Source organism: Fictibacillus terranigra (genome assembly GCF_030412265.1).
In the GTDB taxonomy this organism is placed as follows: Bacteria; Bacillota; Bacilli; order Bacillales; family Fictibacillaceae; genus Fictibacillus_C; species Fictibacillus_C terrinigri.
Window position 1 is genome coordinate 461,372 of record NZ_JAUHLN010000002.1, and the last position, 115,343, is coordinate 576,714.

The following is a 115,343-nucleotide window of genomic DNA, read 5'->3' on the forward strand; positions in this document are numbered from 1 at the left end:
AACCAGCTCCAAATTGCGTCTGGAAAAGCTGTCCAGTTTCATATATTCATTAAGATGCTGCATGCTCAGAGGCTGCAGATGTTCCAACGCACGCTTTTGTGTATGCAGCAAATAGTGAAAGAGCCGGCCGCACGCTTCTTTCATCAGTTCTTTTTCGTTCTTCTGTACTAAGCGGCGAAAAGGATCGGGTACCTCACTCTTGTCCTGAATGGAGCTGACGATCTGATACCGCAATCGAAGAGTTTCGGCGATATGATCATAGAGTTCAGAAGACATGATGGCTTCTCTCGCATGCATCGCCTGAAGCTCACTCATAAGCATAGAGGTATCACCTTTATACAAATATCCTTTTAATTCACCCGTGGAAAGGTCATTGAGCACGATGCTGTATTGTTCATCTTTGCAGGAAACAGCAGCAATAAAATTATTTTCGGTTTCTTTTAACAGGTTTTGGTCCATCACGGTTCCCGGGGTAATGATCTGAATGACTTCCCTTTTCACGACCCCTTTTGCCGACTTTGGATCCTCCACTTGTTCACAGATCGCGACCTTGTGGCCGGATTCCACGAGCTGTTTAATATAATTGGCAGCAGAATGGTGAGGGACCCCGCACATCGGTATGCGTTCGGAGGTTCCACCTTCCCTGCTCGTCAATGTAATTTCAAGCAGCTGGGATGCTCTTGTCGCATCCTCAAAAAACATTTCATAAAAATCACCGAGCCTGAAAAATAAAAAGGCGTCACGGTGAGACGATTTTATTTTTAAATATTGCTGAATCATTGGTGTGTATTGTGCCATGCTTTCACCTAACTTCTAAGTTCTATTTTCAATAGTTCATTATAGCATAGGATGTTGATTTGGATTAAAGAAAACAGAACCTCTGAACATAAAAAAGCAAGGAAGAAGGCATCTTCTTCCTTGTTTCGTTATTCATCCAGCTCACCCATGAAGAATTGATCAATATCATCAACATCCTGATCGTCGAGTCCGTAATCCCAGTCTTTTTCTTCCCAATCATCAAGCGCACCGTCAGGATTCACATATACGCAGACTTTAGTTTCACCGATCACATCGCATGTGAATTCGCGTTCACATTGAATGACCACACGCCCCCCATTCGGTGAGATTGTTGCTTCCAAGGTGTTTGGTGCCTGAATGCACCTTGCGGAAACTTCTAGATCTTTTCCTGTCGCATGCTCATCTCGTGTACTAAGTACGATCGAATCCTTGTAGCCTACTGTTTCGGTAACAACCTCGGTCTTTGTGTTATTGTTGTATGCATACCAGATGCTAATATCATAATTGCCTTCCACTTCAACCGTGTCATCACTGTTCCTGGAAGCTTTATATGAATGATTGATGATCCAGCTTCCAAGGATACTCGTAGGTCTATGGCTTGGAGTGATCGTATGTGTTGACTGAGAGAATTTCCGCCCCTTGCCGCATACTGCTTTGCAAATAATCTCTCTGTAATTCAGATCTTGATCTATGTTTGACATAGACTTAATCCCTCCTCTTCCAATCTTCATTTCATCCTATGCAGGGCAAATGACTAGTGTGCTAAAAAACTTTTTTATGATGTCGTTAATACAGTTTATGTAAAATGCCCAGATGGTGACCTAATTTTGAAAATATTTTATTCTTAAAATACGGTACGTGAAATTTAAAAAGACCAGGAGAATGCAAGATTCTCCTGGTCTTCGTATTAGTGGCAGCCGCAATTTCCAGTGGAACAACTTTCCGCTGAGCCTGTAGTACCTTTTAAAAGATCGCCGCCTGTTGACTCGATGATCTCATCGGTAACTGTGTTGGAAATGGTGTGGGACACCATCTGCAAGATATCGTTCACATCCGCTTGTGATTGCTTAAACTGCTGAACAACCGGGATGCTGTCCACTTCCTTCATCAGATTATCGATGGTTTCTTCTACTTCCTTATGGGCTTCGTGCTTACCGTAATGCTGAAGGTTGACTGCTTCCTTCTGCAGCTTTTTGATCTGGGCGATCATAAAGGATACCGTGCCGTTTTCGTTGATCTGCTGTTCCGCCCGTTTAAAAAAATCAACTTCTTCTGTTTGTGCGATCATTTCTGCCAGTTCTTTCGCCTTTTCCAAGATATCACTTTTTGTATAGGTCATCCCTCTAACACTCCCGCCTTTTCTTCTATTAGATCCCCGCTTAATGTCCATGTTTTCGCATCGTTGATATGCACTTTTACAATCTTGCCGATGAGGTGCTTCGGCCCTTTGAAGTTAACTACTTTATTTGATGCAGTATGGCCTGACAATACGTCAGGCTTCTTCTTGCTTTCCCCTTCAACGAGGACTTCAACAACCGTATCCAGGTAGGCTTGGTTCTTGCGCAGCGAAATATCGTTTAGTACCGAATTTAAACGCTGAAGTCTCTCTTTTTTGACTTCCATAGGCACGTTGTCCGCCATTTTCGCCGCTGGCGTCCCTTCCCTTGGTGAATAAATGAAGGTATAGGCTGCATCGTATTCAACCTCTTTTACCAATGACAGTGTTTCCTCAAACTGTTCTTCGGTCTCATTCGGGAAACCGACGATGATATCTGTCGTCAAGGCTGCATTCGGGATGGCTTTCTTTATCTTCCCTACGAGTTCCAAATAGTGTTCACGTGTGTACTTTCTGGCCATGAGCTTAAGTATCTCACTGTTTCCGTGCTGTACGGGAAGATGAATATGTTCGACCAGGTTTCCGCCTTTGGCCAGGACTTCGATGAGGTGGTCATCAAAGTCACGCGGATGGCTTGTCGTAAAGCGGATTCTTGGAATATCGATCTTGCGGATCTCGTCCATCAGGTCTCCAAGACCGTACGTCATATCTTCAAAGTCTTTTCCGTAAGCGTTCACGTTCTGGCCCAGTAGCGTTACTTCCTGATAGCCATTCCTGGCTAAGTGCCGCACTTCTTCTATAATATCTTCCGGACGGCGGCTCCTTTCCTTGCCTCGTGTATAAGGAACGATACAATAAGTGCAAAACTTATCGCAGCCGTACATGATGTTGACCCATCCCTGAATGTTGCCTTTTCGCACCCGGGGCAGGTTCTCAACGATATCTCCTTCTTTGGACCAAACTTCAACGACTCTTTCTTTTGAAAGATAGGCTTCTTTCACAATTTGCGGAAGTCTGTGGATGTTATGGGTACCAAAGATCATATCTACCTGTTGATACGTTTTCAGCAGTTTGTTAACTACCGATTCTTCTTGCGACATGCAGCCGCATACCCCGATCAACAGGTCAGGCTTATCCACCTTCAGCGGTTTAAGATGACCTAGTTCGCCGAACACCTTATTCTCGGCGTTTTCCCTGATCGCACACGTATTGAGCAAGATCAGATCGGCCTCCATCATATCAGTTGTCGGATCATAACCCATATCACCGAGAATTCCAGCCATGATTTCCGTATCATGCTCGTTCATCTGGCAGCCATACGTTCTGATATAAAACTTTTTTCCTTTTCCGATCGTTCTTAATTCTTCCTCAATCACAAAATCTTTTACAATTTTAATTTCTTCCTTACCGCGCTTTTTGGCGTCCTTTAAGGAAGGCGGCTGATAGGTTGTCTGAAAATAGCTCGCGTAGTCCTTAGCGGTTTTCTTTTTATCTTTTACAGGGTTGGTTCCCTTTGGATTCATTGCAATTTCCTCCCTTGCAAACAGCGAAACTCTAGAGGTTGATTTTTCTCATAACTTCAATATTATAACAGACTTCGATAGTAAAAGGAATGTTTGGACTGCATCCAAAAGCAGGCGGTCACGAATAGTTAATTTACCTTAAATTTCACTTTATTAAATAATGGTAGTACAATAGAAATCAGATGAACTGTATATGAAAGAGATGATGCTGTTATGTACTGGAAACGATCCCTTTGGATTCTTTGGCCGGCTAATTTTCTTATCGCCGCAGGAATGAGTCTGATCTTCCCCTTCTTGCCCCTCTATATTGAAAAATTAGGAGTTACAAATATACAGAGTGTTGAACATTGGACAGGATGGATCTTTTCTGCCCAGTTTATCACTTCTTTTTTATTTCAGCCGCTCTGGGGCTCGCTCGCCGACCGTTATGGCAGAAAGGTCATGCTTATCCGGTCTGCGGTTGGCATGGGCACCGTCACAGCCTTAATGGGGCTCGTCACCGGCCCTGAGCAGCTTCTCGTCCTGCGTTTGGTCAACGGTTTATTCTCCGGATTCATCTCCATGTCGATTTCCCTTCAGGCTTCAGTTACACCAGACAAAGATGCAGGAAGATCCCTTGGAACCCTGCAGACGGGGCAGATTGTCGGGACACTGATCGGACCTTTGATCGGAGGCTTCCTGTCGGAGTTGTTTGGATTTGAAGGTGTCTTTTTCATCACCGGAGGACTGATCCTCATCGCAGGACTCGTCGTTTTATTCTTCATTAAAGAAGATCTCCCAGTAAAAAAAGAAAGAAAGAAAAAGCAGAAAAACGAATGGAAAGAGCTGAAACCTCTTTATCCGGTATTCATTGCAGCAGCGATCACCCAGATGGCCATGATGAGCATCCAGCCGATTATCACTCTCTATACGAGAACCATCTACCACGGAAACCATTTGACACTAATCGTGGGGCTGGTCAGTGCTGTAACCGGTATTGCCAATTTGATCGGATCCCCGATCTTAGGGCGAATCGGCGACCGCTATGGCCAGCGGAAGGTTCTGATCCTCTCGTTAACGATGGCCGCTCTTGCCTTTCTGCCGCAAGTACTGGCAACCGATGTTCACATTTTGTTGGCAGGCAGATTTCTACTCGGTCTGTTCATTGGCGGAATGATTCCTTCGTTGAATGTTCTCGTAAAAAAACTGGCTCCTTCCAACCTGCAGGCAACTGCTTTTGGCATCAGTTCTTCGGCCCGTTTTTTGGGAAATCTTCTGGGTCCTTTGCTTGGTACCTTTGTTGCTGCTTCATACAACATCAAAGACATCTTTTATATTACAATGATCTTCTTGCTCATCAATATGATCTCCATCGTGAGAAACAAAAGACTGGAGCTCGCATTGCGAAATCCAAAAAAGGCATCCTGAAACAAAAGTTCCAGGATGCCTTTTTCTTGAATCAGGTTGTAAGCGCTTGTCGGGCCCTATGAAGGGCGCTTGCGCTTCTCTTTTTATTACATAAACTCGGCCAGTAAGCCGTTGAATTTCTCTTCATCCATCTTAAGGTCGGCTTTGGATAATGCCTCTTTGCTGTATCCATGGGCTAGATCTTGATAGGAAGGCTTCTCTTTATTCTGGTAGATGATGCCTTTGACGAGGCCGTCGTGCTCCATCAAGGTCTGCATTGCCATCATACGGTTAGAAGAATCGTAGCCTTCAATGGTATCAAGACTCGTAAGATGTTCTTTGAACCAGTCGTACGTGTTTACTTTATTGTAGGTGACACAAGGAGAGAACACATTAATCAACGAGAATCCTTTATGTTCAATCCCTTTTTGAATGATTGCTGTCAGTTCTTTTAAGTCACTTGAAAAGCTTTGAGCCACGAACGTCGCACCTGCTGTAAGAGCAAGCTCCATGATACCAATGGCAGACTCAACAGAACCTTCAGGCGTACTCTTCGTTTTAAATCCTTCAGCAGAACGCGGTGAGGTCTGCCCTTTCGTCAACCCGTAAATTTGGTTATCCATAACGATGTAGGTGACATCAATATTTCTGCGGATGGCATGAACGGTATGCCCCATTCCGATTGCAAATCCGTCACCGTCCCCTCCGGAGGCAATGACTGTGAGATCACGGTTGGCCATCTTTACTCCTTGTGCGATGGGAAGAACACGTCCGTGAATGCCGTGGAAACCGTAGGATTTAATATAGCCTGAGATCCGGCCCGAACAGCCGATCCCCGAGATCACTGCCAGGTCGTTCGGTTCAAGACCGACGTTTGCTGCCGCCCGCTGTATGGATGCCTGCACGGAAAAATCGCCGCAGCCAGGGCACCAGTTCGGTTTTACTGAGTTTCTGAAGTCTTTAAACGTCGCCATTTAAACCAGCTCCTTGCATTTATTGAAAATTTCAGAAGGAAGAAATGGATTTCCGTCATATTTTAAGATACTTTCGATCTTTTGATGAGAACCAAGGTTCATCTTAAGGATATTGGCCAGCTGGCCAGTCGCATTATTCTCGATGACGGCTACTCTCTTCGCTGAATCGATTAAAGGTTTCATCTCTTCAATCGGGAAAGGATGGATCAAACGAAGATGCGCATGGTTTACTTTAATTCCTTCTGCCTCCAAACGAGGAATGACTTCTTCAATCACGCCTCTTGTTGAGTTGAATCCGACAAGGAGAAGATCAGCCTCTTCATTCGGGGTATATTTTACGACCGGAGTGTTGAACTTTAAATTCTTCAATTTTCTAAGGCGCTTATCCATCTGCTTCAAGCGGTTGCCAGCCACTTCAGACGGTTTGCCTGTTTCATCATGCTCGACACCTGTCACGTGATGAATTCCGTTCTTCATTCCTGGGATGACGCGAGGGGATATACCGGACTCTGTCAGCTCATACCGTTTATAATAACCGCCCTCCTCTTCAGGAATCTCGGCGTTCAAATCAAGAGTGCCGCGGCGGATTTCCACCTTACTGAAATCCAGGGGCTCAACGGACTGCTTTCCTAGAGACAGCTGAAGATCTGTCAGCAGGATGACCGGACATTGGTACTCCTCTGCGATATTCAATGCTTCAACTGCGTCATAGAACGCTTCTTCCGCAGTGCTTGGCGCCATGACAACCTTTGGTATCTCACCATGCGTACCATAGATCATGGCCATCAAATCCGATTGTTCCTGCTTGGTCGGAAGCCCTGTGCTCGGACCCCCGCGCTGCGTATCAACAACAACGAGCGGTGTTTCCGTCATTCCTGCTAGGCCGATGGATTCCATCATGAGGGATAAACCGGGACCCGCAGAAGAAGTGACGGTACGAACACCCGCATAGTTAGCGCCGATCGCCATCGTACACGCCGCAATTTCATCCTCTGTTTGAATTACTGTTCCGCCGAACTGCGGAAGTTTCTTAATAAGGTACTCCATGATCTCTGAAGCCGGAGTAATCGGATAAGCAGCCATAAAACGTACGCCGCCTGCAACGAATCCGAGAGCGATGGCATCATTGCCGATCATAAACATACGTTTTTTTCCATCTGCTTTTTCCAGCTGGAACCCTTCGATCGGTCCGCCTGCTGCCTCATTAAAGAACTCAGCGCCTTTGCGAATCGCATCCATATTCTTTTCAACAACTTTGGCGCCTTTTCTTGAAAAGATTTCTTCTACCACTTCTATGTACGATTCAGCAGGCAGATCAAGCACCGCACTGGTAGCTCCGATAGCCACCATGTTCTTCATTAAGGATGTGCCGAGCTCATTCGCTATTTCCGTGAAGGGAACTGAAAAGAGCCTTACATTAGAGCCTTCCGGAACGACTGGATTGAACTTTGCATCGCCGATGACGACACCTCCGTCACGCATCTCATGAACATTCACATCGATCGTTTCCTGATCAAATGCGATTAAGATATCAAGATCGTCCGAAATCGACCTTGTTTGTTTTGTACTGACACGAATTTTATTATTTGTATGTCCGCCTTTAATACGGGAAGAAAAATGCCGATAACTGTAGAGATAGTATCCAAGACGATTTAAGGCCATTGCAAAAATTTCTCCGGTACTGTCTATCCCTTCCCCTTGCTGTCCGCCAACTTTCCAGGAAAGTTGATCCACCATGAACTCCACCCCTTCTATGCTTTTCATTCTGTATACTCACCGACAGCTTTATGTATAAAAATACGCTATTTTCCAATAGAAAATAAGCGCGCTGATCACCAAAGCTGTTTGTTAAAAAATATGTACTAAACGTTTACAATTCTAGACCTAACTAAGCAAAAAAGCAAGTATTCCATTAAAATTATTAGGCACAACCGCCGGGTTTCAAATCGATTCCACTTCACATTTTTGCATGAAAAAACCTGTTTGCGCTAAAATCAGGCAAACAGGCAGCTTATAGTCTTTAACTTAACGAGGTTCAACAATCAGCTTGATCGCCGTTCTTTCTTCTCCATCAATTAAAATATCAGTGAACGCAGGAATACAAATGAGGTCAACTCCGCTAGGCGCTACAAATCCTCGTGCGATTGCTACTGCCTTAACGGCTTGGTTTAATGCACCCGCCCCAATAGCTTGAATTTCAGCTCCTCCTCTTTCACGAAGAACTCCGGCGAGTGCACCAGCTACAGAATTAGGGTTGGATTTTGCTGAAACTTTTAATATTTCCATTAATTTGTACCTCCTTAGAGATATGATACCCATTTTACTATATTCATTGGTAAGAGCCCGTATTCCTGCAGTATGGAAAAGTTTACATATGAAGCCCGGCAAGCCATAAAATGTGAAACTAAAATGTATTTTATTCAAAAAACGGGTGGTCGTCGTTAATCAAAATGGTCTTGATACTTTTGGCTTTTCCAGTTGCAGGATCACACTCTATTAAGACGCCACTTAACTGTTCCCTCCCGGAAGAAACTTCAAACCTTACCGGTAAACTGGTAAGAAACTTTTTTAATACCGCTTCACGATCCATCCCTAATATCCCGTCATACGGACCTGTCATGCCAACATCCGTCAAGTATGCGGTCCCTTGTGGCAGGATTCGCTGATCTGCAGTCTGTACATGGGTGTGTGTACCGACAACGGCTGTAACTTTGCCGTCAAGGAACCAGCCCATCGCCTGCTTTTCACTGGTTGCTTCGGCATGAAAATCGACAAAGATGACCGGCGTCCTCTTACGCATCTCTTCTACCAGCTGTTCAGCTTTTTCAAAAGGGCAGTCCAGAGGCGGAAGAAATGTTCGGCCCTGTAAATTGATAATGCCGATTTCCAGTTGATTCATCTTTAAGATCGCTGATCCGCTGCCTGGCGTTCCAGCCGGAAAGTTTGCCGGCCTTACCAATTGGGGGGTGCTATCGATGATTTCAAAAATTTCCCTATTGTCCCATGCGTGATTTCCAAGTGTGATTGCCTGTGCTCCGGCTTCAAAAATTCCTTTTACGATCTTTCCGGTAATTCCTCTGCCATGCGCAGCGTTCTCTCCGTTCACAATGGTAACAAGCGGCTGATATTTGCGTTTTAACTTGGGCAAATAGGTATCGATCATTTTTCTTCCTGGAGAACCGACGACGTCCCCTACAAATAAAATCTTCATGAAGAACTCCTTTTTACTACATTCTGTATAAAAACAAAATAAAGTGGTATACACCACTTTATTTTGCGTACTCAACAGCTCTTGTTTCCCGAATGACTGTTACTTTAATATGTCCTGGGTAATCCAGTTCACTTTCAATTTTCTTCGTAATATCCCGCGCTAAACGGTAAGAAGCTAAATCATCAATCAAATCTGGTTTAACCATGATCCGGATCTCTCTACCTGCCTGGATGGCAAAAGATTTTTCCACACCGTCAAACGACTCAGAAATCTCTTCGAGTTTTTCCAGCCGTCGGATATACGTTTCCAGTGTTTCACGTCTCGCTCCCGGCCTTGCTGCAGATAACGCATCTGCGGCAGCAACAAGAGTAGCGATAATTGAAGTTGGTTCGGTATCTCCGTGATGGGAGGCAATTGAATTGATCACGACCGGATGTTCCTTATACTTGGTTGCCAATTCCACTCCGATATCGACGTGGCTGCCTTCGACTTCATGGTCGATCGCTTTTCCGATGTCATGAAGCAATCCGGCACGGCGGGCCAAATGAACATCTTCTCCAATTTCTGCTGCCATCAAGCCTGCGAGGTACGCTACTTCCATCGAATGCTTCAATACATTCTGTCCATAGCTTGTACGATACTTTAAGCGCCCCAGAATTTTGATCAAATCTGGATGCAGCCCATGAACTCCTACTTCAAAAGTAGTCTGTTCACCGACCTCTCTGATATATTCGTCCACTTCACGGCGAGATTTTTCAACCATCTCTTCGATTCTAGCTGGATGAATCCTGCCGTCCTGAACGAGCTTATCAAGCGCCATGCGGGCGATTTCCCGTCGGATCGGATCAAAACCAGAAAGTATAACGGCCTCAGGCGTATCATCAATGATCAAATCAATACCTGTAAGCGTTTCAAGCGTACGGATATTTCGTCCTTCACGTCCGATAATCCGGCCCTTCATCTCATCATTTGGCAAATTCACTACAGAAACTGTCGTTTCAGCAACGTGGTCAGCCGCGCAACGCTGAATAGCGAGAGAAAGAATTTCTTTTGCTTTCTTATCCGCTTCTTCCTTGGCGCGATTTTCCATATCCTTTACCATCATAGCCATTTCATGTGAAACTTCGTTTTCCACTTCGCTCATGATGATCAGCTTAGCTTCTTCACGCGTAAAGCCGGATATGCGTTCCAATTCCCTTTGCTGCTCTCGGAGCAGCTCCTCCACTTTGCTTTCAATCTCTTCAATTTGTCGTTGTTTTTTGGTGAGAGATTCCTCACGTTTCTCCAATGATTCCTCTTTTTTATCAAGAGTTTCACTTTTCCTGTCTAGAATCTCTTCTTTTTGTACCAATCGTTGTTCTTGTCTCTGAAGCTCATTTCTGCGTTCACGAATGTCGCGCTCTGCTTCTGTTCTTAGCTTATGGATTTCATCCTTGGCTTCAAGCAGCGCTTCCTTCTTGCTCGCTTCACCATCTCGCTTAGCTTCTTCAACGATTTGAGCAGCAGCATTTTCCGCGCTCGAAATTTTAGCTTCGGCGATTTTTTTCCTAACAAGATATCCGACAACTGCACCGACACCTGCTGAGACAAGCAAACTGGAGATGAAGACAATCATGTTTTCCATGTTTCCACCTCCTCTTGCTATCTACTTTTTTTACTGGGTCATAAGCATCATTCGTGTAACAAAGTGTTGTGCACAAGTCATGCCATTCTCATTTCAGGTTATATCTTTTAATTTCAGATGAAATCAAAGTATATCTCCATTTTATAAAGGACAGCACGTTATGTCAAGAGATGTCAAATTATCTATGATAAATCTTACTTTCAAAATTGGCAAGTTTTATTTATATCCAATCAAAGGAAATCATTCCTACAACCAGACCGTACAGCCGCCTTGGCTCCTGTTTTCTCTTTTCTTCAGGATCAGCGGGAAAACCGTTTCCATCGGCTTGGTAGCCGCGGATGAAAGAAATCTTTTTTATCCCCAAAAAAACCGTACATAATTTCTATGTACGGTTTCAGATGCTATTCGGTTAATTCAAACTCTTCTTCCTGTTGGGCAGGATCCGGAGCATTGACTTCTTCACCGAGGCGATAATAGTTTCTTATTTGAGTTATGATCTCCTCTGCCACTTCCTCGTTTTCTTTCAGGAATTGTTTGGAATTCTCTCTGCCCTGGCCAAGGCGGTCTCCTTCAAAGGAATACCAGGAACCGCTTTTTTGAACGATGTCAATGTCAGAGCCGATATCAAGGATTTCCCCTTCCCGGGAGATTCCTTCGCCATACATGATGTCTACTTCAGCTTGTTTGAAAGGAGGAGCCACTTTATTTTTCACAACTTTGATTCTTGTTTTATTACCTACCATATCCGTGCCCTGTTTCAAGGTTTCAGCACGGCGGACTTCCAGACGGACAGAAGAATAGAATTTTAAGGCACGTCCACCCGGGGTAGTTTCGGGGTTCCCGAACATAACACCGACTTTTTCACGGATCTGGTTAATGAAGACTGCGATGGTTTTTGATTTGCTGATCGCTCCGGAAAGTTTTCTTAACGCTTGGGACATCAGCCTTGCCTGAAGGCCTACGTGAGAGTCCCCCATCTCTCCTTCAATTTCTGCTTTAGGAACCAGAGCCGCTACGGAGTCAATGATCAGAATATCCACTGCACCGCTTCGGACGAGGGCTTCAGCGATCTCAAGAGCCTGTTCGCCTGTATCCGGCTGAGATAAAAGGAGCTCATCAATGTTTACGCCAAGCTTTTGGGCATAAACAGGATCGAGCGCATGCTCTGCATCAATGAATGCAGCTTGTCCGCCGTTCTTCTGCACTTCTGCAATCGCATGCAGAGCGACTGTCGTCTTACCTGATGATTCTGGCCCGTATACTTCGATGATACGCCCTCTTGGATATCCGCCTACGCCAAGTGCGATATCAAGTGCAAGGGAGCCGCTGGAGATCGTTGAAACTCTCTGTTCAGCCTGCTCGCCAAGTTTCATGATGGATCCTTTTCCGAATTGCTTTTCAATCTGGCGCAAGGCCATTTCCAATGCCGCTTTGCGGTCGCTCATGTAATCACTCCTCAAATTTATATCATTGCACATGTAAGTACATTATGATGTCGTTTCCTATAGCTCTATTTTACTTCTTTTTTTACTGTTTGCCAATCTTTTTGCGAACATTTATTCGTTTTTTTATTGACCTTTTTTGACCTTTGACAATAAGTAGAACATTCCATACAAGACGGACCTCTCTCTGACTGATGTCCTTGACCCCGATAGTGAAAGAGGAAAGACCTCTGTGCCTGAGGAATCGGCCAGCCCGATATAAACGGTGCCGGCGTCCTTGTTTTCACTCGGCCCAGGCCCGGCTACCCCTGTAAAGCTGATGCCGATGTTGCTTCCAGTCAGCCTGCGCACATTTTCAGCCATCTGTTTCGCACAACCCTCGCTTACAGCACCCTCGGATGAAAGCAATTCATGAGAAACACCCAGGATCTGTTCTTTTATCTCATTGGTATAGCAAACAACAGAACCTTTAAATATTTCAGAGCTTCCCGGCAGGTCGGTCAACTGTTTTCCAAACCATCCGCCGGTAAGGCTCTCAGCAGAAGAAACGGACAGCTTCCTCTCTTTCAGCACTTCAGCAGCTGCTTTATGCAGCGTATCATCACCGTAGCCATACAAATATTTTCCTACTCGCTCACGGATTTTACCTTCCAGCACATCAAGCTGCTCCTCAGCAGTGTTAACATCCTTAAATTTTGCGGAGAGTCTGAGTGTCACCTCATGATTTCCGGCAAGAGGGGCCACGGTGGGATTACTCTGCTCATCAATAATATCCTCCAGTGTAGCCTCAAGGAGCGATTCACCTATTCCAAAGAACCGAAGAACACGGGATACGATTGGTTCCTTGCCCGGCAGTCTGCCTGAAAGATAGGGTGCCGCAAAATGGGTGAACATCGGCTGCATCTCTTTCGGAGGTCCAGGAAGCAGAATATAGGTGAGGCCGTCTGTATTCAGAGCCATTCCCGGAGCCATTCCGTGTCTGTTCGGCAAAACTTCACAGCCTTCTAGAACAAGCGCCTGTTTTCTATTGTTCTCCGTCATAGCCCTGCCCGTTCTTTTGAAATACATCTCAATATGGTCCATTGCCTCCTGATCATAGACAAGGGCCCTTCCCAGAACGGAGGCGATGGTTTCTTTGGTAAGGTCGTCTTTCGTCGGTCCAAGCCCGCCGGTAAAGATAAGGAGGTCTGAACGGCTCTGTGCGGTGCGGATGACCGATTCCAGACGGCGGGGATTATCGCCCACTACAGAATGATAGAAGACATTGATCCCGAGATCTGCCAATTCAGAAGAGATGAATTTAGCATTCGTGTTTGCAATCTGACCGAGTAAAAGCTCGCTCCCAACAGCAATGATTTCTGCATTCATTTGTGTATTCCTCCAATATGTATATTGTTAAACTTTTGTTTAATTTGATGAAAAAAAACAGGAGAGTTCCTCTCCTGTTCATGCTGTTATTTTGATTTTAGCATAACTTCTTTGTTTTGAATAAAATATTCCCACCCTGAATAAAGAGTGATGAGCGTAGCAGCCCATAGGCTGATCTCAGCGAACGGAATGCCGATCCACTCGAATGGTATATTATGCAATAAAAGGGCGGAGATGGCGATGATCTGAATCCAAGTTTTCAATTTGCCCATCTGGCTTGCTGCGATCACAGCACCTTCAGCCGCTGCAACGAGGCGGATGCCTGTCACCGCAAACTCCCTGCTCAGAATAATAATGACCATCCATGCCGGAGCATAGCCGACTTCAACGAGTGCTACGAATGCAGCGGTTACAAGCAGTTTGTCCGCCAGAGGGTCTAAAAACTTTCCGAAATTCGTGACGAGGTTAAGCTTACGTGCATAATATCCGTCTACCCAGTCAGTACAGGAAGCAACAATGAAAATCAAGGCCGCTGCCAAATGAGTGACCGGGATGTCCACATCCAGCCAGGTCACGTGTCCCCAATCAAAAGGGGCAAGCAGAACAATCATGAATACAGGAATAAGAAAAATTCGTGAAATTGTAATTTTATTAGGCAAGTTCATATTATTTCCTCCAATTTTGACAACCATTACACGGCACTTTACGTTTGTTATTGTTTGCCGGAAGCCGTGTTTTTAATGACGATTCTTTGGTGAATACCACTCTTAACAGGCGGAATCGGGTAAGAGAACGGTTTACCATTAATCGTCATTTTCGCAAAATTGGCGGCGCCAATATTCAGTTCTACTTCTTTTTTGCCTGATAAGTCATAGCTGGCAGTGTCACCTTTCTTAAACATTTTGCTGGCCATGATTTTGTTGTCCGCTTTCACATCCATGTATACTGGCCCGTCCATTTTAAAGGCGATTTTAAAATCCTCTGCTTTGCTTAGTTCATATGTAGTCGTGATTCCCTGTGTAGCCTGCTTTGTCAGAGCGAATTCTTTCTTTTTTGGCTCTTCCGGCTTCTTAGGAGTATCATTCCCTGGTTTTTCCGCAATTGAATCCTTTTTCTTGTCTGTATTTGCAGCATTCTTGCTCTTGTCGAGCTCTACACTGGCTGGCTTATTGGCATCCTTGGAATCCGCTCCGTCATTTCCCCTGTTTGCCAGGTAAGCCCAAACACTGATCAAAAGGGCAAGAATCACAGCAATGATCAGCACTTTAGGAAGCCACACGGTAATAACAGAGTCCTTCCCGTCGAGGGGCTGCTTATTTCTTTCAGAGCGGGGTACAAATTCAGTCGGCTCTTTTTCTGCTTTAGGGATATCGTTTTCAAACTGTGAAAACACTTCTTCAAAATCGAGCCCGACCGTTTCGCTGTAATTTTTTATAAACGCCCTGGCGTAGAAGGAACCCGGCAATATATCGTATCGGCCATCTTCAATCGCCTGCAGGTAGCGTTTTTGTATTTTCGTTTCCGTTTGAAGCTGTTCAAGAGAAAGGCCTTTTTCTTCCCTTTTTTCCCTTAAGAAATTTCCTAATTCAGTCAAATTTACCACCTTCCACTAATTGAAGTTATTCAAATGCGGAAAATCCTACATCTGTCTCTATTACTTCATATGTAATTTCTTCATTCGGTTCGTTTCTAAGTTCAATAATGTAATCAAAATCATCCATTGTATATTCGGTCTGCTGAACAAAAACGTCTGGATGCTCGATGACCTTCGCCGATGGAAGGCGCATGATTTCCCGGACCAGCTGCCAGTGCCTTTCGTTTGAACGCCTTGATGACACGATGCCGTCAATAATATAGACGTTGTCCGTACTGTATTCATCGTCCGCAAGCTGGGTCCGAATCGTTTGCTTCAGCAGCGTAGAAGATATGAACACCCATTTTTTGCTGGCACAAACACTTGATGCTACGATTGATTCTGTCTTCCCTACCCTTGGCATCCCCCGGATGCCGATCAATTTATGGCCCTCGACTTTATACAGCTCGGCTAAAAAGTCAACAAGGAGCCCCAGTTCATCTCTTACAAATCTGAATGTTTTTTTATCGTCTGCGTCCCGTTGTATATAACGTCCATGACGGACAGCGAGAATATCTCGTAATTTTGGTTTACGGAATTTCGTGACTGTAATATTATCCATCGATTGTAAAATAGAGCGAAGGCGGTCTACTTTCTCCTGCCGGTCGACGATGAGAAGCAGTCCTCTTCTTTCGTTGTCAACGCCATTGATGGTCACAATATTGATGCCCAGCATTCCAAGAAGGGATGATATGTCACCAAGGAGACCAGGACGATTTTTATTGATTTCATATTCCAAATACCATTCCTGTTCGCCCACTCTTCATCTCCCTTTCCTATTTCCTGTATTTTATCAGTAATTTCGCACTTCATTAATTAATAATATCTGATTTCAATTTATTATGAAAGAAAAAATAAAAGGATGTTAAGAAAAATTCTTAACATCCTTTTATTTACTGTTGTCCCTTGTCGTTCTGAACTAATTTAACCATCATGTTGGCAATTGAATGCTTTTCGTCATCGCTTGCAACATTCCAAAGATCGGCAAGCACTTTTTCTTCCGCGTTTTTAGGATCAACATGGGAAGCAAGATAGCCGCCGATTTCTGTAGCAAGATTGGATACGGTTGACTGGTCCATCCCCTGTCCTTGAGCATGCTCAAGACGGTCAGAGAGAAAATTCTTCCATTGTCCAAAGTTATCTAATACAGACATTTATTTTCCTCCTTAAAATATGGTACATTCTATAATATTTCAAGAAGGGACTTGAATTATGCATGTGATTGGATATTTCCCCTGCACCCTTCGCCGTCAATTATGCCAGCCGCCTGTCGCAGAAATAATATGACCATTTATGTAGGAGGAACGGTCTGACAAGAGGAAAGACACGATTTCGGCTATTTCTTCCGGGCGGGCAAGCCGGCCTTCAGGAATCTCGTCGGTCAGCATACCCAATTCTTCCTCTGTAAAATTTTCCATCATCCGAGTCTTGACCGCCCCCGGAGCGATGCCGTTCACCCTGATGCGGTTAGGGGCTGCTTCTTTGGCTAACGCTTTAACGAATGTATTCAGTCCGCCTTTTACAGCGGAATATACGACTTCACACGAAGCTCCTACTGAACCCCAGACAGATGAGATGACAATAATATTTCCTTTGCCTCTTCTCATCATAGAAGGCAGAAGCTGTTTCGTGATCAAGATCGGACTCGTTAAGTTCAGCTGGATCATGTTTTGGACCATCTCGCTGTCCATGTCAGCCAGGAGCCCGTAATAAGCACTAGCACTGTTATGGATGACCGCATCGACCGGCATGAAGAGCGATGAGAGCAAGCGATCTGGTCCTGCAGGATCTGATAAATCTGCCTGCACCAATAATGTCTCCACTCCGAATGCTTCAGAGATCTCCTGCTGAAGGTCCTTTGCTTCCTGAACACCTCTATTGTAATGAATGATAAGGTGGAAACCGGCCATCGCAAGGGTCCGGCAAATGCTCGAACCAATTCCGCCGCTGGCACCGGTGACTAAAACCCATCCTGACATCTGTTTTTCACCCGCTTAAAAACATCCCTGCAGCAAGGCAGGGATGTTTTTTTTCTCCATTATGACTGTTTTTTCTTTACCTGGCAAATGGTCAGCTGGCTCTCCTGGAAGTGGTCGTGCAGTGCTTCTTCAAGATGTGCAGCGGTTAAGTCTTCAAACGTAGGAATCACATCGAAAAGATTCATTCCGTTAAATTCATATCTTGTGAACTGATTTGCGATAAACTCAGGAGAGTTCAACGCCCGCAAAAACGAGCCGATTTTCTTTTTTCTTGCTCGTTCCAGGTCGTCCTGATTTAAATCTTGCTTTTTAAATTCCTCCACCATTCGTGAGATCGTGTCAGCAAATGTATCAGGATCGGTTGTATCCCCTCCGATCATGGAGAAGCCAAAGCCCTGTTCTTCTGTATAGTCAAACGAAAAAGAAGGATCGATCAGCCCTTCATTATAGAGCTTCTCGTAATTTTTTGTGCTCTTGCCGAACATCATTTCGAGCAGCAGATTAACAGAGAGCTCACGGAGGAGCAATTCTTTCCCTTCCCTTTCCGGACGCTTCTCTTTATATCCCATATAGCACTTCGGTGTTTGAACCGGCATATTCAATACTTCTTTTCTTTTGCCTGGCTGAGCAGGTTCCTCATCAAAAAAACGCTGTATCGGAGGCTTGTCTTTATAATCCTTGCCCGCCTGATTCTTCTCGACAAGCTCCATGATCTTTTCAGCATCCACCGGCCCTACAATAAAGAGAAGCATATTGCTCGGATGATAGAAGGTATCATAGCATTCATAAAGATCATCTTTCGTAATTTTTGCGATCGATTCAACTGTTCCGGCTATATCGATGGCTACCGGATGCTTTTGATACATGTTGGCAATCAGACCAAAATATACGCGCCAGTCCGGATTGTCATCATACATTCGAATTTCCTGCCCGATGATTCCCTTTTCTTTTTCGACCGTTTTCTCAGTGAAATACGGCGCCTGTACGAAATCGATCAATGTGGTCAAGTTCTTCTCAACATCGCCTGTCGTGGAAAACAAATAAGCGGTTCGCTTAAAGGTGGTAAAGGCATTTGCCGATGCTCCCTGTTTGCTGAAATCCTGAAAAACGTCTCCATGCTCTTTTTCAAATAGTTTGTGCTCGAGAAAATGGGCAATGCCGTCCGGTACCTTGACCGATTCACTCTTTCCGAGAGGAACGAAATGATTATCTACAGATCCGTAATTCGTTGTAAACGTAGCGTATGTTTTATTGAAGTCCTTTTTCTCCAGCACGAATACTTTCAATCCGTTATCAAGTGTCTTGAAGTTAAGGGTCTCTTTGAGCTGTTTAAAATGAATCTGTTCCATATTATGCATCGCCCCTCCCTTTTAAGAAATAGATCGTATCAAGTTCAATCTTTTTCGAGACACCGACCACTTGCTCTTTCGTCACATTCTCGATGCCTTCAAGCCATTCCTCGATGCTTCGTTTATGGCGCGAGACCACCTCATGATACAGAACCTCTACCAATCCGGTGGAATCATCGACTGTCTCAAGGATCTGATTGCGGATCATTGCCTTTGTCTGATCCAGCTCTGCATCCGTTATGTTGCCGTTCTGGATCTCCTTTAATTGCTCATTGATGATTTTTACTGTTTTTTCATAATTATTGGTTTCAATTCCGGACATGACAAAAATGATCCCTTTATGGCTCTCAAAACGAGAAGCAGCATAGTAAGCCAGGCTCTCTTTCTCACGAACGTTCATGAACAGCTTGGAATGTGAGAAGCCGCCAAAAACACCGTTGAATATTTGGAGAGGAAGGTAATCCGGATCACTGTATGTAATGTATGTCCGGTATCCCATATGAAGCTTTCCTTGCTGAACTTCCTGCTCTTCAAAAATCTCCTTGACCTCATCGACTCTGCGCTTTCCGGTGGCAGAAATCCGCTTCGGCTCCGTCTTGGCATTGGGAAACACGAAATGCTTTGCCGTAAGATCCTTAAGAACTTCTCTTGACACATCTCCAACTGCGTACAGATGGATCTCGTCTTCTTGAATCACTTTGTTATAATAGTCGTATAAAATTTCCGGAGTAATGGCATCAACTTCCTTTTCGCTTCCATATACATTAAAACGATAAGGCTCGTCTTCAAACATCTCCTCGATCAGACGCTTGTTGGCATACCTCATTTTATCATCGTAAATCGATTCGATCTGCTGCTTCAGCGACCGTTTTTCCTTCTGTACGATCTCAGACAAAAAGGCATTCCCCTGTTTTGCCGGCTTAAGAAGTACGTCGGACAAAAGTTCAAACGCCCTGTCGAGCAGCGGTGTATTATCCGATAAAAACTTTTCATTCGCCACATCTATTCTCAGGGTGATCACTTGATATTCTCCCTTTTTCGAAAGATCGGCTCCCAGCGTGGCTCCATACAGGCTGTCCAGAGCTTCACGAAGTTCTTTGCTGCTTGGAAATCTCTCCGTTCCACTCTGCAAAACAAAAGGCAGCAGTGCCCTTTTAGTGACCTCCTCCTCAACAATCGGGCTCTTTAGCTGGAGTATTAAGGAAGTGGTCTTATATTTAGTGGTTTCGACCGTATGTAAGGTAATGCCGGGCAAGTCAGCCACTTGATGGTCTACGAGTGTCATCTTGCTTCCTCCCTTTCCAAAATTGTTTTATCATACCTTCTAGTGTACCCACATTCCATAGGAATCATGACTTTTCCTGCTTTAAACAAAAAAACCTGCTTCAGAAACTAAAAGCAGGTTCGGTAAATTATCTTTTTCCTTTTTCGTAAGGCTGTCCGGATGCCTTAGGCGCGTCTGCACGTCCAACAAATCCTGCAAGAGCGAGAATGGTAAGAACATAAGGCGCGATCAGCAGATAAACATCAGGAATATTCTTGAGAAGAGGAATCTGTTCCCCTGTGATACTTAAACTTTGGGCAAGACCGAAGAACAACGCTGCTCCCATCGCCCCAAGCGGATGCCATTTACCAAAGATCATCGCAGCAAGAGCCATAAAGCCCTGTCCTGAAATGGTAGACTGTGTAAAGTTTCCGGCGATTGATGCCACATAGATGGCGCCGCCCAGACCGGCAAACGCTCCCCCGATAATAACTGAGATGTAACGGGTCTTATTAACATTGATCCCCATCGTATCTGCAGCCATCGGATGTTCACCGACAGAACGAAGACGAAGGCCGAACGGCGTTTTGTAGATAATGTACCATACTACAAAAGCCAGGAAAATCGCTACGAAAGAAGTAGAGTAAGCATTGGAGAAAAACAGGTCTCCGATGACTGGAATCTTAGACAGCACAGGAATGTCACCTTTGCCGATACGTTCCTGAATATCAGGAGTCTGTCCAGCGTCAAAGAGTTTTTTTGTTAAAAAGATAGAAAGCCCAGCCGCTAAAAAGTTAAGAGCCACACCGCTTACGACTTGATCCGCCTTCAATGAAATGCTTGCCACTGCATGCGGAACAGCAAAGAGTGCACCTCCAATGATAGCTACTGCAAAACTCATCCATGGAGAAGCCGCTCCAAGACCCCATTGTTCACCGTAGTGGGTAAAAATCGCCCCTAAAAAGGCGCCGAACATCATAAGTCCTTCTAGCCCGATATTTACGACCCCGGAACGTTCACTGAAAACTCCGCCCAAAGCAGTAAGGATAAGGGGGGCTGCCGAAACGATCGCAGCAGGTACTATAAGGGCAAGAATATCGAAGAAACTCATTATATTTTACCCCCTTTAGTAAATCGGTTGGTGAGCCAGCGGATTAGATAGCTGGACGCAACAAAGAAGATGATCAGAGCGATAACAATGCCAATAAGCTCAGTCGGAACTCCTGCAGTAGATTGCATGGTGAGAGCTCCAATTTTCAATCCTCCAAATAAAAGAGCGGCAACGATGATCCCGATCGACCCGTTGGCTCCAAGCAAGGAAACGGCAATCCCGTCAAACCCTACTCCGGTAAAAGCGTTATTGATCGTCATATACTGATAGGTTCCAAGGCCTTCCATCGTACCTGCTGCACCAGCAAAAGCACCTGAGATCGCCATGGCAAGAATAATATTTTTTGATACACTAATTCCGGCATACTGTGAAGCATGCTGGTTGAAACCGACCGCTCTTAATTCATAGCCGGTAGTCGTCTTCCATAGAACAAACCACATGAAAAGTGCACCGATCAGAGCGACGAGGATTCCATAATGCAAACGGGAAAAATCTGTCATCTGCTGAAGCCAAGGAGAAGCAAGGGACGCTGATTCTTTTATATCTTTTGTCCGTTCACCCGGGGCAAGCATATAGGCACGTATTATGGCGTTGGTCACATAAAGTGCAATATAGTTCATCATAATGGTCGTAATAACTTCGTGAACTTTAAAACGGGCTTTCAGAATGCCAGGAAGCACTCCCCATAGCGCACCGGCTAAAGCGCCTGCGATTACGGCTAAAGGAAGGTGGATGATCTTAGGAAGATCAAAATGGATTCCGACATAGACGGATGCCAGCCAGCCGACAAGCAGCTGCCCTTCCACTCCGATATTGAAGAGCCCTGTGCGAAACGCAAACGCCACTGCAAGTCCTGAGAGGATCAGCGGTGAAGCCGCGCGAATCGTCTCCCCGATATTGTATCCATTACCGAAGATGCCCCCGATCAAAGCTGAGTAGGCTTGAATCGGATCATAGTTAGAAACCAGCATGATGATGCCGCCGATCAGCAGGCCTAACAATACGGATATGACAGGGACGAGAATATGAAATAAACGGCCTTTCATTACATTCATTGCAATTCACCTGCTTTTTGTTTCTTGCCGCCCGCCATGAGCAGTCCAAGTTCCTGTTCGGTCGTTTGTTTAGGATCCACAACCGCAACGATTTTCCCTTCATAGATAACGGCGATGCGGTCGCTGACATTCATGACTTCATCCAGTTCAAAAGAAAGGAGAAGAACCGCCTTTCCTTTATCCCGTTCCTGTATCAGCTTGGAATGAATAAATTCAATAGCACCGACGTCAAGGCCCCGTGTGGGCTGAGCTGCAATTAGAAAATCAGGACTTCTGTCCACTTCCCTTGCAATAATCGCCTTCTGCTGGTTTCCTCCAGATAATGCTCGGGCCAGTGTATGCTCACTCGGCGTTCTCACATCAAACTCTTTTATCAGCTTGTTTGCTTTATCAAAAATTGCGGAAAATTTAAGAATTTTATTTTTAGAAAATGGCTGTTGATAATACGTTTGCAGCACCATGTTCGTACCGATCGAAAAATCAAGGACAAGTCCATGCTTATGTCGGTCCTGAGGGATATGGCCCACTCCGGATTCCGTTACTTTTCTTGGTTTAAGGTTCGTGATCTCATTGCCGTTGAGCTGGATGGTTCCACTTGTCGCTTTTCTTAAACCGGTAATCGCTTCAAGAAGCTCGGTCTGGCCGTTTCCGTCCACCCCTGCGATCCCCAGAATTTCTCCCGCCTTGATCTCAAGGTTTAATCCGTCAACAACGGGCACTTTCCTTGAATCTTCAACGACGAGGTCTTTGATCTGCAGAACGGCCTGTTTTGGATCAGCTTCCTCTTTATCCACCTTGAAATTGACTTCGCGCCCGACCATCATCGCCGCAAGTTTATCCGGATTGGTCTCTGCAACATCAACTGTTCCAATACCCCTTCCGCGTCGTATCACTGTACAGCGGTCGCAAGCTTCCATAATTTCTTTCAGTTTATGGGTGATTAGAATAATCGATTTCCCTTCTGCTACCAGTTTTTTCATAATCTCCATGAGCTCATGGATTTCTTGAGGCGTCAATACAGCGGTCGGCTCGTCAAAGATTAAAATTTCTGCTCCGCGGTACAGCGTTTTCAAAATTTCGACGCGCTGCTGCATGCCAACGGAGATATTTTCGATCTTTGCGTTTGGATCTACCCGCAAGCCGTAGCGGTCAGATAAGGCCTTTACTTCTTTCGCTGCTTTTTTCAAATCGACCCTTCCAGCAGTGGTTATCTCTTTGCCAAGAATAATATTTTCTGTTACAGTAAAGTTTTCAACAAGCATAAAATGCTGGTGCACCATACCGATTCCCAAACGGTTCGCAACATTTGGATCAGTAATCGAAATCTTCTGGCCTTTAACGCGGATCTCTCCCTCTTCCGGCTGATACAAACCGAAGAGGATATTCATCAAAGTGGATTTTCCTGCACCGTTCTCACCGAGCAGCGCATGAATCTTGCCTTTTCTTACTTGCAGCGTGACATTGTCATTGGCAACGATGCCCGGGAATTCCTTGCGGATATTCCTCATCTCAATGACATACTCCATTGTGTTCACCCCTTATGACAAACTATAAACCTAGCAATCTTGTTTCCTCATCCTGCAGAGGGAGTCAGAAGTCTAACCTTTTACTGCGTAAATAAAGGCCAGTAAACGAATACCAGCCCTTCCTTTTAGCATTTACTTTTTCATATCTGCTTCAAACTTTTTGAATTCTTTATCCGTTTTAGGAACTGTTACGCTTCCATCCTGGATTTTCTTTTTGTACTCATCCACTTTTGCCAATGCTTCTTTCGTTACATTTTGTTTGTGAGGAGCAATACCTACACCGTCTTCGTTAAGACCAAATTCAACCACTTTTCCGCCAGGGAATTTTCCATCCTTAGTATCCCTTGAAACTTGATCAACTGCTGTGTCAACGCGCTTAACCATGGAAGTCAGTGTTACATCCTCAGGCAATCCTTCTTCGTATTGGTCACGGTCAACACCGATAACCCAAACTTTTTTACCATTCTTCGATCGGTTTTTCGCTTCGGTGAATACCCCTTTACCAGTACCTCCGGCTGCATGATAGATAATATCTGCACCCTTGCCATAAAACGTGTTAGCGATCGCTTGTCCTTTTTCGGCTTTGTTAAAGTCACCAGCATATTGAACAAAAATTTCCGCTTTAGGATTCGCAGTTTTAACTCCGGCTTTAAATCCGTTTTCAAACTTTTTGATCAATTCACTGTCCACGCCGCCGACAAAACCTACTTTGTTGGATTTCGTTTGCATTCCTGCGATTAGTCCAACAAGGAATGAGCCCTCATGCTCTTTAAATGTGATGCTCGCAACGTTCTTTTCAGGAACAACCATATCAACAAGAGCAAGGTGTGCGTTTGGCTGCTGCTTTGCTACTTTTTTAATATCTTCTGCCATCAAAAAACCGATTCCGTAAACAAGATCAAATTTTTCCCTGACTAGCGAGTTCAAGTTAGGCGCATAATCACTTGCAGAGGTAGATTGAAGATATTTGAAATCTGTACCTTTTTTAAGATGGTTATCTTTACCGAACTTTTGAAGACCTTCCCAAGCTGATTGGTTGAAGGATTTATCGTCGACACCGCCAGTGTCGGTTACCATCGCCACTTTAAATGCATCTTTTTTGCCGCCTTCGTTTGACCCTCCGCCTTCATCTTTTCCACAGGCAGAAAGCAGTGTGCCGGCTGCTAAAGCAAGACTTAATAAAACTCCAGTTCTCTTTTTCAATTCTTTTTCCCCCTATTTTTTATGCATATAACACTTGTAACACACATTGGACTACGGTGTAGCACATCACCCCCTATAATGGATTGACTTCTTACAAGCGCTTTCTTACAACTGTAAAATTAAATTTATCAGCTCTGAAATAATTGCAGGAATAGAGAACAGGCTCATCATTTTGATCATAGTGCATCTGCTTTAAAACGAGAAGCGCTGCTTCCTCCGGACATTCCAGGATTTCCGAGATCCGTTCATGGAAGCCGAGGGGTTCTATGTTTGTCACCGCATACATGACACGCTTGCCAGCTTCTTTTTCCAGCATCTCAAGCATGGAGAGGTACTTATGCTGTGATTCAGACGGCATATAGCCCGCAGGAATATGATCGATGCAGTAAACGACAGGTTCAGCATCCGCTGTTCTCACGCGTTCCACAACGTTAATCTCTTCGCCTTCCGCCAGATTAAACTTGTTCTTCAAGTCATCGACTGCAGGAATCACGACAGAGGATACGAAGACGGTGGATGCTTTCTTGCCGGCTCTCTCGATCATATCTGTCACACTGAAGAGTTCTTCAATTCCAGAAGAAAAGAGTGCCCTGGTCCTGACAAAGGTTCCTACGCCATGTTTCCTGATCAGAATGTTTTCGTCTTCGAGAATACGCAGCGCTTCCCTGAGTGTAGCCCTGCTGATGCCCAACTGTTTCGAAAGCTCAAATTCTGACGGGAGTTTCTCGCCTTCTTCATAAGTGCCGTTCTCAATGTCGGCTTTTAATTTCTCAATAACCTTTAAATACAGCAGACGATGATCCGTCTTAATGGACACGTTGTTATTCACCTCTATGACAACCAAAACCAATAACAATTTACTGTTTTTCAGTGTAAAATTTTTGACAAATATTTAAAATAATCGACATAAATATATCATTTTTATCTGTATAAATAAATACTATTTTTACAGATTTTTTTAAAACCCGGAATAAATGCATTATTCAGATAAATCCGCGAAAAAACAAAACCCAAAGAAAGGGTTTTGTCAGGAGCTTGATGCTTGATTCTGTTCCGGCAGAGATGTCATCAGAACTTCTCTCGGCTTGCTGCCTTCATAAGGGCCGATGACCCCTTTAGCCTCCATCGCATCCACCAGTCTGGCTGCACGGGAATATCCGATTCGGAATCGCCTCTGCAGCATGGACACTGATGCAGTCTGCATGTCTACAACGAGTTTTACCGCTTCAGGAAACAGATCATCCTCCACTTCCATCGTAACTTGAGCTTCCTCAGTTGGAATCATCTCTTTCTGATATTGCGCTTTTTGCTGCGAAATAACAAATTCAACGATCTTTTCTACTTCTTGATCCGAAAGAAAAGCTCCCTGGATCCTTGTGGGCTTGGATGCACCTGATGGGAGGAAAAGCATGTCTCCCCGGCCAAGCAGTTTTTCTGCACCTCCCATATCCAGTATCGTTCTGGAATCCGTCTGTGAAGAAACACTGAACGCGATGCGGGAAGGAATGTTGGCTTTAATGATTCCCGTAATTACATCAACGGATGGCCGCTGTGTAGCAATGATCAGATGGATTCCTGCAGCACGGGCCATCTGGGCAAGGCGAATGATCGCATCCTCAACATCTCCTGAGGCAACCATCATCAAATCTGCCAATTCATCCACAATGACAACGATGTAAGGCAGGAAAGGCTGTTTAGCTCCTCCTTCATTGTTCTGCCTTTTTATGCTTTCATTGTATCCTTCAATGTTCCGCGTTCCGCTGTGGGAAAACAGTTCATACCGCCGTTCCATTTCACTTACTACCCGTTTTAAGGCTTGTGCCGCTTTTTTCGGCTCTGTAACAACGGGTGCCAGGAGATGGGGAACACCATTGTACACATTAAGTTCAACCATCTTGGGATCAATCATCATCATCTTGACTTCATGAGGCTTTGCCCGCATCAGGATGCTTGTGATAATGCCGTTGATACATACACTCTTCCCGCTCCCGGTCGCACCAGCAACAAGAAGATGGGGCATTCTAGAAAGTTCCGCGAAAATGGGTTCCCCTGAAATGTCCCGGCCAAGGCCGATAGCCAGTCTGGATGTCTGTTTTTGATATTGGCTCGATTCAAGTACTTCCCTTAATGTAACGGTAGCGACCTCCTGGTTAGGGACCTCGATACCGACCGCAGATTTACCCGGGATCGGGGCTTCGATCCTAATGTCTTTGGCAGCAAGAGCCAGTGCAATATCATCTGCTAAATTGACGATCTTGCTTACTTTCACACCCACGTCTGGATACACTTCGTATTTTGTGACCGCCGGACCAAGATGGACTTTCAGTACTCGGGCTTTTACGCCGAAGCTCTCAAACGTTTTCTCCAGCTTTTTGGCATTGCTTTTACTAGCCGCATATTGCCTGTCTTTATGTTGCCCAGTAGAAGAAGGCCTGACCAAAAGGTCCATGGAAGGAAGAGCATAGTTTTCATTATGTTCTTCTGTTTGGACGAAGCTTGCCGCCAATCCAGCAGGATCAGCTTCTTCGGGTTCATGCCTGTCCGGTTCTTCTTCATGAAAATCTTTTGATCCGAATTTAAGCTGTACGGCAGAGCTCTCATCACGGTCAAGGTTCCTCGTAAAGTCCTCAATAATCGGCTCATACTCTTCGTCAGAAGCTTTGTGTACCTCTTGCGCATCCTGATGAGGCATCTCTTTTTTCGCTGCTCTTTTTTCGGATGGTTTCCTGCTGTTTTTTAATTCCTTTGCCTTCGTTTGCAGAGATTCGTATGTATGAGAAATAAAGCGGCCTGCTGCCTCTGCGATTTTAGAAATAACCCCGGACAAAGATTTACCTGTGATGAGAATCAGAGAAATGATCATGACGAAGACAAGAACCACGGCAGACCCCTGTACACCGAACAAAAAGTGAAACATCGCAAAACCGACGGAGCCAATCATCCCGCCTCCAAGATCAGCAGCTGGTGAATTGCCAGACAGCTGGGACCAATAGATCTCCCATGTATTCCTGATGACAGAAGTATCTGCCCATCTTCCCTGTTTTGAGAGAAGAGAAAATAATTTCAGATGGCTAAGAATGAGCATGGATAGGTAGAACAAATAAAATCCTGCAAGCCTTTTTCCGAAAACGGGAGGAGTCTTGCGTTTCCAAATTAAATAGACTGAAACAGCCAGTGTGCCGATGAGAAGCACTCCGTACCATTCACCGCTGAAAAATCTCAAAAACTGAACAAAAGCCAGTCCCACTTTACCCATCCGGGCGAGTGCAAGCATCGTCAAAGCAAGCAAAAGAAGGCCGGCAAGCTCATAGCTTAATTGCTCTTTCCAGGCTGACGTTTTTTTTGAAGCTTTTTTATTCCTTTTCGCCATTCTTTCACCTCTTTAGCAAAACCAAGTAAAGCAGCCGGTTGAGGGCTGCTTTTGTTCTTCATTATATCACAGAACCAGCCTGCTTATCTATCGCTTTAGGAATGGTCTGCCCTCAGAATTTGCCCCGGACAGCAGTCGTCGTTCATAAAGTGGGCCGGATCTGTACTCATCACCCGGACCACTTTATATTCCAATGGGGAGATTTGCTCAACCAGCACTGGTATATTTTTATAAAGCATTTGGGTTTGAACGCTGTTTTGCGCCGATTGTCCGTTTTGTCCATCAGGAAACATGAGCTCATGAGGCATAAGGGTATACCAGGTCATTGGATCACCTCAAGCCCGTCATTCGTTTTCTTAAGACGGTTCTGCTCCATCATTTCGTTCAGCTTGGCAATTGCCTGCCCGACTCCGCCTACTTCATTGATCAGCCCATCGCTGACGGCATCTTTGCCGATCACGTTCGTTCCGATATCCCTTGTTAAGTTTCCTTTTGAAAACATGAGTTCTTTAAATTTTTCTTCGGTTATGCCTGAATGTGAAGTTACAAAATTGATGACTCTTTCCTGCATTTTATCTAGGTATTCAAACGTCTGAGGCACACCGATAACAAGCCCTGTTAGCCTTACAGGATGTATGGTCATCGTCGCTGTTTCAGCGATGAATGAATAATTGGCTGACACCGCTATGGGCACTCCTATCGAATGTCCTCCTCCGAGGACGAGTGAAACCGATGGCTTGGAGAGAGAAGCAATCATTTCTGAAATGGCAAGACCGGCTTCAACGTCCCCGCCTACTGTATTCAAGATGATCAGCAGCCCTTCGATCTTCGGGTTCTGTTCGATCGCCACCAATTGAGGGATTAAATGCTCATACTTTGTGGTTTTATTATTCGGCGGAAGCTGCACATGTCCCTCAATCTGGCCGACAATCGTCAAGCAGTGGATACTGGATCCTTCCATCTGCGGAACATTTGTCTGCCCGAGTGACTGCAGTTTGCTGACGAGACTGCTCTGTTCCGAATTGCCTTCGGGCCCATTCGGCTGTTTCGGTTCTTGATCCTGATTCATACTAGTAACCCCCTTATGCTTGTTCAGCATTTTCTTATAGTATGAACGCTGGGGTTATTTTCATTCTGCAAAGACAAGCGGAAGCTCCTGCAGGTCCGACAAGCGCTGGAACTCTAACATGGCAACACGCTTTTTGTGTTGGACATTACTTTTATTCCAGCTGACAAATTAAAAAAATGCCTGCAGAAGCAGGCATTAAATTTCCATAATGATCGGCATAATCATTGGCCGACGGCGTGTTTTATCAAATAAATAATGGCTGAGTGAATCGCGCATGTTGGATTTTAATGAAGACCAGTCCTTCACTTTTTCCTGCATGCATTTATCGAGCACTTCTGTCACAAGTTTGTTCGCTTCCTGAAGGAGCTCTTCACTCTCGCGGACGTAAACAAATCCCCGGGATATTATTTCAGGGCCGGATATGATTTGATTGGACGCTCTGCTTATCGTAACGACGACAACCAGTATTCCGTCCTGGGACAGAAGCTTTCGGTCGCGCAGCACGATGTTTCCGATATCCCCTACACCTAAGCCGTCAACGAGAACGTTTCCTGCTGGAACTTTTCCGGTCCGTTTAGCCAAACCGTCAGCAAACTCAACGACTTCTCCTTTTTCAAGAATAAAAATATTTTCAGCATCAACGCCTACCTGAAGCGCAAGATTTTGGTGCGCTTTTTGCATTTTATATTCCCCGTGGACAGGGATAAAATATTTAGGCTTCATAAGGCTCAGCATCAACTTCAATTCTTCCTGGCAGCCGTGCCCTGAAACGTGCACTTTGCGCTGTCCGAAAATAACTTCAGCACCTGTCCTCATCAATAAATCGACGATGCGGGCTACAGAACGCTCGTTTCCAGGGATTGGCGTAGCTGCAATGACCACTGTATCCGTATGCCGGATCGCGATCTGTTTATGTGCTTTATGCGCCATGCGCGACAAAGCCGCCATTTGTTCGCCCTGACTGCCGGTTGTTAAAATAACTATACGGTCTTCCGAAAAGTTATTCATCTGATCAATGGAGATCATACTGTCTTTCTCGATGTTCAGATATCCTAAATCAGAAGCGATGTCCACAACTTTTACCATGCTTCTTCCGGTAATGACAATTTTCCTGTTGGTTTTGGCAGCAGCGGTGAAAATCTGCTGGATGCGGTGAACATTGGATGCGAAAGATGCGATGATAATCCGGCCCTTCGCTTCAGCAAACACATTATCGATCTCATGCCCCACTGACTTTTCGGAACCTGTCATGCCAGGCCTTTCCGCATTGGTGCTGTCCGAAAGCAGGCATAGTACCCCTTTGCTGTTCAGCTCAGCAATCTTGCCAAAATCCGTATGCTTCCCATCGATCGGAGACTGGTCAATCTTAAAGTCACCTGTATTCACGATGACTCCCTGCGGCGTGTGAACGGCAATGCCGACGGAATCTGGAATACTGTGATTTGTGCCAAAGAAAGTAACTTTATACTCTCCAAAGTCGAGGACGGATTCTGAACTGACTAAGTGCATTTTCGTGCTCTTATGAAGTCCAGCTTCTTTCAGCTTTGCTTCTACAAGCCCTAGGGTAAGCTTCGTTCCGTAAACAGGAACAGGCAGCTGCTTTAAAATAAAAGGAAGTCCGCCGATGTGGTCTTCGTGTGCATGGGTCAGAAAAATCCCCTTGACTCTGTCCTTGTTCTGGACAAGATAGGTTATGTCCGGAATCACGATATCGATGCCAAGCATTTCCTCCTGAGGAAACATTAAGCCTGCATCCAGGACAAAGATATCCTCCCCCGCTTCGACCACATACATGTTTTTGCCAATTTCGCCAATACCGCCCAGGGCAAAAACTTTAATCTTTTCACTATTTTGTTGTTTCGTTGTCAATGTAATAATCCTCCCAGTTGTTGTGTTTATGTACTCTCCGTTCACGTCACTTGAATTCATTATAGCTTATGTTCGAAAGCGAATACAAGAAGAAGCAACGTTTTCTTTTCTATCCCTGTGCTTATGGCTGAAATAAAAAAAGCGGCACAATGGCCGCTTGTTTTCATTTTACAATGAAGATCGCATGATTTTGGATAACGATTCCCGCTGCTGCTGGTTCAATGGCAATAAAGGAAGACGTACGCTTCCGACATCAAGCCCCTTAAACTGCAAAGCTGTTTTAACAGGGGCCGGGCTTGGTGCTTTAAACATCTCATCCATAACCGGCAGAAGCTTCCTGTGAAGTTTTGCCGCTTCCTGTACCCTTCCTTGTTTAAATTGCGAAATCATTTCCTGCATTTGATTTCCTATCACATGGGATGCGACAGATACGATCCCTGCTCCTCCGATGGATAATACCGGCAGTGTGATACCATCATCACCGCTGTACAGAAGAAAATCCTCAGACGTTTGCTCTATGATTTGGCTCATCTCTCCCAAATCACCACCGGCATCTTTGATGGCAATAACGTTAGGGATTTTGGAAAGCTCAATAACGGTTTCAGCGGAAATGCTGACCATGGTGCGCCCCGGAACATTGTAAGCCATGATCGGGAGGCTGGTTTCAGCTGCTATGGCTTTAAAATGGGCAATGATTCCTTCCTGGCTCGGTTTACTGTAGTAAGGCGCCACGATCATAATCGCATCAACACCGGCTTGTTCTGCCTTCTTGGTCAGGTCGATGGATGCTTTGGTGTTATTGCTTCCAGTTCCTGCGACAACAGGAACCCTTTTATCAACAACTTTTACAACATGCCTGAATAGCGCAATCTTTTCCTCTGTTGATAATGTTGGTGACTCACCCGTTGTGCCTGCAACCACCAGGCTGTCTGTACCGTTTTGTATTAAGTAATTCACCAGCTTTGTCGTTTTGATAAAATCAATATTTCCCTTGCTGTCAAAGGGAGTTACCATAGCTGTGCTTATATTTCCCAAATGCATTTCGATCAGCTCCTTAAAATCTTGCAATATCCACTATATAGATACTTCTTTTTTTATTGGTCAGGAGACTCTAATCCAGTGGAATGGACTTTATCTAACTCAAATGCTTTATGCAAGGCATTCACTGCCTTTACCATGTCATCCTGTCTTACGAGCACCCAAATGGTGGTGTGGGAGTCAGCGGACTGCAAAATTTGTATATTTTCATCGACTAATGCCTCTACAATCGTAGCCGTCACCCCTGGTACACCTGACATTCCTGCTCCGACTGCGGATACTTTTGCACAGCTTCGCGTAATCTCGGGCGAATATCCGAGGTCGTTAAGGACGTGCTCGGCATGTTGTGCCATACTTTCCATGACTGTATATACGACACCTTTAGGGCTGATGTTGAAAAAGTCTACAGAAATCTGTTCTTTTGCCATGGCTTTAAAGACCTTGGTATGAAGGTCATATTGAGCATCCTTCGCAAATACTTTGATCTGGGTGACATCAGGGACATGTGCGATGCCTGTAATGACATGATCCTGCACATCCCGACCTGCTCCTTTGGATATGGCTGAGGTCACAAGGGTTCCAGGAAGCTCAGAATAGGTTGAACGGATTCTTAATGGCACTTTTGCCTGCATCGCAATCTCGACTGCACGGGGGTGAATCACTTTCGCTCCCTGGTAAGCCATATTGCAGATTTCATTGTAAGTAACAACAGATAGAGGCACTGCTTCTTTCACGATCCTCGGGTCCGCGGTCATCACGCCTTCCACATCTGTAAAAATATCAATATATTCAGCTCCAAGGGCTGCTCCAAGGGCTGACGCGGACGTATCACTGCCTCCCCGGCCGAGCGTTGTTACATCCCCCTCAGGAGATTCACCCTGAAATCCGGCAACAACTACCGTGTCATGTGTTTCAAGCATGGAACGGAGCCTGTCACATTGCATATCTGTAATTCTTGCGTTCGTATGTTCGTCGTTCGTCCTGAAGCCGGCTTGGGAGCCAGTCAAGGCTGTAGAAGATATTTCTTTACTTTTTAGCAGGTTGGAAAACACAACAGAAGAAATAATTTCTCCACAAGAAAGAAGCAGATCATATTCTCTGCTTTCCACTTGATGATCAGTAGCTCCAATCAGGCTTAGAAGTGTATCTGTCGCGTAAGGATCACCTTTACGTCCCATTGCCGAGACAACACAGACGACCTTATAGCCTTCAGCCACCGCTCTTTTAACATGCTCGGCTGCCAGTTCCCTGCCGTTTTCATCTTTTAAGGATGTGCCCCCAAATTTTTGTATGATTATCTTCATGAAGTCAGCACCTTCTTTGATTAGTTCAGCAATTCAAGTTTAATCAGGCTTTCTGCAATCTGCACCGAGTTCCAGGCTGCCCCTTTTAATAAGTTGTCAGATACAATCCATAGATGGAACGCATCATTGCGGTCCAGGTCTCTTCTGATACGGCCGACAAATACGTCATTTTTGCCAACAGAATGAGCTGGCATAGGATAGATTTGATTCTGAGGATCATCCTGCAGAATAATACCTTCAGATGAAGCCAGAAGCTGTTTGAATTCTTCGATGGATTCTACATCCTCTCCTAATTCAACATAGACAGATTCGGAGTGGCCCGTCTCAACCGGAAGCCTGACGCAAGTGGCGGCTACCTGCAGTTGAGGCATATGCATGATCTTTTTCGTTTCATTGATCATCTTCATCTCTTCAAAGGTATATCCGTTCTCCTGAAACTTATCAATCTGAGGTACCGCATTAAATGCGATCTGATAGTGTTTTTCATCACCCGCACACGGCAGGATTTCTGGGGTGAACTCTTTACCTTCCAGGATGGCCTGTGATTGGGACTTTAATTCTTCAATCGCTTTTGCGCCTGCACCTGATACCGCCTGGTAAGTTGAGACGATGACTTTGTTTAAGCCATACTTTTCTTGTAGCGGCTTTAAAGCAACCACCATCTGAATCGTCGAGCAGTTCGGATTGGCGATGATGCCCTTATGCTGGCGGATATCTTCTTCATTGACTTCTGGTACGACCAAGGGAACATTCTCATCCATACGGTACGCACTCGTGTTATCGATCACAACCGCGCCGCGTTTTACCGCTTCAGGAGCCAATTCTTTGGAGATAGAGCCTCCCGCTGAAAACAAAGCGATGTCCACTCCTTCAAAGGCTTCAGGCAGCGCTTCTTGAATCACCACTTCTTCGCCTTTATAAACCGCTGTTTTGCCGGCAGATCTGCTGCTTGCAAGCAGAGATAATTTAGCAATCGGGAAGTTTCTTTCTTCCAGTGTTCTTAACATTTGTTGTCCAACGGCACCCGTCGCACCGACTACCGCTACATGAAATCCATTCTGAGTCATTAGACTGTATCTCCTTTTTTGTTTAGTCCATAAACCTTGTCATGACAGAAGGAGAAACACGAATGTTTCTCCTTCTAGTGAAACATCTTTGTTTCTCTCCAGCAGCTCATACGAGAGAATCTTTTTGGAATACACATTTTATTTCACATTTTAACATACTTCCCGCTAATAGAAAGCTATTTTTAATGAATTGCTCAGCCGTTCATCCTGAGTACAGGCTGCAGCTGTTTTCCTTCGAGTGCAGCTTCTACTGTTTCAAGCAGATATTCCATATGTGCGACGAGTGAATTTTGCTTGTTTACAGGGTCATCCTGGCCAAACGGCACAAAATAAATGTTCTTGGCCGCCATCAGCCTCATAATATTCACACCATTTAACCCAAGTCCGTCATTTGTTGAGATCCCGAGTACGACAGGCGATTGATTCCGCATCGTAGCTTTCGCTGCCATCAGAACAGGAGAATCAGTCATCGCATTGGCGAACTTACTGATGGAATTGCCTGTCAAAGGGGCGATGATCATACAATCCAATGGTGTCTTCGGGCCAAATGGCTCAGCTTTAACGATAGAATTTACGGGTTCAATCCCCGTAAGCTCTGAAATTTTCCTTAGCCAGTCTTCACCCTCGCCAAACCGTGTATCCGTGTTTTGTACGGTGTGAGTCACAAAGGGTGTAACTTTCGCCCCTTCATCAATCAACCTTTTAATCTCAGGATAAACGGCGTCGTACGTACAATGAGAACCAGTTAAGCCAAAACCAATGTGTTTTCCATTGACTTTCATCAAGGTTTCCCCTTTCGATTAACCATTTCTTCCTTTATTAATTGGGAAAGGACATTGCCGAGAATCTGTCCAGCCGTTTTCGGTGCCACAATGCCCGGCAATCCTGGTGCAAGGAGTGCTTTAATGCCCCTTTTTTCAGCATACTTAAAATCAGTTCCGCCAGGCTTAGAAGCCAGATCAATGATCAGTGTATGAGTTGGCATTTTGGAGATAATGTCTGACGTCACAATTTGAAATGGAATGGTATTAATGCAAACATCCGTATCAATCACTTCTTTTTTCAAATCATCGAGATAAAAAGGAATAAAACCCATCTCACTGATCCGTGCTAAATGTTCCGGTTTTCTTGCGCCAACTTTCACTCTTGCTCCAAGTGCTGCAAAAGCTCTTGCCACACTCATGCCCACACGGCCGAATCCTAAAACAACCGTGTTTGACTTATGGATGGTTGTATCGGTGTTTTGAATCACCATCATCAGGGTGCCTTCCACAGTCGGAATACTGTTGTAGATGGCTACATCATCCCTTTCGAAGAGCTGGGTGTGCCCCCGTCCGCTTTCAGCTATGATGCCGTTCAGGTACTTATTCGTTATACCTGAATATACATGGCAATGCTCAGGGGTCTGCTTTAAATGCGAAGAAGTAATTACAATGCTTTTATTTGAGAAAATGGTATCAATCTCGCCATTCGGACCCGTGCCATTCACCGGCAGCACAATAAAATCTAATTTGGCAAAATCAACTTCTCCCATATCCATTTTCGAAGCTCCGGTAAACCCGTGATCCAGCTGATCAAACCCAACCAGCACAAGGTTGGCGCCTTGTTCAGTAAGCTTGCGGATCACTTCCAGCTGTCTGGCATCACCGCCAAATATGGCAATTTGCAAGTCAGTTAACATGCTTCCTCCCCTTTCTCTGTTGCTCCTAAAAAACAGGGGAAATCCTTGTTCATGTTCGCAACACCATCATATGATTCCTTTGCCTAGATGGTGACTCTCATTAATCGGCAGCAACAGTATTCAAACCCTTTATTTTCATTCTTGCTTTGCGATTCTTCTCATTTACCTCAACAGTATATTCAAAATTACAAACGGGGATTGGTTAGACAACCTAATGACAAGCCCGAATTTAACAGTTTCCTATGAAAAAGACATAAAAAAACCTGCAGCATATGCTGCAGGCGTCTTATTGCAATCCTTTAGGCAGATCACCTGTCGGGCTGACCAAGGATGCGGAACATTCATTGTCAAAAATTCGATGAATCAATGTATCTACGCTTTCTTTTGATACAGCATCGATGAGCTGCACCATTTCATCAAGAGAACGGTGATAGTTAAGAATCAATTCATTCTTACCGTTTCTGCTCATTCTGCTGTTCGTACTCTCAAGGCTGAGCATGAGGCTTCCTTTGATCTGTTCTTTTGAATTCATTAGCTCTTTGTCCGAAATACCTTTATCTTTAAGTTCATCTACGATCATACCAACCGTATTATACAGTTCATCGAGCTGACCTGGAGCGGTTCCTCCATATATGGTAAACAGCCCGTTGTCCCGGTACGCAGAGTGGTAAGAAAAAACGGAATAAGCGAGGCCTCTCTGCTCACGGACTTCCTGAAACAGCCTGCTGCTCATACTTGAACCAAAAATATTATTTAAAACGATCAGGGAGAACGTATCGGGATCTTTCAATGACAGTCCAGGGAATCCAAGACACAGATGGGCTTGTTCTGTTTCTTTTTTCCTTGCCAGCTTCTCACTATGAAACACGGGAGCCTGGAGGCTTGAATGAGCTGGCGTGCCGCTATAGCCTCCGAACAGGTTCTCTACCTCTTTTATAAAACCTTCATCTACGTTCCCGGCTACAGAGACAACAACGTTCTCTGGTGTATAGTAATCTGCCATATAATCGCGGAGCGTCTTGCCGTTAAACGTATTCAGCGTATTTTCTGTTCCAAGGATCGGGTATCCAAGAGAATGCTGATGAAAGCTAGCTCTGCTTAATAGATCATGAACAATGTCATCAGGTGTATCTTCATACATTTTTATCTCTTCAAGAACGACGTTTTTCTCTTTCAAAAGCTCCTGTTCATCGAATGTAGAGTTGAAGAACATATCGGAAAGGACATTCAGGGCTCTGGGAGCATGGGTATCAAGAACCTTTGCGTAGTAGCATGTATATTCTTTTGAAGTGAACGCATTGACCTGACCGCCAATGCTGTCAAATGATTCTGCGATTTCCCTGGCGCTTCGGGATGTTGTCCCCTTGAAGAACATGTGCTCCAAAAAGTGGGATACTCCATTGTTTTCGGGAACTTCAAACCGTGATCCAGTACCAATCCAAACACCGATGGCAACTGAACGTACGGTTGGAATCTTTTCCAAGACGACTCTTACGCCGTTTGGACACGAATGTCTAATAATCAAACTTGTTTCCTCCTAGCTGTAATCCATCTCGATCAACTGTTTTCATAGGAACAATATACCATTAACATACCTATCATACAACAATGTTATTTCACTGCAGTTTTCGTGATCAAGCGTGTCTCGTCCAACAGGCCGGACACGGTTCCGATCGCATAGCCCTTGGCTTTAATGCCTTCGATCATCCGTTTAAGGCCATCAGCAGTGGATGAGGTTGGATGCATCAGGACCATCGCACCTGGATGGACTTTCCTTATCACAGATTCTGCCATCCTGCCGGGCTCCGGCTTTCTCCAATCCACGGTGTCCACACTCCAGAGGATCGTTTTCATCTTCTGTTCTGCAGCAATTTTGATAACATCATCCCGGTAGCTTCCGCTTGGCGGAGCAAACCACTTAGGAATGTTTTTCTTGCCCAGTGTCGCTTCAATCACTCGATTTGTGCTCGATAGCTCTTCTCTGATCCGCTCGTTGGTCATTCTCTTAAGATCGGGGTGTGTATACGCATGATTTCCGATCTCATGGCCCTCATCCAATATCATTTTTGCCAGGCTCGGGTTTTTCTTCACCCATGATCCATCAAGAAAAAACGTTGAATGAACATGTGCTTCCTTCATCGTTTTAAGCAGTTTCGGCAGATATTCGTTGCCCCAAGCGACATTGACCAGCAGGCTTACCATCGGTTTTTCAGGATTTCCCTTATAGATCGGTGAAGGCGGCAGGTCATTCAGTTTTACCTTCGGAGGAATTTGCTTGTATACAAGTTTTTTATCATCAATGGTTTTAGAACCTCTCATCTTTTTATAAGAAGCGTCGACGTCCAGTTCAACGCCATTGTAACCCGGTACCGCTTTCCACACCCGGTCAACCGCTGCATTCACCGGCGCTTTGTTTACCTCACCAGCTTTTTTCTGAAGCTGATCATATAAACTGTTGCCCTGCATTTTAGAAACAGCGGCCGTTTGTGCTTTCATGCTTTGCAAATAAGTGGAGGTGAACGGGTTTTGCACCGTCCCGACGGTTACACCAACTATTAGAATCACCATACCCACATGCAGAAGATTTCTTTTCATTGAACTCCCCTCCTGTAGAAAGGGTATGTCCATCACAGGCTTGTTAGAACATTGTCCGACTGTTTAAAGGCATAAAAAAAACCGGTGTAACCGGTTTTTTATTGTTCACTATTCTTTTGTTCCTGTTCTTTCTTCTGCTCTTTTAAAACCGTTTTGCGGGAAAGGTTTACCCGTCCTTGATTATCGATCTCTGTAACTTTGACGCGGATCACATCGCCCAATTTCACAACGTCTTCCACTTTTCCGATTCGCTCTTCTGCAAGCTCAGAAATATGAACCAGTCCGTCTTTTCCAGCGAACAATTCAACGAAAGCACCGAACTTTTCAATTCGTTTTACTTTGCCGTCGTAATACTCCCCGACTTGGACCTCACGGACGAGATCAGCAATAATTTTTTGAGCTTTCTCGTTCATTGCCTGATCAGCAGAAGCGATGAATACCGTACCATCTTGTTCGATATCAATCTTAACGCCTGTTTCTTCAATAATCTTATTGATGACTTTTCCGCTCGGCCCGATTACATCTCTGATCTTGTCAGGATTGATTTTCATGGTAATGATCTTAGGCGCATAAGCTGATAGCTGTTTTCGAGGCTGATCCAAAGTTTCCAGCATGGAAGAGAGAATGTGCAGGCGGCCATCTTTCGCTTGAGTTAACGCCTGTTCCAAAATTTCACGGTTGATACCGGAAATCTTTATATCCATTTGCAGGGCGGTTACACCTTTTGCAGTACCCGCTACTTTGAAGTCCATATCCCCCAGGTGGTCTTCCATTCCTTGAATGTCTGTTAGAACAGTCACATCTTCTCCGTCACTGACCAAACCCATCGCAATTCCAGCAACTGGTGCTTTTATCGGAACACCAGCATCCATCATAGCAAGGGTACTCGCACAGATGCTCGCCTGTGACGTTGATCCGTTGGATTCAAGAACTTCTGAAACAAGACGGATTGTATACGGGAAGGATTCCTCAGAAGGAATAACAGCCTCTAGGGCACGTTCTCCAAGGGCTCCGTGTCCGATTTCCCTTCGTCCCGGACCTCTCATGAAACCTGTCTCACCTACACTGAAAGGAGGGAAGTTATATTGGTGCATGAAGCGTTTTGACTCTTCTACTCCCAATCCGTCAAGCACCTGAACATCCCCAAGGGCTCCGAGTGTACACACACTTAATGCTTGCGTTTGTCCACGGGTGAACAGACCGGAACCGTGAGTACGTGCCAGCAGGCTGACATCTGAAGACAGAGGACGGATCTCATTGCTCTTTCTTCCATCAGGACGGATTTTTTCTTTAAGAATCAAGCGGCGGACTTCTCCTTTTATGAGAAGCTGAAGAACTTCCTTCGCTTCGTCCACTTTTTCTTCGTCTGTTTCTTCGTAATTCGCAACTACTCTATTTTTCAATTCATCAAGAGCGGCCTGACGTTCCTGTTTATCAAAAACACTGACAGCCGCGGTTAGATCAGCCCCAATAAAGCTGCGAATCTCTTCAACCAGTTCTTGGTCGACTTGATGAAGCTGAACTTCCATTTTTTCTTTTCCGACCTCTTCCACAATCTTTTCCTGGAACGCAATCAGCTTTTTGATTTCTTCATGAGCAAACATGATCGCTTCAAGCATTACTTCTTCGGGAACTTCTTTCGCCCCTGCTTCTACCATGTTGATTGCTTCCTTCGTTCCTGCAACAACGAGGCTAATATCACTTTTCTCGTTCTCTTCAACCGTAGGATTCACTACAAACTTATCATCCACCCGGCCTACTGTTACACCGGCAATCGGCCCTTCAAACGGAATGTTTGAGATGGAAAGCGCAAGAGATGAGCCGATCATTGCGGCCATTTCTGAAGAACAGTTCTGATCCACACTCATTACCGTGCTGACAACCTGTACTTCATTACGGAATCCATCGGCGAACAGCGGGCGGATCGGGCGGTCGATCAGACGGCTTGCGAGAATCGCTTTCTCACTCGGACGTCCTTCACGTTTAATAAAACCGCCCGGGATTTTCCCGACAGCGTAAAGGCGTTCTTCATAGTTGACTGTTAAAGGAAAAAAGCTTAAATTCTTAGGCTCTTTCGATGCAACGGCTGTTGAAAGCACAGCTGTGTCGCCATAACGGACGAATACGGCTCCGTTTGCCTGTTTTGCAAGATTTCCGATTTCAAAAGACAGTTCTCTGCCTGCCCAGTCCATAGAAAAAATACGTTTCTCTTGTTCCATTTCTTCTGGTACTCCTCTCGACAATAAAACAATATTATGTCTATATTATATCCTAAACTGATCTTTCCTAAAAAGAAAAACTAGGCTTGTTCTTTCAAATTATAGCTGTTTGATTATGTATGGGTTTTTTTACAGAAAAAAAGCGGGAAATATTCCCGCTTTTCCGATTAACGACGTAATCCAAGCTTGTTGATAAGCTCACGATAACGTGTGATATCTTTATTACGTAGATACGTTAGCAAGTTACGGCGCTTACCTACCATTTTCAAAAGACCACGGCGTGAGTGGTGATCCTTCTTGTGAGTACGTAAATGGTCATTAAGAGTGTTAATCTGCTCTGTAAGGATAGCGATCTGAACTTCTGGAGATCCAGTATCAAGATCATGCGTTTTGTACTCGCTGATCAGTTCATTTTTACGTTCTTGAGAAATTGCCATCCTGTTCACCTCCTTTGTTCGATAGCCCCGGCAACCTAGCATGCGTCGGTGAAATCGCGATGCCAAGCAGCGGTTACTTTGTACATTGAAGTACAAATAATAGATTACCTCTTTTTAAAGAATAATGCAAGAGCCAGCCTACTTTTCATAAAAAAAATCTAGAGCTGCCTGTTTGTCAGCTGATATCTGCTTGACAAGACTGTCAACCGAGTCGAATTTTTTTTCATCGCGGATCCGGGACAGCCAGTATACTTCAACCGTTTTCCCATATATGTTTGAAGAAAAATCAAAAAGGTGTACTTCAATTGACGCCTCCCGGTCTTCATGGAAGGTCGGTTTCTTGCCGATGTTGGCGACTCCGTTATATACCGTATCACCGATCTCCACCTGAACGATATACACCCCGTTGGCAGGTATCAGATAGTCGTCATTGCTGCTGATGTTGGCCGTTGGAAAACCGATGGATGTCCCCCTGCTTTCACCATGGATGACCACCCCCGTTATGGAATAAGGCCTGCCCAGGTATTCAGGAATCTGATCGACGTCGCCTTCCTTGAGAAGATTACGTATCAAGGTCGAGCTTATCTTTTGGCCATGAATATCCATTTTTTCAATGACGGTCTGGGAAAATTCTCCTTTAGCATACTCATTCATCTTGGCCATATTTCCTTTTCCAAACTTGCCATACGTATAATCGAAGCCAGCGACCACATGTCTGACGTTCAGTCCGGTCAAATATTCCTGAATAAACGTCAGTGGTGCGAGTGATGCAAATTCTTCATTGAACTCCACTAGATAAAAAATATCAATCCCCATTTCGCGAAGCAGAACTTCTTTTTTCTCCAATGGGGTTAAATAGGAAACATGCGCTTCTTTTTTCCCTAACACAACAGAAGGATGGGGATGAAACGACATGACTGCTGAAACCGCTTTTTGTTCACGTGCAATTTTTGCTGCCGTCCCTATCACTTTTTGATGTCCTTTGTGTATGCCGTCGAAATACCCTAGAGCCATGACTGTAGGGGGGAGTTCATTTTTTTTCAGCTGGTGAGGATGTGACAGTGTAATTGTTTTCAAGAATCCACCTTCTAACTCTTTGCCTTACTCTACGGCTAAAATTTTTTCTGGTTTCATTAAATGCGGTTTTTCGGGATGTTTTTTATAGATGGCAAGGCATTGCCCTTTCTTATTATAAACGGCAAACGGGTTATTTTGCACACCTTTTGCCATAGGCAGAACGGCTCCGTGCTTGATTTTCCGTTCCATATCTTCATCAGCGATGATGGATTCAAAGTGTCCGATCGCTTTTTCAATGGGCAGGAACAGCTCATCCATCGTCCCGTTTTCTGCGGCTGATTCTATTTCTTCAAACGTAAAACAGTCCTTCAGTTCAAAAGGTCCTGAACCGACTCTGACTAATTTAGACATGTGGGCGGGATAGCCCAGCTTTTTGCCCATATCTACCGCGAGTGTACGTATATAAGTTCCCTTGCTGCACTTAACAGAAAATGAGAAGCAAGGAAATGGCCCCGGAAAATTTTTTTCTTTAGAAAGAAGTTTAAGGTCGTAAATGACCGCTTCGCGGACCGGTCTTTCCACTTCGACTCCTTCACGGGCATATTGGTACAGCTTTTTACCGTTTACTTTTACAGCAGAAAACATAGGAGGAACCTGCTGGATCACTCCTCTGAACGAATCGAAGACTTTCTCCACCTGATCAGCGGCGAACCCTCCTGGGACCTCTTCTGTTTCAACGGTGTCCCCGTGGGCATCTTCCGTCGTTGTTGAACGGCCAATCGTTGCTTCAGCTACATAGGCTTTTGGATAATCGGTCATATATTGGGCAATTTTCGTGCCTCTTCCGACACACACCGGCAAAACACCAGTCACTTCCGGATCCAGTGTACCGGTATGCCCGACCTTTTTAGTTTTTAAAATTTTTCTTAACTTGGCCACACAGTCATGCGATGTCATTCCTGCCGGCTTTAATAAAGGCAAAACGCCCTCTGGCTGTTTTAATGCCATCATCCTACCACCTTTGCGAGCCCTTGCAATTTATGTGCATCAAAAAAAGAGGCAGACAAACAAATGCCTGCCTATCTCTTATTGTGATCGTTTTCTTCATCAGAATCTTTAATATCGGTCAGCAACGTTTCTATTCGGCTTCCATACTCGATGGATTCATCGAATTTAAATGAAATTTCCGGCGTCTTGCGCAAACGGATTCGTCTGCCGATCTCTGTTCGGATAAAACCTGATGCTTTTGCCAGACCGCGAAGTGTCTGTTCTTTTTGTGCATCATCTCCAAACACGGAAATATAAACAGTTGCCTGCTGTAAATCTCCCGTAACTTCAACACCTGTTACAGTTACAAAGCCAATGCGGGGATCTTTTAGCTTCCGGCCAATAATATCGCCAAGTTCTTTCTTCATCTGCTCTCCAATGCGATTGGATCGGATTTTGCTCATTGTTCCACCCCGTTTCTATCTGTCCATTATAACCACTCGATTGTAGTTGTTGTCACTTCCAGCTCAGGAATGCTGCTGATCAGCTTGATCGCTTTCTGAAGTTCCTGTTCTACAATTAGTTTGTCCTTTGAGATGGTTACAATTCCAAGTTCAGCTCTCTGCCATAAATCATGAAAGTCGGTCTCGGAGACAGCAAGATTAAATTGCTGTCTTAACCGAGTCACGGCCTTTTTAACTACCGAGCGTTTTTCCTTCAGTGAATGTGATTCATAGATGAAACATTCGACCGTCAGGAAACCAATCATGCCCGTTTGATCTCTTCCATGATGTAGGCTTCGATGACGTCTCCTTCTTTAATGTCATTGAACTTTTCTAAAGTTATACCACATTCATACCCAGCACTAACTTCTTTTGCGTCATCTTTAAATCGTTTAAGGGCATCAATCTTACCTTCATAGATAACGACACCGTCACGGATCAATCGAACGGTTGAATCGCGTGTTACTTTTCCGTCGGTGACGTAACAGCCGGCAATGGTTCCGACTTTTGAAACTTTAAAGGTTGTTCGGATCTCAACCTGGCCGATGACCTTTTCTGCGAACTCTGGATCAAGCATCCCCTTCATCGCAGACTCGATCTCTTCGATCACGTTATAGATAATGCGGTGCAGGCGAACATCGACTTTCTCGGTTTCAGCGGTACGTTTAGCGTTATTATCAGGACGGACATTGAAACCGATTATAATCGCATTGGAAGCAGAAGCTAAAATGATGTCTGATTCAGTGATCGCACCGACTCCAGTGTGGATAATCTTAACCTTAACGCCTTCCACATCGATCTTCTGAAGGGAACCGGCGAGGGCTTCTGCAGATCCTTGAACATCTGCTTTAATGATAACATTGATTTCTTTAATATCGCCTTCTTTGATCTGGTTGAACAGATCTTCGAGGTTCAGCTTTGATGATTCTTTGCGCTGAGCTTCTACTTGCTTTTTGGAACGGGCTTCACCGATCTGGCGTGCTTTTTTCTCATCAACAAATACCATAAACTGATCGCCTGCTTGAGGCACTTCGTTCAGTCCCGTAATCTCAACCGGAGTTGAAGGTCCCGCGACTTTAACACGGCGTCCGATGTCGTTGACCATCGCGCGGACACGTCCGAACGTATTTCCGACAACGATCGGATCTCCGACATTCAATGTTCCGTTCTGAACGAGGAGAGTAGCCACTGATCCTCGCCCTTTATCAAGCTGTGCTTCAATAACAGTGCCTTGTGCTGCACGTTTCGGATTGGCTTTCAGCTCTTCTACTTCTGCAACAAGCTGAATCATTTCAATCAGGTCATCGATTCCTTCACCTTTAAGGGCTGATACATTCACGAAGATTGTATCGCCGCCCCAGTCTTCAGGAACGAGTCCGTGTTCCGTTAATTCCTGCATGACACGGTCCGGATTTGCCGCTTCTTTATCCATCTTGTTAACCGCTACGATGATCGGCACCTGAGCTGCTTTCGCATGATTGATCGCTTCTATCGTCTGAGGCATAACACCGTCATCGGCTGCCACGACAAGGATCGTAATATCTGTAACTTGTGCTCCTCTTGCACGCATCGTTGTAAATGCAGCATGGCCTGGAGTGTCAAGGAACGTAATTTTCTTTCCTTTATCTTCAATCTGGTAAGCCCCGATGTGCTGTGTAATTCCGCCAGCTTCACTAGCTGTTACTTTTGTATCACGGATCGAGTCCAATAGGGTTGTTTTCCCGTGGTCGACGTGCCCCATGATCGTTACAACCGGTGGACGAACCTGAAGATCCTCTTCTTTATCGACGTTCTCGTAGTTTTCAAACTCGGTTTCATCGATGATGATCTCTTCTTCTACCTCTACGTTATAGTCACCCGCGATCAACTCGATGGTTTCTTTGTCCAGTTCCTGGTTGATCGTAGCCATAACACCAAGGAACATTAATTTTTTAATAATTTCAGATGGCTCTTTTGCCAGTTTTTTAGCCAGTTCACTTACCGTCAAAGAACCTGAGAATGTTATCTTCTCTGGAGTAACTGGTACCGGCTTAGGCTGTGGTGCCGGTGCAGATTTGCCACGGTTATTATTGTTGTTCCTATTGTTTCTGTTCTTGTTATTATGATTGCTGTTGTTATTTTTATTGCCAGGCTTAAAGTTGCCGCCTTTTTGTCCAGGTCTGGCGTTCTGGCTGTTGTTTCCGGCTTTAGGAGTTGGTTTGCTGTTCTGGCTGTTGTTCGGTTTTTTAGGTGTGTCGTCTTTTTTGATTTTCATGGTGTTCTCTTTTTTACTTTCTTTTTTATTTTCTACCTTGTTCACGTTGGATGAATTCTTTTTCTGTTCTATTTTATGTTTCTCCTCTGTCATCTTATTTTTGGGCTGATATGCATCGTTTAATCTACGGATCGCGTCTTCATCAATCATTGACATATGATTGGATACATCTACGTTCATCGTCTTTAATTTATCGATGATATCCTTGCTTTGAACATTTTGTTTTTTTGCATATTCATACACACGCATCTTACTCATATGTTCACCCCCGATTGGTTTAATCAAGTAAAGCAGCTAACTTTTTTGTAAAACCATCATCTGTCACGGCAACAACAACCCGCTGGTCTTTGCCGATGGCACTGCCGAGACTGTAGCGGTCATCTACCCATTTCACTTCCACTTTATAGTAGGAGCATTTATCAGTAATTTTTTTTCTGGTGTTAGCCGATGCATCCTGAGAGAGAATAACAAGCTTTGCGTTCTGCCGCTGTACAGCTTTAACAACGAGCTCCTCTCCGGAAATGCACTTTCCTGCGCGGTTTGCCAACCCCAGCAGTGAAGCCCATTGAGATGCTGCCAATTAGAGGACTCCTTTTTCAAGTTCTGAGAACACTTCATCTGTAACAGGTGCTTTCAGCTGATTGCTCAAGCTTCCTTTTTTCTTTGCGAGAGCAAAACAGGATGCCTGGTTGCACAAATAAGCACCTCTGCCCGATTTTTTCCCCGTTCGGTCAACGAAAACTTCACCTTCGGGAGAACGGACCACACGCACTAATTCTTTTTTTGGTTTCATTTCCTGGCAAGCCACACATTTACGCATAGGAATTTTACGGGTTTTCATCCGGCTCCACCCCCATCTTCTTAAAGCTCTTCTTCGGAAAGTCCGAAATTCTCCTCGGCTTCTTCACCGTTATAAAGTCCTGACTCTTCAGCATCAGACTGGCTTTTAATATCAATCTTCCAGCCTGTCAGTTTAGCTGCAAGCCTCGCATTTTGCCCGCGCTTTCCAATCGCAAGTGACAGCTGATAATCAGGCACGATCACTGTTGTCATCTTTTCTTCTTCATTGACAAGCACTTCAAGCACTTTTGCCGGGCTTAGTGCGTTTGCAACATAAACCACCGGATCTTCCGACCAGCGGACGATGTCGATCTTCTCGCCATTCAGCTCGTTAACGATCGTCTGTACCCGGCCGCCTTTTTGGCCGACACAAGAACCAACCGGGTCGACTTCAGGATCAGCTGCATGTACAGCAATCTTGGAGCGGTCTCCAGCTTCTCTCGCAATGGATTTAACTTCTACCGTTCCGTCATAGATTTCAGGAACCTCTAGTTCGAAAAGACGTTTCAGCAATCCTGGGTGTGTTCTTGAAACAAGAATTTGCGGTCCTTTTGTTGTTTTTTCAACTTTTGTGATGAAAACTTTAATTCTGTCGTTCGTCGTGTATTTTTCACCGGGCATCTGTTCTGTTGCAGGAAGCAATGCCTCAACACGGCCAAGGTTCACATAAATATAACGGTGATCCTGTCTTTGGACAACCCCAGTGATGATATCTTCTTCACGGTCGATGAACTCAGAGAAAATAATTCCTCGTTCAGCTTCTCGGACTCTTTGGGTGACGACCTGCTTCGCCGTCTGTGCAGCAATTCTTCCAAAATCACGCGGAGTGACCTCCAGCTCCACAATATCTTCCAGCTCATATTGCGGATTAATCTTCTGTGCCTCCTCCAAAGAAAGTTCCTGTCTTGAATCGGTTACTTCTTCAACCACGTTTTTTCGGGCGAAAACCCGAATGCTTCCTGTCGATGTGTTGAAGTCCACTCGTACATTCTGTGCCTGGTGAAAGTTTCTTTTATAAGCAGAGATCAATGCAGCTTCGATCGCTTCAATTAATATATCCTTGCTGATTCCTTTTTCTTTCTCCAAAAACGTCAGTGCATCTAACAGCTCGCTACTCATCCATCTTCTCCCCTTTATTAATTGAACACAACCGCAAGTCTGGCACTTGCTATCTTGTTATATGGCAGTTCTACCTCGGTGTTGCGGGTTTTAACTTTCACTTGCAGTTTTACAGTTTCTCCGTCAAATCCCAGCAGCTTGCCTTCAAACTCCTTTGCACCATCCACTTGTTCATACATTTTAATGTGTACATTTTTCCCAATCGCTTTTGTCATGTCTTCCGGTTTTTTCAAAGGCCGTTCAACACCAGGCGATGATACTTCCAGAAAGTATGCCTGTTCAATCGGATCCGAAGCGTCCAGCTTTTCGCTGAGCCGTTCACTTACCGTACCGCAGTCCTCAATGTCTACACCAGTTTCATTATCAATAAATACGCGAAGGAACCAGTTTTTTCCTTCTTTTACAAACTCAATATCTACCAGCTCAAGGTTCAGCTCTTCAAGAATGGGCGTGACGAGCTCTTCGGCAGTTTCAGTGATTTTCTTACTCATTGGAATCCTCCCTTCCACCAAAAAAATCCTTTTCCAAAACGAAACGAAAGAGTGGGTTTCCCCACTCTTTTCCCGAAAGGTATTCATAAGTATTTCCAAATTTACTATATCATAACCTAAGGGTTTGTGCAACTTGCGCTTGCCATCAGCCTTTTTCCTGCATCAGAAAAGAGAGAGCTGGTTGGCTTCAGGCATGCCTGCAAGACAGCCCTGTTCATCAAGATAGTCAATGATCGTTTTAGACAGGCGGGCCCTTTGCTGAAGATCCTCTTTAGAAAGGAACTCCCCGTCTTCCCGTGCCTTCACAATATTGAGCGCCGCATTGGTTCCAAGTCCTGCAATAGAGTTGAACGGCGGAATGAGCTGATCTCCTTCCACTAAAAACTCAGTGGCGCTGGAACGGTAAAGATCGACTTTTCCGAATGAGAAGCCACGTTCGCACATTTCAAGTGCGAGTTCAAGAACCGTCTGCAGATTCTTTTCCTTTGTAGAGGCATCGAGCCCTTTAGAGGTGATCTCTTCTATTTTAGCTTTGATGGCGCTTGAGCCTCTGACCATGGCGGTAATATCAAAATCGTCTGCACGGACCGTAAAATAAGCAGCATAGAAAAGAATTGGATAATGAACTTTAAAGTAAGCAATGCGTACAGCCATCAAAACATAGGCTGCGGCATGGGCTTTCGGGAACATGTACTTGATCTTCAAGCAGGACCCGATATACCAGTCCGGTACATCGTTCTTTTTCATCTCTTCTACCCATTCAGGGATAAGGCCTTTTCCTTTACGGACACTCTCCATGATTTTAAAGGCAAGTGACGGATCCAGTCCTTTATAGATCAGATACACCATGATATCGTCACGGCAGCCGATCACGTCTTTTAGTTCGCATGTTCCATCCGCGATCAATTCATTCGCATTGTTAAGCCAAACATCAGTACCATGAGAGAGTCCTGAGATCTGTACAAGTTCTGAGAACGTGCTCGGCTTCGTTTCTTCAAGCATCTGACGGACAAACTTTGTACCAAATTCCGGGATGCCCAGTGTTCCTGTCTTACAAAGGATCTGATCTTCTGTTACTCCGAGTACTTCCGGCCCTGAAAATATTTTCATAACTTCCTGATCAGAAGCTGGAATCGTCTTCGGATCAATACCGCTTAAATCTTGGAGCATACGGATGACGGTCGGGTCATCGTGTCCCAGTATATCAAGTTTCAGCAGGTTATCATGGATGGAATGGAAGTCAAAATGCGTCGTTTTCCATTCTGAATTTTTATCATCCGCCGGAAACTGGATCGGGCAGAAGTCATAAATATCCATGTAATCCGGCACAACGATAATTCCGCCGGGATGCTGGCCTGTTGTCCGCTTTACGCCGGTACAGCCAGAAACCAGCCTGTCCACTTCTGCAGAGCGGAACGTGATATTGTGATCAGAAGCATAACCTTTTACATAACCGTATGCCGTTTTTTCAGCAACTGTGCCAATGGTTCCCGCTCTGTACACATAGTCTTCTCCGAAAAGTTCCTTTGTGTAGTTATGGGCCCTTGGCTGATATTCACCGGAAAAGTTCAAATCAATATCCGGTACTTTATCACCTTTAAAGCCGAGGAACGTTTCAAAAGGTATGTCCTGCCCGTCTTTTCTGTAGAGCACTCTGCAGTTCGGGCATTCCTTGTCAGGAAGGTCAAAGCCTGATCCAACTGAACCATCATCAAAAAAGATAGATTCCTTGCAATCCGGACAAACATAGTGAGGAGGAAGAGGGTTTACTTCAGTAATTTCAGTCATCGTTGCTACAAACGACGATCCGACTGATCCCCTCGAACCTACGAGGTATCCGTCAATCAGTGATTTCTTAACGAGCTTGTGGGATATCAGATAGATAACGGCAAACCCGTGACCGATGATGCTGTTCAGTTCTTTTTCCAAGCGTTTCTCTACAATCTCAGGGAGGTCATCGCCATAGATGCTGCGGGCCATCGAATAGCTCATGTTCCTTATGTCTTCTTCAGCACCAGGAATTTTGGGCGTGTACAAGTCATCAGGAATCGGCTTGATCTCTTCAATTAGAGCGGCCACTTTTTGAGTATTCTCTACCACGACTTCAAACGCTTTTTCTTCTCCCAAGAACGAGAAACATTCCAGCATCTCGTCGGTCGTCCTGAAATGCACTTCTGGAAGGCTCTGCCTGTTCAGCGGATTTGCACCTCCCTGGCTTGAAATCAGGATTTTCCGATAGATGGCATCGTTTGGCTCGAGATAGTGGACATTCCCTGTTGCCACGACGGGTTTCCCGAGTTTTTCACCCAGTTTGACGATGTTGCCGATAATCTCCCTTAAAGCCATTTCATCCTGTATCAGTTCTCTCTCAATTAAATGATAGTAGTTCGAAGGCGGCTGAACTTCAAGGTAATCATAAAACTTAGCAATCTCTTCAACTTCCGCTGGCGCTTTCTGCATCATGCCCTCAAATACTTCACCTTTGTCACAGCCTGACCCAATCAGCAGCCCTTCCCGGTATTTTGCAAGCCTGGAACGCGGAACCCTCGGTGTTCTGTAAAAATAGTTTAAGTGGGATTCAGACACGATTTTGTATAAATTTTTCAAGCCCAGCTGTGTTTGGGCCAACAGGATGCAGTGAGAAGGCCGGCTCCTCATATAGCCGCCCTGACCCATGTTTTCGTTCAGCTGGTCATGGAACTCTATTCCTTTTTGGAAGGACTCTTTTAACAGTTTCCATAAAAGGTAGCCTGTAGCTTCTGCATCATAGATGGCCCTATGATGCTGGGTCAGCTCGATATCAAACTTTTTACAAAGAGTGTTCAGTCTGTGGTTCTTTAATTCCGGAAGAAGGAAACGCGCAAGTTCCAGGGTATCAATGACCGGATTGCTCGCCTCTGATATCCCGATCTTACGGAACCCCTCGTTTAAGAATCCCATATCAAAGCTTGCATTATGGGCTACGAGGATATCATTGCCGATAAATGTCTCAAAACGCCTTAAGACTTCCTCAATCTCCGGGGCGTTCCTAACCATATCATCGGTGATACCCGTCAGATTGATTGTGGTGTCTGAGAGTGCCTCATGCGGATTCGCAAACGACTCAAAACGATCAATGATCTCACCGTTGTGCACCTTTACGGCCGCGAGTTCAATAATCTTGTTATAGACGGCGGATAAACCTGTCGTCTCAACGTCAAAAACAATGTATGTCTCATCAGCGAGAACGCGGTGCTGCTCATTGTACGCGATCGGTACCCCGTCATCCACGAGGTTCACTTCCACACCATAAAGCACTTTAATTCCATTCTTCTTCCCGGCCGAGTAGGCTTCCGGAAAAGATTGAACACCAGCATGATCAGTGATTGCTATTGCTTCATGACCCCACTTGCTCGCCTGCCCGACCAGTCTTGATGCAGACGTGACAGCGTCCATTTGGCTCATCGGTGTATGAAGATGGAGTTCTACCCTCTTCTTCCCTTCCTCAGCGAGATCCTTCCTCGTTTCGGGAGAAATCTCATTAATATCATTCGCGATCATCACAAGATCACGAACGAATGTATCGTTCTGGATTCCGCCCCGAACCTTAACCCATATCCCTTTTTTCACAGCTTGTAAAATGGGAATATCCTCTTTATCCCTCGAGAAGATCTTGACCATGATCGAATCGGTGTAATCTGTAATCTTAAACGTCAGCAGCGTCCGTCCGCTTCGAAGCTCTCGTGTCTCCGCATCAAATACGTAGCCTTGAAGAGTAACTCTGCGTTCTTCGTCTTGTATCGTTTCAATCGATACGGGCTCATCAGGAATCTTGTAACCTATCATAATCTCCGCCGGTGCAGAAGAAGATTCCCGCTTGTCCGCTTTCTCCTTCTCGATCAATGCAGCAAGCACTTTATCAGCATCTTCCTGCTTTTTTTGATCTACGAACTTCTGAAACTCTTCTTCACTATGCCTGACTTCAATCTCGAGAGAGACCGATTCCATACCAAACGAACGGTATACTTCTGTCATCGCTGAAGAAAGTTTTCGTTTGATGAGCAGCCCTTCCGCTTCGTTTCTCACGGTGACTTTTATCTTATTACCCGTTACTTCAGGCGTCTGTCCCAATAGGGCAGGAACGAGGGAGCTGGCTGTTGATCTAAGCTGATCACAGCATATTTCCCAATATTGGCTTAATAATGTTTCTTCACATTCCTTCGTCTCACAGCGGACAGAAAAAGAAACTTTTGCAATATGTTCAAACGCCTGGGTTAGTTTTGCGGTAAAAAATGTGTATACATTCGCCGGCATTGGCTTAGGCAATGAAAAATAAAAATGCCAGCTTCTGTCGTTTTTGTCGATGGCAAGTTTTTGAACGCTACCGTCGCCAAGATGCTTCCGCAGTTCTTCCGGAATACCAATCTGGTCCAGCAACAGGGAGAAGCGATCTTTTCTTACCTGATCGTCACTGTTCATGATGCCCTCCTTCCATAAATAAGGGGGATGACTTAGGTTGAAAAGCCCAATTCCCCAAAGTGTTCCTTCAGGTGTCAGGCACATAAGTCATCCCCTGGATGCTAGCGTGCTAATATTTCGCGGTGGCGTTTAACTGCCTCCACGAGTTCAGAAACATGGATCTCAGTGACATCACCGGTTTTTCTGATTTTCAGTTCGACAATTCCTTCAGCTGCTTTTTTCCCTGCTGTTACACGAAGAGGAATTCCGATAAGGTCCGCATCAGCAAATTTCACTCCTGCACGCTCTTTTCTGTCGTCATACAGGCAATCATAACCGGCAGCCTTTAACTCAAGGTAAAGCTTTTCACCAAGATTGGCCTGGACTTCGTCTTTGCTGTTGGCCGCGATCAGATGTACATCAAACGGTGAAAGTGCTACAGGCCAGATCAAACCTCTTTCATCGTTGTTCTCTTCAGCTACAGCCGCAAGAGTACGCGAAACACCAATTCCATAGCAGCCCATCGTCATCACTTGATTCTTTCCGTTCTCATCAAGAAACGCTGCATTTAACGGTTCACTGTAGACTTGTCCAAGCTTGAAAACATGCCCCACTTCAATGCCTTTCGCGAACTGTATGCTTCCTCTTCCGTCAGGTGAAGGATCCCCTTCCTGAATGAAGCGAAGGTCACCGAACTGAGAAACTCTGAAATCTTTGCCATGATTCGCATTTTTGTAATGATAGTTCTGTTCATTTGCGCCGATCACTGCGTTCACCAAGTATTCTACAGCTGTGTCCGCAATGACCTTCACATTTTCTGATACTGCAACCGGGCCGATATTGCCTGGTTTGCATCCCATGGTTGAATGTGTCTGCTCAGCAGATGCAAGCTCCACCTGGTCTGCACCCAGTATGTTCTTCACCTTGATATCGTTCACTTCATGATCCCCGCGAACAAGGACAAGTACCGGTTCTCCGTCTGCGATAAACAGAATGGATTTGATGATCTGTGAGGTTTCTATATTTAAATAGGCTGCCACTTCTTCGATCGTTTTCGCGTCATCCGTTTTAACTTTTTCAAGTTCTTTCTTTTCTTCACCAGATGCTTCATACACCGTGTTGACCGGAGCCATTTCAATGTTAGCTGCAAAATCGGATTCGGTAGAGTAAGCAATCAGGTCTTCACCGATATCAGAAAGAACCATAAATTCATGGTTATCTTTTCCGCCAATCGCTCCTGAATCCGCAAGTACGGCTCTGAAATTTAAACCGCATCGGCTGAAGATCGCTTTATATGCCTCTTTCATTCCTTCATACGTGACATCAAGACTTTCTTTGTCGGCATGGAAGGAATAAGCATCCTTCATGATGAATTCACGGCCTCTTAACAGCCCGAAACGAGGGCGTTTCTCGTCTCTGTATTTTGTTTGGATCTGAAAAAGATTAAGAGGGAGCTTTTTATAAGATTTTACTTCATCCCGAATCAGGCTCGTGATGACTTCTTCATGTGTCGGGCCCAGGGCAAATTCACGCCCGTGCCGGTCTTTTAAGCGCATGAGCTCCGGTCCGTAAGAATACCATCTTCCTGACTCCTGCCACAATTCAGCAAGCTGGAGCGCCGGCATGCCCAGTTCATTGGAACCTGCGTTTTCCATTTCCTCGCGAATGATGGTTTCCACTTTATGCAATACCTTTTTGCCTAATGGCAAAAACGAATAGATACCTGCCGCATTCTGCCGGATGAATCCAGCCCGGAGCAGCAGCTGATGGCTCACTACATCGGCGTCAGCCGGGACTTCCCTTAATGTTGGTGCGAACAACCTGCTTTGCTTCATCTCTCCACCTCAACTAAAAACTTATTGATCAATTTTATCTAAAAAAAACTTATGGATATCATTCCATGTGACGACAAGCATCAGGAGCATCAAAAACGCGAATCCAATAAAATGGACGATCCCTTCTTTCTGAGGGTCGATCGGTTTTCCTCTCAAGGCTTCAATTGCTAAGAACAGCAGTCTTCCTCCGTCAAGTGCCGGAAGTGGCAAGAGGTTAAAAATGGCCAGGTTGATGCTCAAGACAGCAGCCCATTGCAGCAGCATAGGAATGCCGCCCTCAGTTGCTTTATTCGTATATTCGTAAATTCCTACCGGGCCGGAAAGCTGATCGAACCCGTGTTTTCCTGTGATCAAGTCACCAAGGCCGATAAATATCATCTTCGTCATGAACCACGTTTGTTTTGCACCATAAGAAACGGAACCCTGCAGAGAAAACTCGGTGGACGGATAAGCTCCGATAAACCCTTCTTTATTCCCTTTGTTATCCATGTCCCTTTCTCCTGGGGTCACTGACTTTTTAAGAATCTGTCCGTTTCTGTCAATTTCAAAGGTCATCTCTTCACCAGGGTTCTGCTGGATGAAGGACACCAGTTCTTCCCAGTTGCTCACTTTATCACCGTTTACAGAAAGGATTTTGTCGCCTTTCTGGAGACCGGACTTAACGGCCGCCCCATCCGGAGCGAGATTTCCAAGTCTCGCCTCTTTTGTTGGGATACCCTGAAACAATGAAAAGCTCATCAGCACGATGAAGGCAAGAAGCACGTTCATAAACGGACCGGCAAAGATCGCTAATGTACGCTGAATGAGCGTTTTAGAACCAAACTGCCTGTCGATTGGCGCGATCTGAATCTCCTGGTGGTCGGCGACATACAACGCCTTGGGATCGACTTTATAGCTGTGGCGTTCGCCTTCCTCATTTTCAAATCCGCGGATCAACAGCTGCCGTTCCAGATCAGCACTCTCAACGGTGATCACTTTTTGGATCTCATATTTCTCTTTATGGTTAACGATAATTTTCTGAACATTGCCTTCACGGTTAAAAATCAAACCTACCCTGTAGCCGGGCTTCAGCTCAATCCCTTCCGGGTCTTCACCAGCCATCCTTACGAATCCCCCAAGGGGAAGCAGGCGTACCGTATAGGTTGTTTCATTCTTTTTAAACGCAAATATTTTAGGGCCGAACCCAATGGCAAACTCTCTGCAAAGAATGCCAGCTCTTTTGGCGAGAAGCAAATGGCCGAGCTCATGAAAGAACACAAGTGCACCCAATATAATAACGATGGCAATGACTGTATTCATAACCTTTTACCCACCTTTAATTTAGTAGTGACTGAACAAACCGCCTTGTTGATCGATCGATCGCCTGTATCTCTTCCAGAGTTGGCCGTTCAATGAATTCATGCTGTTCCATTGCCTTTTCGATATATTCCTCAATCGTTAAGAATGAAATCTTCCGTTCAAGGAAAAGCTGGACGGCTTCTTCATTCGCAGCGTTCATGGCTGCAGGCATCGTTCCGCCCTTCTCTCCAGCTATGTACGCAAGCTTCAGGCAGCGGAACCTCCCCTCATCCATCTTTTCAAAATGAAGTTTGCCGAGTTCCCATAAGTTTAACCTTTTGGATGACGGCAGTTCAAGTCTCTCGGGATACGTAAGCGCATATTGGATCGGAACCCTCATGTCAGGTCTTCCAAGGTGAGCCAGTGTGCTGCCGTCCTTGTACTCTACCATAGAGTGTATGATGCTTTCTTTATGCAAGATGACGTCTATTTTGGAATATGGCATATTAAACAGCCAATGTGCTTCTATGACCTCGAGCCCTTTATTCATCATCGTAGCCGAATCGATGGTTATCTTCGAACCCATCGACCAGTTGGGATGTTTCAGGGCCTGATCCACTGTTACGTCCGCCAGCTGGCTTCTCGTATAGTCACGGAAACTTCCGCCGGACGCCGTCAAAATCAGGCGGTCGATCCGGTTAGGATCTTCTCCATTCAGGCATTGAAAGATCGCTGAATGTTCACTGTCTACCGGAAGAAGCCGAACCCCAGACTTTTCAGCGAGATCCATCACGATATGTCCTGCTGTTACGAGCGTTTCTTTATTTGCAATCGCAATGTCTTTACCCGCTTTGATGGCATGAATGGTAGGAAGAAGCCCCACACTCCCCATCACGGCACTGACGACGATGTCGGATTCATGATCGGCAGCCGCCTGGATCAGTCCTTCTTCTCCGAAAACGACACGGAATCCGCCTCCAAGCTGTACACGAAGGCGGTCTGCATCCTCCTTATTTTGGACAGCGATCACTTCGGGTTTAAACTTATGGATGATTTCGAGCCCTTTTTCCATATTCTTGCCAAAGGAAATAGCTGTTAATCGGAACTGTTCAGGGTGCTGTTCGATCACGTCAAGAGTCTGTACGCCGATCGACCCTGTGGCACCCAACAAACTAATTTTTTTCATAGAGTACTCCTTGTCCTTTTCTCTTAAGCAAGCAAGTGCAGAATATGCAGGAGGGGAAGAACGAACAGCCAGCTGTCCGTTCGGTCTAAAATTCCGCCATGCCCCGGAAGCAGATTGCCGGAGTCCTTCACCCCATAATGCCGTTTAAATGCAGACTGTGCCAGATCCCCGATCTGACCGAAAATACCTGCAATTACTGCCATTAGCACGACGACGGAGAGCGTAAACGGAATAAAGTTAAACACATAGCACAACAAGCCCACAGCAATACTGGTGATAATTCCGCCGACAGCCCCCTCAACGGTCTTATTTGGGCTGATCACAGGCCATAGCTTTGTTTTTCCGATGGATTTACCAGTAAAATATGCTCCTGAATCAGCTCCCCAGATCATGAATAAAATGAAGAACAAAATCTGCAAGCCGTGATCCAACAGCCTTGTCTCAAGGATATAGTGGAATCCATATCCGACATATAAAGAAGAAAGAATGACGAATCCAGCATCATCAAACGTAAATCTGTTCTTCGTTATTACCGTTACCACGAGGATCAGCAGCAAGCCGAGAACAATCGGTTCTGCACCTGAGAAATTTGAAAGATACGTGTCTTTCCAATTACCCGGGATAACGGTCGCTAGTGTCAGCAGCAAGCCGATCATCCCTTCAGCGGACAAGATCGTTATCTTTTTCATTCTGAGCAATTCGTACAGACCAATCACTGCCAAGGCGATGATAACGAGAGTAAAGGGCCAATTGCCATAGACAGTTACTCCTATAAATAGAAGTGCGGCAATCACACCCGTGATGATACGTTGCTTCATAAATCCTCCTTCTTATTATACACCGCCATACCGCCGACCGCGATTTTGATAGTCGAAAATGGCTTTTTTTAAATGTTCTTCCGTAAAATCCGGCCAGTTGATGTCGGTAAACCAAAACTCACTGTAAGCGAGCTGCCAGAGCATAAAATTACTGAGGCGCACCTCGCCGCTTGTTCTGATCAACAAGTCAGGATCGGGCAGGTTAGCACTCATCAAGTACTGGCCGATCAGCTCTTCGCTGATATCCTCTTTCTTTACAGCCCCTTTGCCGATGTCATCAATAATCTGAGCAAGTGCGGTTGTAATTTCGTTCCTGCTTCCGTAGTTCAAGGCAAAATTCAAAACAAGACCCGTATTGTGCTTCGTTGCTTCTATCGCCTCGTCCACAGCCTGAATGGTATGTATCGGCAATACTTCTTTTTGACCCATTATTGCAACACGGACATTCTGTTCAATCAGTTCAGGTAAAAAGCTGTTCAAGAACTCTCCGGGAAGCTTCATCAGAAAGTCCACTTCATCCCTCGGACGCTTCCAGTTCTCAGTAGAAAAAGCGTAAAGTGTAAGCACCTTAACTCCAAGCGCATTGGCTTGCTTGACCACTCTTTTAACAACCTTCATTCCTTCATGATGTCCGGCAATCCTTGGGAGACCGCGCCTTTTTGCCCAGCGTCCGTTGCCGTCCATTATGATTGCGACATGAGCGGGAATGGAATCTTCTTTTATCGTCAACGCTGATTTTTCTTCTTTTTTCCAGAATGTAATTCTGTCAAGCATGGCAGAGCCCCCATTTAATCCAGACTTAACAAAAAAACCCCCTGTATAAAGAGGGCTTTTCTTATTTTATTTTACATGGAAATCAATTATACTTCCATGATTTCTTTCTCTTTATTTACAGCGACAGAATCTACTTCGCTAATGTATTTGTCTGTAAGCTTCTGTACGTCATCACTATAGCGGCGAAGTTCATCTTCTGTGATCTCACCGTCTTTTTCTGATTTTTTCAGATCGTCGTTGGCATCACGGCGGACGTTTCGAAGAGCTACTTTTGCTTCCTCGCCGTATTTTTTAACAAGCTTAACAAGCTCTTTTCGTCGTTCTTCCGTCAAAGGCGGAATGGCAATCCTGATGACTTGGCCGTCATTGGAAGTCGTAAGGCCAAGATCAGATTTTTGAATCGCTTTTTCAACATCGTTCAACGCGGACTTGTCATAAGGCTGAATGACCAATAAACGAGCCTCGGGCACAGAAATTCCCGCTAACTGGTTAATCGGAGTCTGTGCTCCGTAATAGTCAACTTGGATGCGGTCCAATAGCGCAGGGTTAGCACGGCCGGCACGTATGGTTGAAAGTTCACGCTGAAAAGATGAAATACCTTTTTTCATTCGTTCTTCTGCGTTTGTCAAAATTTCCTTTGCCATCAATTATTCCCCCTAATCGTTGTTCCGATTTCTTCACCTATTACTACACGCTTAATGTTGCCCTCTTCCATGATGGAAAACACGATAAGCGGTATATCATTGTCCATGCAAAGAGATGAAGCTGTGGTATCCATTACAGCAAGTCCTTCTTTAAGAAGATCAAGATAGGATAAAGTATTGTATTTTACAGCTGTTTCGTCGATCGTCGGGTCTGCTGAATATACGCCATCCACATTGTTCTTAGCCATGAGGATGACTTCAGCTTCAATTTCCGCAGCGCGCAAGGCAGCTGTCGTATCCGTTGAAAAATAAGGATTCCCAGTTCCTGCTGCAAAAATGACAACACGTTTCTTTTCAAGGTGACGAATAGCTTTTCTGCGAATATACGGTTCAGCGACCTGACGCATTTCGATTGATGTCTGTACTCTTGTCTGAACGCCGATGTTCTCCAGACTGTCCTGCAACGCCAGGGAGTTCATGACGGTCGCAAGCATTCCCATGTAATCGGCGGAAGCACGGTCCATACCCATCTCGCTTCCGGCTTTGCCTCTCCACAGATTTCCGCCGCCAACGACTACAGCCACTTCGACGCCAAGCTCCACAATGTCTTTGACTTGATGGGCTATGGATTGAATAACAGCCGGATCAATTCCGCTGCCTTTTCCGCCGGCAAGTGCTTCTCCGCTTAGTTTTAGGACTACTCGTTTGTATTTTGAAGTACTCATAATTCCCTCCGTAACCATCACCTTATAATGTCTTGCTTCTTCTATTCTGAAAAAAAGGGAACACATTGTGCTCCCTCATTCTGCTTTTTTACTGCCTTACTTTTTAACTTGAGACATTACTTCTTCAGCAAAGTTATCTTCGCGTTTTTCCATACCTTCTCCAACTTCGTAACGAACGAACGCTTTTACAGTTCCGCCTTTAGAAGCTACATATTTACCAACTTTTTGATCCGGGTCTTTAACAAAAGACTGGTCGTTCAAGCAGATCTCTTCGAAGAATTTACCAAGGCGTCCTTCAACCATTTTAGCAACGATGTTCTCAGGTTTGCCTTCGTTTAACGCTTGTTGGGTGAGAACTTCACGCTCGCGTGCTACTTCTTCTTCACTTACTGCATCACGTGAGATGTAGCGAGGGTTGACTGCTGCAACGTGCATTGCCACGTCTTTCGCCACAGCTTCGTCAGTTGTTCCTTCCACTACAGAAAGAACACCAATGCGGCCGCCCATGTGAAGGTATGCACCAAACGCTGCATTATCGCCTTTTTCAATGATCTGGAAACGGCGAAGGGAGATTTTTTCTCCGATTTTAGCGATTGCGTTGTTAAGATAGTCATTAACAGAGATGCCTTCGCTCTTGATCTCAGAAGAGAGGGCCTCTTCCACAGAAGAAACGTTGGCTTCTAGAAGATGTTTAGCAAGGACATTGATTAGAGCAGTAAAGTTTTCGTTTTTTGCAACAAAGTCAGTTTCAGAGTTAACTTCAAGAATTACCGCTTTGCTACCGTCTACAACAACAGAAGTCAAGCCTTCTGCAGCGATGCGGTCAGCTTTTTTAGCGGCTTTCGCGATTCCTTTTTCACGTAGGAAGTCAATCGCTTTTTCCATGTCACCATTTGTTTCTGTTAGAGCTTTTTTGCAATCCATCATACCTGCGCCTGTTTTTTCACGCAGTTCTTTTACCATTTGAGCTGTTACTGCCATAATGTAATTCCTCCTTTGGTTTATGTAAAACATGGTTGACTTTAGCATTAAAAAAGGGCGAGAAAGGGTATATCCCCTCCATCACCCTTCTCTTTATATTGCTTATGCAGATGTTTCTTCGTCGTTTTGAGCTTCTTGCTCTTCTCCGCCTTGGTTGGCTTCGATAATAGCATCAGCCATTTTTCCAGTAAGAAGTTTTACTGCACGAATCGCATCATCGTTACCAGGAATTACGTGATCTACTTCGTCAGGATCACAGTTCGTATCCACAATAGCGATAATAGGAATGTTCAGTTTGCGAGCTTCTGCTACAGCAATACGCTCTTTGCGCGGATCTACGATGAATAGCGCATCTGGAAGGCTGTTCATTTCTTTAATTCCGCCCAAGAACTTTTCAAGACGCTCCATTTCCTTTTTAAGAAGGATAACTTCTTTCTTAGGGAGAACATCAAAAGTTCCGTCTTCTTGCATTCTTTCAAGCTCTTTCAAACGGTTGATACGCTTACGGATCGTACCGAAGTTCGTTAAAGTTCCACCTAACCAGCGTTGGTTGATGAAGTACATGCCAGAACGAGCTGCTTCTTCTTTAACAGAATCCTGAGCTTGTTTTTTAGTACCAACGAAAAGAATTTTACCGCCGTTTGCAGCGATGTCTTTCATTACGTTGTAGCACTCTTCAACCTTTTTCACTGTTTTTTGAAGATCGATGATGTAAATGCCGTTACGTTCAGTGAAGATGTAACGAGACATTTTTGGATTCCAGCGTCGAGTTTGATGTCCAAAGTGTACGCCGGCTTCCAATAGTTGTTTCATTGAAATGACTGCCATGATGGCACCTCCTGATGGTTTTGTTTTCCTCCGCCTGCTTCGCCTTTAGCCAAAACTGCAAAGTTTGCAGCACCAATGGATAAATCCGCAGACGTGTGTGATTAACACCGAAAGTAACTATACCATACTTCGGCATAGAGTAGCAAGAAGAAATATTTTTGCTGTCAAACATTCCTTATTTTTCCCTGTTTAACTTCAGGATCAGTTCAATCTCACCTTTTCCTCTGTCCAGTTTCTTTGCAATCTCTTCTGCATTATAGCCACTTTCGGCATATTTTAAAACATCCTGATGAAAAATGGCATTCTGTGTTTCTTCAGTGTCGGAAGTGCGATCGCCACTCTCTTTTTCCTGTGTATGATTTTCAGCTGCGGGCTCTACTTTTACAGGGCCTGCACCGTAGTTTTCTTTGATCAGGTTCATGATCTCATCATTCTGGTCTTTCATCTCACTGGCATAAGCAAGGAGCAGATCTTCCAGCTCTCTTTTTAGCTGTTCATCTTGAAGAACAGTACCTCCGCCGCTCTGTTTCTGCCATAACACGGCAAGTAAATAGAAACATAATAAGTTCAGCATGAAGCTGACGACAATTAGAAAATATAGCATGAGACCCCCGCAATCTGATGATGCATTTTATAAATATCGTTTTAGTACTTGTCTGAGGCGGAACAGTGCCTTGGAATGAATCTGTGAGATCCGTGAGGTGGACAATCCAAGAACTTGTCCGATCTCAGTGAATGTCAGTTCTTCAAAATAGAACAAGCTGACCACAAGCTGTTCTTTTTCGTTCAATTCCGTGATCACTTCTGCCAATTCTTTATGCAGCTCCGACTGGACGATCTCAGACTCTGGAGAGAGCCCCTTTTTGTCTTCTATTGTATATCCGATCTTTTCTTTGCTCTCACTGTCCCGGTTATCTTCATCAATAGAGAGCACATTCGCAAAAAAACTTTCTGAGATAACAGAATTCACTTCTTCTTCATGGATGCCAAGTTCATCTGCTACTTCAAGAGCGCTGACTGTCCTAAGGTTCTGCTGTTCGAGCTTTTCGATGGCTGTTTCGATCCGCTTTGTTTTTTCCCTCAGTGACCGGGGCAGCCAGTCTTCTTTTCTCAAGCCGTCAAGAATAGCTCCTCTGATTCGGAAGGATGCATACGTATCGAATTTCAGATCTCTCTCCGGCTCGAATTTTTCTAATGCATCAAACAAACCGAGCATGCCCAGGCTTTTTAACTCGTCGCGGTTCACGTTCTTCGGCAGCCCGACCGAGATCCGCTGCACATGGTATTGCACAAGCGGCATATACGCTCTTAAAAGTGTATCTCCGGCTTCACTGTCCCGGTCTTCATGCCATTTTTTCCACGTTTCCTGCTCTTCTAAAACAGAAGATGAAGATGTCATGCCTACTCCCCCTGAATTTTTCTTTTTATATGATGTATTCTTTTTGGTGTACGGTTTTAATCAGCAACTCAAAAGTATCTGTGTTAAACTCAATCGTTCTCCCTTTATCTCCGCCCGTATCTTCCGCGACAAGCGGTATCCGAAAATCGGCCAGGCCGCTCTTTACTGCTTCAACATTCCTTGGGCCGATCCGCATCGTTTCCTGCCCAGAAGAAAATTGAAACATCTGTGCGCCACCCGCTATTTTTGCTTTCATTCGAATCTTCTTTACACCCTGCATCTCCAAATTCTTAACCATTGCTTTTACGGCTGTGTCTGCAAACTTGGCTTCATTAAGCAATGCCGTTCTTGACATTGACGAATCAGGCAGCATGATGTGGGCCATACCTGCGAGTCTCGTCATCGGGTCAAACAGGATAATGCCGACACAGGAACCGAGTCCCGTCGTCCGTATCGATGAGGCCGGGCCGCAATAGGAGATCTCTGCTATTCCAACTCTGATCGCTTCACTCATGCAAAGGTACCCCAAGCGCGCCGAAGATTTTTTCAAATGAATCAGGATCGGGAAGAAGGAAAAAATATCCGTGTATACTGTCGGAGTGCAGGTTTTCCGGTTCAGTTAATGAAGTGTTAATAATAATCGCATAATCACTTGACCTCGATATCTCTATCAGTCCGTAGCCGAGGATTGCCCCGGCCATGTCAATGCTCAGTGCAGGGACCGATGGCTGTATGTTCAATCCTGTCAAATCTGAGAGGGCTGACAAATATGATCCAGAAAGGATGTTTCCTGCCTCCTGCAGAGCAGATAGGGTAACCTCAGAGTACACACCTTCAGCCGGATCATAAGGCTCCCCTGCGATCATCCGGCTGACCAGCTTTTTTGATTGACCTAAAGGCAGCATAAAAAACATTGTTCCAGGAGCTTCACCCTGCATCCTCAAGTAGACGGATGCCACTACAGTTTCAGTTCCTCCAAGCAACTCAGTCATTTCCTGCAGGGAGACGATATTCACTGAGGGAACTTTCATGTCGACGGTTTTTCCGAGATGCTCTGAGAGAGCGGTAGCCGCATGGCCTGCGCCTATGTTTCCGACCTCTCTCAGCACATCCAGATGAAATGCCGTCAATTGGGTATATCCGGCCATTATCCCTGATTACCGATGACGTGTAATTGGGTGACTTCTTCTCTATTCAGCACCTTTTCTAACTGAAGAAGAATCAACAATCTGTCCCCGATTTTTGCTACACCATCCAAATATTCCGCATTTATTCCGCCAGCGACCTCAGGTGTCGGCTCGATCTCCCCTGCAGGAATGTCTAGAACATCGTTCGCTGCATCCACGATTAATCCTACTTCCATGTCATCTGTATTTACAATGATCATTCTCGTATTCTCATCCGCTTGTTTTTCTTCCATTCCAAAACGGCTGCGAAGATCAATGATAGGAGTGACGATTCCTCTGAGATTGATTACACCCTTTACAAACCCGGGAGTTCTCGGAATCCTAGTAATATGAGAAACTCGCTCGATCGATTTTACCTGGTGCACATTTACGCCGTATTCTTCATCCTCTAATTGAAAAACGATCACTTTTATCTCTTGTCCGTTCATGTCAGTCAACCTCCGTATATCGTTATTTAATAAGTGAATTACAATCTAGAATAAGAGCAACTTGTCCATCGCCCAGAATCGCGGCACCCGATACCGCAAAGACGGATGCCAGGTAATTACCGAGAGATTTCAAAACGATCTCCTGCTGTCCGATCAGGGAGTCGACAGCTAAGCCCGCCATCTTATCTCCTTTTTTGACGATCACGACAGATCTTCTTTCTTTTTCATTCCGATCGGTTTCCGGCACCTCAAAAAGCTCCCCTAACGAGACCAGCGGAACCACTTTGCCCCTGAAGTCCATCATCGGCTGATGATGGACGGTCATGATATCGTCCTGTTTGATCCGTGCTGTTTCTATAATAGAAGAAAGTGGGATGGCATACGTTTCTTCTCCTGCCTTCACCAGCATCGAAGAAATGATAGAAAGCGTCAGCGGGAGCTGGATGGAGAATAATGAACCCTGGCCTTCTGCAGAATCAACAGTGACGGAACCGCCTAAAGATTCAATTTTATTTTTCACTGCATCCAATCCGACTCCTCTCCCCGAGATGTCCGAGATCACTTCTGCCGTGGAAAACCCTGAAGCGAACAACAATTCATTAACTTGTTTATCTGTGAAATCTTTTGATAATTCCCGGCTGACAATACCTCTCTCGATCGCTCGTTCAAGAACTTTATGGCGGTTAATTCCCGCTCCGTCATCCTCAATTTCAATGAACACATGATTTCCACTGTGATAAGCCCGAAGATGAATCGTTCCGGCCTCGCTCTTTCCTGCTGCGAGTCTCTTTTTCGGCTTCTCGATGCCGTGGTCAATGGAGTTTCTCAGCAGATGCACAAGAGGATCTCCAATCTCATCGATTACGGTTCGGTCGAGTTCCGTTTCCGCCCCAGTGATCTCAAGAGAGACTGTTTTTCCGAGATCTTTTGCCAATCCCCTGATCATTCGCGGGAAGCGGTTAAACACTTGGTCTACCGGAACCATCCTCATGTTTAGGATGATGTCCTGCAGATCGGATGAAATCCTCGACATCCTCTCTACCGTTTCATTAAGGTCATTGCTCTTTAGATCCTTTGAAATCTTTTCCAGACGCCCCTTGTCAATGACGAGTTCCTCGAATAGATTCATCAGCCGATCCAGCCGATCGATATTGACACGAATGGTTTTGCTTGCTGCCGGGCCAGCAGAACTTTTTTGAACCGGTTTCTCCTGCGGCTGCTCCCGGGATGCAGGGTGATCTGTTTCCGTTGACTGCACTTCAGGACCGTTTAGTACAAGGCTTTCTGCCTTTAGGCTTTCAATCTTTACCCGGTCAATCTCCGACACCTTCAACAAGCTGTTTTGAATGGTTTCTGACTTTTCCTTCGAGATTAACGTCACCTGAAATTCCCGGTCGAATTTTTCCTGTTCGATGTGATCAACAGGAGGGGTTGAATTGACAACTTCCCCCATCTGTTCGAGTGTTTCAAACACCATGTACGCCCTGACGGCTTTAAGCAAACAATCCTCACGGAGCTCAACTGATATTTGATAGCTGAAATAGCCTTGTTCCAGCGATTGTTTCAGGATCGTCATTTCGTATTCATCAAACACCGCATGGCTGGCCTTGTTCCCCACTTGAAGCTTCTTTTGTGAAGCATCACTTGTTCCTGCTTCGATAGAGTAAAGAAGTCCCACAATATCTTTCACGTCTTTCTTCCCATCACCGCCATTTCCAATGGACAGTACCATCTCTTCCAGATGGTCCAGGGAGACGAACAATGCATCCAATAGATTTTGCGTAACAGCCAGCTTCTCATTTCGAATGCCGTCCAGTACGTTCTCCATAATATGAGTCAGGTTAGCCAGATCTTCAAACCCCATCGAAGCGGACATGCCTTTAAGTGTATGCGCTGAACGGAAAATTTCCTGAACAATTGATAGATCATCAGACTCCTTTTCCAGCAGCAGAACCTGTTGATTCATTGATTGTAAATGTTCCTTGCTTTCTTCAATAAAAATATCCAAGTATTGACTCATTTCCATATGGTTTCACCCTGCCTAACAAAATTTGCAATCGTTTCTGCAACATCTTTTATATGAACAATCTCGTCAACGGTACCGGTAGCTAAGGCGGCTTTTGGCATGCCATACACGACGGAAGACTCTTCAGATTCTGCGATAATAAATGACGGACCTGACTTTTTTAAAGCCGTGATCCCTGAAGCTCCGTCCGAGCCCATACCCGTTAACACAACAGCCATTGGATAACAGCTTACAGAACAGGCGCTGTGAAACAAAATATCAACTGAAGGACGGTGTCCTCTGACTGGATCCTTTGTACTTAAATGGATGACAATTCCATTTGTTCCCTCCTGCAATTCCACATGATAGCCTCCGGGTGCCAAATAAACGGTGCCTGCCGTTACTTTTTCACCGTTTACCGCTTCCTTTACCGTCAGTTTAGATACGGCATCAAGCCTGTCGGCAAGAGATGCGGTAAAGCCTTTGGGCATGTGCTGTACGATGACTACTGGTGCGCAGAGGTTACCCGGAAGCTTGGAAAATATATGGTGCAGAGCTTTAGGGCCACCCGTTGAGACTCCGATTAAAATCACCTTTTGGCTGCCTGTCTTATGTAAGGTAAAATTCTTTTCTGCAGCTGAAGGATGAATAAAAGCTGACTCTTCGGCGTTTTCGATTTTTTTGTGCTTAACAGCTGAACTTACTTTTTGAATCAGTTCCAGCTTTACTTTTTCAATATCCAGCGAAACCGCCCCTGAAGGCTTTGCGATAAAATCATACGCTCCAGCTTCCATTGCCAGCATGGTGTTGTCGGCTCCTGCTCTTGTGGTGCTGCTGAGCATGATGATTGGTATCTCTTTAAAAGCAGTAATTTTTTGTACTGCTTCTATCCCTGTAAGAACGGGCATTTCTACATCCATTGTGATAATGTCAGGTTTAAGGTCCATCGTCTTTTTGAACGCTTCTTCACCGTTTCTTGCCGAGCCTACAACCTCAATACCTTCTGCAGAATTCAGCATATCGCTGATCATCTTGCGCATAAAAGCAGAGTCATCCGCTACCAAAACTTTTATCTTTTTCAAGACTCATCTCTGCCTTTCTTAAATAATGCTGTCACCCTATCTACAAATCCCTGGTAAGAAACCGGATAGTTATCCCTGTGCCCTCCAGTAAACTGCTGTGCGGCCTTCATGACCCCGACACTTGCGGGTGACTGTGGCCGGTGAAGCAAAAATGGTTTCTGCCGTTTGACGGCGAGCTGTACAACAGGATCGAACGGAAGAGCTCCGAGGTGATTAATCTCCTTATGAAGGAATTCGCCTGCAACCTTTCTCAGGCGTTTGTGGACATCCATCGCCTCTTTCCTGCTTTTGCACTGGTTAATTAGCGTTGAAATGGGCAGATCCGGGCATCTGGCATGAAGCATTTTGATCATCGAGTACGCATCCGTAACCGATGTTATTTCCGGAGTAGTAACAAGGACCGCTTCATGCCCGGCCATGATAAAATTCAGGCTCGTCTCCGATACACCTGCCCCGATGTCAAAAACAATATATTGATAGACACTCGCAAGGTCTTGGAGCTGTGAGGCAAAAAAAGCTGATTTTCTTTCATCCATGTCAACCAAATGAGGGATGCCGCTTCCCCCCGCGATAAAGCTTAGGTCTCCAGAACCCTTTTCGATGATCTCCCATATGGAAAACCGCCGGTCCAATAAATCCACGATCGTCTGACGCGAAGGAGCTCCAAGCAGCAGATTAACATTACCCATCCCGATATCCAGATCGATCAGCAGAACGCTCTTCCCTAATTTGCGAAGCGCAAGCGAAATGTTTACGGCCACGTTGGACTTGCCGACTCCCCCTTTACCGCTTAACACGGAAAATACTTTTGTTGACCGTTCAGAAGATGCTGCTTCTACCTTCAAACGCAAATATTCAGCCTGATCACGCATGTGCTTCTTCCTTAAAAAACATCTCAATCATATCTTTTGGCTGCGGCTCGAATATATCGTCCGGGACATTTTGTCCATTCGTTATAAAGGCAGCTGAAATCCGTTCGTCGATCATGAGGCCAATCAAAGAACCGAGAGAGGATGTTTCATCCATTTTCGTAAAAATATATCTGTCTACACCTGTTTCTTTAAATTGCTGGATCGTTTTTTTCATATCTTCAAATTTGGAAGTCAGTGACAAAACGAGAAAGTTGGTCATCTGCTCTTCTGATTCCAGGAGCTCCTGCAGCTCCTGCACATAAGTGCTGTTCAAAAAATTTCGCCCTGCACTGTCGGTCAGTACAAGATCATACTCCCTTAAGTCTGCTTTTGCCCTCTTAAAATCGTCCGAATTATGGGCTACTCTGATCGGCACATCCAAAATCGCAGCGTATGTCTTCAATTGCTCAATCGCTGCGATCCTGTAGGTATCTGTTGAAATAAAAGCAACCTTTTTCCCATCCTTTAGCTTTGCTTTTGCAGCCAGCTTTGCCAGCGTTGTTGTCTTGCCAACCCCTGTTGGTCCCATGACGTTTAAATATTTTGTCTCATAATTAAACCCGCTGCGGCTTTCATTCTTCATCCGGCTGAGCATCCATTCGGAAATCCAGGAATGCCAGTCTTCCTCTTGTCCGCTGTTTGCCGTCTTTTCCTGCTCCTCCTCCAAATCTGTTACCAATGAAGCGATCAACGTTTCGCTAAGCCCTCTGTTTCGAAGCAAAGTTTCCCAACTCCTGATGGATTCGTTCTTCAGTGGGCCTGGATTACTGGATGATAACCTTTTCACCATCTGTTTCAGCTCTTTGATGTCTTGACTTAAGTCCATCGTATGTTTTTCGTGCACTTTCCTGTTTACCGGCTGCTTTGGGGCAGGGGGAAGCGGTTCTCCATCAAGCAGCGCTATAACTTCGATGTTCATCTTTGTAAAAAAGCCCATAAAACCACCGGTCCGCACCTCGCGTGTATGCAGGATGACCGCATCGCTCCCAAGTTCACTGCGAATTTTTTTCATCGCTTCCTGAATGGTAGGAGCACTGTATTTCTTCACTTTCATATGTTCACCACCCCTATGCTTTGCACTTCCAGATCCGGCTCCAATTCGTTATACGATAAAATGACAAGATCGGGCATGTAGCGTTCAAGCAGCTGCCTTACGTACATGCGTACAGCAGGCGAACAGAGAAGCACAGGCGTGTGGCCGAAGCTTCTGCTTTGTTCGATCTCTTTTGAAACATGGTCAAAAATAAGCTGAGAGTCCTGTGGATCGAGTGATAAATAATTGCCATGCTCTGTCTGCTGTACGTGATCTGCAATTCTCTTCTCTACCGATCCGCCGAGCGTAATGACTTTTAAAGGCTGATCAACTTGTCCGTATTGTTTAGAGATCTGCCGGGAAAGGGCCTGTCGGACATATTCAGTCAGGAGGTCAATATCTCTGGACATTTTTCCAAAATCGGCCAGGGTCTCAAAAATCACTGGAAGATTTCGTATGGATATTTTCTCTTTTAATAATTTAGAAAGTACTTTCTGTATCTCTCCGACAGTAAGCGGATCAGGAGTAACCTCTTCTATCAGTGTTGGATAGTTTTCTTTCATATGATCGATAAGCTGTTTTGTCTCCTGGCGCCCAATCAGCTCATGAGAAAACTTCTTGATGATCTCAGTGAGATGAGTAGAAACGACGGAAGGAGGATCCACTACGGTATAGCCGGACATTTCTGCCCTTTCTTTCATGTCTTCAGAGATCCACAAAGCGGGCAGACCAAATGCTGGTTCTACTGTATTGATCCCTTGAACCGCTTGATCATCGATACCCGGACTCATGGCCAAGTAATGGTCCAGAAGAACCTCTCCTTGCGCCACTTCATTGCCTTTGATCTTGATTCTGTATTCATTGGGCTGAAGCTGGATATTGTCACGGATACGAACGACCGGAACGATCATTCCCAGTTCGAGAGCCAGCTGCCTTCTGATCATAACGACTCTGTCCAGCAGGTCCCCGCCTTGATTGGCATCTGCCAGCGGAATGAGACTGTATCCAAACTCAAACTCGATCGGATCGACCTGCAGCAGGCTGATCACATTTTCCGGACTTTTCAGCTGTTCCGTCTGGATATCTTCTTCGATCACTTCATTCCGTTCTTTCCGCTGATTTTCTGCTCTTAGCAAAAGATAGCCTCCAAGTGCAATCAGCCCTCCGATAGAGACGGTCACCACATCGTTGATCGGGGTGAAAAGCCCTAACGCTATGATTGTAGAGGCAGCCACAATGAGCATATGAGGGTATGCCAGAATCTGGCGGGAGATATCATAGCCCAAATTACCTTCAGAGGCTGCTCTCGTGACGATGATCCCGGTAGCGGTGGAAATGATCAGCGCGGGAATCTGGCTCACCAGCCCGTCACCGACCGTCAGCAATGTAAAGGTGTGGGCACTCTCGGCAAAACTTAAACCCATCTGCGTCATGCCGATAATAATACCGAAGAGCATATTGATCAGAACAATAATGATTCCGGCAATCGCGTCACCTTTTACAAATTTACTGGCACCGTCCATCGCTCCATAGAAATCGGATTCCCGTTCGACTTTTTCCCGTCTTTCTTTCGCTTCACGATCGGAGATCATCCCGGCGTTCAGGTCCGCATCAATGCTCATTTGTTTCCCTGGCATAGCGTCCAGCGTAAACCTGGCGGCGACTTCCGACACACGTTCCGAACCTTTTGTGATCACGATAAATTGGATGACTACGAGAATAAAGAAGACAACGATACCAACTAAAATATTGCCTCCCACTACAAATTCCCCGAATGTATGGACCACGTTCCCCGCTTTTCCGGATCCCAGAATAGACCTCGTCGTCGATACATTCAGACCGAGCCGAAACAATGTAACGAGAAGCAGCAGTGAAGGAAAGATGGAAAACTGGAGCGGCTCCTGCATGTTCATTGAAATTAAGATGATGATAAGGGCCAATGTAATGTTGATGATGATAAAGAAATCGAGAAGCCAAGCAGGCAAAGGAATGATCAACATGGCGATGATCATGATTACCCCGACTAATATGCTAATATCTCTTGCTTTCATTTTTCCTTCTCTCCTTACAGTTGCTTCACTTATTTCTTCAGATGGTAAACATAGGCCAGGATTTCAGCTACAGCCTTGAATAAATCTTCAGGAATGACATCCCCGATTTCAGTGCGGCTGTACAGCGTTCTTGCAAGGGGTCGGTTCTCGATTAAAGCTACCTTGTTCTCTGCACCTATTTTTTTAATTTTCTGCGCGATCAAATCTACTCCCTTGGCTACCACTACCGGGGCATCCATACTCTGGCCGTCGTATTTTAACGCGATCGCATAATGTGTTGGGTTGGTGATGATGACATCAGCCCTTGGCACATCCTGCATCATTCTTCTCATCGCCATCTGTCTCTGCTTCTCTTTAATCTTGGACTTGATCTTAGGGTCACCCTCTGATTCTTTATATTCATCCTTAATGTCCTGCTTGGACATCCTGATGCTTTTCTCAAAGTCAAATTTTTGGTACATAAAATCAAGCAATGAAAGAAGCAGGAGTACGAGGGAAGCATAAAAACCCATTTGAAAAGCCAAACCGCCAAAGATGCCAAGAGCGGATTCAAGGCTGACCTGGGACAGTTTCATCAACTGGTCTCTTTCATTCCATATGACCAGAAAGGTAACGGTTCCAATGATCGAAATCTTTAAAACGGACTTAATGAGCTCGACCACAGCCCTTAACGAATAGATTTTTTTAAAGCCCTGAATTGGATTGAGCCTCTCCAGCTTCATCTGGACAGTTTCTGTCGAAAACAAGAATCCGGTTTGAAGAAAACTTGCAAATACACCAGCGGCAAGGATCGTGAGCAATAAGGGAAGTACGATGCCGGCAGACTCCTGTACCAAATGAACAAACAAAAGCTGTACATTGTGTTGTGTGGGCTCAAGTGTCAAGCCGTTTTGGAGCGTATAGTTTACGAGATGCAGAAGCTTGCCCGAACACGTCTTGCCGGTGAACCAAAGCATTAGGAATGCAGCGAATAAGGTAACTGCCGTATTGACATCCGCACTTTTGGCCACCTGTCCTTTTTTCTTGCTTTCTTCCTTTTTCTTTGGAGTGGCTTTTTCGGTTTTTTCACCTGAAAAGTACTGTAAATCAAGCTGTAAAGGCATAGGGTCTCACTCCTGAAGCAAAATGAGCAGCTTCTTCATAGCCTGGGCCATCTCATCACTCAGATACTGCACGCTCATAAAAAATGCAGGCATGATGACGAATAAGAGGCAGAAGGCTGCAATTATTTTTATCGGAAGGCCAACGGCAAAAATGTTGACCTGCGGAACAGTCCTTGCAACGACTCCTAAAGCGAGATCGACAAGAAACAAAGAGCCTACGATCGGAAGGGCCATCTGAAACGCAACGACAAACATAGCAGAAAAAACATGCACAGCATGCTGTGCAATCTTTCCATCTCCCCATCCGAAATGCATATCTGTAAGGGGGACAAAGCTGTAGCTGTAAAAGATTCCATCCATCAGCATGTGATGTCCATTCAGCGCAAAAAGAAACAAAATGGCCAGATTGTATAAAAATTTCCCGATCAGCGGTGTCTGTACCCCCGTTTGAGGATCAAACACGCCAGCGATGGCAAATCCCATCTGCAGGTCGATGAATCCCCCGGCAACCTGAATGGAATAGAGCAGGATGGATGCGATCAGACCGAGCGACAGACCTACCAGCGCTTCCTTAAATATCAGGACAATAAAATCACTGTTTACAGAGACTTCAGGTGATCCAAGAGCATAAAGCATGATCCAGGAAAGAAATACTGCCAGCCCCATCTTATGTATGTTCGGTATATTCCTGTAGGAGAAAATCGGGACGGTGGCAAAAAAGGAGCCGACTCTCACTAAGATTAATAGAAAAGCAGGGAATGAATTCAAAAGATCCATACGGTTACAATCCTACAAAGTGATTCAGATTATTAAAAATTTCATACGTGAAAGTTACCATTTGAGACAGCATCCACGGCCCGAAAAAGATGAGAGCGATCAGCACCGCTGCTATTTTAGGAATAAACGCCAGTGTCTGCTCCTGTATCTGTGTCGTCGCCTGAAAAATACTGACGATAAGACCGACAACCAGGGCGATGACAAGGAGCGGGCCGCATAAAAGGAGCGTTGTATAGACCCCTTTTTCAGCGATGGAAATGACAAATTCTGAATTCATACGCTACACCTACTTGTTTAATAGCTTAGTAATAGAGATTTAACAATTAAGTACCAGCCGTCTACGAGAATAAACAGCAGAATTTTAAAAGGGAGTGAGATCATGACAGGTGGAAGCATCATCATCCCCATCGCCATCAGAACACTTGCTACGACCATATCGATGACCAGGAACGGAACAAAAATCATGAATCCCATCTGAAAGGCAGATTTCAACTCGCTGATCGCGTATGCAGGAACAAGGGCAAGCAGCGATATATCCTTTATGTTTTCAGGTTTTTCAGCACCAGAGTAATTCAAGAAAAGCTGGAGATCTTTTTCTCGTGTATGCTTCGCCATGAACTGCTTTAAAGGGAGTGTCCCTTTCTCAAAGGCTTCCTCCTGCGTAATCTTTCCTTTAATGAGCGGACCGATCGCATTGTGGTTGACCTCCTGAAACGTAGGTGCCATGATGAAAAATGTTAAAAAGAGTGCGACGCCGACAAGAACCTGATTGGGCGGCATCTGTTGTGTCGCCAGAGATGTTCTTACAAATGAAAGGACGATCACGATTCTTGTAAAACAGGTCATCAGGATTAAGATGCTTGGTGCCAGGGATAAGACCGTGAGCAGAAGCAATAGTTGTATCGTCGTTTCCATGCCGCCGGAGCTATGATTGTTAAATAGATCCAGGTTCAGACCTGGCAGTAGATCACTCATCCTCTTTTCCTTTCTTGCCAAGCATTTTTAACACTGACTTCTTTTCTGCAGAAATTTCTGCAAGCTGCTCTTTCATCACTTCGGAAAAATCAGTTGAAGCTGAAGTAGATGTCCTATTTTTAAAAAGATAGCTCCAAACTTCCCCCGCCTTCATCTGCAGGCGCGGCATTTCCGCAGGGCCCTGCCTTAACAGCTTTTCAACTTCCTCTTCTTCATTTATCTCTTTTAACAGAGTGACCGACTCACCCACACCAACAATAAGGACGCTCGATCCGACCTTGACAGCCTGAATGGACCGGTTGGCACCAACACCGATTCCCGCAAGAGATTGCAGTGCTTTCCCTTCCTGAAAGGTCTTTGTCCTTCGCTGAATAAACTTTAATAGATAGATTAGAAGAAAAAGTACAATTCCAAGGGCGATCACCATTTTAACAACCGTCAGTACACCGCTTGATGAATCTTGAACCATTTGCTGCTTGTCATCGCTATCACTTTTATCTGTCTTCTTATCCAGACATTCATAGACGGTCTTGCATGCTGAAGCCTCCCGGGAACTCCCTCCCTCTTCTGCAGAAACACCGCGGTATCCGTGAAAAAGGAACAGGAAGGCGAGCAGTACGATGACTGTACACCTCATTAACTTGCCCAATTGCTCCACCACCTGCTGTTAGCTTAATGTTTTATTGATCGCTTCAATAACACGGTCTGCCTGAAACGGTTTTACAATGAAATCCTTTGCTCCGGCCTGGATCGCATCGATGACCATCGCCTGCTGTCCCATGGCTGAACACATGATGACCTTTGCGTTCGGGTTGACCTTCTTAATCTCTTTTAATGCTGTTATGCCGTCCATCTCAGGCATCGTAATGTCAAGTGTAACCAGGTCGGGAGCAAGCTCTTTAAATTTTTCTACCGCCTGCTGCCCGTCCCCGGCTTCTCCGCAAACCTCAAAACCGTTCTTAACTAGAATGTCCTTTACCATCATTCGCATAAAAGCTGCATCATCGACTACTAAAATACGTTTAGCCATTAAATTTCCTCCTCGTTATTAGCTTAGATTTTGAAGTCTGTCTCTTCTGCTTACGATCTCTGTGACCCTCACGCCAAAGTTCTCGTCTATGACAACGACTTCCCCTTTTGCAATCAGCTTCTGGTTCACAAGGATATCAACCGGTTCTCCTGCAAGCTTGTCCAGTTCAAGGATAGAACCTGGCGACAATTCAAGAATATCCTTGATGCTTTTCTTTGTTCTCCCCAACTCGACCGTTACCTGAAGCGGAATATCCAGCAGCATATCAAGATTTTTTGTTTCAGTATACGTGCCGGAGCTTTCTTCAAAGTCAGTGAAGATAGCCGGCTGAACGGAAACGGTTCTTTGCTGAAGCACTGGCTCAACAGCCTGCACTTCCCTTAGAGCTTCGCCGGACGAAGGCCTTGCTTCATAGGATGAGATTTGTTCTTCATCGCCTGCAGAAGGTACGGTTGGAACTCTCTCAGGAAGAGGAGGAGCACTAGGTGACACCGGCTCAGGATTCATGAGCTCTTTCACTAGATTTTGTGCAAAATCCGCATGTACGAGCTGCATGATATTTGAATCGATCAGCTCACCCACTTTCAGACGGAAGGATACTTTTATAAAAAAATCCTCATTCGATATTACTGCCGCCGGTGATTCGATATCCAGAAAATCAATCGACGGCGGTGAAATGTCTACCCGCTTGTTAAAGATGGTAGAAAGCGAAGTAGAGGCTGAACCCATCATCTGATTCATCGCTTCCCCAACTGCGCTCAGCTGCAGTTCTCCAAAGTCAGAGGAAGGCTTCGTCCCATCTCCCCCAAGCATAAGGTCTGCAATGATCTGTGCATCCGAGGTCTTGATCACAAGGAGGTTTGCTCCCTCAATCCCTTCCACATATTCGACCTGTACCGCTACATGGGGGATGGGAAATTCATCTTTTAATTTTTCTTTCATAACAATGGAAACAGTCGGAGTCGTAATCTGGACTTTCTGGTTCAGCAATGTTGAAAGTGCAGTTGAGGCACTGCCGAAGGAAATGTTCCCGATTTCTCCAAGTGCATCCTGTTCCATTGGACTTAAGTAGTCTTCTATGAAGACAGTGTTCTCTGAAGAAGATTCTCCTCCGTTCAGCAAAGCATCAATTTCATCCTGTGAAAGCATATTTCCGCCTACCATGTCACTCTTCCCCCTCTAATTGCTCTATGATCTGTACTGCCATCCGGCTTTTTGATTTTCCCGGCTGTGCTAAAAATTTTTTATTGCTTTCCACAAAAACAACCAATGGTTCATTGATGCCTTTGTTCAGCTGGATGATATCGCCCTCGTCCAGCTGTAAAAACTCCTCTACCTTCATATTGGCAGACCCCAGTTCAACCACCATAGGAAGCGGAGTCTGCCTGATTTTCTGTTCGATCAGAGCGGCTTCTTCCGGCATCATTGCTTTTTGATTGGCCTGCATCCAGTAATGAACCGACAGCTTTGGTATGATTGGCTCCAGTACGACGTGCGGAAGACAAACATTCATCATCCCGCTTGTCTCTCCTATCGTTGTTGTGAGCGAGATCACTACGACCGTTTCATTGGGCGAAACCATTTGCAGGAACTGAGGATTGACTTCAAAATCCAGAACTACAGGATCGATGTCCATCACATTGCTCCATGCTTCCTTATAATTGGCCAACGCCCGCTCAAAAAGCTGAGAGATGATCTTGGATTCTATTTCCGTCAGGCTGTCTACCTTGTTCATGCTTGCCCCGTATCCGCCCATTAATCTGTCCAGCATCGAGTACGCGATGTTGGGGTTGACTTCAACAAGCAGTCTGCCGTCGAGCGGATGGGCTTCAAAAATATTTAATATGGTCATCCGTGGAATGGACCGTATAAATTCTTCATAAGGCAGCTGATCGACTGACGCGACAGAAATTTGCACATACGTCCTGAGCTGAGCTGAAAAATAGGTCGTCAGAAGACGGGCAAAATTTTCATGAACCCGGGTGATGCTTCTTATTTGATCTTTTGAAAAGCGCAGTGCCCTTTTAAAGTCATACGTCCTGATTTTTTGTTCCTTCTCTTCTCTCTTCAGTTCCTCTGCGTCCATCTCACCTGTCGAAATCGCAGAGAGCAACGCGTCGATTTCATTCTGGGAAAGTACTTCCGCCAACAGCCTCACCCCTTTTCCATGATGAATTTTTATTGAATAATCTTTTCAGTGGTATAAACTCTTTTAACTTTTCCTTCCTGCAGCAATTTGGTGACCTTATGGTTTAGGGTGTCTTCCAGCCGGTTGATTCCTTTTTGCCCTTGAAGGCCGCCCGCCTTCATGCCGGAAAGTTCATAGATAATGATGTTATTGACTTGAAAAAGCCTCTTTTCCAGCTCAGCTTTTGCATCTTCATTATCTGTCTCGATCCTGAATTTGATTTTAATGAAAGATTGGTCGGCCAGATTCGTTGTAATTTCTTCTGTTTCAACCGTAAGCTTCTCCAATTCCTCAGCGGAAGGCTCAGCATTCGCTTCTGTTTTTGATGGCATTTGAAAGAAAACATAGTATCCAGTTCCACCTAAGATGACCAGGACAGCCAGCATGATGAAAAGGATAGGTTTTCCCTTGGATTTTTTCACTTCTTGCTCCATTTACAAATCCCCCTTGTTCAAACCTTGAAGGTGAAACGGAGAAATACTTTGATAAAAGGAGCCGGTTTTTTCAGCGACTGCAGTTTCCGATTCTTTCACCACAAACTTTTTGCCTGAAGTCAGTGTAATCGTCGTATCAGGAAAGGACTGAACCTGCTCAATAAAGACAGCGTTTAGCGTAAATGTCTCTCCGTTCAATTTAGTTAACATAATCATATTATGGGTTATTAGTAAGAAGTATTCTTACTGCATCCTCCCTTCTGGCTTATCGTTTGAGATTGACGAGCTCCTGCAGGATCTCATCCGAAATTGTAATAATCTTTGTGTTCGCCTGGAAACCCCTCTGAGCTACGATCATCTCTGTGAACTCTTCCGACAAGTCAACGTTTGACATCTCAAGGGCACCTGATACTAGGTCTCCAGCTCCGCCTGTACCAGGGACATTAACGGTTATTGAACCAGAGTTATTTGATTGCCTATATAAATTCCCACCTGCTTTTTCAAGTCCCGTAGGATTATCTACCTTAGCTATGGCAACATTTTGTTTAGCAGGAGCTGGCGTTACCCCCACAATCGTTACTGAACCATCTGCTCCAATACTGAAACTTTTTGCATCGCTTGGTATATTCATTTTATTTTTACTTGTATCTAATAAGTAATAACCATCCGCATTAACAAGATCACCCTTATTATCTAAATAAAAATTACCTGCTCTCGACAAATAAGTGTTCTTATCATCGCTTGGCAAACTTTTAGCAACTAAAAAGTATCCATCCCCAGAAATTCCAAGGTCGAGTGCTCTCCCTGTTGTCTGCAGGCTTCCTTGTGTATCAACCGTATCGATTGAAGCGAGCTGAGAGCCTAGACCCACCTGTTTAGGGTTCGTTCCGGCACCAGCCCCTGAAATTTGCTGGCTGACAAGATCTTTAAACGTCGTCCGTCCTTTTTTGAACCCGTATGTATTAACGTTGGCAATGTTGTTGCCGATCACATCGAGTTTGGTCTGAAAGTTTTTCATGCCGCTGATTCCTGAATACATTGAACGTAGCATTGTTCGTTCCTCCTTAAATTAAAACCTGCTTTTATTTTTCAGCCTGTACATCTCCGTTAGCCACTTTTGTAATGTCAAAGCTGCTGATGATGTTTCCGTCGGCCAGCTGAAATTTCGCTTCCCCGTTGTCAAACAGGACGGCCTTGACCGAACTCTCTTTGGACTCTGTTTTCACGTTTCCTGCATCATCCTCTGTTTCCTTTAAGTACGTTACGTTCTTACCTATTAAACTGCTTTGCTGAATGAATAGATTGTCATACTGCTGAGAAATGAACTTATCGAAAGTGCTGCTCATATTCGTCATCTGCTCCAGGGAAGAAAAGGTCGCCATCTGGGAAATAAACTCTTTATCTTCCATCGGGCTGGAGGGATCCTGGTTCTGCAGCTGTGTCATCAGGATTTTGAGAAAGTCATCTTTCCCCAGAATGTTCGATCCCGTTTGCCGTTCTTTTTTTTGAAGGCTTGAAAGGTATAGATCATTGCTTATGGCTGATGCCATATTTACACCTCGCTCTTTCCATCATCTAACAGGTGACTGAACAGTTCGTCCTGCTGATCATCGTCCTGCGTTTGTTGATGATTTTGTGGCTGTTGATCATGGGGATGATGATTTGATCCCTGCTGCTGAAATTTTTGTTCCTGCGGCTGTTCCAGAACTATGATCCGGTCGAGCTGAATGCTGTTCCCGTGCAATGCGTTTTTTAATAGGTGCATCTGGGACTCCATTATTTCTTTTGCATAGGCACTGTTAGTCAGAATCCTTGCGGAAAGTTCGCCGTTCTTTGAGACAAGCTCAATGTTCAGAGTACCCAGGTGCTCCGGGGTGAGCCTGATGTTCAGCTTCGACATACCGTTTGATGAAGCTTCAAACTTACCTGACAGAATCATATTTTGGAGTTCTTTTACGAATTGCTTGTTGACATCCTCACTGCTTCCGGATCTAGGCACATGCAGCACAAATTGTTCTAACGCCGGCATCAGCACAGGCGCCTGAACAACGGAAGAAACCGATCGGTCGGTTTGTTTATTGACCGCACTGTTCCATTGTACCGGCAAGCCCGACACGTTTTTTCTTTGAGCAGCACGTTCCATCTTGTCCAAAAAAGCTTGGGGCTCCAAGGTTTTCACTGATTTACCACCGACACTTTGCTCCAGTTTTTCAAGCTGCTGCACCAAACCGTTCAATATTGCCCTAGCTGATTTTGGTTGATTTCTGTTTGGCAGGACAGAAAACAGCTGCTCTATGCTTTTTTTGACCTCTGGAATTACACTTTTCTCCATCTCAATTGGCTCTCCCAGATTCACATTCAGTTTGTCTTTTCGGAATTCATGAATGAGCTGGGCAATGGCTTTTGCCGCAGGCAGAGATTCGCCCTTCAATATGCCGGCCGACGTTGTTCCATTTTGAAACAGTGTTTGAATGTGCTGGACAAGCTCTGCTGGCAGCTTTGCCAAAAGCGCCTGTACATCCGGCACAACGAGTTCATCTTTCCAGTTGGGAAGATCTTCTTTGTCCAGTGCTTGCAGGATGGGTTGGAGCAAACTCTCTGACGGAATCTTTCCCTTCTGATCCGGTAGTGCTGTTGCAGATGACTGCAGCATACTTTTTGATTGGGCAAGACTCATAGAGAAAGGAGATGCCTCCAGCTTTTTGCCAGGCTGCTGTGATCCGGGCAGCACCACAGCAGCGGAGCGGTCTGCTGATAATGAAATTGGTAATTTCACGTTCATTCACCTCCACTTATCCCTTTGGTTTAATCATGAGCGTAAGGTCTGCCGCCTTAGAAGGTTCCATCTTGGCAAGGATACTGCCCGTCACATCATCATCGAGCAGCTGAAGAATTTCCGCCGCATCTTTGTTTTTCATTTTAGAAAGTATCTCTGCCGAGTTTTTCGGTGACATGGTGTTATACCATGACGCTATTTTCTTTTTATTTTTACTTTGCTGTCCAGATGAAATAGTGCTTGCATCCTCTGAAGCACTTGACCCCTGTGTGCTCTCTGTACTCTGCGCGTCATTCGCGTTCTGTGCACTTCCTGATTCCGTTTCCTTTTGGGCAGCAGCAAGATCTGCTTTCAAGCTCTCCACTTCTGTCTGTTTATTGTCCACATCACGCTGGAGAAGCTTGATCATACGGTCACGTTCGCTCACTTTCTTTTTCCAGTACGCCTCTGATTGTGCGTTCTGTTCTGTCGTGTTTGTAACGGGATCATTCTTATCAACAAGAGAGGAGATGACGGGAAGACCGCTTCCGATCTTTTTTGCTTTATCACCGATGTTCACTCCCATGAACAATAGGATCAGTGCCAGGATGATAATGACAAACACTGCCGGTACGGCGATGACGAGAAGGATCGAGGAGAACCGGTTTGTTTTTTCTTTTGTTTCCAACGAGGACACCTAATTTCATTGGTTAATGTAGCGCAAAATGGAAAACTCATCATTTTGCTGATTTTCTATACCAGTCATTAGCCGCTGATAATCAGCCAGCTGCTTTTCTTTCAGCTTTTCATACTTCTTTACTTCTATCGTTTTCTCGACAAGCTCTTGCTGTGTGATATTCATGATCTCTCTGGCCTTCTGTACTTGAGATTGGACTGCGTTAATCTTTTGTGTCAGAGAAAGCAGAAACCGCTGGGTCTGCTGCAGCTCATTGATGACCATCCGGGATCTGAACTGTTCATCTGAATGCTGTTCAACCTCCTCCTTTTTTCTTAAAAGATCATAGAGTGTTTGCGCCAAACTCTCGAACATTCGTACACTCTCTCCGTACTCAGACTCTACAGCTTCCTTTTCTTTCGTTTTAAGCGACAGGATTTTTTCCATTTTAAAATCAAATGACATATTACCTTTCTCCTCCAAATTCACTCATCAGGCGATAAATCGAGTCATAATATGCAGCCTTTTCATCAACGTCCTGTTTTAGGAATGACAGGATCTTGGGATAGGCTTCTATTGCCTTGTCTATCTTTTCTGACGAACCTCTTTTATAGGCCCCTATTGTGATCAGGTCCTCTGCATCCGTATAAGAGGCGAGAAGATCGCGGAACCGGTTTGCCGCCGCTCGATGATTGCTGTCTACGATATCTGCCATCACCCTGCTTAAGCTCTTTAACAAGTTCACTGCAGGAAACTGTCCTTTATTCGCCAGGTTCCTGTCAAGTACGAAATGTCCATCAAGAATTCCCCGAACGGTATCAGAGATCGGCTCGTTCAGATCATCTCCATCTACAAGCACTGTATAAAAAGCGGTTATGGAGCCTTGAACATCGGTTCCAGACCGTTCTAACAGCTTGGGCAGCATCGCAAACACGGAAGGGGTGTACCCTTTCGTTGTTGGCGGTTCACCAACAGCGAGGCCGATTTCCCGCTGTGCCATAGCAAAGCGGGTGACCGAATCCATCATCAGCATGACATCTTTACCATGGCCTCTGAAATATTCTGCAATAGCTGTGGCTGTGAGCGCCCCTTTTATCCTCATGAGGGCAGGCTGATCGGATGTAGCCACCACGACCACTGATTTTTTTAACCCTTCTTCGCCAAGGTCTTTTTCGATAAAGTCCATAACCTCCCGGCCTCGTTCCCCGATAAGAGCGATCACATTAAGATCCGCGGTCGAGTTTCTTGCGATCATCCCCATCAATGTTGATTTTCCGACCCCGCTCCCCGCAAATATACCGATCCGCTGGCCTTTTCCAACGGTAAGAAGGCTGTCGATGGAACGGACCCCGAGTTCGATGCATTCCTTTATTCTTGGCCGCCTCATCGGGTTTGGGGGCTCGTTCTCAGAAGGAAAACTGCTTAATCCCTTCAGCACAGTACTTCCATCCAATGGATTGCCTAACCCGTCCAGCACTTGTCCGATCAGTTCATGGCCTGCCTTAATCTGTACAGGACGCCGAGTAGCTTCAACAAGACTGCCTGCAGAAATGGACTTTAACGCCGTAAACGGCATCAGCAGTACATTTTCTTTATTAAATCCGACGACCTCCGCTTTGATCTTCTGACCATTGCTGCCGCCCGTATGGATATAGCACATGTCTCCAATCGACGCTTTAGGGCCACGGGATTCAATCATTAACCCTACTACTCTCGTCACCTTTCCATATCGTTTGTAGGTGTCTATCTCATCTATAGCTGAAAGCAGATCATATGTGCTCAACATTTTGTTCACCAATCTCTTCTATCAGCTTTTCTTTCAGTTCACTGAGCTGGCTGTCCATTCCGGCTTCAATTCTCCCGAACGGAAACTCGACAACGCACGCATTTTCATCGAGTTTTTCATCTGGATAGATGTAGAGTACCGCGGTGTGCATCAGAACATTTTGAATCTCTTGTTTTGCATTTTGCGTAGCCTCATACCTGTTCGGATGGACATATAAATTCACTTCAGGAAAATCTCTCACTTCGTTCATGAGACCCTTTAAGATTGCTGTCCATCCTTCTTTATCTTCAAGCAGGATATCACCCACTAGCTTTCTTGCCATCTTTACTGCCAACTCGATGATGACAGGTTCAGCGGAAGCGATTTGCTGCTCATAATCCTGCTTAGATCGCTCTACCGTTTCCCTCGCCTGTTCCAATAAACGGTCATAAGCCTTCTGACCCTCCAAAAGGCCTGCCTGATATCCTTCATTGAAACCATCTTTTTTGGCTTCCTCACGTTCAAGGATGACCTGTGCATTCCATTCTTCTTTGCTTTTTTCCAGAAATGCTTCATGGTCACGGCGTTCCTGCTCCATTTTGGCAGTCATCTCTTCATAGCTTCTTTCCGCCTCTACCAAGATGCTTTTTGCTTCCCTTTCGGAGTTCTCCAGCCTGGATTCAGGCGTCCATTTTTCCTGATGAATCAATCTTTGCTCGATTCTTTTAATCTCAATCGTCCGGTCTAAGTCTTTGGTCTGTGCATTAGAAGATTTAATGATGCTAGACAATAATGTCATCTCCTCCGCCTCTTGCGATCACGACTTCACCCGCATCCTCCAGTTTCCTTATGATTCCTACGATTCGGGATTGTGCTTCTTCAACATCACGAAGTCTGACCGGTCCCATAAATTCCATCTCTTCTTTGAAGTTCTCCGCCATCCGCTGGGACATATTTTGGAATAGCAGCTCCTTAACCTCTTCACTCGCTGCCTTTAATGAAAGAAGCATATCTTCATTTTGCACTTCCCGGATGACACGCTGTATCGCCCGGTTATCGAGAATAACAATATCTTCAAATACGAACATTCTTTTCTTAATTTCTTCTGCCAGTTCCGGATCTTGAACCTCCAGCGCATCAAGAATGGTTTTTTCAGTCGCTCTGTCTACACCGTTCAATACATCCACCACTGACTCCACTCCGCCAGCCTGTGTAAAATCCTGGCTAACCGTGGCAGAAAGTTTTCGCTCCAGAATCTGTTCAACTTCGTTGATGATCTCTGGCGAAGTTCGGTCCATCACTGCGATTCTTCTGGCGATATCTCCCTGCATCTCCGCAGGGAGTTCAGAAAGAATGTGTCCTGCCTGTAACGAATCCAGATAAGAAAGAATCAAAGCGATAGTCTGCGGGTGTTCGTTCTGAATAAAATTTAAGATCTGCCCTGGATCTGCTTTTCTTGCAAAATCAAACGGCCTTACCTGCAAAGTAGAGGTCAGCCTGTTGATGATATCCATCGCTTCCGACCTGCCGACCGCTTTTTCAAGAACGGTTTTTGCATAGCCGATCCCTCCCTTGGAGATATAATCCTGAGCAAGTGCGATCTGGTGGAATTGTGCAATAATGTTTTCTTTCACTTCTGAATCAACTTTTCTTATTTGGGAGATCTGGAGCGTCAGCCGTTCAATCTCATCTTCACTGAGATGTTTGTATATTTGGGCTGCCACATCGGGTCCCATAGAGATCATGAGCATGGCAGCTTTTTCTTTCCCATTCAATTCCTTTGTCGTTTTTGCCATAACTAACCACCTATTCTTCGGATAGCCACGTGCGGAGCAGCTTGGCAAACTCTTCAGGCTTGTCCTTTGCCATTTTTTCTAATTGCTCTTTTCGAACCGTTCCCTCAGATTCACGGTCCATGTTCACATCTGGAATATCAAAAAATTCTTGTTCAAAGACGACATCTTCAGATAGAGCTTCTTCTTGCTGATTTCTTTTCCTGAACAGAAGGAAAAGCAGAAGAAGGATAACGGTCAGCAAAATTCCGCCTGCTGCATAGATCCAAACCGGTAATGAGGATCCTGGTGCAGCTGCTTTCTGCTGATTGCCATTAAACGGCTTGGCTGATACAAATATTTTTTGGTCAACCTGCTGCTGTGAAAGAGTGGCGGCCGCATCCTTTGAAATGCTGGTCCTTACAATATTGCCAAGCATCTGTTGGATGTCATCCAATGTTCCTTGCGGCAATGATGCAGGATCGTTTGGTTTGGGGGGTTCCACCATGACCTGTATGCCCAGGTCCTTTATTTCGTACGGGCTTTTTACGATTTGTCTTTTGATTCGGTTCACTTCGAAATTGATGCGGTCTTCTTCCTTCTCATAATCACCGTTGGATCCGTTCGCCCCGCCCTGGTATGTGGGAACATCGCTCTGTCCTGTACTGTCGACCCCTCCAGCCCCTGCCCCGCTGCCGGTGAACGTTTCCTTCACTTTTTCTGCACTCAGCTTTATGCCTTCCATCTTGTCCTTATCTACAGGCTCAACGAGCTTTTCTTCTCTTTTTTCTTTTGTGAAATCAATATCAGCCGTTACGGTGGCCACCACTTTTTGTGGCCCCATGATCGTACCGAGCATCTGCTGGACTCTTGTCTGCAAATCCCGTTCAATATCCTGTTTAATCTGGCGCTGTTCTTCATAGGCCGTCATATCAGAATTTGAATTGGCCTGATCAAGTGAAAACGTATTGGAATATTGATCGGAAATAACGATATTCTCCACAGGGAGATTGGGTACGCTTTTTGAGACTAGGTGATATAGTGACTTAATCTGGTTTTGATCAAGTTTATACCCAGTTTTCAAAGTTAGGACCACTGAAGCTGAAGAGGAATCTTTCTGGTCATTCACCCAGATGCTCTTATCCGGAGTTGTGATCATTACACTTGCTTCATCAACACCGTTTATGCTTTTGATCAGCTTTTCAATCTCTGTCTGTGTCGCTTCTTTTTCTATGACACTGAATTCATTGTCCGTCATTCCAAATCCTTTGTTCTGTCCAAAATAGGAATAATCGATGCTTCCGCTCTTCGGTATGCCTTCCGATGCAAGTTCTACCTTCAGCTGGTCAACCGCGCCTTCTGGTACAGAGATCACCTTGCCCCCATTGGATATTTCAGAAGCAATGCCTTTTGAATCCAAACTTTCTTTAATTTGACCAGCTTCCTGAGGAGATAGGTCGGAATATAAAGGGACAAGCTTTGGTTTTGCTAGAAACGTAAACAGGAATGCTGCTGCGATGATTACAAATAAGATAGAACTAACCAAGATTATCTTTTGCTTCTTAGAACGCTCTTTAAAGTTCGAGTAAATTCTGTTCATGGTGCTCTTCAGTTTTTCAATCATAGTTTCCCCCGATTAACAATCTCCTCAAGGAAATTCTCTTCTTTTATATTTTAAAAAAGTTTTTCTTCCTACCCCTAAAAAATACCCTGCCGATCCGAATATTTATTCTGAACACTATATTTGTGTGCGCATAACTTCTTGATAAGCCTCTATCACTTTATTTCTTATTTCTAATGTAGTCTGTAAGGTAAGGCTGGCTTTCTCAGCCGCTATCATGACCTGATGAAGATCAGTGGTATTGCCGGTTACAAGGTTCTCGGTAGCCTTATTGGATGCTGTCTGCGAGTCATTGACTTTATGCAGCATGTTACTCAGCATGCCTGCGAATGATTTCTGAGCGTCTGCAGGAGTATGTTTTCCAGCAGAATACGGGCTCTTAACTAGGCCTGCTGCAGATGTAATATTGATCGTATTCATATGTATCCCCTATCTTTCTATCTTCCTATTTCCAATGCTTTGAGGTACATTCCTTTTGCCGCATTTAATGCGGTCACATTGGCTTCATATGAACGTGTTGAGCTTACTAGATCCACCATTTCTTTTAGCGGATCAACATTTGGAAGCTGTACATAACCGTTCTTATCTGCATCAGGATGATCGGGCTGGTACACCATTTTAAACGGTGAGGCATCTTCTACTATGCCATCGACCCTAACTCCCCCAGGTGATCCTTCTGAGCTGCCGAATACGGCTTTTTGAAACATCGTACTGAATGAAGGCCCATTCGGTTCTGTGACGACCATCTTTCTCCTATAGGGCTCCCACTTGCCGTTCACCTGTTTCCCTCTCGTTGAATCTGCATTCGCAATATTGGCGGACACTACGTCCATTTTCAGGCGCTGTGCGGTTAAAGCAGAAGCAGAATTATTTAATGCACCGAACATACTCATCCTGCTACTTGCCCCCTTTAATCACCATTTGAAGTGAATTGAATTTTCCGTTGAGCCGTTGAACGAGGGCCTGGTTCAAGATCTGATTTTTTGCCAGTTCGGTCATTTCTTTATCTAAATCCACATTGTTGCCGTTGTTGTTCATCATGGTGCTGTTGTCTCTGGCTACAGTCATGCTTTGACCGATGGATTGATTGAAAGGCATATGCCTGCTGCTCGTCCGGTAAGCACTTAAGCTCCCATCCAGTTCGGTTTGAAACTGAACTTTTTTTGCTTTGTAGTTTGGCGTGTTGATGTTTGCCAGATTGTCACTGATCGTTTCTTGTCTTAATGCTGCAGCATCTAAGCCACGTTCCAGCATTTGAAAAATTGGACTTGTAAACATTATTTATCCCCTCTTTTTTACTGCTAAATTTTAAAAAGAGTACCAAAAGTTACCGATATTCCATATTTTAAGTCATAAAACCAAAAAGTGTCTATGTATTTTTTACCAAAGTGACTTTTTTCGATAAAAAGAACTACTTTGTATTCAGGACTTTGGTCCCGATATATATTTACTAGAGTCTTGATATACAGGGATTATTGGGGTTTTTCCGATCTCAGGAATCTCCGCACGTTTCGACATTTTCAATCAAAAAAATACCACCCTGCCAAATAGCGGGTGGTATTTTATATGTTTTGCACGATCAGCTGGTTTTAAGTTTTGATAATTCTAGTAAAAATTTATCATTCAGCACTTTAATATACGTGCCTTTCATACCAAGTGAACGGGATTCAATGACACCAGCGCTCTCCAGTTTGCGGAGGGCGTTAACGATAACAGAACGGGTAATCCCCACACGGTCTGCGATCTTGCTGGCTACAAGCAGGCCTTCGTTTCCTTCAAGCTCTTCAAAAATGTGCTCAATCGCTTCTAGCTCGCTGTAGGAAAGTGAGCTGATCGCCATTTGTACGACAGCTTTGTTTCTGGCCTCTTCTTCAATCTCCTCCGCTTTTTCACGAAGAATTTCCATTCCAACAACGGTAGCTCCATATTCAGCAAGCAGCAGATCATCATCATTGAACGAATTGGAAAGACGGGAAAGAATCAGTGTACCAAGACGCTCTCCCCCTCCGATGATCGGTACGATAGTCGTAAGACCTGAAGAAAAGAGTTCTTTGTTTTCTACAGGAAATGCTGTATACTCACTGGCTATATCCAAGTTGGATGAAGTTTCTGTAACATTAAACAGCCCTTTTGTATACTCGGATGGAAATTGGCGCTCCTCGAGCATTTTTTTCATTCTTTCATTTTCAATCTCTTGTTTCAAAGAAATACCAAGAAGCTTTCCTCTTCTGCTGACAACGAAAATATTGGCTTCGATAACATCTCTGAGGGTTTCCGCCATTTCTTTAAAATTAACGGGCTTCCCTCCTGATTGTTGCAGCATCGCATTCAGCTTTCTTGTTTTTTCTAATAAATTCATTTTACATTTCCTCCTACAGGATATACTGGCTTAAATCCTTATTCTTTGCGATTGACGCAAGTTTTTCTTCTACATACTCTGGTGTGATCTTTATGGCGTTCATTGTTACATCCGGTGCTTCAAAGGACAGATCTTCCAGCAGTCGTTCCAGAATGGTATGAAGCCTCCTTGCACCAATATTATCGGTTTCCTGATTCACTTGGAAAGCTATACTCGCAATCTTAGAAATAGCTTCGTCAGAAAATTCAAGATTTATACCTTCTGTTGCGAGCAATGCTGTATATTGTTTTAAAAGGGCATTATCCGGCTCTGCTAAAATCCGGGTAAAATCCTCGACAGACAGCTTTTCAAGCTCGACTCTGATCGGAAAACGTCCCTGAAGCTCAGGGATGAGATCAGAGGGCTTAGCCATATGAAACGCACCTGCTGAGATGAAAAGAATATGATCGGTCTTGATGGATCCGTATTTGGTCATAACGGTAGAACCTTCAACGATCGGCAGGATATCACGCTGGACACCTTCTCTTGAAACATCCGCGCTGTTTTGATTCTTTCCTGCGATCTTATCAATCTCATCAATAAATATAATACCTGTTTGTTCGGTTTTGTAAACCGCATCACTTGTCACTTCGTCCATGTCGATCAGCTTGGCAGCTTCATCCTGGGTGAGCACTTTTCTGGCCTCAGAGACAGTCAGTTTTCGTTTTTTCTTTTTCTTGGGGACGATGCCTCCTAGCATATCTTGCATGTTAATACCGAGCTGGTCAAGTCCTGAGCCTTGGAACATATCCATCATGGAATGGTTCTGCTCTTCCACTTCAACGGTTACGAGATGGTTTTCAAGCTCTCCCAAAGCAAGTTTATGCGCCATCTGCCTTCGCTGCTGGGTGATCGAAGCATCATCCTCTTTATCGCCAGGGGATTGTGCGGCATTGCTGTTGTTTGAACCAAAAAACATTTCGAGCGGATTTTTATATGAAGTCTCTTTTTGCTTGCCAGGCACCAGGAGTTCAACAAGCCGTTTATTGGCGTTCTCCTCCGCTTTATCTTTCACTTCGTGCATTTTTTGTTCTTTTACTAAACGAATCGACGTTTCCACGAGATCCCTTACCATGGATTCAACGTCACGGCCGACATAACCCACTTCTGTAAACTTTGTCGCTTCTACTTTAATAAAAGGTGCGTTTACAAGCTTCGCCAGCCTTCTTGCAATCTCGGTTTTTCCTACGCCGGTAGGCCCGATCATCAAAATATTTTTTGGAGAAATCTCGTCTCTTAGCTTTTCATCGAGCAAGCCGCGCCGATACCTGTTTCTTAAAGCTACAGCAACCGCTTTTTTTGCATCCTTTTGGCCGATGATATATTGATCCAGCTTTTCAACGATCTGCCTTGGAGTTAAATGTGTGTTCATCTCTACCCACGCTCCCTCTACAGCTCTTCTAAAATGATTTGGTCATTCGTATAAACACAGATTTCACCGGCAATTTCCAGAGCTGCTCTTGCAATCTCGGCAGCTGATAGATGAGGAGCATTTCTTTTCAGGGCCCTTCCTGCAGCGAGCGCATAATTGCCGCCGGAACCGATGGATAGTATGCCATCGTCCGGTTCGATGACTTCCCCGGTGCCTGAAATGAGCAGGAGACTTTCTTTATTCATGACGATGAGCATGGCTTCAAGTTTTCTCAGCACCTGGTCGGTACGCCATTCTTTTGCCAGCTCGACACTTGCACGTGCGAGATTCCCGCTGTACTCCTCCAGCTTGGCTTCGAATTTTTCGTACAGCGTAAAAGCATCCGCCACTGAACCTGCAAATCCAGCGAGTACTTTTCCTCCGAAGAGTCTTCTGACCTTCTTGGCAGAATGCTTCATGACAACGGCGTTCCCAAAAGTAACCTGGCCATCGCCCGACATCGCAAACTGTCCGTTATGATGAACGGCAAAAATAGTCGTTGCATGGAATGTATGGGTCATTAAAAAATCCCTCCTTACTCTCATTTATGCACGAGGATGAGTGTTATTATAAATTTTTTTCAAATGTTCTTTTGTGACATGAGTATAGATCTGTGTAGATGACAGATGAGAGTGTCCGAGCAACTCCTGCACGGCCCTTAAATCTGCGCCTTCGTTCAACAAATGGGTCGCAAACGTATGACGCAGTACGTGGGGGCTGATATGTACGGTTAATGTCGTCTTCTGAATCATGCTGTTTAATACATTTCTGACGGAACGCGCAGAAAGAGGACCGCCTTTATAATTAAGAAACAGCGTTTTTACAGGCTGGCCCGCCTTTTCTGCCAGCTGCTTTCTGCCCTCCTCGATATAACGGGTCAATGCTTCAACGCAATAGCTTCCCAGGGGCACATACCTCTCTTTTTTGCCTTTTCCTTTAATAAGCACTGTTTCTATGTAAAAATCGATGTCATCGAGCTGGATCTGGCAGCATTCACTCACCCTGATCCCCGTCCCGTACAGCAGCTCCAAGATCGCCTGGTTTCTCTGTCCAAGCGGGTCAGAGAGGTCATTGACATTAAAAAGCTGTGCCAGTTCTTCCTCATAGATAAAATGGGGAATGTTCTGGCCGGCTTTCGGCAGAGACGCTGCAGCAAACGGATTATGGTCCACCATCTTTTCCCGGTTAAGAAAACGATAAAAGCTGCGGAGAGACGAAATTTTTTTGGCGACCGTCCTTCTGGAATAGGACTGCTCGTGGAGCCATGTCAAATAATGTCTCACCAAAAGATAAGAAACAGCAGCGAATCCTTCGATTGCTTGCTGTTTCATAAACGACGTAAAATGTAAGATCGCTTTTTCGTAGTTTTCCGTTGTATGATGTGAACTATTTTTTTCTATTTGCAAATACTCGATAAACATCTTCAAATAGCGGTCATTTAAATCCACTTATCACACCTCACAAAGCCCCTAAATCTTATCACAGATCAGGGGCAAAGACAAGCAAGTTCACAATTTTGTTATAAAATTCTGAATTGTTTCCAGCGCTCGTTCAGCGAGTGCTGCATAGCGATCTTTCTTGTTTCTGATGCGGGTTTCAAGAGCAGGCAGAAGCCCGAAGTTTGCGTTCATCGGCTGGAAGTTCTTCGCATTGGCGTTCGTAATGTAATGTGCCATGCTCCCGATCGCAGTCTCTTGAGGAAATTCAAGCAGTTCTTTATCCTGCATCAGTCGGGCAGCATTGATCCCCGCGATGAGTCCGGATGCAGCGCTTTCCACATAGCCTTCAACACCTGTCATCTGGCCAGCAAAGAAAAGGTCTTTTCTGTCTTTAAACTGATACGTCTTTTCTAAAAGCTTAGGAGAGTTGATGAAGGTGTTTCTGTGCATCACACCATACCGGATGATTTCCGCGTTCTCAAGCCCCGGAATCAGCTGGATGACTTCTTTCTGAGGCCCCCACTTCAGATGCGTTTGAAAACCTACTATATTATAAAGGGTTCCTGCACTGTTATCCTGTCTTAGCTGGACTACAGCAAACGGCTGTTTACCTGTCTTCGGATCCTCAAGACCAACAGGTTTGAGCGGTCCGAACAGCATCGTCTTCTTGCCTCTGGATCCCATGACTTCAATCGGCATGCACCCCTCAAAGAAGATCTCCTTTTCAAACTCTTTTAAAGGTACAGTTTCAGCAGAAATGAGCGCTTCATAAAACCGGTCAAACTCTTCTTCCGTCATCGGACAGTTTAAATAAGCTGCCTCTCCTTTATCATAACGGGATTTAAGGTACACTTTATTCATATCGATGCTCTCGGCATCAATAATCGGAGCAGCCGCATCATAAAAGTACAAATAATCCTCCGACGTCAGCGCTCCTAAAGCATCCGACAGCTCTTTAGAAGTGAGCGGGCCTGTAGCGATTACTGTCGGCCCCTCTGGTATTTCTGTTACTTCTTCTTCAAAAACCGTAACGTTCGGATGATTCTTTACCCGTTCTGTGACGAGTGCCGCAAATTCATGGCGGTCAACAGCGAGCGCTCCTCCTGCTGGCACTGAACAATCATCAGCTGACGCAATGATGACCGAATCCAGTTTTCTCATCTCTTCCTTCAGAACACCAACGGCATTCGTTAAGGTGTTTGAACGAAGAGAATTTGAGCATACAAGCTCTGCAAACTTATCTGTATGGTGAGCAGGGGTCTGTTTTTTTGGCCGCATCTCATATAGATGGACTTTAATACCTCTTTTGGCGATCTGCCAGGCTGCTTCACTTCCCGCCAGCCCGGCGCCGATAACATTAACAAAATCGTTCATTCTTCGAAAAACTCCCCTTTAAGCTTGCTCCTCAGCGTAATCACAAGAAATACACTGTACGACTTTTCCTTTTTTCGTTTTCTTTTCAACAAGTATTTTACCGCATTTCGGACACGTTCGGCCGACCGGTTTATCCCATGAAACAAATTCACACTCTGGATACCTGCTGCAGCCATAAAAGATTCTGCGCTTTTTGCTCTTTCGTTCCACTATGGTTCCTTTATGGCATTCCGGGCACTCTACACCAGTGTCTTTTACAATCGGTTTCGTGTTTCGGCAATCCGGGAAATTGGAACACGCCATAAACTTGCCATAGCGCCCCATCTTAAAGACCATCTCATGCCCGCACAACTCACAGTTCTCACCGGCAGGCTCATCTTTAATCTCTACTTCCTTCATTTCCTCTTCTGCGACAACCAGCTGCTTTTCAAAACTTTTATAAAATTCGTCGATGACCTCGTTCCAATGCTTGTCACCGTCTTCAATTTCATCAAGATCCGTTTCCATCTGGGCTGTAAATTTTACGTTGAATACTTCTGAAAAGAATTCAAGTGTCAGTTCCAGAACCACTTCTCCCAGCTCTGTCGGCTGAAACTTCTTGTCATCAAGCATAACATAGCCGCGCTTTTGGATCGTATCAAGGGTCGGTGCATAGGTCGACGGACGTCCGATCCCGAGCTCTTCCATCGTTCTGACGAGCCTGGCCTCACTGTATCTTGGAGGGGGTTGTGTAAAATGCTGAGTCGGTTCGATCTCTTGCTTTTCGGCTGTCTTACCCTCTTTCAAATCCGGAAGCAAACGGTCTTCATCTTTTTTGCCGTCATCGTTACCTTCAATATATACCTTCATGAATCCAGGGAATTTCACCTTAGAACCGTTCGCACGGAAAATCACTCCCTGGTTCTCGAGATCCACAGTCATCGTATCCAAAACAGCCGATGACATCTGGCTCGCAATAAAACGCTCCCAAATTAACCGGTATAGCCGGAGCTGGTCACGGCTCAAATATTCTTTTAATTCTTTTGGATGTTTTGAAGCCGAAGACGGCCGGATCGCCTCATGGGCATCCTGCGCATTTTTACCCTGCTTCTTCTCCGCACGATCGGCCTTGTTCACATATTCCTCACCAAATTCTTCCTGAATAAACGATCTTGCTTCTTCTTTTGCCAGATCAGAGATTCGGGTCGAATCCGTTCTCATATACGTAATCAGACCGACGGTGCCTTCTTTTCCAAGATCGATTCCTTCATACAGCTGCTGTGCAAGCATCATTGTTTTCTTTGCTCTGAAGTTCAGCTTTCTCGCTGCCTCCTGCTGAAGGGAAGAGGTGATGAATGGCGGCGCAGGATTGCGTTTTCTTTCCTTCTTCTGTACGGAAGCGATAGAAAATGTGTCTCCTTTTAGCTTGCTTAAGACTTCCTTGACTTCCTCTTCATTCGCCAGTTCCTTCTTTTTGCCGTTGATGCCGTAAAAGCCCGCCTCGAATTCATCTTTGCCGTAGGAGAAGGCGGCTTTGATCTTCCAGTATTCCTCCGGAACAAACGCTTTGATCTCGTTTTCCCTCTCGACGATCAATCTTAGAGCAACCGTCTGTACACGTCCGGCACTGAGCCCCTTTTTCACTTTCTTCCATAATAAAGGGCTGATCTTATAGCCTACAAGCCGGTCAAGGATCCGACGCGCCTGCTGTGCATCTACAAGATCCATATTTATTTTCCTCGGACGTTTGAACGAGTCTTTTATGGCATTCTTTGTAATCTCGTTAAAAACAACCCGGCATTCAGAATCCAAATCAATATCCAGGCTGTGTGCAAGATGCCAGGCGATCGCTTCTCCTTCTCTGTCGGGGTCAGATGCGAGAAAGATCTTTTTCACTTTTTTGGCCGCTGTCTTCAATTCTTTTAAAACAGGTCCTTTTCCCCTGATCGTTATATATTTTGGATTATAATTGTCACTAATTTCTACTCCCATTTGGCTTCGAGGCAGGTCCCTGACATGGCCCATCGACGCCTTAACGATATATTTGCTTCCCAAATATTTCTTTATCGTTTTTGCTTTTGCGGGAGATTCAACGATTACTAAATACTCTTCCATTTTCAGTGCATCCCCCTTTAAGGGTTTAATCAAATCTTCCCTATTATTAAATAGACTCTCATCATTTGTCAAACGGTTTTCAATTATTGCCATTCCATTCAGGAGAAATAATAGGGACTAATACTTCATTCTGACCTAATCGATCAAACTTAATTCACTTAAAATGTCCTCGGCGTCCATTACTAGCTTGGCTCCCTGCTGGATCAGGCGGTTCGTTCCTGCCGCACACTCATCTAAAATGGAACCTGGAACGGCAAAGACTTCCCTCCCCTGTTCCATCGCTTGATCTGCTGTAATAAGGGAACCGCTCTTTTCTCGGGCTTCTACAACCAAGGTTCCCCGCGTGAGTCCGCTAATGATTCTGTTCCTTTGCGGAAACTGCCATTTTTTTGGTGGACGGTTAAACGGATACTCAGAAACGAGCAGCCCTTTTCCGGTGATCCGTTGGGCCAAAGCGGTATTGGCCCTCGGATAGATATGGCCGATTCCTGATCCGAGTACTGCAATCGTACTTCCTGACTCCTGTAAAGTCAATTCATGGGCATGGGTATCGATTCCCGCGGCCAGTCCGCTGACCGTTATCCAGCCTTCCTGCAGCAGCGGATTAAGAACTTTGTTCAGACTTTTTAATCCCCCCTCGGTGGGATTCCTTGTTCCCACTACACTAATAGCGAGAGGAGCCGACAGCACCTCTGTATTCCCTTTACTGTATAAAACCCAGGGCGGATCAAAAATGTGGCGGAGAGGAACGGGGTAATGATTATCAAAATATGTATGGATTTTAATATTATGCTTTCGGTATGTTTGTTCAATGGAGCGGTAGGACAGCTTCCGGATATCTTCTACAAAATCATTGCTGTTCTGATGACTCATACGGAACCGTTCTGAAAGCTCTTTTTTACTCATTTGAAAAACTGCTGTTAACTCAGGGTCAAATGCTAAAAATGACTGGATGGCTTTCCATCCTGCTCCGCGGCAATGATGAAGAAGAATTAACCGTTCTCTGTCCATAGGTCTCCTCCAGTAATTAGAATCATTTTTTTAAAAAAAGCTCCCAAAAACGGGAGCTTTCTGCTTATACATTCGCTTTGTGTGTTGTACAGCGGTCGAGAATCCCTTTTTCCTTAAGGACAGAAACGAGTGTTTCTCCCATAACGGAAGGTGTTTCAGCGACTTTAATACCGCATTCCTGCATAGTTTTGATCTTTTCTGCAGCTGTACCTTTACCGCCGGAAATAATCGCACCCGCATGGCCCATACGTTTTCCTGGAGGTGCTGTCTGCCCGCCGATGAATCCGACAACTGGTTTTTTCATGTTCGCTTTGACCCACTCAGCAGCTTCTTCTTCTGCTGTTCCGCCGATTTCACCGATCATGATCACAGCATAAGTATCTTCGTCTTCATTGAAAGCTTTTAGCACATCAATGAAGTCAGTACCGTTTACCGGGTCCCCACCGATCCCTACTGCTGTAGATTGGCCGATCCCGCGCTGTGTAAGCTGGTGTACTGCTTCATAAGTCAATGTCCCGGAGCGTGATACAACGCCTACATGACCTTTTGTATGAATGTATCCTGGCATGATACCGATCTTGCACTCTTCAGGAGTAATTACACCTGGGCAGTTAGGTCCTACTAGACGAGTTTTCTTGCCTTGCATGTAACGCTTGACTTTCACCATGTCCATTACTGGAATGCCTTCTGTAATACAGATTGCAAGGTCAAGTTCTGCGTCGACTGCTTCAACGATAGAATCAGCTGCAAACGCAGGGGGAACATAAATGACAGAAGCCGTAGCACCTGTTGCTCTCACCGCTTCTTCTACTGTATTGAAAACAGGCAGGCCTTCAACTTCAGTTCCGCCTTTACCTGGTGTAACACCGCCGACAATTTTTGTTCCATATTCAAGCATCTGCTGTGTATGGAATAAACCGACAGACCCTGTAATCCCTTGCACGATGACTTTTGTGTCTTGATTGATAAAAATACTCATCTATTTTCTCCACCCTTCTACCTTATTTCGGGGAATTTATTTTACTAAAGAAACGATCTTCTCAGCACCGTCTGCCATGGAATCTGCAGAAGTAATGTTCAAGCCTGACTCATTAAGGATTTTCTTCCCAAGCTCTACGTTTGTACCTTCCAAACGAACAACAAGCGGCAAGTTCAATCCTACTTGTTTAGTAGCTTCAACTACACCGTTAGCGATAACGTCACATTTCATGATTCCGCCGAAAATGTTAACGAAGATCCCTTTAACTTTTTCATCAGAAAGGATAATTTTAAACGCTTCCGTAACTTTTTCAGCTGTAGCACCGCCGCCTACATCAAGGAAGTTGGCAGGATCTCCGCTGTAGTGTTTGATGATATCCATCGTTGCCATCGCAAGACCTGCGCCGTTAACCATGCATCCGATGTTCCCATCAAGGGAGATATAGCTCAAGTCATATTTGGAAGCTTCGATTTCTTTTGGATCTTCTTCTTCAAGATCACGGTACTCAAGAATGTCTTTTTGGCGGTAAAGCGCATTTGAATCGAAGTTTAATTTCGCATCAAGTGCCATAACGTTGCCGTCGCCAGTAACTACAAGCGGGTTAATTTCTGCGATTGAGCAGTCTTTTTCAACAAATGCTGTATAAAGCCCCATCATGAACTTTGCAGCTTTGTTCACAAGCTCTTTCGGGATGTTGATGTTGAATGCTAAGCGGCGAGCTTGGAAAGCTTGAAGCCCGATTGCAGGGTCAATCACTTCTTTGAAGATTTTTTCAGGTGTCTTTTCAGCCACCTCTTCAATTTCAGTTCCGCCTTCTTCAGATCCCATCATGACAACGCTTGAAGTAGCGCGGTCAAGGACAAGGCCGATGTAATATTCTTTCTTGATGTCGCAGCCCTCTTCAATAAGCAAGCGCTTAACTTCTTTGCCCTCAGGGCCTGTTTGATGAGTGACAAGCACTTTCCCCAAAATTTCATCCGCATATGTACGAACTTCATCAAGGTTTTTTGCCACTTTAACACCGCCGGCTTTTCCTCGTCCGCCAGCGTGGATTTGAGCTTTAACAACAGTTACAGCGCTTCCTAATTCTTTTGCAGCTTCTACTGCTTCTTCTACGGAATACGCCACTTTACCGTTAGGAACAGCCACACCGTACTTTCTTAGTACCTCTTTGCCTTGATACTCGTGGATATTCATTCTCCATCCTCCTATCATGTTCAAAACTAAACTACCGATACCATTTTATATAATAGAACACGAACTGTCTACCATTCTACTGAATAATTGCAAACGCATTCACTTATTTTCGACATTTTTTCCTATTAATTGCTTCATAATATGGAATAAATCGGGAGTAAAACACGATTCACGGATTTTTACCAACAAAAAAAGCAGGATTATTCTTTCCTGCTTTTTGTTTCTTTTTTGCCGTTTGATTTTTTATTGTTTCGGTCCGTTTTTTTTTCTGTGAAATCCCGTTCGGCAGCTGGACGGTAGATCCCGAATTCCTCGCCGATTTCTTCCCTGTATTGGTCAAGCATAGAGTCGACACCAGGTACATACAGTTTTCTTCTTGGCATGACGGAAGCCTCCCTTTTTTCGTATAGGATGCCCAATCACACATAAATTATCGCTCGTTTTATATCAACGCTTTTCCTGGTCAACGTGATAGAGGAACGCAAATATTTCGGCGGCCACCTCATAAAGCTCCTGGGGAATCTTTTCGTTGATTTCAAGCTTCGAAAGAAGGGCGACAAGGGAAGGATCTCTTTGGATCGGAATATTGTTTTGCTGTGCCGCCGATAAAATCTTCTCTGCAGTTTTTCCTGTCCCTTTTACGGTTAGCTTTGGGGCTGCCATGTTTTTTCGATAGGAAAGTGCAGCAGCACGAGGCAGTTTACTCTCTTTATTCATACTCTCAGATCGACTCCATTCCTCGCCTCCGATGTGTTCCTTTTCGCGGCTGGCCCTTGCTCGCAGCTGTCCATCAATGCTACCCCTGATAAGCGGTAATCCATTTGCTGAAGCGAAAGACGGAGTGTCTCGATATCGTCCCGCGGTATCATCTTCGCGCCGTCCGCTCCGCTCCAGATCTGCAGAGATAGGATACGGTTGAATTAACTGCAACGGTTGTCTCTTTCATGTTTTCCAGTTGTAAAATAAAGAGAATACGGCAGTAAACACTGTCAATTTCGCCCGAGCCTGTTTGTTTTCCTTCCCATCTTATAGAAAGGTCAGCGGCCTGCGTTCCAAAAATGACCGGCAGCTGAAGCTGGACTTGCTGAACATTCTCTTGGCTTTGAAGCATGGTCAGCTGGAGCCCGGTAATTTTATTCAATACGGTCTCCGCCTGGGTCTTTGCCGTTGCTTTTATCGGCTCAACACTATGCAAGAGCTGAAGAAGAAGCGACTTTACGTTTTGGTTTTCAGCTTTCTCATCAAGTTTCGTTGACAGCAGCCGCGCTTCATGAAGCAAACCGATTTGCTCTATCTGCTTTATCAAAGAGAGCGGGGGCCTGGTGTTCCTTTTTTCACTTTGGAACAGCGAGTAAACAAGAAGACGCTCCTTTTCCGGCAAATCTGAAAGAACCTTCAGTAGCCCGGTCATTGTTTGTTCCTTTCTTATTCCCTGATTCAGAACCAATTTCGGGTTCCAAGCGTTTCCATCCGTCCCTTCACTTTTTGGTGTTATGACGGATTTTGTTTCTCCCAGGGGCTTACTCTCATTCAGCCAACCGGCTTTTAAAGATGGATTCTAGCTCCTGCGTTTTTTGCTGCTTATTTTTTACTAAAGCATTCAAAATGTCTGTGATCGGCTTTTCCGTAGATTCTTCCATAGAACCTTGTAAAACTGCATTAATGGCTTGCTTCAGCTCGTTTAACAGCCGTGTAGGCTGCTGATGACCGATTTCATCCCTCAGCTTCACCAGTTCATTCCGCAGAGTCCCTGTACCACTAACTGATTCCATCACTCTGAAGGGCCCTTCAGTGAGGGGGATATCGTGCTTCATCATTTTGGTGATGATCTCCCCGGTTTCTGCTTCATTGTGCTGTGAAATCCGAAACAGTTCAGCGATACTGTTTAACTGGTCTTTTGTTGCCGGGAGATTGGAGGTGAGCAAAAACTGAGCCGCCATTCTTGCGGCCGGTTCTTTTGTTGATCCTAACCGAGCCGCCACAAAAGCAGCAGCATCTTTTTCTTTGTGGGTTATGGGTTCCAGTTTCTTTAAAGCCGACGGCTCGGTTTGACGCACTTCAAACCAATAGCTCTCACCCGCCTGCAGGACGGTTTCCAGAAGAGCTGTCCTAATTTCTCCCCCTAGAGCTAATTTCGCTACGTTCCTCCCAGGCAATGCTTCAGAACTTTGCCTGTTGTCAGCTGGCCCTGAACCAAAGCCGGTTTGCCCTTGTTTGCCCCACTAAGGGGCAGGAGCTCTCCGTTCTGAACTTTCATCAGCTGCCCCTCCTTTTAAGCTTAAAGAAGAGAACCCTGCTGTACAGGAGAAAAGGAACGGCGGTGTTCCTCCACCGGACCGAACTTTTCCAGCGCTTCAAGGTGCTCTTTTGTTCCATAGCCCATGTTCGTATTAAAATGATAGTGCGGATGGATCCTATGAAGCTGCTTCATGTACCGGTCCCGGGTTACTTTTGCAACGATGGACGCAGCTGCAATGGTAACACTTTTCGCATCTCCTTTGATGATTTTGGACTGGGTAACAGCGAGCGGCAGTTCCATCGCATCAATGAGCAGATGGTCCGGTTGTACCTTCAGGGCTTTGACGGCCTTTACCATCGCTTTCCTTGAGGCTTGGTAGATATTGATCTCATCGATCTCCTGTGCGGTAACAAGGCCGATTCCCACTGAAACGGTGTTTTTCATGATCTCCTCAAATAATTCCTCACGCCTGGATTCACTTAGCATTTTGGAATCGTTCAATCCCGCTATGTACGTACCCGGTTTCAAAATGGCTGCCGCTGCAACCACCGGGCCGGCAAGTGGCCCCCTTCCGGCTTCATCAAGACCGGCGATCATCCTTTTGCCTAGACTGGTCCACTCCTTTTCATAGACCATCATCTGATCAAAACGGTCCCGAAGGAGCCGGGCTGCTTCAAGTGCTCTTTCATGTTTCATCAGGATTTTTTTTACCCCGGTCCGCTCATCATTTTGAAGTTCATGCATAAACGCCCTAAGCTTATTTTCTTCTTCTCTAAGCGTATGAATTTTGTTCTCAATTTCTTTAATCGTAAGTTTCATTCTTCAACCTTCGCTTTCTATGTATATCGGCGATTTTCCTCAGTCATTTAGACCCGCATGGTTTAATTATAAAGAAAAAAGGCACGCATTTGCGTGCCTACTGGATAAAATCTTCCGGTCTTTCATACGATAATCTGCCTAATTTTTCAGAGCGGATGTCACGAAGCACGATTTCTGCAGTCTTCTCATAATCAATATGGCCGCCGCTCATCAAACAGCCTCGTTTTTTTCCGATCTCATCAAAGAGGGCGATCGGTTCTTCAGGGATCGTCTCAAGATTATAGCGTTCCTGCAGCCTCGCAGGATAGTGGTCCTTAAAGTATTTTAACGCGAACAGGACAATCTCTGTAAAATCCAGAAGAGTTTCTTTGATGGCCCCTGTTACAGCCAGCTTAAGACCAATGGACTGATCCTCAAACTTTGGCCAGAGAATCCCCGGTGTATCAAGCAATTCAAGAGATGAACCCACTTTAATCCATTGCTGTTTCTTAGTTACGCCCGGTTTATCTCCTGTAACCGCAATGTTTTTTCCTGCCATCCGGTTAATCAGCGTCGATTTGCCAACGTTGGGGATGCCAAGGATGAGCGCTCTTACAGCTCTTGGCTTAACGATGCCCTTCGCTCTCATCTTGTCGAATTTTTCTTTAACCAGTTCTTTTGCCTTGGCTTCGATCCGATTGATGCCCTGCCCGGTTTTGGAATTGATCACAAGTACAGCGAGGCCTTTTTGCTCGAAATATTCGGACCATAACTTTGTAACCTCAGGATCAGCCATATCCGCTTTGTTCAGCAGCACAAGCCTCGGTTTTCCTGCCGTTATTTCATCAATCATCGGATTCCGGGAGGCCAAAGGAACTCTCGCATCTACCAATTCGAACACGACATCAATCAGTTTTAGTTTTTCTGTAATTTCACGCCTGGCTTTTGCCATATGGCCAGGAAACCATTGAATGGTCATTCCTTCACCTACTTTACTACACCTATATCATTAATCGGCCAGAATCTTATGCTGGCTTTGCCGACGATATCATCCATGTCCACTGTGCCGATATTCCGGCTGTCACTGCTGTGGCGCCGGTTATCCCCGAGCACGAAAACTTTACCCTTCGGAACAGTCTGTTTGCCTGTTACCTCGTAAAGAGTGAAATCATACGTTAAGTTTCCATCTTTCGTCTGTTTCTTATACGGATCCAAATATTTTTCCTTAAGTGGTTTACCGTTTACATACAAAGTATCATTCTTGTACTCGATCTGGTCGCCCGGAAGACCGATGACACGCTTGATGTAATCCTTTGTTTCTGTCGCTTTGAACACTACAATATCAAATCGTTCAGGTTTATCCATCTTATTGACAACAAGCCGGTCCCTGTTATGCAAGGTTGGCATCATGGACTCGCCGTCAACCACGATCGGAGCAAATAAAAAGTAACGGATTGCTCCGGCGAGAATCAAGGCCACTGCCAATGCTTTCAACCATTCCCAAGATTCTTTTTTCTGACGTGCCATACTTCATCCTCACATTCAACTTAAATTTTCACTACAACATTTTTTAAATATGTAAAAAGGAGCTTGAGATGAGTCAAGCTCCTTTTGTGTGTAATTAGCGAATCTCTTTAATACGAGCTGCTTTACCGCGAAGTGCACGCAAGTAGTAAAGCTTAGCACGACGAACTTTACCGCGTCGAACGACTTCAAGGTTCGCGATTTTAGGTGAATGTAAAGGGAATACACGCTCTACACCAACACCGTAAGAAATCTTACGAACAGTAAATGTTTCGCTGATTCCAGTTCCGCGCTTTTTGATTACAACGCCTTCGAAAAGCTGGATACGTTCACGAGTTCCCTCGACAACCTTTACGTGTACACGAACAGTATCACCAGAACGGAACTTAGGAAGATCCGATTTTAATTGCTCTTTAGTAAGCTCTGCAATAATCTGTTGCATAGTTATTGCCTCCTTCCGACAGATGTTCTTGCTCGCGTTTATCAGCAGCGGAACACCTTAATACTGGCCTAAGCCACGAGTAATATCTTACCATAGGTAATGGACCGAGGCAAGTAGTTCCAACAAAATTAGTCCTCTTTTTTAACCTCTTCCAGCCACTTCTTCTCTTGAGCGGTCAGGTCTACTCTTTCCAACAGATCCGGCCTTCTTTTCCATGTGCGCTTCAGCGACTCTTTGGTGCGCCATTCCTCAATGTATTTGTGATTTCCAGACAGTAGGACCTCTGGCACCTTCATGCCCCTGAAATCCGCAGGCCTCGTATACTGAGGATGTTCAAGCAGCCCTCTGCTGAAAGAGTCCTTAACGGCGGACTCTTCGTTGCCCAGAGCACCAGGTAAAAGCCTCGTTACACTGTCGATGATAACCATCGCACCGAGTTCTCCGCCAGTGAGCACAAAATCACCAATGGAGATCTCATCGGTCACAAGACTTTCCCGGATTCTTTCGTCATAACCTTCATAATGCCCACAGAGAAAAATCAGGTGCGATTCTTTTGAAAGCTCCTCAGCCTTCTGCTGGCTGTAGCGCTCTCCCTGCGGGCAGAGCAGGATCACCCTCGGCGGTGTTCCGCTCCTCGGTGTCAGGGCTTCTACAGCGTCAAACAGGGGCTGGGGTGTCAGCACCATTCCTGCTCCCCCGCCGTAGGGATAATCATCAACACGCCGATGCTTGTTTTCTGTATAATCTCTAAAATCGGTAACATGAAACTGCACAAGACCCTTCTCCTGTGACTTTTTAAGGATAGATGATCCAAATACACCGGTAAACATTTCAGGAAACAGAGATAAGACATCGATTCTCATTTTAGATCAAGCCATCCATAAGATGAATCGTGACCTGCTTGTTTTCGATATCCACCTTTTTCACAACTGGAGGAATGTAAGGAATTAAAATATCCGGACCGAAATTCTTTCGTTTCACAACCCAAACATCATTCGCTCCCGGAGAAAGAATCTCTTTTATCTTCCCGAGTTCTTCTCCTTCCTCAGTCATCACCGTACAGCCAATAATATCATGATAAAAGAATTCGCCTTCATCAAGATCGACCGCTGCATCAGCAGGTGTTTTGAGCAGATGACCTTTATACTTTTCAACATCGTTAATGTTAGGATGTTCTTCAAACTGCAAAAGGTCGAATTGTTTATGGACCCGGTGTGCAGCTATGACAACCGGCACTAGGCTGCTTCCGTCACCGAAATCCACATAAAGCGTGTTTCCTTTTTTGTAGCGTTCTTCAGGAAAGTCTGTCCGCGAGATCACCCGGACTTCTCCCCGTATACCGTGCGTATTCACGATCTTCCCTACATTTAACCATTTCGACATATGTATCCACCCTTGCTGCCCGATTCTTATATTACAGTGTGGGCTGAATCATCAAATTCTATAATAAAATAAAAAAGTTGAAAGTACAAAAAAGGGCTGAGGCTGCCCTCATCCCTTTTTCAAGCTTACAGAAATAACTTTGCGCCGCATTTCCAACCCGTCCTATACGATCTCAAGTGAAATGCGTCTATTCTGGCTTGTTCCCGCAGCATTGACAACGGTACGAATGGCTTTTGCCACCCGTCCTTGTTTGCCGATCACCTTGCCCATATCTGAGCTGTGGACGGTCAATTGATAAACAAGCTTTTCGCCGTCAGCTATTTCTTTCACGCTGACTTCTTCTGGATGATCAACAAGAGCCTTAACAATCGTCTCGATTAACTCTGTCATCATATCATCACCCATTATTTTTGTAGTTTAGCGTTATGAAACTTTTCCATGATCCCTGCGTTAGAGAAAAGGTTGCGTACAGTGTCTGATGGCTTCGCGCCGTCAAGCATCCATTTAAGAGCCTGCTCTTCGTTGATTTTAACTTCTGCAGGTTTTGCAACCGGATTGTAGAATCCAATCTCTTCGATAAAGCGGCCATCACGCGGTGCGCGGGAATCTGCTACTACTACACGATAAAATGGAGCCTTCTTTTGCCCCATGCGTTTTAAACGAATTTTTACTGCCATTGTAAAAATACACCTCCGAAAATTGTTCACACAAATCAATATAATATAATAAACTTCCAGCTTTGTAAACCAGAAAATTCATCCATTTTACATGAACGGAAATTTCATTCCGCCTTTTTTCTTGCCTTTCATCATCCCGGACATCTGTTTCATCATCTTCTTCATATCGTCGAACTGCTTAATGAGGCGGTTTACCTCCTGAACGGTTCTCCCGCTCCCTTTGGCAATCCTTTTTCTTCTTGAAGCGTTAATGATCTCCGGCTGTTCTCTTTCGAGTTTGGTCATCGACTTTATAATGGCCTCGACATGGCCGATCTGTTTCTCATCAATGGAAACATTCTTCAAGCCCTTCATCTTGTTCGCGCCCGGCATCATGCTGAGCAGTTCATCAAGAGGGCCCAGGTTTCTGACCTGCCCCATCTGTTCAAGGAAGTCGTCGAAGGTAAAGGACATATCCCGCATTTTCTTCTGCAGCTCTTTAGCCTTTTCTTCATCAACGGTCGTCTGCGCTTTCTCGATTAGAGTAAGCACATCTCCCATTCCAAGAATTCTGGAGGACATCCTGTCAGGATGGAACGGCTCGAGCGCATCCATCTTTTCTCCCATACCGACAAATTTTATCGGCAGATCGGTCACCGCTTTAATCGATAGTGCGGCACCGCCTCGTGTGTCTCCGTCAAGCTTGGTCAGCACAACACCCGTTAATCCGAGCTGTTCGTTAAAACTCTCAGCGACATTCACGGCGTCCTGCCCGGTCATGGCGTCAACCACAAGGAAAATCTCATTTGGATCGGCCAGCTCTTTGACCTTTTGAAGCTCATCCATCAGTTCTTCATCGATATGAAGACGTCCAGCCGTATCGATGAGGACATAATCATGATGCTCCTCTTTTGCCTTAGCCAGCGCTTGTTTCGTGATCTCAACCGGGCTTACTTTGTCACCCATTGAAAAAACAGGCAGACTGAGCTGTTTTCCCAAAGTTTCAATCTGCTGAATCGCTGCAGGACGATAAATATCGGCAGCGACTAAAAGAGGTTTGCGGTTATGCTTTTTGCGAAGATGATTCGCAAGCTTCCCGGTCGTCGTTGTTTTACCCGCTCCCTGAAGACCGACCATCATGATGACGGTTGGCGGACGGTTGTTGACAGCGATTTTGCTCTGCTCCCCGCCCAATAAGGAAGTAAGTTCTTCGTGGACAACTTTTACCACCTGCTGGCCCGGGGTCAGGCTCTTCAGCACTTCCTGGCCTACAGCACGTTCTGTCACTCGTTTGATAAAATCTTTTACTACCCGGAAGTTAACGTCGGCTTCCAAAAGTGCAAGACGGACTTCACGCATCATTTCTTTAACGTCTGTTTCCGTAACCTTGCCCTTCCCCCTTATTTTCTGCAGGGTATTCTGAAGCCGGTCGGCTAATCCTTCAAATGCCATTGTATTGTCGCCTCCTATTCCATGTTTTCAAGGCGATCAATGATCTCAAGAACTTTATCAGACGAATTTCCGAGCAGTTCTTTTAATCTGGAAAGTAACTGATCGCGTTCTTGAAATTTCGCAAATAAACCGAGCTTTTCCTCATACTCTTCTAGCATCGCCTCTGTCCGCTTAATGTTATCATAAACGGCCTGGCGGCTCACATTATATTGTTCAGCGATTTCTCCAAGGGAAAAGTCATCCAGATAATAAAAAGCCATGTAATTCTTTTGCTTCGGTGTCAGCAATGATTGATAAAAGTCAAACAAATAATTGATTCTCGTCGTTTTATCCAGCATCCCAACACCCCTTGTTAAGTGAAAAGCCTTTACGTTAAATTATAGTACACTGTCCTGAAAACAATGTCAAGATTTTTTCTTGTCAAACCCTCAGCGGCATCAAAAAGTTCTTCATCCATCCGGCATCATAAAAAGAAAAAGCGGAATTTACTCCGCTTTTTCTTCCTCTAATCCAGAAAACAGTCCGTAGACAAACTGATCTGGATCAAATGCCTGCAAGTCGTCGATCTTTTCGCCAAGGCCGACATATTTTACTGGGATATCTAGCTCGTTTCGAATACCGAGAACGATCCCTCCCTTTGCTGTCCCATCCAGTTTAGTAAGGACAAGACCTGTAACGTTCGTGGACTGGCTGAAGATCTTCGCCTGGCTCATCGCGTTCTGTCCAGTTGTTGCATCTACTACAAGCAATACCTCATGAGGTGCTCCGGGTATTTCACGTTCGATGACACGCTTCACTTTTTCCAGCTCATTCATTAAGTTAACTTTGTTCTGCAGCCTTCCAGCTGTATCACACATCAGGACATCCACGTTTCTGGACTTTGCTGCTTTTACACTGTCAAAAATAACAGCCGCTGGATCTGAGCCTTCCTGATGTTTTATCACATCCACACCTGCACGCTGGCCCCAGACTTCGAGCTGCTCGATCGCTCCTGCACGAAACGTATCCCCTGCCGCGAGCATGACCGACTTCCCTTCCTGTTTGAGCTGGTGGGCGAGCTTTCCGATCGTCGTCGTCTTCCCTACTCCGTTTACCCCTACGAACAATATCACGGTCATCCCTTCTGATTGAAGGTTGAGGCTTCCATCCTGTTCTCCTTTATGGAGCATTCCAGCCAGAGTTTCAGAGATCGCTGATTTTAATTCTTCTGTCTCCTGGATATTCCTTGTTCGCGCAACATCCTTCAACTTGTCGATCAGATCCATGACGGTATGCACGCCGACATCAGCACTGATTAAGATTTCTTCAAGTTCCTCAAAGAACTCTTCATCCACTTTTCTGTAGCGTTTGACGAGATCATTTACCTTTGTGGAAAAGGAGGATCTCGTTTTTTCCAAGCCGCTCTTGAATTTGTCAGATACAGAATCGGTTTGTGAAGTAAATTTGTCTTTTAATCGTTTTAAGAAGCTCATAGGTTCCTCCTTCAAATCGTGTGCGATAAATAAATATTACTTTGCCCCGACGAGTTCCTTTGATTCCTCCAGCTTTACGGAAACCAGCTTGGAGACGCCGGATTCCTGCATCGTCACACCATACAGCACGTCCGCTTCCTCCATGGTTCCTTTCCGGTGGGTAACCACAATAAACTGGGTCTCTTTGCTGAACGTCCGCAAATAGCTGGCGTAGCGGCTCACATTCGCATCATCGAGTGCCGCCTCTACTTCATCAAGGATACAGAACGGAACTGGACGGACCTTTAAGATGGCAAACAACAAGGCGATCGCGGTCAGAGCCCGTTCTCCTCCGGACAAAAGCGCAAGATGCTGCAGCTTTTTCCCCGGTGGCTGAGCGAGGATATCCACACCGGTCGTTAGAAGATCGTCCGGGTTAGTCAAGGATAGATCGGCCCTTCCTCCGCCAAACAGTTCCTTGAAAATCTGGCCGAAATGGGAGCGGATGTTCGTGAACGTTTCATCGAACCTCCTCTTCATCTCTTCGTCCATCTCATCGATGACACCGTGCAGGGTCTGTTTTGCTTCAACAAGGTCTCCTCTTTGTTCGGTCAGGAAGTCAAAACGCTGGGATACACGTTCATACTCCTCGATGGCACCAAGGTTCACCAATCCGAGTTCTTCGATCGCAAGTTTGATCAGCTTGACCTTTTTCCTCGCATCAGCAGCGTCCATCGTCAGCTGGAACTGTTCCTTCGCCCCTTCAAAGGAAAGCTCATATTCCTCCCGCAGATGGGTGAGCCGGTTGTCGAGCTCCACATCGAGCCTGTTGATGCTGACCTCTTCCGTACGGAGGGCATCGTTCAGCTGTTTAAGAATGCGTTTTGACTCTTTCAGTTCCCTGTCCCGGTCTTCCACCTGCTGGTAAACCGCCAGACGATCCTGTCTGCGCTGCGAGATCAGGTGAAGAACAGCATTCTTATCCTCTCGTTGTTTGGAAATATGTGCGTCAAGTACTTCTTCACCGGAGGAATTGCTGTTCATCTCTTCTTCCAGCATCCAGAAATCCTGCTCGGTCTCTTTTAGCTGTTCATTGACATCCCTGAGCTCCATTTGAAGTCTTTCCAGCTTCTCTTCCTGGTTGGCCGCTTGCTGTTCTTTTTCTGCGATCTTGATTTTCAACGCTGTGACTGACTGCTGAATCTCTTCTTTTGACGTTTGCTGGTCTTTCTTGCGGGCATCCAGCTGTTCAATCTGTGTTTCCAATGCTTTTGCATCTTTTACGTTTTTCTCTAACGATTTTTCGAGTTCTTTAACTCTTTCAGTAATCGTGCTTTGTTCTGATTGGAAGCTGTTCTTCTCCCGGTCATACAATGAGAGCCGGTCATTCAGGTTTTTCTCTTCGATTTCAATTTCCCTCAGCCTGCTTTTGACCGATTGCTCCTCAAGCCTGCTGTTTTCTCCTTCCTCTCGAAAGGTTTCAAGCTCAGACCTCAACTTGGCAATCGATGCTTTTGAATCTTTCACCTGCTCTTCAACGGCCGCCGTCTGCTGTTCCATTCCAGCCAGTTTTTCAGTGACGGCGTCGAGCTCGCGCTGTCTTCCAAGGAGCGATGAATTCTTCTGCTTGATGCTTCCGCCTGTCATGGAACCGCCCGCACTGACTACGTCCCCTTCGAGAGTGACAATCCGGTACCGGTAACGCAGGGCTTTGGCGATCCGGTTTGCCCCCTCGATCGTTTTAGCGATCACGATATTCCCTAACAGGTTAGCGATGATCTTCTCGTATTTACTGTCCCCTGTTACAAGAGTTGAGGCCACTCCGACATAAGCCGGATGCGAGGCGACCAAGCTGATATCGGACGGCTGAATATACCGTCCCTTTATGACAGACAGTGGCAGGAAGGTAGCTCTGCCGTACCTTTTTTTCTTTAAAAATGCGATCGCCGCTACAGCATCCTTCTCACTTTGCGTGACCACGTGCTGCATGGATCCGCCAAGGGCTGTTTCAATCGCTGTTTCAATATCAGCAGGCACACTGATGAGTTCTGCCACTGCGCCTTCTATACCCTGCAGAATGGTCCCTTTTGCTTTCAGCACTTCCTTTACACCCTGTATGAACCCCTGATATTCGTCCTGCATCGACTCGAGCCATTCCTTTTTCGATTTGAACTGCTGAATGAACTGATAGGCCTGATACAACTGGCTCTGCTTTTCCTCGTTCTCTTGTTCCTTTTGTTCGAGCTTCTGTTTTATCGAAGCATACTGCTTTAAATGCGCCTGGATCTTCTCTTCGGCTTCCTTGACTTTCATGAGCAGCGCCTTCTTATCTGAGCTCACTTTCTCTCGTTCTGCTACATATTTCTCATGTTCCTGATCCAGCCTGCTTGATTTAAACTGCTGCTGATTCTGCTGGTCTGTGAGATACCTGATCTCATTTTTAACCGATGCCTGGCTGTTTAAGTTCTCAAAGTAATCGCTTTTCAGCCGTTCAAGCTCCGTCTCGAGATCAAGTTCAATAATGGAAAGACTGTTTTCTTCTTCCTTCAGCTGGCTCCTTAGTGAACGCAGCTCCTTCTTCTTTTCTCCGAAATGCTTGGCACCTTCAAAAGAACTTGTTTGCAGTACCTCGCTTTTTTTCTTCAGCGTTTGAATCTGCTGTTTCAGAGACTCTTTATTCTGATGATAGTTTTTCTTTCGTTCTTTTAAAACTTCGCGCTTTCCTTCAAGTTTTTCCAGCTCTTCACTGGCGACGAGCAGCGACTGCTGCAGTTCATCAATGGACTCGTCCAGCGCCTGTATATCCGCACGGGCCCGTTCAAGAGAAGCTTCCTCATGTTTCACTTTCGATGACAGTTCGAACTCCTTGTTCTTAAGTTCATCCACAAGCCTGGATTGTTTTTCCCATTTTTCGTGCAATTCCTCAATTTCATATACAGTCAAAGCCACTTCGATCTGCTGCAGCTCTTCTTTTTTCTCAAGGAAATCTCTGGCGATGGAAGCCTGTATTTTCAATGGTTCAACTTGGCCTTCCAATTCATGCAGAATATCTTCGACACGGTTTAAATTCTCTTGGGTTTCCTGCAATTTTTGCTCTGCTTTTTGTTTTCGGGTTTTGTATTTCAGAACCCCGGCCGCCTCTTCGAAGATTCTTCGTCTATCCTCCGATTTGCTGCTCAAGATCTCTTCAATCTTTCCCTGACCGATAATCGAATACGCTTCACGCCCAAGCCCCGAATCCATGAACAGGTCCACGATATCCTTCAGGCGGCATTGCTGTTTATTCAACAAATATTCACTGTCACCCGAACGATAGACCCTTCGCGTGACACTGATCTCATTATATTCAAGCGGTATATGCTGATCTTCGTTATCAAGAGTTAGCGTTACTTCAGCGACGTTGAGCGGCTTGCGGTTATCGCTTCCCGCAAAGATGATATCTTCCATCTTGGAACCGCGAAGGGATTTGGCGGATTGTTCACCAAGCACCCAGCGGACGGCATCCGAAATGTTGCTTTTGCCGCTCCCGTTGGGCCCAACGACCGCGGTCACACCGGGTACAAATTCAATATTGATTCGGTCCGCAAAAGACTTAAACCCTGCTACATCTAATCGTTTGAGGAACATCTTAATCCCCCTTATGTATTCTTAACTAATTTATTTTAACATAGATCAACATACAAATAGATTCTTTTGTGCTACAATTACGAAAGAAAGAGGATAGAAAGGGTGCTACTATGAACTTATCCACTCCCAGCCAGGAGAATATAGAGTTTATGATAGAAGACTTGAAAAAAAAGCTTCAGCTTGTAAACTCCGGTCTGATCCAAGGGGATGACTACACCGTTGACCAGTATGATGACATCAAAGAACTTTATGATATGGTAATGAAAATGCCAGGATTCAGTGTCCGGGATATGGAAGGCATCGTTTCCGAGCTCGGTTCCTTAAAAAAGAAGTAAGCTCGTACATAATCATAAGAAAAACACCCTGTTCGCAGGGTGTTTTTAATGTTTCATTATTTTCTCCAGCGCTTCCTGTGCAGCATGCTGCTCTGCTTCTTTTTTAGAACGTCCAAAGCCGACACCAAACGCATCCTCATTCAATTTTACCTCAGATACAAATTCCCGGTTATGCGCCGGACCTTTTTCCTGAATGATTTTATAATCAATGGTCCCAAGGCCTTCGCGTTGAACATATTCCTGAAGCTGGCTCTTAAAATCCATCACATGAGAAAAAGCACCTTCATTAATTCGGGGAAATACATGTATTTCCAAAAATTCTTTAACCGCTTCGATTCCTTTATCAAGGTACAATGCACCAATAAAGGCTTCAAACACATCTGCAAGCAAAGCGGGCCGCGTTCGTCCGCCAGTATTTTCTTCGCCTTTGCCCAGCAATACATAATCCCCAAAATGAAGCTCGTTGGCCAATATGACAAGGGATGGCTCACAAACAATGGCCGCTCTTAATTTCGTTAACTCTCCTTCGCTCATCGTTGAAAACTTTGAGTAAAGAAATTGGGAAATCGTTAACTCAAGAACTGCATCCCCTAAAAATTCAAGCCGCTCGTTGTCTTCGTAAGGACGTCCCCGATGCTCATTCACATATGATGAATGGGTAAATGCCTGAACCAGCAATTTTTCATTGTCAAAGAAGAGATTAATTCGTTCCTGTAAGGGGGCTACCTTTTGTTTGCGTACCTTTTCATCCATTTGTTTTCTTGCCTGATGCTTAAACCTCTGCCTTGAATGTTTCTTTAAATTTGACGTCTGTTTCTTTGAACCTTTCATCATTGCCTCCTGCAAACACTTAGAGGGTACCAGCTTTATTCTTCTGCCAACAGGTTTAAAGTCCCGCACCATCTGTTACGGGACTTTGCTTAGCATAAAATTAGTTGTTGTTGCTGTTTATGTAATTAACAACGTCACCAACCGTTGTAATCTTCTCAGCATCTTCGTCGGAAATTTCCAAATCAAATTCGTCCTCAAGTTCCATTACTAGTTCAACAACGTCCAAGGAGTCAGCACCAAGATCTTCTTTAAAAGAAGCTTCTGGTTTAACTTCTGCAGCGTCTACACCAAGACGATCTACGATAATCTTTGAAACTCTTTCTAATACGTCTGCCATGTGTATTCACCTCCTTTCAATAATATATACCATTTCATAAGAAAAAAAAAGATAGAAAACAGAGAAAAGCTGAAACGACCGGATTGGTCGTTGTAGCTGGATCAAGAAACGCTGAAAGACTCTCTCTACCCAGCTTTCCCTATTCTTACATCACCATTCCGCCGTCAACATGAATCGTTTGTCCAGTAATATAGGAACTGCTGTCACTGGCAAGGAACGTGACGAGTGAAGAGATGTCGTCTGTGCTTCCGAAACGGGCAAGCGGGATCGCCTTCAGCATCTCGCCTTTTACATTCTCTTCAAGCACGTCCGTCATATCAGTATCAATGAATCCTGGAGCCACTGCGTTCACGGTAATGCTTCGGCTGGCCAATTCCTTAGCCGTAGATTTTGTGAGGCCGATGACACCTGCTTTTGCTGCAACATAGTTGGCTTGTCCAGGGTTTCCTGATACACCGACAATGGAAGAAATATTAATGATTCTACCCTTTCTTTGTTTCATCATCTGGCGGGTAACAGCTTTTGTACAAAGGAATACACCTTTCAAGTTTGTATCAATGACCGCATCCCACTCGTCCTCTTTCATTCTCATGATGAGATTGTCTTTTGTGATCCCGGCATTATTAACTAGGATATCAAGAGAACCAAACTCCTCAATCACTGCTTTGACCATTCCGGCAACTGACTCACTGTCCGCGACATTCGCCTGCACCGCGATGGCATCCCGCCCCATTGAGCGGATCTCATCGACGACTTCCTTTGCCTTCGCTTCACTGCCTGCATAGTTTACGGCCACTTTAGCGCCATTCTTGGCAAGTTCCAGTGCGATCGCTCTGCCAATCCCTCTGGATGCACCTGTAACAAGAGCTGTTTTTCCATTTAACATTGGTTTACTCTCCCTTCAGTTTTACAACTGCCGCATTTATCGTTGCTTCATCACTGATGGCGATGACATTTGCACGGCGGTTCACCTTCTTCACGAGCCCTGAAAGCACTTTTCCGGGTCCGATTTCAATAAAGGTATC

At 45.1% G+C, this 115,343-nt stretch carries 119 protein-coding genes (2 of these 119 running past the window's edge); 2 read left to right on the forward strand and 117 right to left on the reverse strand.

Going from position 1 to position 115,343, the window contains the following annotated elements:
- The 4 genes from mutS to miaB form a co-directional block, all read right to left on the reverse strand.
- Positions 1–798, reverse strand: the 5' portion of a protein-coding gene (gene mutS, locus QYF49_RS10165) for a DNA mismatch repair protein MutS (protein ID WP_290399487.1). The gene continues 1,776 nt to the left of window position 1, outside the view; only the first 798 of its 2,574 coding nucleotides appear in the window; its start codon is at positions 796–798; its stop codon lies off the left edge, out of view.
- Between the two features lie 128 nt (positions 799–926).
- Positions 927–1,499 (reverse strand): outer spore coat protein CotE, encoded by a 573-nt coding sequence (gene cotE, locus QYF49_RS10170; protein WP_290399488.1) that lies wholly within the window; start codon positions 1,497–1,499, stop codon positions 927–929.
- 206 nt (positions 1,500–1,705) lie between these two features.
- Entirely contained in the window at positions 1,706–2,137 is a 432-nt protein-coding gene (locus QYF49_RS10175; RefSeq protein ID WP_290399489.1) for a YlbF/YmcA family competence regulator, read from the reverse strand.
- Positions 2,134–3,657: a tRNA (N6-isopentenyl adenosine(37)-C2)-methylthiotransferase MiaB gene (gene miaB, locus QYF49_RS10180; RefSeq protein WP_290399490.1), complete on the reverse strand. Its 1,524-nt coding sequence runs from the start codon at positions 3,655–3,657 to the stop codon at positions 2,134–2,136. The genes QYF49_RS10175 and miaB overlap by 4 nt, the downstream gene beginning before the upstream one ends.
- 213 nt (positions 3,658–3,870) lie before the next feature.
- On the opposite strand from miaB, the gene QYF49_RS10185 reads away from it, so the two are divergent.
- Complete coding sequence (locus QYF49_RS10185; protein WP_290399491.1) at positions 3,871–5,064, forward strand: MFS transporter; 1,194 nt, start codon at positions 3,871–3,873, stop codon at positions 5,062–5,064.
- Positions 5,065–5,150: 86 nt separating this feature from the next.
- Here the strand turns inward: QYF49_RS10185 and QYF49_RS10190 are convergent, their stop codons facing one another.
- The 109 genes from QYF49_RS10190 to smc form a co-directional block, all read right to left on the reverse strand.
- Entirely contained in the window at positions 5,151–6,017 is an 867-nt protein-coding gene (locus QYF49_RS10190) for a 2-oxoacid:ferredoxin oxidoreductase subunit beta (RefSeq protein ID WP_290399492.1), read from the reverse strand.
- The gene (locus QYF49_RS10195) at positions 6,018–7,754 is read right to left on the reverse strand and encodes a 2-oxoacid:acceptor oxidoreductase subunit alpha (RefSeq protein WP_290400414.1); all 1,737 of its coding nucleotides are present in this window, start codon (positions 7,752–7,754) and stop codon (positions 6,018–6,020) included. It abuts the gene before it with no gap.
- A 288-nt stretch (positions 7,755–8,042) separates the two neighbouring features.
- Positions 8,043–8,303, reverse strand: coding sequence for a stage V sporulation protein SpoVS (spoVS, locus tag QYF49_RS10200; protein WP_010193268.1), 261 nt, complete (start codon positions 8,301–8,303; stop codon positions 8,043–8,045).
- A gap of 130 nt (positions 8,304–8,433) precedes the next feature.
- Complete coding sequence (locus tag QYF49_RS10205) at positions 8,434–9,228, reverse strand: TIGR00282 family metallophosphoesterase (protein ID WP_290399493.1); 795 nt, start codon at positions 9,226–9,228, stop codon at positions 8,434–8,436.
- 58 nt (positions 9,229–9,286) lie between these two features.
- Positions 9,287–10,852, reverse strand: coding sequence for a ribonuclease Y (gene rny / locus QYF49_RS10210; protein ID WP_290399494.1), 1,566 nt, complete (start codon positions 10,850–10,852; stop codon positions 9,287–9,289).
- Positions 10,853–11,253: 401 nt separating this feature from the next.
- Complete coding sequence (gene recA, locus QYF49_RS10215) at positions 11,254–12,297, reverse strand: recombinase RecA (protein WP_290399495.1); 1,044 nt, start codon at positions 12,295–12,297, stop codon at positions 11,254–11,256.
- Positions 12,298–12,420: 123 nt separating this feature from the next.
- Positions 12,421–13,662, reverse strand: a complete 1,242-nt coding sequence (locus QYF49_RS10220; protein ID WP_290399496.1) for a competence/damage-inducible protein A — start codon at positions 13,660–13,662, stop codon at positions 12,421–12,423.
- A gap of 86 nt (positions 13,663–13,748) precedes the next feature.
- On the reverse strand, positions 13,749–14,327 hold the full coding sequence (gene pgsA / locus QYF49_RS10225) for a CDP-diacylglycerol--glycerol-3-phosphate 3-phosphatidyltransferase (RefSeq protein ID WP_290399497.1): 579 nt from the start codon (positions 14,325–14,327) through the stop codon (positions 13,749–13,751).
- Positions 14,328–14,374: 47 nt separating this feature from the next.
- Positions 14,375–15,256 (reverse strand): helix-turn-helix domain-containing protein, encoded by an 882-nt coding sequence (locus QYF49_RS10230; protein ID WP_290399498.1) that lies wholly within the window; start codon positions 15,254–15,256, stop codon positions 14,375–14,377.
- Positions 15,257–15,281: 25 nt separating this feature from the next.
- A complete protein-coding gene (locus tag QYF49_RS10235; protein ID WP_290399499.1) occupies positions 15,282–16,055 on the reverse strand; it encodes a DUF3388 domain-containing protein in 774 nt (257 codons plus the stop codon).
- A gap of 133 nt (positions 16,056–16,188) precedes the next feature.
- Positions 16,189–16,449 carry a DUF3243 domain-containing protein gene (locus QYF49_RS10240; protein WP_290399500.1) on the reverse strand — a complete coding sequence of 87 codons (261 nt, stop codon included), beginning with the start codon at positions 16,447–16,449 and terminating at the stop codon, positions 16,189–16,191.
- A gap of 96 nt (positions 16,450–16,545) precedes the next feature.
- Entirely contained in the window at positions 16,546–17,274 is a 729-nt protein-coding gene (gene ymfI, locus QYF49_RS10245) for an elongation factor P 5-aminopentanone reductase (RefSeq protein ID WP_290399501.1), read from the reverse strand.
- A gap of 59 nt (positions 17,275–17,333) precedes the next feature.
- Positions 17,334–18,623, reverse strand: a complete 1,290-nt coding sequence (gene yfmH, locus QYF49_RS10250) for an EF-P 5-aminopentanol modification-associated protein YfmH (protein ID WP_290400415.1) — start codon at positions 18,621–18,623, stop codon at positions 17,334–17,336.
- 1 nt (position 18,624) lies between these two features.
- On the reverse strand, positions 18,625–19,908 hold the full coding sequence (gene yfmF, locus QYF49_RS10255) for an EF-P 5-aminopentanol modification-associated protein YfmF (protein WP_290399502.1): 1,284 nt from the start codon (positions 19,906–19,908) through the stop codon (positions 18,625–18,627).
- 127 nt (positions 19,909–20,035) lie between these two features.
- Complete coding sequence (locus tag QYF49_RS10260) at positions 20,036–20,998, reverse strand: ABC transporter permease (protein WP_290399503.1); 963 nt, start codon at positions 20,996–20,998, stop codon at positions 20,036–20,038.
- A complete protein-coding gene (locus tag QYF49_RS10265) occupies positions 20,998–22,044 on the reverse strand; it encodes an ABC transporter permease (protein ID WP_290400416.1) in 1,047 nt (348 codons plus the stop codon). Before QYF49_RS10265 ends, QYF49_RS10260 begins: the two co-directional genes overlap by 1 nt.
- Positions 22,045–22,049: 5 nt before the next feature.
- Entirely contained in the window at positions 22,050–23,579 is a 1,530-nt protein-coding gene (locus tag QYF49_RS10270) for an ABC transporter ATP-binding protein (RefSeq protein WP_290399504.1), read from the reverse strand.
- Between the two features lie 132 nt (positions 23,580–23,711).
- Positions 23,712–24,782: a BMP family lipoprotein gene (locus QYF49_RS10275; protein WP_290399505.1), complete on the reverse strand. Its 1,071-nt coding sequence runs from the start codon at positions 24,780–24,782 to the stop codon at positions 23,712–23,714.
- Between the two features lie 91 nt (positions 24,783–24,873).
- A complete protein-coding gene (locus QYF49_RS10280) occupies positions 24,874–25,599 on the reverse strand; it encodes a GntR family transcriptional regulator (RefSeq protein ID WP_290399506.1) in 726 nt (241 codons plus the stop codon).
- Positions 25,600–25,809: 210 nt separating this feature from the next.
- Positions 25,810–28,152: an FtsK/SpoIIIE family DNA translocase gene (locus tag QYF49_RS10285; protein ID WP_290399507.1), complete on the reverse strand. Its 2,343-nt coding sequence runs from the start codon at positions 28,150–28,152 to the stop codon at positions 25,810–25,812.
- A 95-nt stretch (positions 28,153–28,247) separates the two neighbouring features.
- Positions 28,248–28,478, reverse strand: a complete 231-nt coding sequence (locus QYF49_RS10290; RefSeq protein ID WP_290399508.1) for a YlzJ-like family protein — start codon at positions 28,476–28,478, stop codon at positions 28,248–28,250.
- The gene (locus QYF49_RS10295; protein ID WP_290399509.1) at positions 28,475–29,221 is read right to left on the reverse strand and encodes a ClpP family protease; all 747 of its coding nucleotides are present in this window, start codon (positions 29,219–29,221) and stop codon (positions 28,475–28,477) included. The genes QYF49_RS10290 and QYF49_RS10295 overlap by 4 nt, the downstream gene beginning before the upstream one ends.
- Before the next feature lie 195 nt (positions 29,222–29,416).
- Positions 29,417–31,090 (reverse strand): ribonuclease J, encoded by a 1,674-nt coding sequence (locus tag QYF49_RS10300; RefSeq protein ID WP_290399510.1) that lies wholly within the window; start codon positions 31,088–31,090, stop codon positions 29,417–29,419.
- A gap of 168 nt (positions 31,091–31,258) precedes the next feature.
- On the reverse strand, positions 31,259–32,131 hold the full coding sequence (gene dapA, locus QYF49_RS10305) for a 4-hydroxy-tetrahydrodipicolinate synthase (RefSeq protein WP_290399511.1): 873 nt from the start codon (positions 32,129–32,131) through the stop codon (positions 31,259–31,261).
- Positions 32,132–32,184: 53 nt separating this feature from the next.
- Positions 32,185–33,432 (reverse strand): aspartate kinase, encoded by a 1,248-nt coding sequence (gene dapG, locus QYF49_RS10310; protein ID WP_290399512.1) that lies wholly within the window; start codon positions 33,430–33,432, stop codon positions 32,185–32,187.
- 20 nt (positions 33,433–33,452) lie between these two features.
- On the reverse strand, positions 33,453–34,499 hold the full coding sequence (asd, locus tag QYF49_RS10315) for an aspartate-semialdehyde dehydrogenase (RefSeq protein WP_290399513.1): 1,047 nt from the start codon (positions 34,497–34,499) through the stop codon (positions 33,453–33,455).
- Between the two features lie 194 nt (positions 34,500–34,693).
- Positions 34,694–35,281, reverse strand: a complete 588-nt coding sequence (dpaB, locus tag QYF49_RS10320) for a dipicolinate synthase subunit B (protein WP_290399514.1) — start codon at positions 35,279–35,281, stop codon at positions 34,694–34,696.
- On the reverse strand, positions 35,281–36,180 hold the full coding sequence (gene dpaA, locus QYF49_RS10325) for a dipicolinic acid synthetase subunit A (RefSeq protein ID WP_290399515.1): 900 nt from the start codon (positions 36,178–36,180) through the stop codon (positions 35,281–35,283). The genes dpaB and dpaA overlap by 1 nt, the downstream gene beginning before the upstream one ends.
- A 286-nt stretch (positions 36,181–36,466) precedes the next feature.
- The gene (locus tag QYF49_RS10330) at positions 36,467–37,705 is read right to left on the reverse strand and encodes a M16 family metallopeptidase (protein WP_290399516.1); all 1,239 of its coding nucleotides are present in this window, start codon (positions 37,703–37,705) and stop codon (positions 36,467–36,469) included.
- A gap of 86 nt (positions 37,706–37,791) precedes the next feature.
- Complete coding sequence (locus QYF49_RS10335) at positions 37,792–38,775, reverse strand: polysaccharide deacetylase family protein (protein WP_290399517.1); 984 nt, start codon at positions 38,773–38,775, stop codon at positions 37,792–37,794.
- Between the two features lie 98 nt (positions 38,776–38,873).
- Positions 38,874–40,994, reverse strand: coding sequence for a polyribonucleotide nucleotidyltransferase (gene pnp, locus QYF49_RS10340; RefSeq protein ID WP_290399518.1), 2,121 nt, complete (start codon positions 40,992–40,994; stop codon positions 38,874–38,876).
- Positions 40,995–41,161: 167 nt separating this feature from the next.
- Entirely contained in the window at positions 41,162–41,431 is a 270-nt protein-coding gene (gene rpsO, locus QYF49_RS10345) for a 30S ribosomal protein S15 (protein ID WP_290399519.1), read from the reverse strand.
- A 138-nt stretch (positions 41,432–41,569) separates the two neighbouring features.
- Positions 41,570–42,508, reverse strand: coding sequence for a bifunctional riboflavin kinase/FAD synthetase (gene ribF / locus QYF49_RS10350; protein ID WP_290399520.1), 939 nt, complete (start codon positions 42,506–42,508; stop codon positions 41,570–41,572).
- A 24-nt stretch (positions 42,509–42,532) separates the two neighbouring features.
- Positions 42,533–43,459, reverse strand: coding sequence for a tRNA pseudouridine(55) synthase TruB (gene truB / locus QYF49_RS10355; RefSeq protein WP_290399521.1), 927 nt, complete (start codon positions 43,457–43,459; stop codon positions 42,533–42,535).
- Positions 43,460–43,527: 68 nt separating this feature from the next.
- On the reverse strand, positions 43,528–43,899 hold the full coding sequence (rbfA, locus tag QYF49_RS10360; RefSeq protein WP_290399522.1) for a 30S ribosome-binding factor RbfA: 372 nt from the start codon (positions 43,897–43,899) through the stop codon (positions 43,528–43,530).
- Positions 43,900–43,925: 26 nt separating this feature from the next.
- Positions 43,926–44,204, reverse strand: coding sequence for a DUF503 domain-containing protein (locus QYF49_RS10365; protein WP_290399523.1), 279 nt, complete (start codon positions 44,202–44,204; stop codon positions 43,926–43,928).
- Positions 44,201–46,450, reverse strand: coding sequence for a translation initiation factor IF-2 (gene infB, locus QYF49_RS10370; RefSeq protein WP_290399524.1), 2,250 nt, complete (start codon positions 46,448–46,450; stop codon positions 44,201–44,203). Before infB ends, QYF49_RS10365 begins: the two co-directional genes overlap by 4 nt.
- A 19-nt stretch (positions 46,451–46,469) precedes the next feature.
- Positions 46,470–46,772, reverse strand: coding sequence for a YlxQ family RNA-binding protein (locus QYF49_RS10375; protein WP_290399525.1), 303 nt, complete (start codon positions 46,770–46,772; stop codon positions 46,470–46,472).
- The gene (gene rnpM, locus QYF49_RS10380) at positions 46,773–47,033 is read right to left on the reverse strand and encodes an RNase P modulator RnpM (protein ID WP_290399526.1); all 261 of its coding nucleotides are present in this window, start codon (positions 47,031–47,033) and stop codon (positions 46,773–46,775) included.
- A 20-nt stretch (positions 47,034–47,053) separates the two neighbouring features.
- A complete protein-coding gene (gene nusA / locus QYF49_RS10385) occupies positions 47,054–48,151 on the reverse strand; it encodes a transcription termination factor NusA (RefSeq protein WP_290399527.1) in 1,098 nt (365 codons plus the stop codon).
- Positions 48,152–48,168: 17 nt separating this feature from the next.
- The gene (rimP, locus tag QYF49_RS10390; protein ID WP_290399528.1) at positions 48,169–48,642 is read right to left on the reverse strand and encodes a ribosome maturation factor RimP; all 474 of its coding nucleotides are present in this window, start codon (positions 48,640–48,642) and stop codon (positions 48,169–48,171) included.
- A gap of 162 nt (positions 48,643–48,804) precedes the next feature.
- A complete protein-coding gene (locus tag QYF49_RS10395) occupies positions 48,805–53,100 on the reverse strand; it encodes a PolC-type DNA polymerase III (protein ID WP_290399529.1) in 4,296 nt (1,431 codons plus the stop codon).
- Positions 53,101–53,201: 101 nt separating this feature from the next.
- Positions 53,202–54,914, reverse strand: coding sequence for a proline--tRNA ligase (locus QYF49_RS10400; RefSeq protein ID WP_290399530.1), 1,713 nt, complete (start codon positions 54,912–54,914; stop codon positions 53,202–53,204).
- Between the two features lie 21 nt (positions 54,915–54,935).
- Positions 54,936–56,213 (reverse strand): RIP metalloprotease RseP, encoded by a 1,278-nt coding sequence (gene rseP / locus QYF49_RS10405; RefSeq protein WP_290399531.1) that lies wholly within the window; start codon positions 56,211–56,213, stop codon positions 54,936–54,938.
- 16 nt (positions 56,214–56,229) lie between these two features.
- A complete protein-coding gene (locus QYF49_RS10410; protein WP_290399532.1) occupies positions 56,230–57,378 on the reverse strand; it encodes a 1-deoxy-D-xylulose-5-phosphate reductoisomerase in 1,149 nt (382 codons plus the stop codon).
- 23 nt (positions 57,379–57,401) lie between these two features.
- Positions 57,402–58,196: a phosphatidate cytidylyltransferase gene (locus QYF49_RS10415; protein WP_290399533.1), complete on the reverse strand. Its 795-nt coding sequence runs from the start codon at positions 58,194–58,196 to the stop codon at positions 57,402–57,404.
- 15 nt (positions 58,197–58,211) lie between these two features.
- Positions 58,212–58,970, reverse strand: coding sequence for an undecaprenyl pyrophosphate synthase (gene uppS, locus QYF49_RS10420; protein ID WP_290399534.1), 759 nt, complete (start codon positions 58,968–58,970; stop codon positions 58,212–58,214).
- Positions 58,971–59,056: 86 nt separating this feature from the next.
- Positions 59,057–59,614 carry a ribosome recycling factor gene (gene frr / locus QYF49_RS10425; RefSeq protein ID WP_290399535.1) on the reverse strand — a complete coding sequence of 186 codons (558 nt, stop codon included), beginning with the start codon at positions 59,612–59,614 and terminating at the stop codon, positions 59,057–59,059.
- Positions 59,614–60,339, reverse strand: coding sequence for a UMP kinase (gene pyrH / locus QYF49_RS10430; RefSeq protein WP_290399536.1), 726 nt, complete (start codon positions 60,337–60,339; stop codon positions 59,614–59,616). The genes frr and pyrH overlap by 1 nt, the downstream gene beginning before the upstream one ends.
- A 96-nt stretch (positions 60,340–60,435) precedes the next feature.
- The gene (gene tsf / locus QYF49_RS10435; protein WP_290399537.1) at positions 60,436–61,320 is read right to left on the reverse strand and encodes a translation elongation factor Ts; all 885 of its coding nucleotides are present in this window, start codon (positions 61,318–61,320) and stop codon (positions 60,436–60,438) included.
- A 102-nt stretch (positions 61,321–61,422) separates the two neighbouring features.
- Positions 61,423–62,148 (reverse strand): 30S ribosomal protein S2, encoded by a 726-nt coding sequence (rpsB, locus tag QYF49_RS10440; protein WP_290399538.1) that lies wholly within the window; start codon positions 62,146–62,148, stop codon positions 61,423–61,425.
- Between the two features lie 175 nt (positions 62,149–62,323).
- Entirely contained in the window at positions 62,324–62,752 is a 429-nt protein-coding gene (locus QYF49_RS10445; protein WP_290399539.1) for a DUF6115 domain-containing protein, read from the reverse strand.
- A gap of 27 nt (positions 62,753–62,779) precedes the next feature.
- Positions 62,780–63,547 carry a FliA/WhiG family RNA polymerase sigma factor gene (locus QYF49_RS10450; protein ID WP_290399540.1) on the reverse strand — a complete coding sequence of 256 codons (768 nt, stop codon included), beginning with the start codon at positions 63,545–63,547 and terminating at the stop codon, positions 62,780–62,782.
- Between the two features lie 25 nt (positions 63,548–63,572).
- Positions 63,573–64,061, reverse strand: a complete 489-nt coding sequence (locus QYF49_RS10455; RefSeq protein ID WP_290399541.1) for a chemotaxis protein CheD — start codon at positions 64,059–64,061, stop codon at positions 63,573–63,575.
- Positions 64,054–64,695 carry a chemotaxis protein CheC gene (locus tag QYF49_RS10460; protein ID WP_290399542.1) on the reverse strand — a complete coding sequence of 214 codons (642 nt, stop codon included), beginning with the start codon at positions 64,693–64,695 and terminating at the stop codon, positions 64,054–64,056. Before QYF49_RS10460 ends, QYF49_RS10455 begins: the two co-directional genes overlap by 8 nt.
- Complete coding sequence (locus tag QYF49_RS10465) at positions 64,695–65,162, reverse strand: chemotaxis protein CheW (protein WP_290399543.1); 468 nt, start codon at positions 65,160–65,162, stop codon at positions 64,695–64,697. The genes QYF49_RS10460 and QYF49_RS10465 overlap by 1 nt, the downstream gene beginning before the upstream one ends.
- A gap of 22 nt (positions 65,163–65,184) precedes the next feature.
- Entirely contained in the window at positions 65,185–67,188 is a 2,004-nt protein-coding gene (locus QYF49_RS10470; protein ID WP_290399544.1) for a chemotaxis protein CheA, read from the reverse strand.
- Positions 67,179–68,249 (reverse strand): protein-glutamate methylesterase/protein-glutamine glutaminase, encoded by a 1,071-nt coding sequence (locus tag QYF49_RS10475; protein WP_290399545.1) that lies wholly within the window; start codon positions 68,247–68,249, stop codon positions 67,179–67,181. The genes QYF49_RS10470 and QYF49_RS10475 overlap by 10 nt, the downstream gene beginning before the upstream one ends.
- A complete protein-coding gene (locus QYF49_RS10480; protein WP_290399546.1) occupies positions 68,246–69,121 on the reverse strand; it encodes a MinD/ParA family protein in 876 nt (291 codons plus the stop codon). The genes QYF49_RS10475 and QYF49_RS10480 overlap by 4 nt, the downstream gene beginning before the upstream one ends.
- The gene (flhF, locus tag QYF49_RS10485; RefSeq protein ID WP_290399547.1) at positions 69,114–70,214 is read right to left on the reverse strand and encodes a flagellar biosynthesis GTPase FlhF; all 1,101 of its coding nucleotides are present in this window, start codon (positions 70,212–70,214) and stop codon (positions 69,114–69,116) included. The genes QYF49_RS10480 and flhF overlap by 8 nt, the downstream gene beginning before the upstream one ends.
- On the reverse strand, positions 70,211–72,244 hold the full coding sequence (gene flhA, locus QYF49_RS10490) for a flagellar biosynthesis protein FlhA (RefSeq protein WP_290399548.1): 2,034 nt from the start codon (positions 72,242–72,244) through the stop codon (positions 70,211–70,213). Before flhA ends, flhF begins: the two co-directional genes overlap by 4 nt.
- Positions 72,245–72,273: 29 nt before the next feature.
- Positions 72,274–73,347 carry a flagellar biosynthesis protein FlhB gene (gene flhB / locus QYF49_RS10495; RefSeq protein ID WP_290399549.1) on the reverse strand — a complete coding sequence of 358 codons (1,074 nt, stop codon included), beginning with the start codon at positions 73,345–73,347 and terminating at the stop codon, positions 72,274–72,276.
- Between the two features lie 6 nt (positions 73,348–73,353).
- The gene (gene fliR, locus QYF49_RS10500) at positions 73,354–74,124 is read right to left on the reverse strand and encodes a flagellar biosynthetic protein FliR (RefSeq protein ID WP_290399550.1); all 771 of its coding nucleotides are present in this window, start codon (positions 74,122–74,124) and stop codon (positions 73,354–73,356) included.
- Positions 74,125–74,128: 4 nt separating this feature from the next.
- The gene (gene fliQ / locus QYF49_RS10505; protein ID WP_053354481.1) at positions 74,129–74,401 is read right to left on the reverse strand and encodes a flagellar biosynthesis protein FliQ; all 273 of its coding nucleotides are present in this window, start codon (positions 74,399–74,401) and stop codon (positions 74,129–74,131) included.
- Between the two features lie 17 nt (positions 74,402–74,418).
- Positions 74,419–75,039 (reverse strand): flagellar type III secretion system pore protein FliP, encoded by a 621-nt coding sequence (fliP, locus tag QYF49_RS10510; RefSeq protein ID WP_290400417.1) that lies wholly within the window; start codon positions 75,037–75,039, stop codon positions 74,419–74,421.
- Positions 75,040–75,091: 52 nt separating this feature from the next.
- Positions 75,092–75,748 (reverse strand): flagellar biosynthetic protein FliO, encoded by a 657-nt coding sequence (locus tag QYF49_RS10515; RefSeq protein ID WP_290399551.1) that lies wholly within the window; start codon positions 75,746–75,748, stop codon positions 75,092–75,094.
- Positions 75,749–75,766: 18 nt separating this feature from the next.
- Positions 75,767–76,129, reverse strand: a complete 363-nt coding sequence (locus tag QYF49_RS10520; RefSeq protein ID WP_290399552.1) for a response regulator — start codon at positions 76,127–76,129, stop codon at positions 75,767–75,769.
- 18 nt (positions 76,130–76,147) lie between these two features.
- A complete protein-coding gene (fliY, locus tag QYF49_RS10525) occupies positions 76,148–77,293 on the reverse strand; it encodes a flagellar motor switch phosphatase FliY (RefSeq protein ID WP_290399553.1) in 1,146 nt (381 codons plus the stop codon).
- Position 77,294: 1 nt separating this feature from the next.
- Complete coding sequence (gene fliM, locus QYF49_RS10530) at positions 77,295–78,281, reverse strand: flagellar motor switch protein FliM (RefSeq protein ID WP_290400418.1); 987 nt, start codon at positions 78,279–78,281, stop codon at positions 77,295–77,297.
- 26 nt (positions 78,282–78,307) lie between these two features.
- Positions 78,308–78,751 carry a flagellar basal body-associated protein FliL gene (gene fliL, locus QYF49_RS10535; protein WP_290399554.1) on the reverse strand — a complete coding sequence of 148 codons (444 nt, stop codon included), beginning with the start codon at positions 78,749–78,751 and terminating at the stop codon, positions 78,308–78,310.
- Positions 78,752–78,967: a flagellar FlbD family protein gene (locus QYF49_RS10540; protein WP_290399555.1), complete on the reverse strand. Its 216-nt coding sequence runs from the start codon at positions 78,965–78,967 to the stop codon at positions 78,752–78,754.
- Positions 78,968–79,016: 49 nt separating this feature from the next.
- Positions 79,017–79,802 carry a flagellar basal body rod protein FlgG gene (flgG, locus tag QYF49_RS10545; RefSeq protein WP_290399556.1) on the reverse strand — a complete coding sequence of 262 codons (786 nt, stop codon included), beginning with the start codon at positions 79,800–79,802 and terminating at the stop codon, positions 79,017–79,019.
- 31 nt (positions 79,803–79,833) lie between these two features.
- Positions 79,834–80,301 (reverse strand): flagellar hook assembly protein FlgD, encoded by a 468-nt coding sequence (flgD, locus tag QYF49_RS10550; RefSeq protein ID WP_290399557.1) that lies wholly within the window; start codon positions 80,299–80,301, stop codon positions 79,834–79,836.
- Between the two features lie 2 nt (positions 80,302–80,303).
- Positions 80,304–81,527 (reverse strand): flagellar hook-length control protein FliK, encoded by a 1,224-nt coding sequence (locus QYF49_RS10555; RefSeq protein WP_290399558.1) that lies wholly within the window; start codon positions 81,525–81,527, stop codon positions 80,304–80,306.
- Positions 81,528–81,543: 16 nt separating this feature from the next.
- Complete coding sequence (locus tag QYF49_RS10560) at positions 81,544–82,194, reverse strand: MotE family protein (protein ID WP_290399559.1); 651 nt, start codon at positions 82,192–82,194, stop codon at positions 81,544–81,546.
- A gap of 15 nt (positions 82,195–82,209) precedes the next feature.
- Complete coding sequence (fliJ, locus tag QYF49_RS10565; protein ID WP_290399560.1) at positions 82,210–82,647, reverse strand: flagellar export protein FliJ; 438 nt, start codon at positions 82,645–82,647, stop codon at positions 82,210–82,212.
- Position 82,648: 1 nt separating this feature from the next.
- The gene (fliI, locus tag QYF49_RS10570; protein WP_290399561.1) at positions 82,649–83,968 is read right to left on the reverse strand and encodes a flagellar protein export ATPase FliI; all 1,320 of its coding nucleotides are present in this window, start codon (positions 83,966–83,968) and stop codon (positions 82,649–82,651) included.
- A complete protein-coding gene (fliH, locus tag QYF49_RS10575; RefSeq protein WP_290399562.1) occupies positions 83,952–84,737 on the reverse strand; it encodes a flagellar assembly protein FliH in 786 nt (261 codons plus the stop codon). Before fliH ends, fliI begins: the two co-directional genes overlap by 17 nt.
- On the reverse strand, positions 84,730–85,743 hold the full coding sequence (gene fliG / locus QYF49_RS10580; protein WP_290399563.1) for a flagellar motor switch protein FliG: 1,014 nt from the start codon (positions 85,741–85,743) through the stop codon (positions 84,730–84,732). The genes fliH and fliG overlap by 8 nt, the downstream gene beginning before the upstream one ends.
- A 10-nt stretch (positions 85,744–85,753) precedes the next feature.
- On the reverse strand, positions 85,754–87,343 hold the full coding sequence (gene fliF, locus QYF49_RS10585) for a flagellar basal-body MS-ring/collar protein FliF (RefSeq protein WP_290399564.1): 1,590 nt from the start codon (positions 87,341–87,343) through the stop codon (positions 85,754–85,756).
- A gap of 114 nt (positions 87,344–87,457) precedes the next feature.
- The gene (gene fliE / locus QYF49_RS10590) at positions 87,458–87,760 is read right to left on the reverse strand and encodes a flagellar hook-basal body complex protein FliE (RefSeq protein ID WP_290399565.1); all 303 of its coding nucleotides are present in this window, start codon (positions 87,758–87,760) and stop codon (positions 87,458–87,460) included.
- A 17-nt stretch (positions 87,761–87,777) separates the two neighbouring features.
- A complete protein-coding gene (flgC, locus tag QYF49_RS10595) occupies positions 87,778–88,233 on the reverse strand; it encodes a flagellar basal body rod protein FlgC (RefSeq protein WP_290399566.1) in 456 nt (151 codons plus the stop codon).
- Between the two features lie 4 nt (positions 88,234–88,237).
- Positions 88,238–88,621 carry a flagellar basal body rod protein FlgB gene (flgB, locus tag QYF49_RS10600; RefSeq protein ID WP_425589585.1) on the reverse strand — a complete coding sequence of 128 codons (384 nt, stop codon included), beginning with the start codon at positions 88,619–88,621 and terminating at the stop codon, positions 88,238–88,240.
- 298 nt (positions 88,622–88,919) lie between these two features.
- Positions 88,920–89,699: a GTP-sensing pleiotropic transcriptional regulator CodY gene (codY, locus tag QYF49_RS10605; protein WP_290399568.1), complete on the reverse strand. Its 780-nt coding sequence runs from the start codon at positions 89,697–89,699 to the stop codon at positions 88,920–88,922.
- Between the two features lie 13 nt (positions 89,700–89,712).
- Positions 89,713–91,110: an ATP-dependent protease ATPase subunit HslU gene (gene hslU, locus QYF49_RS10610; RefSeq protein WP_290399569.1), complete on the reverse strand. Its 1,398-nt coding sequence runs from the start codon at positions 91,108–91,110 to the stop codon at positions 89,713–89,715.
- A gap of 17 nt (positions 91,111–91,127) precedes the next feature.
- A complete protein-coding gene (gene hslV / locus QYF49_RS10615; RefSeq protein WP_062231737.1) occupies positions 91,128–91,670 on the reverse strand; it encodes an ATP-dependent protease subunit HslV in 543 nt (180 codons plus the stop codon).
- A 24-nt stretch (positions 91,671–91,694) separates the two neighbouring features.
- On the reverse strand, positions 91,695–92,597 hold the full coding sequence (gene xerC / locus QYF49_RS10620) for a tyrosine recombinase XerC (protein ID WP_290399570.1): 903 nt from the start codon (positions 92,595–92,597) through the stop codon (positions 91,695–91,697).
- 60 nt (positions 92,598–92,657) lie between these two features.
- Entirely contained in the window at positions 92,658–93,962 is a 1,305-nt protein-coding gene (gene trmFO / locus QYF49_RS10625) for an FADH(2)-oxidizing methylenetetrahydrofolate--tRNA-(uracil(54)-C(5))-methyltransferase TrmFO (RefSeq protein WP_290399571.1), read from the reverse strand.
- Between the two features lie 18 nt (positions 93,963–93,980).
- Positions 93,981–96,056: a type I DNA topoisomerase gene (gene topA / locus QYF49_RS10630; protein WP_290399572.1), complete on the reverse strand. Its 2,076-nt coding sequence runs from the start codon at positions 96,054–96,056 to the stop codon at positions 93,981–93,983.
- 135 nt (positions 96,057–96,191) lie between these two features.
- A complete protein-coding gene (gene dprA / locus QYF49_RS10635; RefSeq protein ID WP_290399573.1) occupies positions 96,192–97,067 on the reverse strand; it encodes a DNA-processing protein DprA in 876 nt (291 codons plus the stop codon).
- Between the two features lie 64 nt (positions 97,068–97,131).
- Positions 97,132–98,046, reverse strand: a complete 915-nt coding sequence (gene sucD, locus QYF49_RS10640; RefSeq protein WP_290399574.1) for a succinate--CoA ligase subunit alpha — start codon at positions 98,044–98,046, stop codon at positions 97,132–97,134.
- A 36-nt stretch (positions 98,047–98,082) separates the two neighbouring features.
- The gene (sucC, locus tag QYF49_RS10645; protein WP_290399575.1) at positions 98,083–99,243 is read right to left on the reverse strand and encodes an ADP-forming succinate--CoA ligase subunit beta; all 1,161 of its coding nucleotides are present in this window, start codon (positions 99,241–99,243) and stop codon (positions 98,083–98,085) included.
- A gap of 200 nt (positions 99,244–99,443) precedes the next feature.
- The gene (locus QYF49_RS10650; protein WP_290399576.1) at positions 99,444–99,626 is read right to left on the reverse strand and encodes a hypothetical protein; all 183 of its coding nucleotides are present in this window, start codon (positions 99,624–99,626) and stop codon (positions 99,444–99,446) included.
- 64 nt (positions 99,627–99,690) lie between these two features.
- Positions 99,691–99,960 carry an EscU/YscU/HrcU family type III secretion system export apparatus switch protein gene (locus QYF49_RS10655; RefSeq protein ID WP_290399577.1) on the reverse strand — a complete coding sequence of 90 codons (270 nt, stop codon included), beginning with the start codon at positions 99,958–99,960 and terminating at the stop codon, positions 99,691–99,693.
- Complete coding sequence (locus tag QYF49_RS10660; protein ID WP_290399578.1) at positions 99,957–100,112, reverse strand: hypothetical protein; 156 nt, start codon at positions 100,110–100,112, stop codon at positions 99,957–99,959. The genes QYF49_RS10655 and QYF49_RS10660 overlap by 4 nt, the downstream gene beginning before the upstream one ends.
- On the reverse strand, positions 100,109–100,654 hold the full coding sequence (locus QYF49_RS10665; protein WP_290399579.1) for a hypothetical protein: 546 nt from the start codon (positions 100,652–100,654) through the stop codon (positions 100,109–100,111). The genes QYF49_RS10660 and QYF49_RS10665 overlap by 4 nt, the downstream gene beginning before the upstream one ends.
- A gap of 115 nt (positions 100,655–100,769) precedes the next feature.
- Entirely contained in the window at positions 100,770–101,399 is a 630-nt protein-coding gene (locus QYF49_RS10670) for a hypothetical protein (protein WP_290399580.1), read from the reverse strand.
- Between the two features lie 122 nt (positions 101,400–101,521).
- Complete coding sequence (locus QYF49_RS10675; RefSeq protein ID WP_290399581.1) at positions 101,522–102,301, reverse strand: ribonuclease HII; 780 nt, start codon at positions 102,299–102,301, stop codon at positions 101,522–101,524.
- A 97-nt stretch (positions 102,302–102,398) separates the two neighbouring features.
- Complete coding sequence (gene ylqF, locus QYF49_RS10680; protein WP_290399582.1) at positions 102,399–103,259, reverse strand: ribosome biogenesis GTPase YlqF; 861 nt, start codon at positions 103,257–103,259, stop codon at positions 102,399–102,401.
- An 8-nt stretch (positions 103,260–103,267) separates the two neighbouring features.
- Positions 103,268–103,807 (reverse strand): signal peptidase I, encoded by a 540-nt coding sequence (gene lepB, locus QYF49_RS10685; RefSeq protein WP_290399583.1) that lies wholly within the window; start codon positions 103,805–103,807, stop codon positions 103,268–103,270.
- A 94-nt stretch (positions 103,808–103,901) separates the two neighbouring features.
- Positions 103,902–104,246, reverse strand: coding sequence for a 50S ribosomal protein L19 (rplS, locus tag QYF49_RS10690; protein WP_290399584.1), 345 nt, complete (start codon positions 104,244–104,246; stop codon positions 103,902–103,904).
- A 128-nt stretch (positions 104,247–104,374) separates the two neighbouring features.
- Complete coding sequence (gene trmD, locus QYF49_RS10695; RefSeq protein ID WP_290399585.1) at positions 104,375–105,109, reverse strand: tRNA (guanosine(37)-N1)-methyltransferase TrmD; 735 nt, start codon at positions 105,107–105,109, stop codon at positions 104,375–104,377.
- A gap of 1 nt (position 105,110) precedes the next feature.
- Positions 105,111–105,629, reverse strand: a complete 519-nt coding sequence (rimM, locus tag QYF49_RS10700; protein ID WP_290399586.1) for a ribosome maturation factor RimM — start codon at positions 105,627–105,629, stop codon at positions 105,111–105,113.
- A 162-nt stretch (positions 105,630–105,791) separates the two neighbouring features.
- Complete coding sequence (locus tag QYF49_RS10705; protein ID WP_290400419.1) at positions 105,792–106,019, reverse strand: KH domain-containing protein; 228 nt, start codon at positions 106,017–106,019, stop codon at positions 105,792–105,794.
- 14 nt (positions 106,020–106,033) lie between these two features.
- Entirely contained in the window at positions 106,034–106,306 is a 273-nt protein-coding gene (gene rpsP, locus QYF49_RS10710; protein ID WP_290399587.1) for a 30S ribosomal protein S16, read from the reverse strand.
- 87 nt (positions 106,307–106,393) lie between these two features.
- Positions 106,394–107,737, reverse strand: coding sequence for a signal recognition particle protein (gene ffh, locus QYF49_RS10715; protein ID WP_290399588.1), 1,344 nt, complete (start codon positions 107,735–107,737; stop codon positions 106,394–106,396).
- Between the two features lie 14 nt (positions 107,738–107,751).
- Positions 107,752–108,075: a putative DNA-binding protein gene (locus QYF49_RS10720; RefSeq protein ID WP_290399589.1), complete on the reverse strand. Its 324-nt coding sequence runs from the start codon at positions 108,073–108,075 to the stop codon at positions 107,752–107,754.
- A 147-nt stretch (positions 108,076–108,222) separates the two neighbouring features.
- Entirely contained in the window at positions 108,223–109,209 is a 987-nt protein-coding gene (gene ftsY, locus QYF49_RS10725) for a signal recognition particle-docking protein FtsY (RefSeq protein ID WP_290399590.1), read from the reverse strand.
- Positions 109,210–109,245: 36 nt separating this feature from the next.
- The gene (smc, locus tag QYF49_RS10730) at positions 109,246–112,815 is read right to left on the reverse strand and encodes a chromosome segregation protein SMC (protein WP_290399591.1); all 3,570 of its coding nucleotides are present in this window, start codon (positions 112,813–112,815) and stop codon (positions 109,246–109,248) included.
- Positions 112,816–112,925: 110 nt separating this feature from the next.
- Between smc and QYF49_RS10735 the strand changes: the two genes are divergently transcribed.
- Positions 112,926–113,150, forward strand: coding sequence for a DUF1128 domain-containing protein (locus QYF49_RS10735; RefSeq protein ID WP_290399592.1), 225 nt, complete (start codon positions 112,926–112,928; stop codon positions 113,148–113,150).
- 45 nt (positions 113,151–113,195) lie between these two features.
- On the opposite strand, the gene rnc is transcribed toward QYF49_RS10735, so the two are convergent.
- From rnc to fabD, 4 genes are all read right to left on the reverse strand, one after another.
- Positions 113,196–113,981 carry a ribonuclease III gene (rnc, locus tag QYF49_RS10740; RefSeq protein WP_425589586.1) on the reverse strand — a complete coding sequence of 262 codons (786 nt, stop codon included), beginning with the start codon at positions 113,979–113,981 and terminating at the stop codon, positions 113,196–113,198.
- 100 nt (positions 113,982–114,081) lie between these two features.
- On the reverse strand, positions 114,082–114,318 hold the full coding sequence (gene acpP, locus QYF49_RS10745) for an acyl carrier protein (RefSeq protein ID WP_290399593.1): 237 nt from the start codon (positions 114,316–114,318) through the stop codon (positions 114,082–114,084).
- 145 nt (positions 114,319–114,463) lie between these two features.
- Positions 114,464–115,204, reverse strand: a complete 741-nt coding sequence (fabG, locus tag QYF49_RS10750) for a 3-oxoacyl-[acyl-carrier-protein] reductase (RefSeq protein ID WP_290399594.1) — start codon at positions 115,202–115,204, stop codon at positions 114,464–114,466.
- 4 nt (positions 115,205–115,208) lie between these two features.
- Positions 115,209–115,343: the end of an ACP S-malonyltransferase gene (fabD, locus tag QYF49_RS10755; protein WP_290399595.1), read on the reverse strand. 804 nt of this gene lie beyond the right edge of the window; only the last 135 of its 939 coding nucleotides appear in the window; its start codon lies off the right edge, out of view; it ends in the stop codon at positions 115,209–115,211.

Bases quoted from the DNA above. Each gene is read 5' to 3' on its own strand.
- cotE (WP_290399488.1), bottom strand. From the start codon at position 1,499: ATGTCAAACATAGATCAAGATCTGAATTACAGAGAGATTATTTGCAAA.
- QYF49_RS10175 (WP_290399489.1), bottom strand. From the start codon at position 2,137: ATGACCTATACAAAAAGTGATATCTTGGAAAAGGCGAAAGAACTGGCA.
- miaB (WP_290399490.1), bottom strand. From the start codon at position 3,657: ATGAATCCAAAGGGAACCAACCCTGTAAAAGATAAAAAGAAAACCGCT.
- QYF49_RS10185 (WP_290399491.1), top strand. From the start codon at position 3,871: ATGTACTGGAAACGATCCCTTTGGATTCTTTGGCCGGCTAATTTTCTT.
- QYF49_RS10190 (WP_290399492.1), bottom strand. From the start codon at position 6,017: ATGGCGACGTTTAAAGACTTCAGAAACTCAGTAAAACCGAACTGGTGC.
- QYF49_RS10195 (WP_290400414.1), bottom strand. From the start codon at position 7,754: ATGGTGGATCAACTTTCCTGGAAAGTTGGCGGACAGCAAGGGGAAGGG.
- spoVS (WP_010193268.1), bottom strand. From the start codon at position 8,303: ATGGAAATATTAAAAGTTTCAGCAAAATCCAACCCTAATTCTGTAGCT.
- QYF49_RS10205 (WP_290399493.1), bottom strand. From the start codon at position 9,228: ATGAAGATTTTATTTGTAGGGGACGTCGTCGGTTCTCCAGGAAGAAAA.
- rny (WP_290399494.1), bottom strand. From the start codon at position 10,852: ATGGAAAACATGATTGTCTTCATCTCCAGTTTGCTTGTCTCAGCAGGT.
- recA (WP_290399495.1), bottom strand. From the start codon at position 12,297: ATGAGCGACCGCAAAGCGGCATTGGAAATGGCCTTGCGCCAGATTGAA.
- QYF49_RS10220 (WP_290399496.1), bottom strand. From the start codon at position 13,662: ATGAATGCAGAAATCATTGCTGTTGGGAGCGAGCTTTTACTCGGTCAG.
- pgsA (WP_290399497.1), bottom strand. From the start codon at position 14,327: ATGAACTTGCCTAATAAAATTACAATTTCACGAATTTTTCTTATTCCT.
- QYF49_RS10240 (WP_290399500.1), bottom strand. From the start codon at position 16,449: ATGTCTGTATTAGATAACTTTGGACAATGGAAGAATTTTCTCTCTGAC.
- ymfI (WP_290399501.1), bottom strand. From the start codon at position 17,274: ATGTCAGGATGGGTTTTAGTCACCGGTGCCAGCGGCGGAATTGGTTCG.
- yfmH (WP_290400415.1), bottom strand. From the start codon at position 18,623: ATGGAACAGATTCATTTTAAACAGCTCAAAGAGACCCTTAACTTCAAG.
- yfmF (WP_290399502.1), bottom strand. From the start codon at position 19,908: ATGACACTCGTAGACCATCAAGTGGCTGACTTGCCCGGCATTACCTTA.
- QYF49_RS10260 (WP_290399503.1), bottom strand. From the start codon at position 20,998: ATGAGTTTCTTCGATATTCTTGCCCTTATAGTACCTGCTGCGATCGTT.
- QYF49_RS10265 (WP_290400416.1), bottom strand. From the start codon at position 22,044: ATGAAAGGCCGTTTATTTCATATTCTCGTCCCTGTCATATCCGTATTG.
- QYF49_RS10270 (WP_290399504.1), bottom strand. From the start codon at position 23,579: ATGGAGTATGTCATTGAGATGAGGAATATCCGCAAGGAATTCCCGGGC.
- QYF49_RS10285 (WP_290399507.1), bottom strand. From the start codon at position 28,152: ATGGCGAAAAGGAATAAAAAAGCTTCAAAAAAAACGTCAGCCTGGAAA.
- QYF49_RS10290 (WP_290399508.1), bottom strand. From the start codon at position 28,478: ATGACCTGGTATACCCTTATGCCTCATGAGCTCATGTTTCCTGATGGA.
- QYF49_RS10295 (WP_290399509.1), bottom strand. From the start codon at position 29,221: ATGAATCAGGATCAAGAACCGAAACAGCCGAATGGGCCCGAAGGCAAT.
- dapA (WP_290399511.1), bottom strand. From the start codon at position 32,131: ATGCATTTGGGAAATATAAGCACAGCTATGGTAACTCCCTTTGACAGC.
- dapG (WP_290399512.1), bottom strand. From the start codon at position 33,432: ATGAAGATAATCATACAAAAATTTGGGGGCACATCCTTAAAAGATGAA.
- asd (WP_290399513.1), bottom strand. From the start codon at position 34,499: ATGACTCAGAATGGATTTCATGTAGCGGTAGTCGGTGCGACGGGTGCC.
- dpaB (WP_290399514.1), bottom strand. From the start codon at position 35,281: ATGAAAGTCAATGGAAAACACATTGGTTTTGGCTTAACTGGTTCTCAT.
- dpaA (WP_290399515.1), bottom strand. From the start codon at position 36,180: ATGTTAACTGACTTGCAAATTGCCATATTTGGCGGTGATGCCAGACAG.
- QYF49_RS10335 (WP_290399517.1), bottom strand. From the start codon at position 38,775: ATGAAAAGAAATCTTCTGCATGTGGGTATGGTGATTCTAATAGTTGGT.
- pnp (WP_290399518.1), bottom strand. From the start codon at position 40,994: ATGGAACAAGAGAAACGTATTTTTTCTATGGACTGGGCAGGCAGAGAA.
- rpsO (WP_290399519.1), bottom strand. From the start codon at position 41,431: ATGGCAATTTCTCAAGAACGTAAAAATGAACTGATCAGCGAGTACAAA.
- truB (WP_290399521.1), bottom strand. From the start codon at position 43,459: ATGATGGCATTAAAACAGCCAGAGGGCGTTTTGCCTTTATTAAAGCCG.
- rbfA (WP_290399522.1), bottom strand. From the start codon at position 43,899: ATGAGCAAAATCCGATCCAATCGCATTGGAGAGCAGATGAAGAAAGAA.
- QYF49_RS10365 (WP_290399523.1), bottom strand. From the start codon at position 44,204: ATGATTGGTTTCCTGACGGTCGAATGTTTCATCTATGAATCACATTCA.
- infB (WP_290399524.1), bottom strand. From the start codon at position 46,450: ATGAGTAAGATGCGTGTGTATGAATATGCAAAAAAACAAAATGTTCAA.
- rnpM (WP_290399526.1), bottom strand. From the start codon at position 47,033: ATGAAAACCCGTAAAATTCCTATGCGTAAATGTGTGGCTTGCCAGGAA.
- nusA (WP_290399527.1), bottom strand. From the start codon at position 48,151: ATGAGTAGCGAGCTGTTAGATGCACTGACGTTTTTGGAGAAAGAAAAA.
- rimP (WP_290399528.1), bottom strand. From the start codon at position 48,642: ATGAGTAAGAAAATCACTGAAACTGCCGAAGAGCTCGTCACGCCCATT.
- QYF49_RS10395 (WP_290399529.1), bottom strand. From the start codon at position 53,100: ATGAACAGTGACGATCAGGTAAGAAAAGATCGCTTCTCCCTGTTGCTG.
- QYF49_RS10400 (WP_290399530.1), bottom strand. From the start codon at position 54,914: ATGAAGCAAAGCAGGTTGTTCGCACCAACATTAAGGGAAGTCCCGGCT.
- rseP (WP_290399531.1), bottom strand. From the start codon at position 56,213: ATGAATACAGTCATTGCCATCGTTATTATATTGGGTGCACTTGTGTTC.
- QYF49_RS10410 (WP_290399532.1), bottom strand. From the start codon at position 57,378: ATGAAAAAAATTAGTTTGTTGGGTGCCACAGGGTCGATCGGCGTACAG.
- QYF49_RS10415 (WP_290399533.1), bottom strand. From the start codon at position 58,196: ATGAAGCAACGTATCATCACGGGTGTGATTGCCGCACTTCTATTTATA.
- uppS (WP_290399534.1), bottom strand. From the start codon at position 58,970: ATGCTTGACAGAATTACATTCTGGAAAAAAGAAGAAAAATCAGCGTTG.
- frr (WP_290399535.1), bottom strand. From the start codon at position 59,614: ATGGCAAAGGAAATTTTGACAAACGCAGAAGAACGAATGAAAAAAGGT.
- pyrH (WP_290399536.1), bottom strand. From the start codon at position 60,339: ATGAGTACTTCAAAATACAAACGAGTAGTCCTAAAACTAAGCGGAGAA.
- tsf (WP_290399537.1), bottom strand. From the start codon at position 61,320: ATGGCAGTAACAGCTCAAATGGTAAAAGAACTGCGTGAAAAAACAGGC.
- rpsB (WP_290399538.1), bottom strand. From the start codon at position 62,148: ATGGCAGTCATTTCAATGAAACAACTATTGGAAGCCGGCGTACACTTT.
- QYF49_RS10445 (WP_290399539.1), bottom strand. From the start codon at position 62,752: ATGCTATATTTTCTAATTGTCGTCAGCTTCATGCTGAACTTATTATGT.
- QYF49_RS10450 (WP_290399540.1), bottom strand. From the start codon at position 63,547: ATGACATCTTCATCTTCTGTTTTAGAAGAGCAGGAAACGTGGAAAAAA.
- QYF49_RS10455 (WP_290399541.1), bottom strand. From the start codon at position 64,061: ATGAGTGAAGCGATCAGAGTTGGAATAGCAGAGATCTCCTATTGCGGC.
- QYF49_RS10460 (WP_290399542.1), bottom strand. From the start codon at position 64,695: ATGGCCGGATATACCCAATTGACGGCATTTCATCTGGATGTGCTGAGA.
- QYF49_RS10465 (WP_290399543.1), bottom strand. From the start codon at position 65,162: ATGAACGGACAAGAGATAAAAGTGATCGTTTTTCAATTAGAGGATGAA.
- QYF49_RS10470 (WP_290399544.1), bottom strand. From the start codon at position 67,188: ATGGAAATGAGTCAATACTTGGATATTTTTATTGAAGAAAGCAAGGAA.
- QYF49_RS10480 (WP_290399546.1), bottom strand. From the start codon at position 69,121: ATGCGTGATCAGGCTGAATATTTGCGTTTGAAGGTAGAAGCAGCATCT.
- flhF (WP_290399547.1), bottom strand. From the start codon at position 70,214: ATGAAAGTGAAGAAATACAGTGCTCCTACCATTCAGGAAGCGATGAAA.
- flhA (WP_290399548.1), bottom strand. From the start codon at position 72,244: ATGAAAGCAAGAGATATTAGCATATTAGTCGGGGTAATCATGATCATC.
- flhB (WP_290399549.1), bottom strand. From the start codon at position 73,347: ATGCCTTTACAGCTTGATTTACAGTACTTTTCAGGTGAAAAAACCGAA.
- fliR (WP_290399550.1), bottom strand. From the start codon at position 74,124: ATGGATCTTTTGAATTCATTCCCTGCTTTTCTATTAATCTTAGTGAGA.
- fliQ (WP_053354481.1), bottom strand. From the start codon at position 74,401: ATGAATTCAGAATTTGTCATTTCCATCGCTGAAAAAGGGGTCTATACA.
- fliP (WP_290400417.1), bottom strand. From the start codon at position 75,039: ATGGAAACGACGATACAACTATTGCTTCTGCTCACGGTCTTATCCCTG.
- QYF49_RS10520 (WP_290399552.1), bottom strand. From the start codon at position 76,129: ATGGCTAAACGTATTTTAGTAGTCGATGATGCAGCTTTTATGCGAATG.
- fliY (WP_290399553.1), bottom strand. From the start codon at position 77,293: ATGGTAGGCGGAAATATGCTTTCACAGGATGAAATTGATGCTTTGCTG.
- fliL (WP_290399554.1), bottom strand. From the start codon at position 78,751: ATGGAGCAAGAAGTGAAAAAATCCAAGGGAAAACCTATCCTTTTCATC.
- QYF49_RS10540 (WP_290399555.1), bottom strand. From the start codon at position 78,967: ATGATTATGTTAACTAAATTGAACGGAGAGACATTTACGCTAAACGCT.
- flgG (WP_290399556.1), bottom strand. From the start codon at position 79,802: ATGCTACGTTCAATGTATTCAGGAATCAGCGGCATGAAAAACTTTCAG.
- flgD (WP_290399557.1), bottom strand. From the start codon at position 80,301: ATGGCATCAGCCATAAGCAATGATCTATACCTTTCAAGCCTTCAAAAA.
- fliJ (WP_290399560.1), bottom strand. From the start codon at position 82,647: ATGTCATTTGATTTTAAAATGGAAAAAATCCTGTCGCTTAAAACGAAA.
- fliI (WP_290399561.1), bottom strand. From the start codon at position 83,968: ATGTTGAGCACATATGATCTGCTTTCAGCTATAGATGAGATAGACACC.
- fliG (WP_290399563.1), bottom strand. From the start codon at position 85,743: ATGGCAAAAACGACAAAGGAATTGAATGGGAAAGAAAAAGCTGCCATG.
- fliF (WP_290399564.1), bottom strand. From the start codon at position 87,343: ATGATTGAAAAACTGAAGAGCACCATGAACAGAATTTACTCGAACTTT.
- fliE (WP_290399565.1), bottom strand. From the start codon at position 87,760: ATGAATACGATCAATATTACATCTGCAGCAGGCCTAGTTAAGAGCCCG.
- flgC (WP_290399566.1), bottom strand. From the start codon at position 88,233: ATGAGTATGTTCGGTGCATTAAATAATTCTGCTTCTGCTTTAACCGCA.
- codY (WP_290399568.1), bottom strand. From the start codon at position 89,699: ATGAATTTATTAGAAAAAACAAGAAAGCTGAATGCGATGCTGCAACAA.
- hslU (WP_290399569.1), bottom strand. From the start codon at position 91,110: ATGAACACACATTTAACTCCAAGGCAGATCGTTGAAAAGCTGGATCAA.
- hslV (WP_062231737.1), bottom strand. From the start codon at position 91,670: ATGACCCATACATTCCATGCAACGACTATTTTTGCCGTTCATCATAAC.
- trmFO (WP_290399571.1), bottom strand. From the start codon at position 93,962: ATGAACGATTTTGTTAATGTTATCGGCGCCGGGCTGGCGGGAAGTGAA.
- topA (WP_290399572.1), bottom strand. From the start codon at position 96,056: ATGGAAGAGTATTTAGTAATCGTTGAATCTCCCGCAAAAGCAAAAACG.
- dprA (WP_290399573.1), bottom strand. From the start codon at position 97,067: ATGGACAGAGAACGGTTAATTCTTCTTCATCATTGCCGCGGAGCAGGA.
- sucD (WP_290399574.1), bottom strand. From the start codon at position 98,046: ATGAGTATTTTTATCAATCAAGACACAAAAGTCATCGTGCAAGGGATT.
- sucC (WP_290399575.1), bottom strand. From the start codon at position 99,243: ATGAATATCCACGAGTATCAAGGCAAAGAGGTACTAAGAAAGTACGGT.
- QYF49_RS10650 (WP_290399576.1), bottom strand. From the start codon at position 99,626: ATGCCAAGAAGAAAACTGTATGTACCTGGTGTCGACTCTATGCTTGAC.
- QYF49_RS10655 (WP_290399577.1), bottom strand. From the start codon at position 99,960: ATGAATAAAGAGAGTAAACTGCCTCGTGCTGCTGCACTTTCCTATCGA.
- QYF49_RS10660 (WP_290399578.1), bottom strand. From the start codon at position 100,112: ATGATACCGCGGGACGATATCGAGACACTCCGTCTTTCGCTTCAGCAA.
- QYF49_RS10665 (WP_290399579.1), bottom strand. From the start codon at position 100,654: ATGACCGGGCTACTGAAGGTTCTTTCAGATTTGCCGGAAAAGGAGCGT.
- QYF49_RS10675 (WP_290399581.1), bottom strand. From the start codon at position 102,301: ATGAAACTTACGATTAAAGAAATTGAGAACAAAATTCATACGCTTAGA.
- ylqF (WP_290399582.1), bottom strand. From the start codon at position 103,259: ATGACCATTCAATGGTTTCCTGGCCATATGGCAAAAGCCAGGCGTGAA.
- lepB (WP_290399583.1), bottom strand. From the start codon at position 103,807: ATGGCACGTCAGAAAAAAGAATCTTGGGAATGGTTGAAAGCATTGGCA.
- rplS (WP_290399584.1), bottom strand. From the start codon at position 104,246: ATGCAACAGATTATTGCAGAGCTTACTAAAGAGCAATTAAAATCGGAT.
- trmD (WP_290399585.1), bottom strand. From the start codon at position 105,109: ATGAGAATCGATGTCTTATCTCTGTTTCCTGAAATGTTTACCGGTGTA.
- rimM (WP_290399586.1), bottom strand. From the start codon at position 105,629: ATGTCGAAATGGTTAAATGTAGGGAAGATCGTGAATACGCACGGTATA.
- QYF49_RS10705 (WP_290400419.1), bottom strand. From the start codon at position 106,019: ATGACAGAGTTAATCGAGACGATTGTTAAGGCTCTTGTTGATCATCCA.
- rpsP (WP_290399587.1), bottom strand. From the start codon at position 106,306: ATGGCAGTAAAAATTCGTTTAAAACGCATGGGGCAAAAGAAGGCTCCA.
- ffh (WP_290399588.1), bottom strand. From the start codon at position 107,737: ATGGCATTTGAAGGATTAGCCGACCGGCTTCAGAATACCCTGCAGAAA.
- QYF49_RS10720 (WP_290399589.1), bottom strand. From the start codon at position 108,075: ATGCTGGATAAAACGACGAGAATCAATTATTTGTTTGACTTTTATCAA.
- ftsY (WP_290399590.1), bottom strand. From the start codon at position 109,209: ATGAGCTTCTTAAAACGATTAAAAGACAAATTTACTTCACAAACCGAT.
- smc (WP_290399591.1), bottom strand. From the start codon at position 112,815: ATGTTCCTCAAACGATTAGATGTAGCAGGGTTTAAGTCTTTTGCGGAC.
- QYF49_RS10735 (WP_290399592.1), top strand. From the start codon at position 112,926: ATGAACTTATCCACTCCCAGCCAGGAGAATATAGAGTTTATGATAGAA.
- rnc (WP_425589586.1), bottom strand. From the start codon at position 113,981: ATGAAAGGTTCAAAGAAACAGACGTCAAATTTAAAGAAACATTCAAGG.
- acpP (WP_290399593.1), bottom strand. From the start codon at position 114,318: ATGGCAGACGTATTAGAAAGAGTTTCAAAGATTATCGTAGATCGTCTT.
- fabG (WP_290399594.1), bottom strand. From the start codon at position 115,204: ATGTTAAATGGAAAAACAGCTCTTGTTACAGGTGCATCCAGAGGGATT.